Annotated in this window: 90 protein-coding genes, 2 pseudogenes and 1 riboswitch (1 of these 93 only partly in view); of the genes and pseudogenes, 39 read left to right on the plus strand and 53 right to left on the minus strand. The window is 74.0% G+C overall.

The genetic code is table 11. From position 1 onward, the window contains the following. Nucleotides 1-444 precede the first annotated feature (444 nt). On the plus strand, nucleotides 445-1440 hold the full coding sequence (locus tag ACFYVJ_RS08795) for an aldo/keto reductase (protein ID WP_388887923.1): 996 nt from the start codon (nucleotides 445-447) through the stop codon (nucleotides 1438-1440). Nucleotides 1441-1632: 192 nt separating this feature from the next. On the opposite strand, the gene ACFYVJ_RS08800 is transcribed toward ACFYVJ_RS08795, so the two are convergent. The 4 genes from ACFYVJ_RS08800 to ACFYVJ_RS08815 all read right to left on the minus strand — a co-directional run bounded on the left by ACFYVJ_RS08800 (nucleotide 1633) and on the right by ACFYVJ_RS08815 (nucleotide 5385). Continuing rightward, entirely contained in the window at nucleotides 1633-2655 is a 1023-nt protein-coding gene (locus ACFYVJ_RS08800) for a ferric reductase-like transmembrane domain-containing protein (protein WP_388888550.1), read from the minus strand. A gap of 199 nt (nucleotides 2656-2854) precedes the next feature. Then, nucleotides 2855-3640 carry a MerR family transcriptional regulator gene (locus ACFYVJ_RS08805; RefSeq protein WP_388887925.1) on the minus strand — a complete coding sequence of 262 codons (786 nt, stop codon included), beginning with the start codon at nucleotides 3638-3640 and terminating at the stop codon, nucleotides 2855-2857. A gap of 9 nt (nucleotides 3641-3649) precedes the next feature. Continuing rightward, on the minus strand, nucleotides 3650-4438 hold the full coding sequence (locus ACFYVJ_RS08810; protein WP_388887927.1) for an ABC transporter permease: 789 nt from the start codon (nucleotides 4436-4438) through the stop codon (nucleotides 3650-3652). Continuing rightward, nucleotides 4435-5385, minus strand: coding sequence for an ABC transporter ATP-binding protein (locus ACFYVJ_RS08815; RefSeq protein WP_388887929.1), 951 nt, complete (start codon nucleotides 5383-5385; stop codon nucleotides 4435-4437). The genes ACFYVJ_RS08810 and ACFYVJ_RS08815 overlap by 4 nt, the downstream gene beginning before the upstream one ends. A gap of 124 nt (nucleotides 5386-5509) precedes the next feature. Then, nucleotides 5510-5666: riboswitch (cobalamin riboswitch) on the plus strand. A gap of 205 nt (nucleotides 5667-5871) precedes the next feature. Here ACFYVJ_RS08815 and metE point away from each other — a divergent pair. From metE to ACFYVJ_RS08830, 3 genes are all read left to right on the plus strand, one after another. Further along, nucleotides 5872-8190 carry a 5-methyltetrahydropteroyltriglutamate--homocysteine S-methyltransferase gene (gene metE / locus ACFYVJ_RS08820; protein WP_388887931.1) on the plus strand — a complete coding sequence of 773 codons (2319 nt, stop codon included), beginning with the start codon at nucleotides 5872-5874 and terminating at the stop codon, nucleotides 8188-8190. A 234-nt stretch (nucleotides 8191-8424) separates the two neighbouring features. Then, a complete protein-coding gene (locus tag ACFYVJ_RS08825) occupies nucleotides 8425-8631 on the plus strand; it encodes a hypothetical protein (RefSeq protein WP_388887932.1) in 207 nt (68 codons plus the stop codon). Between the two features lie 4 nt (nucleotides 8632-8635). Next, nucleotides 8636-12253 carry a SpoIIE family protein phosphatase gene (locus tag ACFYVJ_RS08830; protein ID WP_388887934.1) on the plus strand — a complete coding sequence of 1206 codons (3618 nt, stop codon included), beginning with the start codon at nucleotides 8636-8638 and terminating at the stop codon, nucleotides 12251-12253. Nucleotides 12254-12340: 87 nt separating this feature from the next. Here the strand turns inward: ACFYVJ_RS08830 and soxR are convergent, their stop codons facing one another. After that, nucleotides 12341-12832: a redox-sensitive transcriptional activator SoxR gene (soxR, locus tag ACFYVJ_RS08835; protein WP_388887935.1), complete on the minus strand. Its 492-nt coding sequence runs from the start codon at nucleotides 12830-12832 to the stop codon at nucleotides 12341-12343. A 54-nt stretch (nucleotides 12833-12886) separates the two neighbouring features. Here soxR and ACFYVJ_RS08840 point away from each other — a divergent pair, with 54 nt between their 5' ends. After that, nucleotides 12887-14428 (plus strand): MFS transporter, encoded by a 1542-nt coding sequence (locus ACFYVJ_RS08840; protein WP_388887937.1) that lies wholly within the window; start codon nucleotides 12887-12889, stop codon nucleotides 14426-14428. 94 nt (nucleotides 14429-14522) lie between these two features. Next, nucleotides 14523-15059 (plus strand): SRPBCC family protein, encoded by a 537-nt coding sequence (locus ACFYVJ_RS08845; protein WP_388887939.1) that lies wholly within the window; start codon nucleotides 14523-14525, stop codon nucleotides 15057-15059. On the opposite strand, the gene ACFYVJ_RS08850 is transcribed toward ACFYVJ_RS08845, so the two are convergent. The 3 genes from ACFYVJ_RS08850 to ACFYVJ_RS08860 form a co-directional block, all read right to left on the minus strand. Then, complete coding sequence (locus tag ACFYVJ_RS08850; RefSeq protein WP_388887941.1) at nucleotides 15043-16218, minus strand: NAD(P)/FAD-dependent oxidoreductase; 1176 nt, start codon at nucleotides 16216-16218, stop codon at nucleotides 15043-15045. The genes ACFYVJ_RS08845 and ACFYVJ_RS08850 overlap by 17 nt on opposite strands. 75 nt (nucleotides 16219-16293) lie before the next feature. After that, nucleotides 16294-17175, minus strand: coding sequence for an RNA polymerase sigma factor SigJ (gene sigJ / locus ACFYVJ_RS08855; protein ID WP_388887943.1), 882 nt, complete (start codon nucleotides 17173-17175; stop codon nucleotides 16294-16296). A 126-nt stretch (nucleotides 17176-17301) separates the two neighbouring features. Beyond that, nucleotides 17302-17727: a Rid family hydrolase gene (locus tag ACFYVJ_RS08860; RefSeq protein WP_388887945.1), complete on the minus strand. Its 426-nt coding sequence runs from the start codon at nucleotides 17725-17727 to the stop codon at nucleotides 17302-17304. Between the two features lie 129 nt (nucleotides 17728-17856). Between ACFYVJ_RS08860 and ACFYVJ_RS08865 the strand changes: the two genes are divergently transcribed. Then, nucleotides 17857-18366 (plus strand): MarR family winged helix-turn-helix transcriptional regulator, encoded by a 510-nt coding sequence (locus ACFYVJ_RS08865; protein ID WP_388887947.1) that lies wholly within the window; start codon nucleotides 17857-17859, stop codon nucleotides 18364-18366. 81 nt (nucleotides 18367-18447) lie between these two features. Here ACFYVJ_RS08865 and ACFYVJ_RS08870 read toward each other — a convergent pair whose 3' ends face one another. Both ACFYVJ_RS08870 and ACFYVJ_RS08875 read right to left on the minus strand, forming a co-directional pair. Next, entirely contained in the window at nucleotides 18448-18720 is a 273-nt protein-coding gene (locus tag ACFYVJ_RS08870) for a hypothetical protein (RefSeq protein ID WP_388887949.1), read from the minus strand. A gap of 227 nt (nucleotides 18721-18947) precedes the next feature. Next, a complete protein-coding gene (locus ACFYVJ_RS08875; RefSeq protein WP_388887951.1) occupies nucleotides 18948-19844 on the minus strand; it encodes an NAD(P)-dependent oxidoreductase in 897 nt (298 codons plus the stop codon). Nucleotides 19845-19902: 58 nt separating this feature from the next. On the opposite strand from ACFYVJ_RS08875, the gene ACFYVJ_RS08880 reads away from it, so the two are divergent. Then, complete coding sequence (locus tag ACFYVJ_RS08880) at nucleotides 19903-20253, plus strand: winged helix-turn-helix transcriptional regulator (RefSeq protein ID WP_388887953.1); 351 nt, start codon at nucleotides 19903-19905, stop codon at nucleotides 20251-20253. A 158-nt stretch (nucleotides 20254-20411) separates the two neighbouring features. Here ACFYVJ_RS08880 and ACFYVJ_RS08885 read toward each other — a convergent pair whose 3' ends face one another. From ACFYVJ_RS08885 to ACFYVJ_RS08905, 5 genes are all read right to left on the minus strand, one after another. Further along, nucleotides 20412-21050, minus strand: coding sequence for a hypothetical protein (locus ACFYVJ_RS08885; RefSeq protein ID WP_388887955.1), 639 nt, complete (start codon nucleotides 21048-21050; stop codon nucleotides 20412-20414). Nucleotides 21051-21160: 110 nt separating this feature from the next. Next, nucleotides 21161-24085, minus strand: a complete 2925-nt coding sequence (locus ACFYVJ_RS08890) for an AAA family ATPase (RefSeq protein ID WP_388887956.1) — start codon at nucleotides 24083-24085, stop codon at nucleotides 21161-21163. Nucleotides 24086-24463: 378 nt separating this feature from the next. After that, nucleotides 24464-24775: a MazG-like family protein gene (locus tag ACFYVJ_RS08895; RefSeq protein WP_388887958.1), complete on the minus strand. Its 312-nt coding sequence runs from the start codon at nucleotides 24773-24775 to the stop codon at nucleotides 24464-24466. 111 nt (nucleotides 24776-24886) lie between these two features. Next, nucleotides 24887-25282, minus strand: coding sequence for an ATP-binding protein (locus tag ACFYVJ_RS08900; protein ID WP_388887959.1), 396 nt, complete (start codon nucleotides 25280-25282; stop codon nucleotides 24887-24889). An 80-nt stretch (nucleotides 25283-25362) separates the two neighbouring features. Beyond that, nucleotides 25363-26577, minus strand: coding sequence for a helix-turn-helix domain-containing protein (locus ACFYVJ_RS08905; protein WP_388887961.1), 1215 nt, complete (start codon nucleotides 26575-26577; stop codon nucleotides 25363-25365). A 70-nt stretch (nucleotides 26578-26647) separates the two neighbouring features. Here ACFYVJ_RS08905 and ACFYVJ_RS08910 point away from each other — a divergent pair. After that, nucleotides 26648-26955, plus strand: a pseudogene (locus ACFYVJ_RS08910) (hypothetical protein). Between the two features lie 115 nt (nucleotides 26956-27070). Beyond that, the gene (locus tag ACFYVJ_RS08915; protein ID WP_388887963.1) at nucleotides 27071-27835 is read left to right on the plus strand and encodes an SDR family oxidoreductase; all 765 of its coding nucleotides are present in this window, start codon (nucleotides 27071-27073) and stop codon (nucleotides 27833-27835) included. 30 nt (nucleotides 27836-27865) lie between these two features. Here ACFYVJ_RS08915 and ACFYVJ_RS08920 read toward each other — a convergent pair whose 3' ends face one another. Both ACFYVJ_RS08920 and ACFYVJ_RS08925 read right to left on the minus strand, forming a co-directional pair. Then, a complete protein-coding gene (locus tag ACFYVJ_RS08920) occupies nucleotides 27866-28798 on the minus strand; it encodes a hypothetical protein (RefSeq protein WP_388887965.1) in 933 nt (310 codons plus the stop codon). A 143-nt stretch (nucleotides 28799-28941) separates the two neighbouring features. Then, nucleotides 28942-29577, minus strand: a complete 636-nt coding sequence (locus ACFYVJ_RS08925) for a hemerythrin domain-containing protein (protein ID WP_388887967.1) — start codon at nucleotides 29575-29577, stop codon at nucleotides 28942-28944. Between the two features lie 184 nt (nucleotides 29578-29761). On the opposite strand from ACFYVJ_RS08925, the gene ACFYVJ_RS08930 reads away from it, so the two are divergent. The 4 genes from ACFYVJ_RS08930 to ACFYVJ_RS08945 all read left to right on the plus strand — a co-directional run bounded on the left by ACFYVJ_RS08930 (nucleotide 29762) and on the right by ACFYVJ_RS08945 (nucleotide 33830). After that, complete coding sequence (locus ACFYVJ_RS08930) at nucleotides 29762-31411, plus strand: FAD-binding oxidoreductase (protein WP_388887968.1); 1650 nt, start codon at nucleotides 29762-29764, stop codon at nucleotides 31409-31411. Nucleotides 31412-31418: 7 nt separating this feature from the next. After that, nucleotides 31419-32006 carry a short chain dehydrogenase gene (locus ACFYVJ_RS08935; protein WP_388887970.1) on the plus strand — a complete coding sequence of 196 codons (588 nt, stop codon included), beginning with the start codon at nucleotides 31419-31421 and terminating at the stop codon, nucleotides 32004-32006. Between the two features lie 143 nt (nucleotides 32007-32149). Next, entirely contained in the window at nucleotides 32150-33079 is a 930-nt protein-coding gene (locus ACFYVJ_RS08940; RefSeq protein ID WP_388887972.1) for a phosphotransferase family protein, read from the plus strand. An 85-nt stretch (nucleotides 33080-33164) separates the two neighbouring features. Next, on the plus strand, nucleotides 33165-33830 hold the full coding sequence (locus tag ACFYVJ_RS08945; protein WP_388887973.1) for a hypothetical protein: 666 nt from the start codon (nucleotides 33165-33167) through the stop codon (nucleotides 33828-33830). Between the two features lie 73 nt (nucleotides 33831-33903). Here the strand turns inward: ACFYVJ_RS08945 and ACFYVJ_RS08950 are convergent, their stop codons facing one another. Then, entirely contained in the window at nucleotides 33904-34824 is a 921-nt protein-coding gene (locus ACFYVJ_RS08950) for a glycoside hydrolase family 19 protein (RefSeq protein ID WP_326800302.1), read from the minus strand. Nucleotides 34825-35147: 323 nt separating this feature from the next. Here ACFYVJ_RS08950 and ACFYVJ_RS08955 point away from each other — a divergent pair, with 323 nt between their 5' ends. Beyond that, complete coding sequence (locus tag ACFYVJ_RS08955) at nucleotides 35148-36542, plus strand: SGNH/GDSL hydrolase family protein (protein WP_388887974.1); 1395 nt, start codon at nucleotides 35148-35150, stop codon at nucleotides 36540-36542. A gap of 87 nt (nucleotides 36543-36629) precedes the next feature. Here the strand turns inward: ACFYVJ_RS08955 and ACFYVJ_RS08960 are convergent, their stop codons facing one another. Further along, a complete protein-coding gene (locus ACFYVJ_RS08960; RefSeq protein WP_388888554.1) occupies nucleotides 36630-37496 on the minus strand; it encodes a D-alanyl-D-alanine carboxypeptidase family protein in 867 nt (288 codons plus the stop codon). Nucleotides 37497-37936: 440 nt separating this feature from the next. Between ACFYVJ_RS08960 and ACFYVJ_RS08965 the strand changes: the two genes are divergently transcribed. After that, entirely contained in the window at nucleotides 37937-39163 is a 1227-nt protein-coding gene (locus ACFYVJ_RS08965; protein WP_388887976.1) for a lipase family protein, read from the plus strand. 103 nt (nucleotides 39164-39266) lie between these two features. On the opposite strand, the gene ACFYVJ_RS08970 is transcribed toward ACFYVJ_RS08965, so the two are convergent. Further along, nucleotides 39267-40070: an SAM-dependent methyltransferase gene (locus ACFYVJ_RS08970; protein ID WP_388888557.1), complete on the minus strand. Its 804-nt coding sequence runs from the start codon at nucleotides 40068-40070 to the stop codon at nucleotides 39267-39269. Between the two features lie 162 nt (nucleotides 40071-40232). After that, nucleotides 40233-41717, minus strand: coding sequence for an MFS transporter (locus tag ACFYVJ_RS08975; protein ID WP_388887979.1), 1485 nt, complete (start codon nucleotides 41715-41717; stop codon nucleotides 40233-40235). Between the two features lie 285 nt (nucleotides 41718-42002). Here ACFYVJ_RS08975 and ACFYVJ_RS08980 point away from each other — a divergent pair, with 285 nt between their 5' ends. Both ACFYVJ_RS08980 and ACFYVJ_RS08985 read left to right on the plus strand, forming a co-directional pair. Beyond that, the gene (locus ACFYVJ_RS08980) at nucleotides 42003-42611 is read left to right on the plus strand and encodes a CGNR zinc finger domain-containing protein (protein WP_388887982.1); all 609 of its coding nucleotides are present in this window, start codon (nucleotides 42003-42005) and stop codon (nucleotides 42609-42611) included. A 113-nt stretch (nucleotides 42612-42724) separates the two neighbouring features. Continuing rightward, nucleotides 42725-45322 carry an ATP-dependent Clp protease ATP-binding subunit gene (locus ACFYVJ_RS08985; protein WP_388887984.1) on the plus strand — a complete coding sequence of 866 codons (2598 nt, stop codon included), beginning with the start codon at nucleotides 42725-42727 and terminating at the stop codon, nucleotides 45320-45322. An 87-nt stretch (nucleotides 45323-45409) separates the two neighbouring features. Here the strand turns inward: ACFYVJ_RS08985 and rho are convergent, their stop codons facing one another. Next, nucleotides 45410-46678: a transcription termination factor Rho gene (gene rho / locus ACFYVJ_RS08990; RefSeq protein WP_388887987.1), complete on the minus strand. Its 1269-nt coding sequence runs from the start codon at nucleotides 46676-46678 to the stop codon at nucleotides 45410-45412. A gap of 324 nt (nucleotides 46679-47002) precedes the next feature. On the opposite strand from rho, the gene ACFYVJ_RS08995 reads away from it, so the two are divergent. Genes ACFYVJ_RS08995 through ACFYVJ_RS09005 form a run of 3 tightly spaced genes read left to right on the plus strand, consistent with a single transcriptional unit; the run spans nucleotide 47003 to nucleotide 50949 of the window. Beyond that, complete coding sequence (locus ACFYVJ_RS08995) at nucleotides 47003-50365, plus strand: ATP-binding protein (protein ID WP_388887990.1); 3363 nt, start codon at nucleotides 47003-47005, stop codon at nucleotides 50363-50365. Nucleotides 50366-50419: 54 nt separating this feature from the next. Next, entirely contained in the window at nucleotides 50420-50620 is a 201-nt protein-coding gene (locus ACFYVJ_RS09000; RefSeq protein WP_388887992.1) for a hypothetical protein, read from the plus strand. Then, on the plus strand, nucleotides 50617-50949 hold the full coding sequence (locus ACFYVJ_RS09005; RefSeq protein WP_388887995.1) for a type II toxin-antitoxin system PemK/MazF family toxin: 333 nt from the start codon (nucleotides 50617-50619) through the stop codon (nucleotides 50947-50949). The genes ACFYVJ_RS09000 and ACFYVJ_RS09005 overlap by 4 nt, the downstream gene beginning before the upstream one ends. A gap of 217 nt (nucleotides 50950-51166) precedes the next feature. Here ACFYVJ_RS09005 and ACFYVJ_RS09010 read toward each other — a convergent pair whose 3' ends face one another. Continuing rightward, entirely contained in the window at nucleotides 51167-52666 is a 1500-nt protein-coding gene (locus ACFYVJ_RS09010) for an MFS transporter (RefSeq protein WP_388887997.1), read from the minus strand. An 84-nt stretch (nucleotides 52667-52750) separates the two neighbouring features. On the opposite strand from ACFYVJ_RS09010, the gene ACFYVJ_RS09015 reads away from it, so the two are divergent. Further along, entirely contained in the window at nucleotides 52751-53551 is an 801-nt protein-coding gene (locus tag ACFYVJ_RS09015) for a helix-turn-helix domain-containing protein (protein ID WP_388888000.1), read from the plus strand. Between the two features lie 45 nt (nucleotides 53552-53596). Here ACFYVJ_RS09015 and metG read toward each other — a convergent pair whose 3' ends face one another. Continuing rightward, nucleotides 53597-55264, minus strand: coding sequence for a methionine--tRNA ligase (gene metG / locus ACFYVJ_RS09020; RefSeq protein ID WP_388888002.1), 1668 nt, complete (start codon nucleotides 55262-55264; stop codon nucleotides 53597-53599). 183 nt (nucleotides 55265-55447) lie between these two features. On the opposite strand from metG, the gene ACFYVJ_RS09025 reads away from it, so the two are divergent. From ACFYVJ_RS09025 to ACFYVJ_RS09035, 3 genes are all read left to right on the plus strand, one after another. Beyond that, a complete protein-coding gene (locus tag ACFYVJ_RS09025) occupies nucleotides 55448-57547 on the plus strand; it encodes a PhoX family protein (protein ID WP_388888005.1) in 2100 nt (699 codons plus the stop codon). 178 nt (nucleotides 57548-57725) lie between these two features. Beyond that, complete coding sequence (locus ACFYVJ_RS09030; RefSeq protein WP_388888007.1) at nucleotides 57726-58739, plus strand: ABC transporter substrate-binding protein; 1014 nt, start codon at nucleotides 57726-57728, stop codon at nucleotides 58737-58739. Between the two features lie 11 nt (nucleotides 58740-58750). Further along, complete coding sequence (locus ACFYVJ_RS09035) at nucleotides 58751-59521, plus strand: DUF2470 domain-containing protein (protein WP_388888010.1); 771 nt, start codon at nucleotides 58751-58753, stop codon at nucleotides 59519-59521. Between the two features lie 189 nt (nucleotides 59522-59710). Here ACFYVJ_RS09035 and ACFYVJ_RS09040 read toward each other — a convergent pair whose 3' ends face one another. From ACFYVJ_RS09040 to ACFYVJ_RS09055, 4 genes are all read right to left on the minus strand, one after another. Next, the gene (locus ACFYVJ_RS09040; RefSeq protein ID WP_388888559.1) at nucleotides 59711-60928 is read right to left on the minus strand and encodes an MFS transporter; all 1218 of its coding nucleotides are present in this window, start codon (nucleotides 60926-60928) and stop codon (nucleotides 59711-59713) included. Between the two features lie 247 nt (nucleotides 60929-61175). After that, entirely contained in the window at nucleotides 61176-62036 is an 861-nt protein-coding gene (locus ACFYVJ_RS09045) for an ABC transporter permease (RefSeq protein ID WP_388888012.1), read from the minus strand. Next, on the minus strand, nucleotides 62033-63034 hold the full coding sequence (locus ACFYVJ_RS09050) for an ATP-binding cassette domain-containing protein (protein ID WP_388888015.1): 1002 nt from the start codon (nucleotides 63032-63034) through the stop codon (nucleotides 62033-62035). The genes ACFYVJ_RS09045 and ACFYVJ_RS09050 overlap by 4 nt, the downstream gene beginning before the upstream one ends. A gap of 56 nt (nucleotides 63035-63090) precedes the next feature. Further along, nucleotides 63091-63774 (minus strand): NADPH-dependent FMN reductase, encoded by a 684-nt coding sequence (locus tag ACFYVJ_RS09055; protein WP_388888018.1) that lies wholly within the window; start codon nucleotides 63772-63774, stop codon nucleotides 63091-63093. Between the two features lie 337 nt (nucleotides 63775-64111). Between ACFYVJ_RS09055 and ACFYVJ_RS09060 the strand changes: the two genes are divergently transcribed. The 6 genes from ACFYVJ_RS09060 (at nucleotide 64112) to pstB (ending at nucleotide 70314) form a co-directional block, all read left to right on the plus strand. Next, nucleotides 64112-65140 carry a PstS family phosphate ABC transporter substrate-binding protein gene (locus ACFYVJ_RS09060; RefSeq protein WP_388888562.1) on the plus strand — a complete coding sequence of 343 codons (1029 nt, stop codon included), beginning with the start codon at nucleotides 64112-64114 and terminating at the stop codon, nucleotides 65138-65140. Nucleotides 65141-65391: 251 nt separating this feature from the next. After that, complete coding sequence (locus ACFYVJ_RS09065) at nucleotides 65392-66108, plus strand: response regulator transcription factor (protein WP_063610508.1); 717 nt, start codon at nucleotides 65392-65394, stop codon at nucleotides 66106-66108. A 75-nt stretch (nucleotides 66109-66183) separates the two neighbouring features. After that, on the plus strand, nucleotides 66184-67323 hold the full coding sequence (gene pstS, locus ACFYVJ_RS09070; RefSeq protein ID WP_388888022.1) for a phosphate ABC transporter substrate-binding protein PstS: 1140 nt from the start codon (nucleotides 66184-66186) through the stop codon (nucleotides 67321-67323). A 121-nt stretch (nucleotides 67324-67444) separates the two neighbouring features. Beyond that, nucleotides 67445-68443 (plus strand): phosphate ABC transporter permease subunit PstC, encoded by a 999-nt coding sequence (gene pstC / locus ACFYVJ_RS09075; RefSeq protein ID WP_388888024.1) that lies wholly within the window; start codon nucleotides 67445-67447, stop codon nucleotides 68441-68443. A 2-nt stretch (nucleotides 68444-68445) separates the two neighbouring features. Further along, entirely contained in the window at nucleotides 68446-69513 is a 1068-nt protein-coding gene (gene pstA / locus ACFYVJ_RS09080) for a phosphate ABC transporter permease PstA (RefSeq protein ID WP_388888564.1), read from the plus strand. A 24-nt stretch (nucleotides 69514-69537) separates the two neighbouring features. Next, nucleotides 69538-70314 carry a phosphate ABC transporter ATP-binding protein PstB gene (gene pstB / locus ACFYVJ_RS09085; protein ID WP_388888027.1) on the plus strand — a complete coding sequence of 259 codons (777 nt, stop codon included), beginning with the start codon at nucleotides 69538-69540 and terminating at the stop codon, nucleotides 70312-70314. A gap of 123 nt (nucleotides 70315-70437) precedes the next feature. Here the strand turns inward: pstB and ACFYVJ_RS09090 are convergent, their stop codons facing one another. Further along, nucleotides 70438-72951 (minus strand): ABC transporter permease, encoded by a 2514-nt coding sequence (locus ACFYVJ_RS09090; RefSeq protein WP_388888030.1) that lies wholly within the window; start codon nucleotides 72949-72951, stop codon nucleotides 70438-70440. 168 nt (nucleotides 72952-73119) lie between these two features. Continuing rightward, on the minus strand, nucleotides 73120-74883 hold the full coding sequence (gene aspS / locus ACFYVJ_RS09095) for an aspartate--tRNA ligase (RefSeq protein WP_388888033.1): 1764 nt from the start codon (nucleotides 74881-74883) through the stop codon (nucleotides 73120-73122). Between the two features lie 167 nt (nucleotides 74884-75050). On the opposite strand from aspS, the gene ACFYVJ_RS09100 reads away from it, so the two are divergent. Beyond that, nucleotides 75051-77324: a SpoIIE family protein phosphatase gene (locus ACFYVJ_RS09100; protein WP_388888035.1), complete on the plus strand. Its 2274-nt coding sequence runs from the start codon at nucleotides 75051-75053 to the stop codon at nucleotides 77322-77324. Between the two features lie 273 nt (nucleotides 77325-77597). Here the strand turns inward: ACFYVJ_RS09100 and ACFYVJ_RS09105 are convergent, their stop codons facing one another. After that, nucleotides 77598-78551, minus strand: coding sequence for a pirin family protein (locus ACFYVJ_RS09105; protein WP_388888038.1), 954 nt, complete (start codon nucleotides 78549-78551; stop codon nucleotides 77598-77600). 74 nt (nucleotides 78552-78625) lie between these two features. Further along, nucleotides 78626-79153 carry an SseB family protein gene (locus ACFYVJ_RS09110; RefSeq protein WP_101423368.1) on the minus strand — a complete coding sequence of 176 codons (528 nt, stop codon included), beginning with the start codon at nucleotides 79151-79153 and terminating at the stop codon, nucleotides 78626-78628. Nucleotides 79154-79298: 145 nt separating this feature from the next. On the opposite strand from ACFYVJ_RS09110, the gene ACFYVJ_RS09115 reads away from it, so the two are divergent. Beyond that, complete coding sequence (locus ACFYVJ_RS09115) at nucleotides 79299-81125, plus strand: acyl-CoA dehydrogenase (protein WP_388888040.1); 1827 nt, start codon at nucleotides 79299-79301, stop codon at nucleotides 81123-81125. Nucleotides 81126-81334: 209 nt separating this feature from the next. Here the strand turns inward: ACFYVJ_RS09115 and ACFYVJ_RS09120 are convergent, their stop codons facing one another. Beyond that, nucleotides 81335-82282 (minus strand): sulfotransferase family protein, encoded by a 948-nt coding sequence (locus tag ACFYVJ_RS09120; protein WP_388888043.1) that lies wholly within the window; start codon nucleotides 82280-82282, stop codon nucleotides 81335-81337. Nucleotides 82283-82451: 169 nt separating this feature from the next. On the opposite strand from ACFYVJ_RS09120, the gene ACFYVJ_RS09125 reads away from it, so the two are divergent. Further along, nucleotides 82452-83828, plus strand: coding sequence for a M18 family aminopeptidase (locus tag ACFYVJ_RS09125; RefSeq protein WP_388888046.1), 1377 nt, complete (start codon nucleotides 82452-82454; stop codon nucleotides 83826-83828). A 154-nt stretch (nucleotides 83829-83982) separates the two neighbouring features. Here ACFYVJ_RS09125 and ACFYVJ_RS09130 read toward each other — a convergent pair whose 3' ends face one another. Beyond that, the gene (locus ACFYVJ_RS09130) at nucleotides 83983-84744 is read right to left on the minus strand and encodes a hypothetical protein (RefSeq protein ID WP_388888048.1); all 762 of its coding nucleotides are present in this window, start codon (nucleotides 84742-84744) and stop codon (nucleotides 83983-83985) included. A gap of 70 nt (nucleotides 84745-84814) precedes the next feature. Here ACFYVJ_RS09130 and ACFYVJ_RS09135 point away from each other — a divergent pair, with 70 nt between their 5' ends. Then, entirely contained in the window at nucleotides 84815-85381 is a 567-nt protein-coding gene (locus ACFYVJ_RS09135) for an ArsR/SmtB family transcription factor (protein ID WP_388888049.1), read from the plus strand. A gap of 28 nt (nucleotides 85382-85409) precedes the next feature. Here the strand turns inward: ACFYVJ_RS09135 and ACFYVJ_RS09140 are convergent, their stop codons facing one another. From ACFYVJ_RS09140 to ACFYVJ_RS09150, 3 genes are all read right to left on the minus strand, one after another. Continuing rightward, nucleotides 85410-87263 carry an NHL domain-containing thioredoxin family protein gene (locus ACFYVJ_RS09140; protein ID WP_388888052.1) on the minus strand — a complete coding sequence of 618 codons (1854 nt, stop codon included), beginning with the start codon at nucleotides 87261-87263 and terminating at the stop codon, nucleotides 85410-85412. Beyond that, nucleotides 87214-88029: a zinc ribbon domain-containing protein gene (locus tag ACFYVJ_RS09145; protein ID WP_388888054.1), complete on the minus strand. Its 816-nt coding sequence runs from the start codon at nucleotides 88027-88029 to the stop codon at nucleotides 87214-87216. Before ACFYVJ_RS09145 ends, ACFYVJ_RS09140 begins: the two co-directional genes overlap by 50 nt. Nucleotides 88030-88140: 111 nt before the next feature. Continuing rightward, nucleotides 88141-88923, minus strand: coding sequence for a nitrilase-related carbon-nitrogen hydrolase (locus ACFYVJ_RS09150; RefSeq protein ID WP_388888057.1), 783 nt, complete (start codon nucleotides 88921-88923; stop codon nucleotides 88141-88143). 133 nt (nucleotides 88924-89056) lie between these two features. Here ACFYVJ_RS09150 and ACFYVJ_RS09155 point away from each other — a divergent pair, with 133 nt between their 5' ends. Both ACFYVJ_RS09155 and ACFYVJ_RS09160 read left to right on the plus strand, forming a co-directional pair. Next, on the plus strand, nucleotides 89057-89881 hold the full coding sequence (locus ACFYVJ_RS09155; protein ID WP_388888059.1) for a maleylpyruvate isomerase family mycothiol-dependent enzyme: 825 nt from the start codon (nucleotides 89057-89059) through the stop codon (nucleotides 89879-89881). A 253-nt stretch (nucleotides 89882-90134) separates the two neighbouring features. Further along, the gene (locus tag ACFYVJ_RS09160; protein WP_388888061.1) at nucleotides 90135-91259 is read left to right on the plus strand and encodes a rod shape-determining protein; all 1125 of its coding nucleotides are present in this window, start codon (nucleotides 90135-90137) and stop codon (nucleotides 91257-91259) included. Between the two features lie 97 nt (nucleotides 91260-91356). On the opposite strand, the gene ACFYVJ_RS09165 is transcribed toward ACFYVJ_RS09160, so the two are convergent. From ACFYVJ_RS09165 to pdhA (ACFYVJ_RS09185), 5 genes are all read right to left on the minus strand, one after another. Further along, nucleotides 91357-92670 carry a nitrate/nitrite transporter gene (locus tag ACFYVJ_RS09165; RefSeq protein ID WP_388888063.1) on the minus strand — a complete coding sequence of 438 codons (1314 nt, stop codon included), beginning with the start codon at nucleotides 92668-92670 and terminating at the stop codon, nucleotides 91357-91359. After that, entirely contained in the window at nucleotides 92667-93329 is a 663-nt protein-coding gene (locus ACFYVJ_RS09170; protein ID WP_388888065.1) for a GntR family transcriptional regulator, read from the minus strand. The genes ACFYVJ_RS09165 and ACFYVJ_RS09170 overlap by 4 nt, the downstream gene beginning before the upstream one ends. A gap of 135 nt (nucleotides 93330-93464) precedes the next feature. Continuing rightward, nucleotides 93465-94970 (minus strand): dihydrolipoamide acetyltransferase family protein, encoded by a 1506-nt coding sequence (locus ACFYVJ_RS09175; protein ID WP_388888567.1) that lies wholly within the window; start codon nucleotides 94968-94970, stop codon nucleotides 93465-93467. A gap of 21 nt (nucleotides 94971-94991) precedes the next feature. Then, on the minus strand, nucleotides 94992-95972 hold the full coding sequence (locus ACFYVJ_RS09180; protein WP_388888066.1) for an alpha-ketoacid dehydrogenase subunit beta: 981 nt from the start codon (nucleotides 95970-95972) through the stop codon (nucleotides 94992-94994). A gap of 2 nt (nucleotides 95973-95974) precedes the next feature. Beyond that, on the minus strand, nucleotides 95975-97429 hold the full coding sequence (gene pdhA / locus ACFYVJ_RS09185) for a pyruvate dehydrogenase (acetyl-transferring) E1 component subunit alpha (protein ID WP_388888067.1): 1455 nt from the start codon (nucleotides 97427-97429) through the stop codon (nucleotides 95975-95977). 353 nt (nucleotides 97430-97782) lie between these two features. Here pdhA (ACFYVJ_RS09185) and ACFYVJ_RS09190 point away from each other — a divergent pair, with 353 nt between their 5' ends. Next, nucleotides 97783-98475, plus strand: a complete 693-nt coding sequence (locus ACFYVJ_RS09190) for a response regulator (RefSeq protein WP_388888069.1) — start codon at nucleotides 97783-97785, stop codon at nucleotides 98473-98475. Nucleotides 98476-98542: 67 nt separating this feature from the next. On the opposite strand, the gene ACFYVJ_RS09195 is transcribed toward ACFYVJ_RS09190, so the two are convergent. Continuing rightward, the gene (locus ACFYVJ_RS09195; protein ID WP_388888071.1) at nucleotides 98543-100186 is read right to left on the minus strand and encodes a protein kinase; all 1644 of its coding nucleotides are present in this window, start codon (nucleotides 100184-100186) and stop codon (nucleotides 98543-98545) included. Between the two features lie 338 nt (nucleotides 100187-100524). Between ACFYVJ_RS09195 and ACFYVJ_RS09200 the strand changes: the two genes are divergently transcribed. Continuing rightward, on the plus strand, nucleotides 100525-102201 hold the full coding sequence (locus tag ACFYVJ_RS09200; RefSeq protein WP_388888073.1) for a protein kinase: 1677 nt from the start codon (nucleotides 100525-100527) through the stop codon (nucleotides 102199-102201). Nucleotides 102202-102287: 86 nt separating this feature from the next. Here ACFYVJ_RS09200 and ACFYVJ_RS09205 read toward each other — a convergent pair whose 3' ends face one another. The 10 genes and pseudogenes from ACFYVJ_RS09205 to pdhA (ACFYVJ_RS09250) form a co-directional block, all read right to left on the minus strand. Further along, nucleotides 102288-102854 carry a bacterial proteasome activator family protein gene (locus tag ACFYVJ_RS09205; RefSeq protein ID WP_101423386.1) on the minus strand — a complete coding sequence of 189 codons (567 nt, stop codon included), beginning with the start codon at nucleotides 102852-102854 and terminating at the stop codon, nucleotides 102288-102290. Nucleotides 102855-102978: 124 nt separating this feature from the next. Beyond that, nucleotides 102979-103683, minus strand: a pseudogene (locus ACFYVJ_RS09210) (GNAT family N-acetyltransferase); the annotation flags it as partial. Between the two features lie 53 nt (nucleotides 103684-103736). After that, nucleotides 103737-104990, minus strand: a complete 1254-nt coding sequence (locus ACFYVJ_RS09215) for a hypothetical protein (protein ID WP_388888076.1) — start codon at nucleotides 104988-104990, stop codon at nucleotides 103737-103739. Nucleotides 104991-105104: 114 nt separating this feature from the next. Continuing rightward, entirely contained in the window at nucleotides 105105-106082 is a 978-nt protein-coding gene (locus tag ACFYVJ_RS09220) for an NAD(P)H-quinone oxidoreductase (protein ID WP_388888079.1), read from the minus strand. A 13-nt stretch (nucleotides 106083-106095) separates the two neighbouring features. Further along, nucleotides 106096-107346, minus strand: coding sequence for a potassium channel family protein (locus tag ACFYVJ_RS09225; RefSeq protein ID WP_388888082.1), 1251 nt, complete (start codon nucleotides 107344-107346; stop codon nucleotides 106096-106098). Then, entirely contained in the window at nucleotides 107343-109352 is a 2010-nt protein-coding gene (locus ACFYVJ_RS09230) for a molybdopterin molybdotransferase MoeA (RefSeq protein ID WP_388888085.1), read from the minus strand. The genes ACFYVJ_RS09225 and ACFYVJ_RS09230 overlap by 4 nt, the downstream gene beginning before the upstream one ends. Then, nucleotides 109349-110290 (minus strand): DUF6457 domain-containing protein, encoded by a 942-nt coding sequence (locus ACFYVJ_RS09235; protein ID WP_388888088.1) that lies wholly within the window; start codon nucleotides 110288-110290, stop codon nucleotides 109349-109351. The genes ACFYVJ_RS09230 and ACFYVJ_RS09235 overlap by 4 nt, the downstream gene beginning before the upstream one ends. 33 nt (nucleotides 110291-110323) lie before the next feature. Further along, on the minus strand, nucleotides 110324-111877 hold the full coding sequence (locus tag ACFYVJ_RS09240; protein WP_388888090.1) for a dihydrolipoamide acetyltransferase family protein: 1554 nt from the start codon (nucleotides 111875-111877) through the stop codon (nucleotides 110324-110326). Next, the gene (locus ACFYVJ_RS09245; RefSeq protein ID WP_388888093.1) at nucleotides 111877-112914 is read right to left on the minus strand and encodes an alpha-ketoacid dehydrogenase subunit beta; all 1038 of its coding nucleotides are present in this window, start codon (nucleotides 112912-112914) and stop codon (nucleotides 111877-111879) included. The genes ACFYVJ_RS09240 and ACFYVJ_RS09245 overlap by 1 nt, the downstream gene beginning before the upstream one ends. Further along, nucleotides 112911-113889, minus strand: partial view of a pyruvate dehydrogenase (acetyl-transferring) E1 component subunit alpha gene (pdhA, locus tag ACFYVJ_RS09250; protein ID WP_388888569.1) — the 3' portion only. It continues 170 nt past the right edge of the window; 979 of the gene's 1149 nt are visible here — the last part of the coding sequence; the start codon falls outside the window, past its right edge; it ends in the stop codon at nucleotides 112911-112913. The genes ACFYVJ_RS09245 and pdhA (ACFYVJ_RS09250) overlap by 4 nt, the downstream gene beginning before the upstream one ends.

Here is a 113889-nt window from a genome sequence, read left to right on the forward strand (position 1 = left end):
AGCCGGTGGCCGCTCGACTATGCGGGCCTCATCCCGATGCCGGAGCAATCCCCCGGATCAGGTCGAACCCGTACACCACTTCCCAGGACGCAACCCCGCCCGCCCCGCCCCGCGAACAACCACCCTCCCGGCGCCAATCCCCCGGACCCGACCCGCCCCACCCACCAGCCCGCCCCACGCACCAGCCCCCCGTTCGCACCGGCCACCCCGCGCACCGGCCCCCGGTTCGCACCGGCCACCCCCGCACACCGGCCCCCGCGCACCAGCCCGCCCCCTGAACCAGCCGCGTCACCAGACCCAGCCCGCTCCACGAACCACCACCCTCCCTGCGCCTGACCCCCAGACCCAGCCCCCACCCCTCCCCGCACACCAATCCACCCCGCGCACCCACCGGCCCGACCCGTACCGCCCCACCGCCCCCACCGCCCCCGAGAGGAGCCGCGTATGCGAGCGGACGAGGTCGTGACCCTGGGACGTACCGGCGTGGCCGTCACCCGCCTCGGGCTGGGACTCGCCTCCATCGGCGGCCTGTTCGCCCCCGTCTCCGACGAGGACGCCGCCCGCACCGTCGACCGCGCCTGGGACGCCGGCGTCCGGCTCTTCGACACCGCGCCCGTCTACGGGTACGGGCGCTCCGAACGCCGCGCCGGCGCCGCGCTCGCCGGCCGCCCGCGCGGGGCGTACGCGCTGTGCACGAAGGTCGGCCGGCTCATCGTGCCCGGCGGCACCGACACGCAGCCGATCTGGGCGGACCCGCCGCCCGGCGTCGGGCCGCGGCGGGACTACTCGTACGCCGGTGTCATGCGCTCGGTCGAGGACAGCCTGGCGCGGCTGGGTCTCGACCGGATCGACGTGCTGCACGTCCACGACCCGGACGAGGACTTCCCCGTCGCGGTCACGGCCGCCTACCGGGCGCTGGCCGAACTCCGCGCCCGCGGCACGGTCGGCGCGGTGTCGATCGGCGTGAACCACGCGCCGGTGGCGGCCCGTTACCTCCGCGAGGTGGCGGCGCCGGGGCCGGACTGCGTGATGCTGGCGGGCCGGTACAACCTGCTCGACCACACGGGCCTCGACGAACTGCTGCCGCTGTGCGCGGCCCGCGGGGTCGCGGTGCTGGCGGCGGGCGTCTACCAGTCCGGCCTCCTCACGGACCCCCGCCCCGAAGCCCCCCACGGCTACACCTCGATCCCCCGGGACCTCGCCGCCCGCGTCACCGCGTGGCACGCCCTCTGCCGCCGCCACGCCGTCCCCCCGGCCGCGGCGGCGCTCGCGTTCCCCTTCGGCCACCCGGCGGTGACCAGCGTGGTGATAGGCGCCCGCGCTCCCGCGGAAGTGGCCGACACGGCCCGCGCGTTCGCCCACCCGATACCGGCGGAACTCTGGACCACGGCCAAGTCCGAGGGCCTCCTCCCGCCGCAGGCCCCCGTGCCGGAGGGCTGACCGCCGGGGAGGCGGGCTTCCGGTAGGCGGTCGCGCGGGGTGGGCACGTGACCCGGGCCGGCCGCCGCGTCGCCCCCGCCCCACCGCCGTGCGGCACCCCCGTGCCACCGCCGTGCGGCACCCCCGCTCCACCGCCGTGCGGCGGCCTCGCGGCGGCGGGCCCGCCTGCCCGACCGGCGGCCGCCCCCGTCCTCAGCCCACGCCCTGTTCCGCCGCCTCCCCCCGCCGCTCCCTCGCGGGGCCTCCCGCCGCCGACGGGCGCAGCCGGTGTGCCACCGCCACCAGGGCCAGCGTCAGTACCAGCAACCCCGCCCAGATCACCCACTGTTCCGGCCACAGCCCCGGCGACGCCCCGTCCGGGGTGCGGCCGCCGTCCACGCCCGTGGCGACCACCGCCGCCAGGCCCGCCACCGTCGCGACGACCGCCAGGCGGCCCGCGGCGCGGGCGGTCAGGGGGAGGGGGCGGGCGCGGCGGGGGCCGCGGAGGTGGAGGTGTTCGCTGGGGCGGGCGGGGGAGAGGAGGCGGAGGAGGAGCATGGCGGCTATGGGCATCTGGAGGGCCCAGACCAGGGTGCGGAAGGCGCCGTCGTACCAGACGTTCGTCCCGTACAGCAGCGTGTGCCAGACGCTCAGGACGTAGACGACGATGATGAAGCGGTGCAGCGCCCGCCACATGCGCGAGCCAGTGCGCTGGCGCAGGTAGTACGCGAGGCCCAGCGGGATCGCGAGGTAGAAGGCGAGGAGGCCGACGAGGATGGCTATGCGGCCGGTGCCCGTGGCGTAGCCGCCGGGTACGAAGACCTTGACGAAGGCGTCCCACAGCCGGCCGGCCCAGGTGGCGCCGCCCTCGTTGCCGCGGACTTCCTCCAGGAAGAACATCACGGCATGCATGAACATCAGCGCGATCGTCGTCAGGCTCGTCGTGCGGTGCAGCTTCTCCAGGCCGGCGGGCGGCAGCCAGCGGACCCGCGGGCGCGGGCCCGTGCGCAGGAGGCTGAAGACGATGGTGATCCACGCCCACAGCAGGCCGGACCAGCCGAACGCCTGGCAGAGCCAGTACATCCAGTAGCGGTCGGCGTCGTCGAGCGTCGGCATGACCTGGACGGTCGCGGACGAGCCGTTGTCGACGCGGACGTAGAGCCAGGCGAATATCGCCCCGGTGACGACGAGCGCGATGCCGGCGTCCGGTCCCGCGGCCCGGAGGTCGGCCTTCAGTCCCGGCCAGTCGAACCATCCGGCGGCCCGGCCCCCGGCCGGCCCGCCCCGCCCGCCACCGCCCCGCCCGCCGCTGCTCCGTCTCCCGCTGCTCCGTCTCCCGCTGCCCGCTCCACCGTTTTCCGGCAGCCCTGATCGACGTTCCACGGCCATCTCTTCCGCCTCCTGAGTCCCGCCGACCCCACGTGATGTGTACCCATCACTCCGAAGATCGACGCGTCTCCAGCGGCTCCAGTCGCGTCCACCCCGTCCAGCCCCGCTCCCCCAGCAGCTCGATGAGCCGCCGCGCCGGCGGCGCCGCCTCGAACGCCAGCGTGTCCATCAGCTCCGCGAGCGGCTGCGCGAGGTCGACGTCGGCGACGTAGTCCCGCCCCCGTTCCGCCGTGAGGCGGGCGAGGTACGCGGCGAGGTCGTCGGCCAGGGCGGTCAGGCGGGGGTCGTCGGGTGCCCAGTCGAGGGCGTGCCCGAGGGTGCGGTAGAAGTCGAGCAGTTGGGGGTCGGCGAGCTGGGCTCGCTTACGGGCCAGCCACTCCGGTACGCGGTCGGGGGCGTGCGCGGCGAGCGGGATCCAGCCCTCGCGCTCGACCGCCACGATCCGCTCGTCGACGCCCAGTTCGCGCAGCCGGTCCAGGAACGCCACCACCTCCGCGGGCAGCGCCAGGCTGTCGCCCGCCGTGAGCCGGGCGATGCGGCGGCGGGTCTCCTGGCGGGCGCGGATCTCGGCCCGCAGCCGCCGGTCGATGTCGGCGACCGCGGCCGCGAACTCCGCCTCGCCGGCCCGCAGCAGCTCCCGGACCCGGGCCAGCGGTACGCCGGCCTCGGCGAGGGTGCGGATGCGGATCAGCTCGACCACGGCGGCGGCGTCGTAGCGGCGGTAGCCGGAGTGGTCCCGGTCCGGCTCCGGGAGCAGGCCCTTGGCGTGGTAATGCCGGACCGCGCGGACCGTCACGCCCGCGTACGACGCCAGTTCGCCGATGGTCAGCATCGGGGCATCCTAGGCCGCCGCGCGGGTCCGGTAGAGGCGGCGCGACCAGAGGTAGCCGGCCGCCCCGAGCGCCGCGCACCAGCCGGCCGCCCACGCCGCGTCCGTGCCGTCGGGCGCGCCGCCGAGCAGCCCCCGGATCAGGTCCATGACGGGCGTGAACGGCTGGTGCGCCGCGAACCACCGCAGCCCCGCGGGCATCGAGTCGACCGGGACGAACCCGCTGCCCACGAAGGGCAGCAGCACGAAGACCATCGGCAGGTTGCTCGCCGTCTCCGGGTCCGGGCTGGCCAGGCCCAGCGCCACCGTGAACCACGTCAGCGCGTACGACAGCAGCGCCAGCAGCCCCACGAGGCAGACCCAGTCCGCCGCCGACGCGGCCGTCCGCAGCCCGAGCGCGAACGCGACCGCGCCGACCGCGGCGAGCGCCAGCGCGGTCTGGATCATCGCGGCGAGCACGTGTCCCGTGAGGACCGAGGACTTCGCGATGGGCATGGTGCGGAACCGGTCGATGATGCCGTCGGTCATGTCGTTGGCGACGAGCACGGCGGTGCCGATGGACACGCTCGCGACCGTCATCGTGAGGATCCCCGGTGCGATGTACGTGAGGTAGCCGGCGCGGTCGCCGCCGGGCAGTCCGGCGCCCATGGTGCCGCCGAAGACGTACGTGAACAGCAGCAGGAACAGCAGCGGCTGGCCGACGAGCGTGATCGTCATGGACGGGTAGCGGGCCATGTGCCTCAGGTTGCGGCGCAGCATGGTCGCGGAGTCGCGGAGGACGTACGTGCCGGGGGCGCTCATGCCCGTACCCCCTCGGGTGCGGCGGCGTGGCCGGTCAGGGCGAGGAACACGTCGTCCAGGTCCGGCGTGTGCACCGCGAGCCCGGTGACCGACCCGTCGTCGCCGAGCCCGGCCAGCAGCCGCCGCAGCGCGCCGAGGCTGCCGTCGTACGGCACGGTGACGGCCGGCGCCGCCGGGTCGGCCACCGCACCGGGCAGCCGGCGCGCCAGCTCCGCCGCCCGCGCGGCGTCGGCGGCGTGCAGCTCGACGTGGCCGCCGGTGACGCGGCGCTTCAGCTCCGCCGCGGTGCCCTCGGCGACGAGCCGGCCGCCGTCGAGCACCCCGATGCGGTCGGCGAGCCGGTCCGCCTCCTCCAGGTACTGGGTGGTGAGGAACACGGTGGTGCCCTCGGCGACGAGTTCGCGGACGACGTCCCACAACTCGCGGCGGCTGCGCGGGTCGAGTCCCGTGGTCGGCTCGTCGAGGAAGATCAGCCGCGGTCCCGGCACCAGGGTCATCGCCAGGTCCAGCCGCCGCTTCATGCCGCCGGAGTACGTCGCGGCCCGCCGGTCGGCGGCGTCGGCGAGGCCGAAGCGGGCGAGCAGCCCCGCGGTGACGGCGGTGGCGCGGTGGCGTTCGAGGTGACCGAGGTCGGCCATGAGGCGCAGGTTCTCGCGGCCGGTGAGCAGCCCGTCGACGGCGGAGAACTGGCCGGTGACGCCGATCGCCGCGCGCACCCGGGCGGGCGCGCGGCGGATGTCGTGGCCGGCGACCCGCGCGGTGCCGGCGTCGGCGGCGAGGAGGGTGGTGAGGATGCGGACGGTGGTGGTCTTGCCGGCGCCGTTGGGGCCGAGCAGGGCGTAGACGGTGCCTGCGGGCACGGTGAGGCCGACGCCGGCGAGGACCTCGCGGCCGCCGTACGCCTTGCGCAGTCCCGCGGCCTCGACGGCGGGGGTTCTCGTGGTCATGGCGCCATGCTCGGAGGTTGACCCTGCGTCGGGGTCAAGGGCGGCGGCCCGTTCCGCTGCCGGAGGGGCGGCCTACACTGGCCCGTGCAGCCGGTTCGCCCCGTCCGCCAGGCGGTGGCGTCGCAAGAGGGAACCCGGTGGGAATCCGGGACTGCCCCGCAGCGGTGAGCGGGAACGACCGCCGTCATACGCACTGGATCCGGCGGATCCGGGAAGCGACGGCCATTAGGCGCCCGTGCGCGCGAGTGCGCGTACGGACCTGCCCGCGAGTCCGAAGACCTGCCCGCTGCCCGTGCGCGGGTCCTCCGTGCGCGGACATCCCGGTGACCTCGAGGGCGGGTCGGCGCACGTGACGTACCAGGCAGGCATGCGGAAATCCGCCGCGCAGGACCGGCGGCCACGCGCCGCGCTGCCTTCTTCGCGTTTGTCTCCCCCTCTCCTTCCGGTCCCGGGATCTCAGGGATCCATCTCGCGAAGGAGATCTCCGTGACAGCGAAGTCCGCAGCCGCGGCGGCACGGGCGACCGTGTACGGCTACCCCCGGCAGGGCCACCACCGGGAGCTGAAGAAGGCGGTCGAGGGCTACTGGAAGGGCCGGGTCACCGCCGGCGAACTCCGCGCCACCGCCGCGGAGCTGCGCCGCGCCACCTGGCGGGAGCTGGCCGGCGCCGGCGTCCACGAGGTGCCGACCGGCGACTTCTCGTACTACGACCACGTGCTCGACACCACCGTCATGGTCGGCGCGATCCCCGGCCGCCACCGCGCCGCCGTCGCGGCCGACCCGCTCGCCGGCTACTTCGCCATGGCCCGCGGCACGCAGGACGCGGCGCCGCTGGAGATGACGAAGTGGTTCGACACCAACTACCACTACCTCGTCCCCGAGCTGGGCCCGGACACCGTCTTCACCGCCGACGCGGCCAAGCAGACGGCCGAGTTGACCGAGGCGCTGGCGCTCGGTCCTGACGCGGCGCGGCCCGTGCTGGTCGGGCCCGTGACGTACCTGCTGCTCGCCAAGCCCGCGCCCGGCGCGCCCGCGGACTTCGAGCCGCTGTCGCTGCTGGACCGGCTGCTGCCGGTGTACGCGGAGGTGCTGGCCGATCTGCGCGCGGCCGGCGCCGCGTGGGTGCAGCTCGACGAGCCGGCGCTCGTCCAGGACCGTACGCCCGCGGAACTCGCCGCCGCCGAGCGCGCCTACCGCGACCTCGGCGCCCGCGCCGACCGCCCCGCGCTCCTCGTCGCCTCGTACTTCGGCCGCCTCGGCGACGCCCTCCCCGTGCTCGCCAAGGCGCCGGTCGAGGGCCTGGCGCTGGACTTCACCGGCGCCGCCGCCGACCAGCTCGACGCGCTGGCCGCCGTCGGCGGGCTGCCCGGCAAGCGGCTCGTCGCGGGCGTCGTGGACGGCCGCAACGTGTGGGCCTGCGATCTGGAACGGGCGCTCGCCACCCTCGGCACCCTCCTCGGGCTCGCCGACCGCGTCGACGTCGCCCCGTCCTGCTCGCTGCTGCACGTGCCGCTCGACACCGCCGCGGAGCGGGACATCGACCCGCACCTGCTGCGCTGGCTGGCGTTCGCCCGGCAGAAGACCGCCGAGGTCGTCACGCTCGCCCGCGGCCTGTCCCACGGCACCGGCGCCGTCGCCGCGGAACTCGCCGCCAGCCGCGCGGGGCTGGCTGCCCGCGCCGCCTCCCCGATCACCCGCGACCCCGCCGTCCGTGCCCGCACCGCCGCCGCCGGCGCGGCCGACGCCCGCCGCCCCGCGCCGTACGCCGAGCGCGCCGCGGCCCAACGGGCGCGGCTGAAGCTGCCGCTGCTGCCGACGACGACCATCGGCTCCTTCCCGCAGACCGCCGAGCTGCGTGCCGCCCGCGCGGACCTGCGCGCCGGGCGCATCGGCGCGGACGGCTACGAGGAGCGGATCGCGGCGGAGATCCGCGAGGTGGTGGCGTACCAGGAGCGGGCGGGGCTCGACGTGCTCGTGCACGGCGAGGCCGAACGCAACGACATGGTGCAGTACTTCGCCGAGCAGTTGACCGGCTACCACGCCACCCGGCACGGCTGGGTGCAGTCGTACGGCACCCGCTACGTCCGCCCGCCGATCCTGGCCGGCGACATCTCGCGTCCCGAGCCGATGACGGTGCGCTGGACGGCGTACGCGCAGTCGCTGACGGACCGCCCGGTCAAGGGCATGCTCACCGGACCGGTCACGATGCTCGCCTGGTCCTTCGTCCGCGACGACCAGCCGCGCGCCGAGACCGCGCGGCAGGTGGCGCTCGCGCTGCGCGACGAGGTCGCCGACCTGGAGGCGGCGGGCGCGGCGGTCGTGCAGGTCGACGAGCCGGCGCTGCGCGAGACGCTGCCGCTGCGGGCCGCGGACCGGCCGGCGTATCTGGCGTGGGCGACGGAGGCGTTCCGGCTGACGACGGGCGTCGCGCGCGCGGACACCCAGATCCACACGCACATGTGCTACGCGGAGTTCGGCGACATCGTGGCGGCGATCGACGACCTCGACGCGGACGTCATCAGCCTGGAGGCGGCGCGCTCGCACATGCAGGTGGCGTACGAACTGGCCGGGCACGGCTATCCGCGGGAGGCGGGCCCCGGCGTGTACGACATCCACTCGCCGCGGGTGCCGAGCGCCGCGGAGACGGTGGCGCTGCTGCGCACCGGGCTGCGGGCGATCCCGGCGGAGCGGCTGTGGGTGAACCCGGACTGCGGGCTGAAGACCCGCGGCTGGGAGGAGACGCGGGCGTCGCTGGCGAGCCTGGTGGCGGCGGCGCGGGAGGTGCGGTCGGAGCTGCGGGGGTGACGTAGCGGGTCCCGGGCCGGCCGGCGGGTGCGCAGGCGGCGCGGCCCGGGACCCGTGTCGCCCCTCGGCCGTACGGTCCGGCCAGGACCGGGTGTGTTGGTCGCCGATGATGCCGCGGGCTGCCGATAGCGTCTTGAGGCGGCGTATGTGGGCATGGCGGTGCCGGCGGCGTGATTCGGCACTGGACACACCTGGGTGCGTGGCGAGGCGTGACATGGGGTTGTGGAGGCAGCCGTGGCGGAGCCACCGGACGACGAGCGGCTGGCCGGGCGCCTGGTGGCCGTGGGGGCGTTGGGCTTCGTGCTGGTCGTGCCACCGCTGCTGGCGCAGTTCGACCACAAGGACCGGGTCTTCGGTGTCCCGGTTCTCTGGGCGTACCTGTATCTCGTCTGGGCGATCGTGATCGGCCTCGTCGCCGTCATCGGCGGCAGATCAAGGTAGTGCCGTGCTGCGAGCCGAGGTCATCGTCGCCGTTTCGGTGGTGTACCTCGGTCTGCTCTTCGGTGTGGCGTTCTACGCCGACCGGAGGGCGGACGCCGGCCGGAGCCTGATCAACAACGCCACCGTCTACGCCCTGTCCCTCGCCGTGTACGAAACCGCATGGGCGCTCTACGGCAACGTGGGCGGGGCCGCCGTGACCGGTATCGGCTTCCTGGGCCTCTATCTGGGCCCCGTGATCATGCTCGCGCTCGGCTGGCCGGTGTTCCGCAGGATCATCCGGATCAGCCGCCGGCACCGGGTCACCTCACTGGCCGACTTCGTCTCCGCCCGCTACGGCAAGAGCGCGGTGCTGGGTGGCCTGGTCACGATCATCGCCGTGGTGGGGGTCGTTCCCTACATCTCGCTCCAGCTCAAAGCGGTCTCCAACACCTTCGAGATCATTCGCCGGTATCCCGAGATCACCGCTCCCTCGGAGCTGGGCCAGGTTCCGCTGCTCCAGGACACCGGGCTGTACGCGGCGCTGCTGCTCGCCGCGTTCACCATCCTCTTCGGCACCCGCCACCTGGACACCGCGGAACGCCACGAGGGCCTGGTCGCGGCCGTCGCGTTCGAGTCCGTGGTCAAGCTCGCGGCGCTCCTCACGGTCGGGATCTTCGTGACCTTCTGGATGTTCCACGGGTTCGACGACCTGTTCTCCCAGGCGGCGCACGCCGACCTCACCCAACTGTTCACCCTGGAGGGGCACACCGGCTACGGCACGTGGGTCTGGCTCATCGTGCTGTCCATGCTGTCGATCCTGCTGCTGCCCCGGCAGTGGCAGGTCACCTTCGTCGAGAACATCGACGAGAAGCACCTCAAACGCGCGATGTGGCTGTTCCCGCTGTACCTGCTCGCGAACACCTTCTTCGTGCTTCCGCTCGCGGCCGGCGGCCTTCTGCGGCTGGGGAAGGCCACCGACGCCGACGCCTACGTGCTGGCCCTCCCGATGGCCGCGGGCCAGCAGGCACTCGCGCTGTTCGTCTTCATCGGCGGCCTCAGCGCGGCCACCGCCATGATCGCCGTCGAGACCATCGCGCTCGGCACCATGGTGTCCAACTCGCTCGTGATGCCGCTGCTGCTGCGCGGCAAGTCCCGGCTGGCCCATCGGGACGATCTCACCGGACTGGTCCTGGGCATCCGCCGGACGACCATCGTGCTGATCCTTCTCCTGGGCTACGCCTACTTCCGGCTCGCGGGCCAGGGGCGGGCGCTGACGTCGTTCGGACTGGTGTCGTTCGCGGCCGTCGCACAGTTCGCGCCCGCGATCCTCGGCGGCCTGTTCTGGAAGAACGGCACCCGCCGGGGTGTGCTGGTGGGTCTTGCGGCGGGGTTCGCCATGTGGGCGTACACCTTGCTGCTGCCGAGCTTCGCCGAGTCCGGGCTGCTGCCCGCCTCGTTCCTGCATGAGGGCCCGTTCGGCATCGATCTGCTCCGGCCGCAGGAGCTGTTCGGCCTTTCGGGGATGGACTCGATCGGCCATGCGATGTTCTGGAGCGCGCTGGTGAACATCGGCGGGTACGTCGCCGTCTCACTCGCCGACCGGCCGACTGCCGCCGAGCGGGCGCAGGCGGTGCAGTACGTCGACATCCTCGCGGAGCCCGCCAGTGAACGGCGCTGGCAGGCCCGTGCCACGGTCGGCGCCTTGCAGACGATGCTGGAGCGCTTCCTCGGGCGGGAGGGCGCGGAGCGGGCGGTGCGCGCCTACCCGGGGACGAAGCCCGACGCGCCGGGAGCCGTGGCGCCCCCGGAGCTGATCCATCACGCGGAGGCCCAGCTCTCCGGCTCGGTCGGCGCGGCGTCCGCGCGGCTCGCGGTCGACGCGGTGGTCGGACAGGAGCCGGTCCGCACCGACGAAGTGATGCAGATGATCGGCGAGGCGTCGCAGCGGGTCGAGCTGGTCCAGCGACGGCTGGAGTTCCTCTACGACGCGACCAGCAGCATCGGGACCACCCTCGACGTGACGCATACGGCCGAGGAGCTGGCCCAGGTCGCGGTTCCGGACTTCGCCGACCATGTCACCGTCGACCTGCCCGAGGCCGTGATGCGCGGTGACGAACCGGGGGTGACCGGCGGCGCCGGCGACAGCAGCCCGCGGATACGGCGCACGGCCGTCAGCGGTATCCGTACCGACGCTCCCTTCTTCTCCATCGGCGACCTGATCACCTTCGCGCCGTCCTCGCCGACCGCCCGCAGCATCGAGACAGGGCAGGCGATCCTGGTGCCCCGGCTGGGTGACTCCCTGGGGTGGCGGGAGGTGGACCACGCACGGGCCGCACGCATCCTGGACTACGGAGTCCACTCGCTCATCACGGCGCCCCTGCGCGCCCGCGGCGTGCTGCTGGGCGTCGTCCACTTCTGGCGCTCGGAGAACCCCGAGCCCTTCGAGCAGGACGATCTCTCCCTCGCCGCCGAACTGGCCGCCCACGCCGCCGTATCCCTCGACAACGCCCGCCGCTACACCCGCGAGCACGGCATGGCCGTGGCCCTGCAGCGCAGCCTGCTGCCCCGTACCCTGCCGGAACAGAACGCGGTCGAAGTCGCCTACCGCTACCTCCCCGCGCAGGAAGGCGTCGGCGGCGACTGGTTCGACGTGATCCCGCTGTCCGGCGCGCGCGTCGCCCTGGTGATGGGCGACGTCGTCGGACACGGACTGCACGCCGCCGCCACCATGGGGCGGCTGCGCACCGCCGTCCACAGCTTCGCCTCCCTCGATCCGCCACCCCACGAACTCCTCGGCCACCTCGACGAACTGGCCACCCGCACCGACCAGGAAGCCGTCGCCGCCGGCGGCGAGACCACCATCACCGGCGCCACCTGCCTGTACGCCGTCTACGACTCCGTGACCCACCGCTGCGCCATCGCCAGAGCCGGCCACCCGGCACCGGCCCTCGCGCGGCCCGACGGCACCGTGGAGTTCCTGGACGTCCCCTCGGGTCTGCCCCTCGGCATCGGCGGACTGCCCTTCGAATCCGTCGAACTGCACCTGCCCGAGGACAGCAGACTCGTGCTGTTCACCGACGGCCTCGTCGAGCGCCGCGACCAGGACATCGATACCGGACTCGACATCCTCCGCCAGACCCTCGCACGCGCCGACCAGACCGTCGAGGAGACCTGCGACGCCGTACTCGGCGCACTCCTCCCGCCGGTCCAGAGCGACGACATCGCGCTGCTCGTCGCCCGAACGCGCGTCCTGGCGAGCGCACGGGTCGCGCAGTGGGACGTCGAGTCCGACCCCGCGGCCGTCCGCCGGGTACGCGCCGCCGTCTCCTCGCTCCTCGCGGAATGGGAACTGGAGAACCTCCAGGAGAACACCGAGCTGATCCTCAGCGAGCTGATCACCAACGCCATGCGCCACGGCGTCGGGCCCATCAAAGTACGGCTGCTGCGCGACCACACGCTCACCTGCGAGGTCTACGACCACAGCCTCACCTCACCGCACCTGCGCTACGCCGCCACCATGGACGAAGGCGGACGGGGTCTCTTCCTCGTCGCCCAGCTCACCGCACGGTGGGGCACCCGCTACACCCAGGACGGCAAGGTCATCTGGGCGGAACAGGCCACACGGGAGACACCCGGCACCTGACCGGCCCGTCGCCGCCGTCCGCGTACACGCGGCTGACCCTGCCGGGTCCTGGCGGCTACCGGACCCGGCCCGCGAGCACGGACACGCTCAGTCCGCCGGCGGGATCCGGGTCTCCTGGGCCAGCCGGCGGGTGAGGAGCCGGCGCGGGCCGGGTCCCGTGTCGCCGAGGCGGTCGTCGCGGTTGCGGAGCAGGCAGCGCTCCAGCGACAGGCAGCCGCAGCCGATGCAGTCGGTCAGCCGGTCCCGCAGCCGCACCATCTGGTCGATGCGGATGTCGAGTTCGTCGCGCCACGCCGCCGACAGCCGCGCCCAGTCCTCCTGCGTCGGCGTGCGCTCGTCGGGGAGCGTCCGCAGCGCCTCGGCGACCGTGCGCAGCGGGATGCCGACCCGCTGCGCGGTACGGATGAACGCCACCCGGCGCAGCGTGTCCCGCGGGTAGCGGCGCTGGTTGCCGGGGGTGCGGCGGCTGCGGATGAGGCCCTTGCCCTCGTAGAAGTGCAGGGCGGTGACGGCGACGCCGGAGCGGGCGGCGAGCTGGCCGACCGTGAGTTCCTTCGCGTCGAAGGGGGGCTTGTCCATGGCGGCAGGCTAGCCCTTGACCTCGATTATGGTCGAGGTTTGAGACTGGCCGCCATGACCACTTCCCGCACCTCGGCACCGGGGCAGGAGCAGGGCCGGCGGCGGCGCCGGCTCGGGCTCGCCGTGCTCGCGCTGCCCGCGCTGCTCGCCTCCCTCGAACTGACCGTCACCAACCTCGCCCTGCCCGCCATCGGCCGCGACCTCGGCGCCGGCAGCACCCAACTGCTGTGGACCGTCGACATCTACGCCTTCCTCCTCGCCGGCTCCCTCATCACCATGGGCGTCCTCGGCGACCGCATCGGCCGCCGCCGGCTGCTGCTCTACGGGGCCGCCGGCTACGGCGCCGCGTCGCTGCTCGCCGCGTACTCCGTGAACGCGGAGATGCTCATCGCCGCCCGCGCCCTCATGGGCGTCGCGGGCGCCACCCTCATGCCCTCGACGCTGGCGCTGGCGGCGGCGCTGTTCCCCGGGCCGCGGGAGCGGACGGCGGCCATCGGCGTCATCGTGGCCAGCGTCTCGGGCGGCACGGCGATCGGGCCGCTGGTGGGCGGGTGGCTGCTGGAGCGGTTCTGGTGGGGTGCCGCGTTCCTGCTCGGCGTCCCCGTGATGGCGGTGCTGCTGGTGCTGCTGCCCGTGCTGCTGCCGGAGTCGCGCGGCCCCGCCGGGCGGCGGGTGGACGTGCTCAGCTCGCTGCTGTCGCTGGCCGCGGTGCTGCCGGTGGTGTACGGGCTGAAGCGGATCGCCGCCGAGGGCGCGGGCGCGGTGCCGGTCGCGGCGGTGGCGGCGGGGGTGCTGGTGGCGGTGGCGTTCGTACGCCGCCAGCGGGCGCTGGCCGACCCGTTCGTGGACCTTCGGCTCTTCGCGGACCGTACGCTCGCCACCGCCGCGGCGACGCTGGCCGCCGGGATCTTCGTGCTGTGGGGGTCCAACTACGCGCTCGCGCAGTACCTCCAGCTCGTCGAGGGGCTGTCGCCGCTGGACGCGGGACTGTGGACGGCGCCGTCCGCGCTCGGCGTCATCGCCGGCTCCACGCTCGCGCCGAGGCTGGCCCGCCGGTACGAGCCCGCGCGGATCATCGGCACCGGGCTGGCGCTCTCCGCCGCCGGCTACGGGGTGCTGACGCAGGCAGGCGGCGCGCACGCGCTGCCGGTGCTGGTCACCGGCGCGGTGATCGTGTCGGCAGGTCTCGGGCCCATGATGGCACTGGCCACCGACATGGTCGTCGGCGCGGCCCCGCCGGAGCGGCAGGGCGCGGCGGCGGCGATCTCGTCCACGGCGCCGCAGTTGGGCGGCGCGCTGGGTATCGCGCTGCTGGGCAGCGTGATCACGGCGGTGTACCGGGGGCGTACGGACGGGGCGGTCCCCGAGGGCGTACCGGCGGCAGCGGCCGGGGCGTTCGAGGACGACCTGAGCGCGACGGTCACCGCGGCGGAGCGGCTTCCGGGGCCCGTGGGCGACGAACTGCTGGGCGCGGCGCGGGGGGCGTTCGAGACCGGGTTCCAGGTGGCGGCGGGGGTGTGCGCCGCGCTGACGGTGGCGACGGCGGTGCTGGTGGCGCTGGCCGGAGTGCGGGGGAAACAGCGCGTAAGTCCGTAACCATGCGTTACGCTCACAGCCCGCCCGCGCGGGGGAGCGCCCGCGCGGAGCGCGCGACCCGGGGGCCGCATTCGACACCGTACGGAGGACCACCGTGACCGTCGACGACAACGCAACCGAAGCCCCCCGCGAAGCCCCCCGGCCCACCGGCGTACTCAGGCGCACCGCGGAAGGGCACGACCTCGTGCTCAGCCGCACGTTCCGTGCCCCCGCCGCCGACGTCTGGTCCTGGCTCACCGAACCCGGGCGCACCGTGCGCTGGTTCGGCCAGTGGGAGGGCGACGCCGCGCCCGGCCGCACGGTCCGGGTGCAGTTGGCGTACGAGGACGGTGCCCCCTGGTCCGACCTGCGCATCGACGTCTGCGAAGCGCCGCACCGGCTGGCCGTGTCCATGGTCGACGAGGCGGGCGACTGGCGCATGGAGGCGCTGCTCGCGGAGGCCGGCGGCGGGACGCGGCTGGAGCTGATCCACCACCTCGCGTCCGTCGAGGGCGTCGGCGAGGTCGGCCCCGGCTGGGAGTACTACCTGGACCTGCTCGTCGCCGCGCGCGACGGCGCCGCGGACACCGCGGCGCCGTCGTTCGACGACTACTACCCGGCCCAGCGCGACTACTTCACCTCGCTGGCCTGACCGCCGCGGGCGCCTCCTCGTCCGCCCGCGGGAAGAACGGCAGGTCGATGCAGACGCGGTCGGCCGCCGCCAGGATCTCCTCGGCGTCGTCGACCGGCGGGTGGATGTACCCGTTGATCTGCTCCTTGACGAACGCGCCGTCCGCGCCCGTCGCCATGACCATGCGGTCCCAGCCGCGGGTGAACACCCCGCCGGCGCCGCCCAGATAGAGGCAGGTGACGTACGGGGCGGGGGTGAACGGCCGCGGCGGGATGCCCAGCAGGTCCGCCGCCGCGTTGTACCCGGCGACCTTGCCGAGCGGCGTGGCGTGCTGGCACGCCTGCATCACGGTGTGCTCCGCGTCGAAGGGAGCCGCGGCCGTGTCGCCCGCGGCGAACACCTCGGGCAGCGCCCGCAGCCACTCGTCGACGGGCACCCGGCCGAGGTGGTCGAGGTCGCCGGGGTCGGGCACGAGTTGCCGGGTCAGCTCCTGGGCGCGGATCCCGGTCGACCACACCACGGCGTCCGCGTCGACCCGTTCGCCGCCGGAGAGCACGGCGTACCCGTCGCCGACCTCCGTCACCGAGGTACCGAGCCGCCGCTCGACGCCCAGTTCGTCCAGCGCCGCCTCGATCGCCGCACGCGGCCCGGGGCCCAGCGGCTCCGCGACCGTCTCCGCGGTGTCCACGAGCAGCACCCGGCCGCGCGCCGCCAGTTCCGTCGCCGCTTCCAGTCCTACGAACCCGGCGCCGACGACCACGGCGGCGTAGCCGTCGCGGCCGCGCAGGTGGGCGGTGAGGCGGCGGGCGCCGGCGAGGGTGTCGATGTCGAAGAGCCGCTCGGCGCCGGGCAGCCCCGCCGGCGGCACGAGCCGGCTGCCGGACGCCAGCACCAGCCGGTCGTAGCCGATCTCCGCCCCGTCCGCCACGACGACACGGCGTCCGGTGTCGATGGTGTCGACCGTCGCCCGGACGTGCTCGACGCCGATCGGGCCCAGGATCCGGTCCAGCGCCACCGTCGCGCGGTCGGGCTCCGGTTCGTACAGCCGCGGGCGCAGCACCAGGCGGTCGCCGGGCGCGACGAGCGTGATGCGGAGATCCGCGTCCCCGCGGGCGAGCGCGGCGCCCGCCGCGCTCCACACGCCGGCGAAGCCCCCGCCGATGATCACGACATGGTTCATCGTGTGGTCCTTCCTCAGCTTGCTCGGTACGGACCCTCTCGGGGCGAGGATCCGCAGGGAGACAAGACAGGAGGCTCAGATGTGACCGAGGGCGGCGACGGGGCCGAGCTTGTCGGGGTTGGCGAGCCGGCGGATCGCCGTGAGGCGGCCGTCCGCGACGTCCACGGTGTCCAGCCAGACGGGCACGCCGTCGCGGTACACCGCGAGCGCGGGCTGCCCGTTGACCTCGACGAGGCGTACGGCGTCGGGGCGCGCGATCCGTACCGAACGGACCGCGAGCAGCGCGATCGTCTCCGCCCCGCGCACCGGCCGGCGCGCGGCGGTCGCCTTCCCGCCGCCGTCGCCGACGTACACGGCGTCGGGGTGCAGCAGCGCCACCAGCCCGGCCATGTCGCCGGCCTCGGCGGCGGCCTTGAACGCCCGCAGCACGCGCTCGGTCTCGGCCCTCGAGGCGTGCGGCCGCCCCCCGTCCGCCCGCACCCGGGCGCGCGCCCGGGAGGCGAGCTTGCGGGCGGCGGCGGGGGTGGCGCCGAGCACGTCGGCGACGCGGGCGAAGGGGAAGTCGAAGACGTCGTGCAGCACGAACGCGACCCGCTCGGCGGGCGCCAGCCGCTCCATCAGCACGAGCATCGCCGTGCCGACGGACTCGTCCACGAGCACCTGTGCGGCGGCGTCGGGCCCGGTGGGCAGCGGCTCGGGCAGCCAGGGCCCGAGGTACGCCTCCCGCCGCACGCGGGCGGACTTCAGCACGTTGTACGAGGTCCGCGCGGCGACGGTCACCAGCCAGGCGCGCAGGTCACGCACCTCCGCCAGATCCGCCTCGGCGGCCCGCAGCCACACGTCCTGCGTCACGTCCTCCGCCTCGGCGACGGACCCGAGGATCCGGTAGGCGGCGCCGAACACGGCGGGCCGGTGGGCCCGCCAGTCCGCGTCGCTCAACGCCCGGGTGGCCTCCACGGGTCACGGCCTCCTCACACCGGCGCCGGGGTGTGCAGTGTATGCAGACGCAGGCAGGCGCCGTCGGGGCGGGGACGGCAGCCCGGGCCGCGGGCCGGTCGCGGGCCCGGGGTGCCGGCGCGCGGGTCAGTCCCCGGAGCCGGCGATGGCGGTGACGCGGATCTCCACGCGCATGGCGGCGAGGCCGAGGACCGTGACGCCGGTCTCCGTCCAGATCGGCTCGCGGCCGCCGAGGCGGCGGCGGAACTGCTCGGCCATGACCGCGTTGTGGTCCTCGCCGATGGCGTCGTCTCCCGGTGCGACCTTGTGGTACGAGTTGACGTGGATGACGTCCTTCCAGGTGGCCCCGACCGTGGCGAGCGTGCGCTCGACATTGTCGAAAGCCAGGATGATCTCGTCTTCCAGCGAGTCGGGGACGACCAGGTCGTCGTCCACCCCGGCCTGGCCGGAGATCTCGACCCGGTCGCCGACGCGGACGGCCCCGCTGTAGCCGAGGGCCTGGTTCAGCTTCTCGCCGTAGCCCGGAGCGACGCCGAAGGTGACGGTGGGCATGGTGCTCCCTCTTCCTGTCGATAGGGGGTGCGCTTCCTCTCGTATGAGTTCACGCATAAAGTGATACTAGCAAGCAATGACTTCAAGCGCAAAGTGATGGCGGGCACCGCCGGAGAGACGGGAAGGTCCATGAGCAGCACGGAAGGGCCCATGAGCGGCACGGGTGCAGACGAGGACGACGCGGAGCTGCGATGGCTCGACGAGCAGGAGAAGGCGGCGTGGACGGGGCTGATCTCCCTGGTCCTGCTGCTGCCGGGCAAGCTGGAGCCGCCGCTGCGGCAGGAGCACGGCCTGACCCTCTTCGAGTACCTCGTGCTCAGCCATCTCTCCGAGGCCCCGCAGCGCAAGCTGCGGATGGGCGAGCTGGCCTTCCTCGCCAGCGGGTCGCTCTCCCGCCTGTCCAACGTCGTCAAGCGCTGTGAGCAGCGCGGCTGGATCGTACGGACACCCGACCCGGCCGACGGCCGCTACACCCTCGCGGAACTCACCGACGCCGGCTTCGGCATCGTGCAGCAGGCGGCGCCCACGCATCTGCGGTCCGTACGCCGCGTCGTCCTCGACTCGCTCAACGCGGCCGACCAGAAGGCCCTCACCCGCATCGCGGAGAAACTCCGCATCGTCCCCGACGGCCTGGGCTGACGGCCGGGTGAGGCAGACCGGGAGCGGGGCGGGGCGGCCGCCCCGGCGGCGGCCGGGGCGGCTCCGGGGGCGGACCCGGCGTCAGTCCTTCCCGTCGCGTTCCGGCAGGGCCTGGTGGCCCGCCGGGCCCGGCTCCCGGCCCGCCGGCGGGTAGTCGCAGTCGAGGCCGGCCACCTCGTAGTCGTCGCCCTCGTTCTGCTCCTGGTCGACGACCACCGCCGCGGTGCACGCGCGGCCGTGTTCGTCGGTGAACGTCACCACCTCGCTGTAGTCCGTCGGCTGGCCGCACCCCGCGAGCAGCAGCACCGCCGCCGCTGCCGCCAGCCCCGCGCCGATCCCCCACCGTCGCCTCATGGCTCCCCCTTCGTCGCTCGCGCGTTCGCCGCGAGTCGACGGTGGAATGCCCGTCCCGTGCGCCGTCTAACGCCTCCCGCGCCGGGAAGGCCGGAAGTTGGCCGGGGAGACCCGGTCCTGACGTCCCCCGTTGGCCGGGCCGTCGGCCCGCCGCCGGCCTCAGCCCGCCGCCGGCCTCAGCCCGCCGCCGGCCTCAGCCCGCCGCCGGCCTCAGCCCGCCGCCGGCCTCAGTCCGCCGCCGGCTTCAGCCGGCCCGCGACCAGCTCCGTGACGCGGATGAACCCGTCCGTCCCGTACCCCAGCCCGATGACCCGCTGCGCCTGCCCCGCCGCCGCCCGCATCACCCCGGCGTCGATGCCGTGGCTCTCCGAGGTCGCGATGATGTGCTTCATCGACGACGCGGACGACGTGATCGGGTTGGCCTCCCCGTTGTAGTCCCCCGCCGCCACCCCCGCGGCCATCTCCTCGACGGCCTCCGGCAGGATCGCGCCGATGCCCTTCGCGAACGGCGCCAGCTCGGCCGGACCGACCCCCTCCGCCCGCGCGACGGCCAGCGCGTGGGCGAAGCCCGCCATCGTGGTCCAGAAGATGTCCAGCAGCGCCACGTCGTACGCGGCGGCCCGGCCGAAGTCCTCGCCGAGGTGCGTGTGGGCGCCGCCCAGCGCGTCGAGCACCGGCCGGTGCTCCTCGTAGAGGTCCTTCGGGCCGCTGTAGATGAACACCCCGTGCGGGGTGCCGATGGTGGTGGTCGGCGTCATGATCGCCCCGTCGAGGTAGCGGATCCCCTGGTCCGCGGCCCAGGCCGCGGCGTCGCGGGCCCGCGCGGGGGTGTCGGCGCTCAGGTTCGCGACCGTACGCCCCTTCAGCGCGGCGGCGACGTCCTCGCGCCGCAGCACCGCGTCGGAGGCGTCGTAGTCCACGACGCACACCACGGTCAGATCGCTCGCGGCCACCGCCTCGGCGGCCGACACCGCGCGCAGCGCACCCCGCTCGACCAGTTCGGTGTCCCGGCCCGGCGTCCGGTTCCAGACCGTCGTACGCACCCCGGCGGCGACGAACGCGCCGGCCAGGGCGCGTCCCATCGGGCCCAGCCCGAGGACCGTGACGGCAGACTGTGCGGACATGACTAACCTCCATAAGTGAAGACAGGAAAAAGAGACACGTGGTGACCATGGGGGTGCCATGACGCGCAAGCTCGCTCAGAACACGAACGTCTGCGGTGTGACCGCCGCGATCGCCGTGATCGACGGCAAGTGGAAGACGACCCTGCTCTGGCTGCTGGAGACCCGCCCCCACCGCCCCGGCGAACTGGTCCGCCGGCTGCCCGGTCTCACCGAGAAGGTGCTGACGCAGGCGCTGCGCGAGATGGAGGGCGACGGTCTGGTGCACCGCGAGGTGCACGAGGGGCTGCCGCTGAAGACGGTCTACTCCCTCACCGACTTCGGCCGCGACCTCTCCGTGGCGCTGGGCCCGCTGTCCGACTGGGGCCATCGCCGTCTGGACAACCTCACCGGAGCCGCGGTGGCTCCCTGATCACCTCCGTTTCGCGGCTGCCTCCAGCGTCGCGCCCCGGCGGCGGCGTGCCAAGTACCCACAAAAAGGTGGGTACGGCCGTGCGGCGGAGGGTCCCCGGGCACGACGCCGCGGGGGCGTCCGCCGTCCGGACACCCCCGCGGGTCGCGCGCGGCGGGTCAGTCGATGCGGACCGGGCCGCTCTTGGCGCCGTTGCCGCCGAAGTTGCATATCGACGGCGCCATCACGTGCGCCGGGCTGGACCAGCCGGCGCACTGGTACGTGGAGTGGCCGTACCAGTCGTGGCCGAACTCGTGCGCCGCGAGCAGCGCGTCGTCGTTCACGCCGCCCATGAAGAGCGCGATGCGCTGGCCCGCGCCCCAGTTGCAGCCGACGATGTTGCCGCCGCCACCGCAGTCGGTGATGTAGCTGTTGCGGCACTCGACCGGGGTGCCGCTGCCGGACGTGCGGTCCAGGTTCGCCCAGGCCGCGGCGCCCTGCGCGATGGCGCCGGCGTAGGCGTTGCAGGACGAGGTGAGGTAGTAGCTGCGGTCGGTGGGCACCGGCCAGGCGTTGGCGCCGAGGTCGCCGCTCTTGCCCTCGGCCGCCAGCGCCTCGAACTCCTTGGCCGTGATGCCGTGGCCCTCGGCGGCCTTGCCGTCGCCGGCGTGGGCGGCGTGGTCGTGCGCGGCCGCCTCGACGGCCGCGGCGCTACGGGCCTCGGGCGCGGGCGCCGCCTGCGCGCCGGGGCCGACGACCGCGGCGGCCAGGGCGGCCACGGCCACGAGTACCGATCTCAGGAGTACCTTGCTCCGCATGGCGCTCTCCTCTGTTGGTGGGGGAGTCGGGGCGGCGCGCCGCCCGTTCACACAGATCGCATGTCCGCGGCCGCAGAACAATCCGGGAAACGGTACGTAGGCGGTACGTATTAATTGCCCGCGCCCGGCCGCGGCGCGGGGTCCGGGCGCCCCGCGGCGCCGGCCCGCCCCGCGGCCTGGGCCACCTCCGACCGCGAGCCGACGTGCAGCTTCCGCAGCAGCTTCGCCACGTGCTGCTCGACGGTGCGCGGGGAGAGGTACAGCACGTCGGCGATCTCCCGGTTGGTGTGGCCGAGCGCCACGAGCCGGGCGACTTCGCGCTCGCGCGGCGAGAGCTGGTCGCCGTAGCCGCGGCGGCCGCGGCGGGAGGGGAGCGGGACGTTGTGGCCGCGCAGCACGCGGCGGCAGCGGGCGGCGTCGCGGATGGCGCCGAGGTCGGTGAACTGCTGGGCGAGCGCGGCGAGTTCGCGGGCCGGTTCGGGCCCGGTGGCCGCCGGGAGGCGGCAGCGGGCCGCCGCCTCGCCCGCGCGCGCCGCCGAGTACGGCTGCGGCAGGGCCGCGTACGCCCGTTGCGCCGCCGTGAACAGCACCGCCGCCTCCTCCGCCCGCCCGCGCCCCGCCGCCACGATCCCCCGGCACGCCGGCAGCGCCGCCGCCGCCAGCGGCGCGTCCCGGCCCGCGATGCCCGCCGCCAGCTCCGCCGTGACCTCTTCCGCGGCCCGTGACTCCCCGGCCCGTACGAGCGCGGCGACGGCCGGCGGCGCCAGGTCGCCCGCCCACGGCCAGATGTCCTTGCGCCGGATCCGCGCGAGGCCCCGCTCCGCCTCCGCGCGCGCCCGCTCCGGCTCGCCGCGGGCGGCGAGCAGCCGGGTCATGGCGCCGGCGGCGGTGGCGAGCACGGGCGCGGGCGCGTTGCGCGGGTCGGCGAGCCCGGCCGCCGCCAGCTCCGCCGCCGCCTCGTCCCACTCCCCCAGCGCCGACGCCAGCAGCCCCAGCACCAGGTGCGCGTCGGCGGCGATGCTGGAGACGCCCTGCACCGCGTCGAGGGTGTGCCGGCAGCGCTCCGCGAGCCCCCGCCAGCGGCCCGCGTACCACTCCAGGCGCAGCGCCGTGCCCTCCACGATGCCTTCGAGGAACGCCGCCCCGCACTCCGCCGCCAGCCGCCGCCCCTCGGCGCGGTAGCGCTGCGCCGCCTGGTAGTGGCCGAGGCAAGTGGCGGCGTCGGCGAAGTTGCCGCAGGCGCGGGCGACTTGGCGGCGGTGGGTGCCGGGTCCAGAACCGGCGACGAGGCCGTCGGCCTCGGCCCGGACGGCGGGGTCGCCGAGGCTCATGCGCAGGGCCAGGTGGTTGCCGCGTACGGCGGTACGGACCGCGGGGTCGGACTCGTGCGCCACCAGCGCCTCGGCCCGCGCGATCCACCCCTCGTAGACGTGCCGCGGGTGGTCGCCCCAACTCGGCATGGCGAGCGCCGCCATGCCGCGGGCGGCGAGCGCGGGCCGGGCGTGCAGCTCCGCCACGGCGACCTCGGTGTGGACGCGGCCCTCCTCGTAGCGGCCCGCCTGGTTGTAGAGGAGCAGGCCGAGGTTGAGCCGGATCTCGCCGCGTACGCCCTCGGGTATGTGGCCGTCGCGGACGATGTCGTGGAGCAGCGCGGTGGCCCGGTGGTGGGTGAGCCCGACGACGGCGTCGCGGCTGAGGTCGACAGCGATACGGGCGCACTCGGGCCGGCCCAGCCGCCCGTCCGACAGCAGTTCCTCCAGCACCCCCACGGCGAGCGCCAGATCGCCCATCTCGCGCGCGGAACCGGCGGCGGCCTCGGCGTAGCGCTGCCACTGGACCAGCTCGCCGCCGTGGTGCGCGTGGTACGCGAGCTGGATGAGGGGCTGCGGGTCCTCGGCGGCCAGGGCGCGCATCGCCTGCCGGTGGAGGCGGTGCCGGTCGGGGCCGAGCAGCCCGGCGTAGACGGCCTGCTGGGCGAGGGCGTGGCGGAAGCCGTAGCGGTCCTCGCCCCACTCGTACAGCACGCCGGCGCGCAGCGCCTCGCGTACGGCCGCGGAGTCGGCGGGCGCGGCGGGCCGCCCGGGGGTGCCGCGGACGACGGCGGCGATCAGCGCCTCGCCGGCGGGCACGCGGAGGACGGAGGCGGCCCGTACGGCGTCGGCGGCGGCGGGGGAGAGCACGCTCATGCGGTCGGCGACGGCTTCCCGCAGACGGGTGGGGACGGGCATGCGCGCGAAGTCGGCGTGCTGGGAGCCGTGTTCGGCGGTGGGCAGGGCGCGTACGACTTCCTCGACGACGAAGGGGATGCCGGCGGTGCGGCGGTGCAGCTCTGCGGTGAACGCGTCGGACGACTCCGCCGCCCCGGTGAGCGCGGTGAACATGCCGCGTACGCCGTGGACGTCGAGGGGGCGCAGGGGGACGACGACGGCGGTGGTGCCAGGCGGCTGCCGGTACGCGCGGCCCAGCGGGAGCCCGCTGCCGGGCAGGTCCTCGCGGCGGTAACTGAGCACGGCGGACAGCCCGTCGGGCGGATCGTCGACGAGGAAGCGCAGCAGGTCGCGGGTGCCGTCGTCGGTCCAGTGCAGATCCTCGACCACCATGACGGTCTCGCCGGCGGCGTCCAGCAGCGCCCGTACGGCACGGAAGAGCCGGTGCCGCCGGGCCCGTAAGTCGCTGAGCAACTCGGGCGCGGGTGGCAGCCGGTCGGCCAGCTCGGGCAGATACGCGCGCAGGGCACCGCAGACGGGGCTCAGGGCGGGTGGCAGGCCGCCGGCGAGATGGCGCAGCAGATCGAAGACGGGCCCGTACGGAAACGGCTCCCGCAGCGGCCGGCACCCCCCGAGCAGCACCCGCCGCCCCCGTACGGCGGGATCCCGTAACGCCTCCCGGATCAGCCGCGTCTTCCCGATCCCGGCCTCGCCCTCGACCATCGCCACGGACGGCGACCGCGTGACGGCATCCACGAGCGCACCCAACTCCCGCGCCCTGCCGACCAGCACAGGCGCTTCCGCGGGGCGCGGAACGGTCACGGTCATGAGCGCCTCCGGCCGGTGGGGTCCAGCGACACGCGGAGCGGGGGTGTGCGCGGCGCGTCGCGGCGGCGACAGCGTGAAGGTAAGCCTCAGCGCACACCCCGAGCAAGACCGACCCGGCGTGGTCCGTCACATCACGGGCCCCGCGGCTGTCATACAGGAGAGCACCGGGTTCACAACCGACCGAGGGGGGACGTTATGGAACATCCGGGACGTTCCCGCGCGCGCTCGGCCGGCGCCGGCGACCTCGCCCACGAGAGCGTGGGTGGCGTGAGCCCACCGCCGGGGCCCCACGCCACCCACCCCCCACCCCGGTCCGGCTGACCGGGCCCAAGGACCGAGTGGCGCGGCACCTTCCCCCGGGGTGCCGTGCCACTCTTCTCATCCGAGGGACCGGCGGGCGATCTCCCGCAGCCGCGCGGAGAAGACCTCACCGGCGTCGTCGGAGATCGAGGCGAGGGCGACCATGCCCGTCACGATCACATCGCACAGCTCCTCGCAGACGTCGTCGATGGTGTGGGTCTTGCCCTTCCGCGGATTGGACCCCAGCAGCCCGTGCACGGCCGCGGCCACCTCCCCGTACTCCTCCCCGACCTTCAGAATCCGCAACAACCGCCCGGTCCTGCCCTGCACGGGACTCTCCTCGTCCAGCCACGCACACAACCGCTCGATCGTCGCCCAGCTCTCATCCATGGCAGCCCTCGATGTGGAGTCCGACAGATCCGCGGACGGCGGCAGGGAGATCGACCCGCCAACCTCCTTCACGAGCCGCCTCCGCAGACATCGACGTCCGCCCACACCCGCTTACCCCACGGCACCGGCTCGGCCCCCCACGGGGGCAGAGAACCCCGCCACCGCGGCCAGCCCCCGCCCCGACTCGTCGTCCCCGCCCGCCTCGACGACCCTCGGCAGGGCCCGGGACCGGTCGACGACGGCCACCCGCACGCGCCGCGGCCCGACCCGGGACACCTTGACGTGCACGACCTCCAGCCGCGCGTGCCGCACCGCGTTGGTCACCAACTCGCTCACGACGAGACACACGTCCGCGGCCCCGGCGTCCAGCGCCCACGCCCGCAGCGAGGCGGAGACAAGCCGGCGCGCCCTGGCCACGGAAGCCTCGGTGCGCGGCAGGGTCACGCTGTAGGCCGGCAGGTCCCGGGCGGACGACTCGGTCACCCTGGTCACATGCGTTTCGTGCATGAGGCACAAGCTAGAAGTGCGTTACGTGACCGGACAGGGACGCTCTGTGCCATTCCCCGGCCCGGGTGGGACGCGGTGTCCTACCCGTCCACGCCCAGCCGGGCGGCCAGTTCGGTGACGGGGGATGTGCGGCGGGGTTCGCGGGTGCGGATGTCGGCTACCAACTGGCGGGTCGTGCCGTGGTAACGCATCCACTCAGGGGCGTCCCGTTCGGCGGCCAGCAGGGCGTCGGTGGCACGGGCGTCCTGGGCGAGGTTCGCGTAGGCGAGCGCGCGGTCGACGTGGAAGCGGGCACGCCAGGTGGGGGGCAGGGTGCGTACGCCCGGGATCGTGCGGGCGGCGGTGACGGCCTCGTGGCTCTTGTCCATCTCCACCAGGAAGTTGACCTTCGCCACACCCGCGTTCGCCGGCCCGAAGGGGGTGGCGTAGTCGAGCCGGTCCTCGCCGATGCGCGCGGCGGCGGCCGAGGCCAGGCGCAGCAGGTCCTCCACCCGGTCGTACCTGGCCTCGCCCTGCCGGGCGCAGGCCGTCGCCGCGCGGAGCAGCAGGATCCCCCACAGCGACAGCTCGACCGGCCGCGACCGGAACCCCGGGTCGATCGCGTCGGCCTGGGCCAGCGCGACGTGTTCGGCGTCCTCCAGGCGGCCCTGCCGGGTGAGGATCCAGGCCAGCGTCGAGGCGCCGATGGCTTCCAGGTACGGGTCGTCGGAGCGGCGGGCCGCGTCCGTCGCCCGTTCCATCGCGGTGAACGCGGCGTCCTCCTTGCCCAGCGCGGCGAGCGTGGTCGCCGCGACCTGGTACGCCTCGGCGAGCACCGCGCAGGCCGCCGACCTCGCGGTGCCGCGCTGCACGTCCACCGCGGCGCGGGCGTCGCGGATCAACTGCGGGAGCAGCGCGCCGATCTCGCCGATGTGGCCGTCCCGGCGGATGCGTTCGGTGGCGCGCAGCGCCGCCCGCAGTGCGCTCACCGTCGGCGGGTCCTCGGGGTCCGGCCCCTCGCCGAGCAGGTCCGACACGGGGGCCACGGCCTGCCGTAAGGCAAGGACCGAGGGGGCGTCGCCTTCGGCGTGCGCCTCGAAGGTGGTGGGCTGGCCGACGAGCGCGGAGGTCTCGACGTCGAGCGCGCGCGCCAGGTTGTTGAGCGTGGACAGGCGGGCGGAGTGGCGCCGGTTCTGCTCCAGTTTCCGTACGGTGTCGACCGAGACGCCCGCGCGCTCCGCGAGCCCCTCCTGCGTCAACTCCCGCCGCACCCGCAGCCGCCCGACCCGGTCACCGATGGTCTCGCCGTACCCCATGGACACCTCCGCGCCGCGGATTCCCCTCCCCACGCTACCCGCTCGCATCCGACGCCTGGAGGAACAACGCATGACCGCACCCTCGATCGAGATTCGCGCCGCCGCCGGTCTCGCCACCGTCCGCAGTGACCTGCTCGACGTCCACGCCGCCGTCCGCGCCCCGCTCCTCCATCTGCCACCGGCACCGCCCGGCGCATCCACGACGCGCTGCTGGCCACCCGGAGCGAGCCGTACGTCACCCTCATGGTGAACCCGGCGGCCGGCGACGGAAAGGTGCACGCCCTCCACTCGTCGTGGGGCTACGAGGACATCGGCCGGAGCCAGCCCTCCGCGGCGTCGCCGCTCCTGGCCGTGATGGTCCGGGCGAGAGTGCGCTGATACGGAGGGTGGTGCACGTCACGCGGGTGAAGTGTCACGGATCGGGGATCGGCGGCATCTTCATGGCGATCGGGGTCGCATCCGCGCAGGTCCCGTACGGGAAAGGAGTCCGGTCGTGGAGGAGCGTGCGGTACGGGGGAAGGTGGCTCTGGTCACCGGGGGGAACAAGGGGATCGGGCGGGCCGTCGCCGAGGTGCTGGCCGCCGAAGGGGCCACCGTCGTCGTCGGGGCGCGGGATTCGCGCCGGGGTGAGGAGGCCGCGGCGGCGATCCGGGGTGGGGCGGGGGAGGCGCGGGCAGTGGTGCTGGACGTGACCGATCCGGGTTCCGTGCAGGCCGCCGCCGGGTGGATCGAGGAGCGGTTCGGCCGGCTCGACGTGCTCGTCAACAACGCCGGCATCAGCGGGTCCGGCCAGGCCGCGCCGCAGGACGCGCTCGACCGGGTGCCCAGCGCCGTCGACCTGGAGCGGGTCCGCGCCGTGTTCGACACCAACGTCTTCGGGGTGATCACTGTGACCAACGCGATGCTCCCGCTGCTGCGGCGGTCCGGGGCCGCGCGGATCGTCAACCTCTCCAGCCACGCCGCGTCGCTCGCGCTGAACGCCGAGGTCGGCGGGTGGCTGGCGGAGCTGCCGTCCGTCGCGTACTCGCCGTCCAAGACCGCGCTCAACGCGCTGACCGTGCAGTACGCGAACGAGTTGCGCGAGGAGAGCATCCTCGTCAACGCCGCCGCCCCCGGATACGTCGACACGGACAGCAACGGGCACAGCGGCTTCCTCACCCCGGCCCAGGGCGCGGACGTGGTGGTGCGCCTGGCGACCCTCGGCGACGACGGCCCGACCGGCGGGTTCTTCAGCGCGGACGGGCCGCTTCCCTGGTAGTCGGGGTAGCCCGCGGGCTCCGGCCGGGCCTCAGTAGACGATGCTGAGCGACGAGAGGTCCGTCTCCAGTTCGGTGGCCGTGACCTCGCCGTCCTCCACCGTGAAGCGGAAGGCCACCTGGGGGCGGCCGTTCTGGACCCACACCAGGCCCGCGGCGCCGTCGATGAGCGCGGGGATCGGGGTCCAGGTGCGTACCGTGCAGACCCGGGTGACCGACTCCGTGCCGCGGACCTCCGTGGTGCCGATGACGGCGTCGCCGCCGCGGTGTTCCGCGGGGGCGGCGGGCGGGGCGGCTTCGCCGGCGGGGCCGGAGGAGGCGGGCGGGGTGTCCGTCGGGGGGCGGCGGTCGGGGTGGTTGGGGTCCAGGGCCGTCAGCATGGCCCGGAAGTCGCCCCCGCGGGACGCCGCGAGGAACGCGCCCGCGATGTCCGCGCCGGTCGTCGCCCCGGCGTCCGTGCCGGAGCCGAACGGGCCGCCCCTGTCGTAGCCGGTGCCGCCGTATCCGGCCGCCGCGCCGGGACGGCGGGCGCTGCCCGCCAGTTCGCGGTTCGCCAGCGCCGCCAGCGCCGCGATCTCCTCGAACGGCGCCGCGAACATGTCCTGGAGCACGTACGCCAGCCGCTCGGGCGGCAGCAGCGTCTCGCACACGACCAGCAGCGTCACGCGTACGGACCGGGGGAGGTCCGCCGGCGCTCCGCTCACTCCGGGCGTCTCCACGACCGGCCCCGACCGGAGCACATGCAGCGTGACCTGCGCGACGGTCGTGCGCAGGCAGGACTCAAGTCCGTCCGCCGCCACGCCCTCGGGACCCTCGGCACCGGCGGCACCCGGCGCGCGGCGGTCCAGCGTCGTCCACTCCTCCCGGCCCGCCTCCTCGGCGGGACCGAGCAGCCGGTACGCCAGCGGGCGCAGGCCCGGGCGGTCGGTCTCCAAACGTGCGGCCAGCCAGTCGTGTTCGTCCACCGGTCGAGTCCTCTCGGCAACACCTTCGTCCTGATGACAGTCGAGAGCGGGCCGATGTGACCGCCGAGGCGAAATGCCGGAAAATCGGGCGTACGGGCCGGAATGCGCGATTCCGGCCCGTACGCCCGCCACGGGGAGCGCAGTCAGCCGCCCGTGCCCCACCAGTCCCGCGCCACGTACGCCGGCCGCCACTCGTCGCGGTACGCCGCACGCACCGGCTCCGGCAGGATCGCCAGCGTCGCCGCCAGGGTCTCGTCGTCCGCGCCCTCCAGCATCCACGCCGTCAGCACCGGCCCGTCGGCCCCGCCCTTGGCCGCGTGCACGCCGCCGAAGTGCAGCAACTGCGCCGGGGTCAGCGTCCGTTCGATCAGCGGCAGCGTGACGTCCTCCTCGTGCGTGAGGTGCGCGTTGAGCTGCACGGCCAGCTCGTCCGCCAGCCCCGCCAGCCGCTCCGGGCCCGTCTCGCGGTCGGCCAGGGCGGCGTCGACCGCGTCGAGGAGCGGGTCGATCCGGGCGTGTTCGTCCTCCATGGCGTCGACGACGGCAAGGTCGTCGGGACGGTTCTCCAGGGCCTCGCGGAGCGGTGGCCACAGGGCCTCGTCCTCCGCGGTGTGGTGGATGTGCAGGACCTTTTTGAAGAGTTCCCAGCCCGCCGCGGCCGCGAGGATGCGCCGCGGCTCGTCGTCGGTGCGTACGGTCGCCTTCGCGACGTGCTCCAGGTCGCGGCGGAGCGCGTGGTGCATCGCGTACATCAGCGTGAAGTCGATGGTGTCGCTCATGGTCAGTTCTCCCTTGCTCACCCCTAATGACGGGACAGCCCCGCGGAGTGTGAGGCGGCGCGGAGAGGTCGGCCGGAAAGGGGTGCTGGCTGCACCGCGGGGCGGGGTGCTAGGCCCATGTCCCCCCGGGCGGCGGGTCCCTAGCGTCGAAAGCCCCCTTTGACCCGGCGCAAGGAGAGCACCTATGTCCGCATCCACCCGCCGCGGCCTGCTGCGCGCAGGTGCCGCCGCGGCCGTGGCGGCACCGGCCGCCGCGTACGCCGCACCCCAGGCGCTCGCCGCACCACGAGCCGCCGCAGAAGGCACGGCCGGCACGGAGGCCGGAACCGCCTTCGGCCCCCTGACCGTTCGCCCCGACGACCCCCGCTACGCCTCCCTCCGGCTCCGCGGCTACAACCACCGCCACGCCTGTCACCCCTCCCGGATCCGCCTCGTCGGCAGCACCGCCGACGTCGTCCGCGCCGTGGCCGACGCGTCGAGGACCGGGGGCCGCATCGCCGTGCGCAGCGGCGGGCACTGCTTCGAGGACTTCGTCGACCGCCCCGACACCGACGTGATCATCGACATGAGCGGGATGCGCGACGTCGGCTACGACCCCGGGCGCCGCGCCTTCGCCGTCGAGGCCGGCGCCACCCTCGCCGAGGCATACCGGCGGCTCTTCCTCGGCTGGGGCGTCACCGTCCCCGGCGGCACCTGCACCGGCGTGGGCGCCGGGGGGCACGTCGCGGGCGGCGGGTACGGCGCGCTCTGCCGGCTGTACGGGCTGACCGTGGACCACCTGTACGCCGTCGAGGTCGTCGTGGCCGACAGGTCCGGCCGGGCGCGCAGCGTCGTCGCCACCCGGGATCCTTCGGACCCGCACCGCGACCTGTGGTGGGCGCACACCGGGGGCGGGGGCGGCAGCTTCGGCGTCGTCACCCGCTACTGGTTCCGCTCCCCGGACGCCGCCCCCGGCGCCGCGCCCGGGGACCTGCTGCCGCGCCCGCCCGCCACCGTCCTCACCTACTCCCTGACCTGGCGCTGGGCCGACCTGGACGAGGCCGTGTTCGGCACCCTCATGCGCAACTACGCCCGCTGGGGCGAGCGCAACTCCGCCCCCGGCTCCCCCGCCGCCGCGCTCTACGGCGAGTTCGCCATGGCCACCTCGCCGGGCGGGACCCTCGGCATCGCCGGCCAGGTCGCCGCGGGCGGCACCGCCGCGCGCCGGCTGCTGGACGACCTCCAGGGCGCGCTGACCCGCGGCCGGGGCGTACCGCGGCCCGAGCGGGAGGCCGAGACGCTGCCGTGGCTCTCCGCGACGCTGGCGCACAGCGGCGCCGACGCCGTCCCCTTCGCCAGCCGCATGAAGATCAAGTCGGGCTACCGCCGCCGCGGCTTCTCCGCCGCCCAGCTCACCACCCTCTACCGGGGCCTCACCGACCCCGCGTACGACAACCCCTTCGGCAGCGTCTTCATCAACACCTACGGCGGGCAGGTCAACGCCGTCTCCCCCGGCGCGACCGCGATGCCGCACCGCGACTCCGTCTTCCTCGTCGGCTTCCTCACCGGCTGGACGGGCGAGGGCGAGGACGAACGGCAACTGAGGTGGCTGCGCGAGCTGTACGGCAGGCTCTACGCGCGCTCGGGCGGCGTACCGGCGGGCCCGGACGACAGCGGGACGTTCATCAACTACCCGGACAACGACCTGGCCGACCCCGCCCACAACACGTCCGGCACGCCCTGGCACACGCTGTACTTCGGCGAGGACGGCTACGCGCGGCTTCAGCGCGCCAAGGAGCGCTGGGACCCGCGGAACGTCTTCCACCACGGGCTGTCCGTACGGCCACTGACATGATCGGCGCATGAAGGTACTCGTGATCGGTGCGACCGGAACGGTCGGCAGTGCTGTCGTCAGCGTGCTGGAGGAGGCTTCCCACGACGTCGTGAAGGCGTCGCGCAGCGGTCCCGTGCGGGTGGATCTGGAGGATCCCGCCACGCTGGACGGGCTCTTCGACGCCGTGCCGGACCTCGGCGCGCTGGTGTGCTGCGCGGCCGGCGGGCCGCTGGTGGACCTGGGTTCCGTGACCGACGACGAGTTCGCCGCGGGGGTACGGGGCAAGCTCCTCGGCCAGGTCGCCCTCGCCCGGCGGGCGATGAGCCGGCTCCCGGACGGCGGCTCCGTCACGCTGACCGGCGGCACGTTCGCCGCGCCGCTGGCAGGCGGGTCGCTGGGGGCGCTGGTCAACGCCGGTCTCGAGGGCTTCGTACGCAACGCGGCCGCCGAGATGCCGCGGAACCTGCGGATCAACCTCGTCAGCCCGGGGTGGATCACGGAGACGCTGGAGAGCCTGGGCATGGACCCGGCCGGCGGCACGCCCGCCGCGGAGGTGGCGCGTGCGTACGCGGAGGCGGTGGCGGGCACCGCACAGGGGCTGACCATCCGGCCGTGACAGGGGGCGGCCGGACGGCGGCCCGGGAGCCGGGGCCCGGCGCTCGGGGCTCGGGGTTCAGCGCTCGGGGTTCGGGGTTCGGGGCTCGGGGCTCGGGGCTCGGGGCTCGGGGCTCGGGGCTCGGGGCTCGTACGATCGTTTTCATGCTGACGCCGCCGACTTCCGTGACCGACCAGGACGTTCTGCGGGCGGTGGCCGGGCACTGGCTGCCGGAGGCGGACGAAGTGGCGCACCTGCCCTGGGGCTTCGGGGCGTACCACTGGCGGGTGGCAGGCGGCGGCACGGTGTTCTTCGCGACGCTGGACGCCCTGGCGCCGCGGCACTCGGCGGCGTCGCTGGAGGCGGCGTACGCGGGGGCGGCGGCCCTGGCGGCGGCCGGGCTGGAGACCGTGTGCGCGCCGCTGCCGGCGAAGTCCGGGCTGGGGGCCGGGGCGTTCACGGTGCCGTACGGGGACGGGGCGTTGAGCGTCACGCCGTGGGTCGAGGGCCGTACGCCGACGCAGGCGGAAGCGGCCGCGCCGGCGCACGCGGCGGAGGTCGTACGCGCCCTGCGCACCCTGCACGCCACCGCCGGCCGAGCGCCGGCGCTGCCCGTCTGGGCGCCGCGGGTCGGCCCCGGGTTCGCGGCCGGCCTCCGGGCCCGTACCGCGGAGCCCTGGACGTCGGGGCCGCTCGCCGAGGAGGCCCGCGCGGCCCTCGCCGCCCACGGCGACGCCATCGCCCGCTGGACGGACCGCTATCTGCACCTCGCCGGGACCGCCCGCGCCCGCCGCGCCTCCTGGGTCCCCACCCACGGCGAACCGCACCACGCCAACCAGCTCCTCACCCCCGCGGGCCTGCGCTTCGTCGACTGGGAGTCGCTGGCCCTGGCCCCGCGCGAGCGCGACTACGCCGACGTACCGCCCGCCCTGCGGGACGCGCTCGACCCGGACCCGGCGATGCTGGAGCTGTTCGCGCTGGACTGGCGGCTGTCCGAACTCGACGAGTACGTCCGCTGGTTCTCCGCACCGCACACGGGCACGGCGGACGACCACACGGCGCTGGCCGATCTGTACGGGGAACTCGCGGGATGAGTCCCCGGCCGTACCCGGGATACTGCGGGGAAAGCCCCCCGCCCCCCTGAGGCGGAGCGGGGGACCGCTGGGCGACGGGCAGTTGATGACCATGATGCGCGCCACCGGGACGGCCATGACGTCGGCGTCGGAGATCGTGTACGTACAGGGCTGGATCCCCGCGGCGGTCGTCCTCGCCTTCGTCTTCGCCTACGTCGCGTACACGGACGGCGGCTGGAACGTCGCCGCCGGAGTGGCCGTCCTCGTGGTGACGGGCCTGTTCGCGTTCCTCGTGTGGAGGTCGCTGACGGACTATCCGCTGACGTACAGGCACGGCGACCGCCCGACCCTGGACGTGCAGGGGACGGGCCTGTACCAGGTCTGGGACCTGGCGCCCGGGGCGAGTGCGAGCACCGTGCTGGAGGCCGGAGGCGGCTCCGGCGCCGAGACGCTCGCCGGCACCGTGAGCGTCGGTCACGGCTGCGAGGAGGCGCGCGTCCGCTGGCGCATCAGCGCCGGCGACCCGGCGGACGAGGCGTCCGCCGGCATCTCCCGGGCCGACGCGCCGCTGGCGGCGGGGACGTTCGGCGAAGGCGAGCGGCGCGGGCTCGGCGACGTGCCGCTGCGGCCGGAGCCGCCGGCCGCGGTGCTGCTCACCGCGGTGCGCCTGGACGACGCGACCTGTGACACGACGCTGACCTGGGAGAACCCCGGGTTCGAGGGCCCGGGGCACGGCGAGTTCCGCTTCGTCTTCCCGATGCCCAGCGAGTGACACGGGGGCGGGCGCACGAACGGCGGGCACGCCGGGGGAGGCGGGCCCGCCGTCCCGGGGGACGGGGTGCGGGTCAGCAGCTCAGGCGGTCGCCCGGGGTGACGCCGAGGATCTGGGTGAAGCGCTGGTAGTTGTTGATGCGGCTCTGGACCTGCGCGGGGTTGCCCCCGTTGCACTCCAGGGCCCCGTTGATCGAGCGGATGGACTCACCGAAGCCGGCGCCGGTGGTCATCGCCGTGTGCCCGGACATGGTGCCGGGGCCGCTCTGCGTCATCCAGTACCACAGGCCGGTCTGCCAGGCCACGGCCGGTTCCCGCTCCACCCGCCAGGGGTTGGTGAGCAGGTCGAGGCCGAGCGCGTCGCCGGCGGCCTTGTAGTTGAAGTTCCAACTGAGCTGGATGGGTCCGCGGCCGTAGTACGCGGCCTGGCCCGCGGGACAGCCGTAGGGCTGCGTCGCGTCGCAGTAGTGGGGGTAGTTGGCCTGGTTCTGCTCGACGATGTGGACGAGGCCGCCGGTCTCGTGGCTGACGTTGGCGAGGAAGGCAGCGGCTTCGCGGGCCTTGGTGGTGTTGTCGCCGGTGTTGGCGAAGGCGGGGTAGGACCGCATGGCCGTGGTGAGGCCCGCGTACGTGTAGAAGGGGTTCCGGTTCGGGAACATCTGGTTGAACTGGGCCTCGGTCACGAAGCCCCCGGGCCCGGGCCCGGGGTCGCTGCCCCCGCAGGTGCCCTGGTCGGCCCAGACGCCCCACTGCCCGGTGGTGCCGGGGGTCTCGCCCTGGGTCCACCACTTGGCCTGCCAGTTGTGGCCGTTGTGGGAGACGACGTTGCCCTGGGTGTAGACGGAGCCGCTGTTCCACGCGGCCGCGCAGGCGGCGGCGCTGGCGGTGGTGGCGGTGGCGAGGGGGACGAGCACGGCGATGAAGGCCACCGCGGCGAAGGCGGCGACGAGGCCCCTGATCCGTCTGCCGAGTCTGCGGTGCAGGTGTACGTGCACGTGTTTGGCTGACACGTCATCACATCCTGTCAGTGGGGGTGTACGTGGCATGGTGGAGCAAAGCTCATTGGTCTGGACCTGTCAAGGTCTAGACCAACAAATACCCCGAGGATCAGCACGCCGGTCTACACCCCCTCACCAGCAAGGGCTTTCTATGGCGGCGACACGCGGCAACTTCCGGCCCGCTCGGCACCGTTGACCGCCGCTCTGAGCAGCCGTACCTTCCTTCCGTTTGGTTTCTCAGCCGGTCGGACAGCCCCATCGACCGCCGTTCGACGGCGGGCCGCCGGGCGTGCCCGACCGCCGAGCCGGGAGGTACGCACGTGCCCGTAGAAGCCACCCCGCCACCGGATCACGGCCATGACGCCGCCCGGGGCCCCAGCAGACGCAGCCTCGGCCGTGCGGCCGTGGCCGTCGCCGCCACCCCCGTCCTCGCCGGTACGTGGCAGGCGCTCACCGCCTCCGCCGCCGCCGCGGCCGACGGGGCGGCGGACGGCGCGCAGGGCCGGGCCTGGACCGGCACCTGGGCCTGCGCCGAGACGAAGGTGCCCGCGGCCGACGGCACCGCCTTCGCCGACCAGACCCTGCGCCAGGTCGTCCACACCAGCGCCGGCGGCCGTGCGCTCCGCATCCGCCTCACCAACCGGTACGGCACCGAGCCGCTGGTCGTCGGCGAGGTCCGCGTCGGGCACTCGGTCCCCGGCGACGGCACCGCCGTCGTCCCCGGCACCGACCGCGCGGTGCGCTTCGGCGGCCGTACGTCGGTGACGCTGGCGCCCGGCACCCGGCGGTGGAGCGACCCGGTGTCGCTGGACGTACCGACCGCCGCGGACCTCGCCGTCAGCGTCTACCTGCCGCGGCCGACACCGGCCGACACGGTGCACAGGTCGGCGTTCCAGCGGAACTACGTCGCCGCCGGGAACGTCGCCGCCAAACCGGCCGTCGACGCCCAGCGCACCGTCACGAGCTGGTACTTCCTCGCCGGCATCGCCGTCACCGGCGCCGCCCCCGGTACCGGCGCGGGCGCCGGCACCGGCTCCCGCCAGGCGATAGTCGCCTTCGGCGACTCCATCACCGACGGCTCCGCCACCACCGTCGGCGCCAACCGCCGCTGGCCCGACGTGCTCGCCCGCCGCCTCCGCGACGAGGCCGGCCGCACCGGCACCGGCGTCCTCAACGCCGGCATCGGCGGCAACCGCCTGCTCCGCGACCCCAACCCGCCGCCCGGGTCCAACGCGGAGAACTACGCCCCGTACTTCGGCGAGGCCGGCATCCGCCGCTTCGCGACCGACGTACTGGACCAGCCGGCCGCCCGGCACGTCGTCGTGCTCCTCGGCATCAACGACCTCGGCCACCCGGGCCGCGACGCCCCCCGCGACGAGGAGGTCACCGCCGCCGACCTCATCAACGGCCACCGCAGCCTCATCCGCCAGGCCCACGCCCGCGGGCTGCGCATCCACGGCGCGACGGTGCTGCCGGTGGAGGGCGACGACCTCGGCTTCTACACCCCGGAGCGCGAAGAGGTCCGGCAGACGGTGAACGACTGGATCCGCACCGCGGGCGAATACGACGGCACCGTCGACTTCGACGCGGCCACCCGCGACCCGGCCCAGCCGCGGCGGCTGCTCGCGGCGTACGACAGCGGCGACGGGCTGCACCCGAACGACGCGGGGATGGCGGCGATGGCGGCGGCGGTCCCGCTGGACCTGTTCACCTGAGCGGCACCCGGCGCGCATCTCCGCCGGGCGCATGAGGGCCGGCCGGCGTCACCGCCGGCCGGCCCTCGTTCCGTACGTACTCGCGGATCAGTCCCGCTGGGCGTTCTCCGGGAGCTTGCGGAGCTGCATCGTGCTCGCGGTGCGCGTGCCGAAGCCGTAGTCCAGGAGCTTGGCCGCGTCCTTGTAGCGGTCGCTGGCGTTGAGGACCACGCCGATGTACGTCTTGCCGTCGCGCTTGGCGGTGAAGACGAGGCACGGGCCCGCCGGCGTGGTGGTGCCGGTCTTCATGCCGTTGGCGCCGCTGTACGAGCCGAGGAGCTGGTTGGTGTTGTACCAGGTGTAGGTGCGGCGGTTGCCGTTGCTCGCGGTGGCGTAGCGCACGGCCTTCGTCTTGGAGATGATCTCGCGGAACTTGCCGGAGTAGCCGTACGCGCTCTTCGCCAGCTTCGCCATGTCGCGCGGCGTCGAGTAGTTGTTCCCGGTGGACGAGACGCCGTCGAACGAGTCGAAGTGGGTGTTCGTCATCCCGAGGAAGTCGGCCTTGCTGTTCATCTTCTTGATGAATGACTTCACCCGCGCCGACGTCGTGCTGCCCGAGCCGTAGGTGTCGGCCAGCGCGTACGCGGCGTCGCAGCCGGACGGGAGCATCATCGCGTACAGCAGGGTGCCGACGGAGACCTTGTCGCCGGTCTTCAGATCGGCGGTGCTGGCGCCCCTGTTGACGACGTAGTCGCGGTACGCCTGCTTGATGGTGACCTTTTTGTCGAGGTTCAGGTTCGGCTGGCTGAAGACCACGCGCGCGGTCATGATCTTCGTGGTGCTGGCGATCTGCCGCTTGGTGTCGGACCCCTTGCCGAACACCTTCGCGCCCGTCGACCCGTCCATCAGGAACGCGCCCTTGGCGGAGACCGTGGGCGCGGCGGCGGCCTCGGCCGCGCTCGCCGGGGCCGCCATCGGCGCCACGGCCAGCAGGGCCCCCGCGGTCACGACCCCGGCCGTCACCTTGCGGAACCGGGTGCCCGTGCGGCGCGGGCGGACGCTGTGTTCTGTTGTTGTCAAGGCAGTTGCTCCGATGCTTCGAATGTCGTTGAGCGGCACGCTTGCGCGCTGCGCGCGGCGCCGGCGTGAAGGTCACGGCGGGCGCGGCGGCTGCGCCGCTCTTCTCCTGACTCACGAGGGGGCCCGATGGATGTACGACGATAGGCGTGATTTTCGCGCGCCGGGAAGGGGCGTACGGATACTCCCGTGGCGCCGGCGGGGGTGCACGGGCCGGGCGTACGGCGCGGTACGCACGGCGTGTGCGCGGAGGGTTGACATGTACGCGGAGTCCGCGCTTTCTTACTGACAAGTCAGTAACTTCAGTTGGCAGAGTCGCCCACCGAGGAGTTGCCCGCATGCATGGCCGTACCCTCCGGCGTGCCTTCGGCACGCTCGCCGGCACCACCGCCGCGGCGGTAGCCGCCGCCGTCGCCCTCCCGCTCACCGCCGCCTCCGCGGCCGAGCGGCCGCCGTTCTACGAACCGCCCGCCACGCTCCCCGCGGCCGACGGCGACGTCATCCGCGCCGAACCGTCCGTCTACTACCTCGACCCGCTCAAGGTGCTCAAGGTCGACGCGAACGTCCTGCGCGTCATGTACCGCTCCACCGACGGCCACGGCGCGCCCGTCGCCGTCACCGGCACGGTCATCACCCCCAGGTCCGCCTGGACCGGGCCCGGCGAGCGCCCCGTCATCGGGTACGCCGCGGGCACCCAGGGCCTCGGCGACCAGTGCGCGCCCTCGCGCCAGTTGGCCAACGGCACCGAGTACGAGGGCCTGTTCGTCAAGGGCCTCCTCGCCCGCGGCTACGGCGTCGCCATGACCGACTACGAGGGGCTCGGCACCCCCGGCCTGCACACGTACATGAACCGCGCCGTCCAGGGCCAGGCCGTCCTCGACTCCGTCCGCGCCGCGCAGCGCCTGCCCGCCGCCGGCCTCCCCGACGACGGCCCCGTCGCCGTCTACGGCTACTCCCAGGGCGGCGGCGCGGCCGCCTCCGCCGCCGAACTCGCCCGCTCCTACGCCCCGGATCTCGACGTCAGGGGCGTCGCGGCGGGCGCGGTACCCGCGGACCTGGCCGCGGTCGGGCGCAACCTCGACGGCTCGCTCTACGCCGCGTTCCTCGGCTTCGCCGTCGCCGGACTCGCCGAGGGCTCGGACCTCGACCTCGGCCCGTACCTCAACGACCGCGGCCGGCAGGTCATGGCCGAGGCGGCGGAGACGTGCACGGCCGAGGCCGTGCTGCGCTATCCCTTCCTCCAGTCGAAGACGCTGACCGCCGACGGCCGGCCGATCACCGACTACATGGACGCCTCGCCGTGGCGCGAGGTGGTGGAGGAGCAGCGGATCGGCGTGCGGAAGCCGGAGGTTCCGGTCTTCGTCTCGCACAGCATGCTGGACGACGTGATCCCGTACGGGGTCGGGAAGAAACTGGTCGCCGACTGGTGCGCGAAGGGCGCGACCGTGGACTTCTCGACGAACGTCGCGCCGACGCACGTGGGCGGCGCGGTGGCGTCGTACCCGGCGGCGTACGGCTGGCTCGAAGGCCGCCTGGCCGGCAAGCCGGCGCCGGACGACTGCTGAGCCGCCGAGGCACCCGGGCCCCGGGCGGTACGGCCCGGGACCGTCGTGGGGCGCCCGCAACGGGCGTCCCACGACGCGGCCGACGGCGCCGGCCCTGACGAGGTCAGGGCTTGCGCGCCACACCGCCGTACGCGGCGACCTCCGGCCGCTCCTCCGCGGCCGGCTCGGGATGCCAGTCGGCGATCTTGCCGAACCCCGGCTCGACGAACTCCAGGCCCTCGAAGCACGCGCTGATCTCGGCCTGGGTCCGCGGGTAGTACGGATCCGGGCTGCCCTTGGCGTACTCCTCGCACAGCGCCACGTACGACTTGCTGTCGACGGTGCCGTCCCACAGGACCAGGTGGCTGCCGCTCGGCACCGCGCCCGTCACCGTCCGCACGATGCGCTGCATGTCGGCGTAGCTGCGGGCGTGGCCGAGGACGCCCATGAACATCACGGCGACCGGCTCGCCGAAGTCCAGCGTCTGCCGGGCCTCTTCGACGATCCGCTCCGGGTCGTGGAAGTCGCAGTCGATGTACGCGACCGTGCCCTCCGCGCTCACCGGCTGGAGCAGCGCCGCCGCGTGCCGCAGCACCGACGGGTCGTTGTCGACGTACACGACCCGCGACTCCGGCGCGATCTTCTGGGCGACCTCGTGGGTGTTCTCGGACGCCGGCAGCCCCGTGCCGACGTCGAGGAACTGCCGCACCCCCGCCTCCCGCGCCAGGTGGGCGACGGCGCGGATCAGGAAGCCGCGCGACGCCTTGGCCATCGTGCCGATGTCCGGGTCGATCGCCAGGCCCTGCTCGCCGACCGCCTTGTCGACCGGATAGTTGTCCTTGCCGCCCATCCAGAAGTTCCAGATCCGCGGCGACGACGGCACGCTGGAATCGATCACCGGGGGTTTCGAGGGCTGCGACACGGCCAACTCCTTCTGCTCCGACAGGCGGCACACCGGGGCACGTCCGCCCCGGGCGCCGCCGCGGAGACGCCGTGGGCCCCGCGACCGGGCCCCGGAGGGGCCCCTTCGCCCACGAACCCTACCGGCCAACTTACGGACAGTGACCATAAGTTGAGCGAACTCGCCCGCTCAGGACCCCGGTTGTTCCGGGGGCGCTTGCGCGCGTACGGAACGAGAGGTTCCGCGCAGCAGCGTGGCACCGGCGAGCTGGAACGCGGCGAGAGCGGCGAGGAGCTGGGCCGGCGGGAGCGCGGCGGCCGCGGCAGCGGTGAGCGCGGCACCGGCGGAGGCGGCGGTGGTCTTGAGCCCGGCGCCGAGGGTGAAGACCTGGGTCCGCACGGCGGGCGGCGCGTGGTCGGCGCGGATCCGCAGGGTGGCGGCGAGCAGCGGCCCGTCGCAGAGCCCGGCGAGCCCGAAGAGCGCCACGCACAGCGGGTACGGGCCGGACGCGGCGGCGCCGAGGAGCGCCACCCCCGTACCGACGAGGCACACGACGGCGAGCCGCACGTCTGACACCCCCGGCCCGCGCCGCGCGGCGGCCAGCGCCCCGACGAGCGCCCCGGCGGCCAGCACGGTGAGCAGCACGCCGCCACCGCCGGGGTAGCCGCGCTGGTCGGCGAGCAGCACGGCGGCGGGGGCGAGGCCGCCGACACCGACGAAGGCGAGGGAGGTGGCGGCGGTGATCCCCCGCAGGGCGGGTATCTCCCACAGCACCCGCAGCCCGGCTTGCAGTTCACGCCAGAGCGAGGAACGGCCCCGGGGCGCGCGGCGGGCGGAGGGGCGGCGGGCGGAGGCGCCGCGAGCGGCGATGCGCCTCCGCAGCGGCCAACCACCGCGCACCGCCGGGCGGCCACCGGTGGACTCGGACTCCCCGCCGCAAGGCGACGGAGAGCCGCCCGGCACGACCGGCGAAGCCGGGTCGCCCCCGGCGCCGCGCCCACGCCGACGCCGGAGGCCGTCGCCCGCCTCCCCTGTCTCCCCGACGTCCGCGCCCGCGCCCGCCGCTGCCGAAGTCCCGTCATTCGGAGCGGCCTTGGGCGCCTCCACGGCCGGTCGCGGCGCCCGGAGGGTCGTGGCGAGGCCCGCGGCGCCCGCCGCCGACACGGCCAGGGTCGCCATCGCCGGGCCCGGGCCCCACACGCCCGCCGTCGCCGTCACCGCGGCGGGGGCGGCGATGCCCGCCGCGTTGTACGTGGCCGCGTCCAGGGCGTACGCGCGGGCGCGGGCGGCGGTGCCGGGGACCAGCCCCGCGAGCAGGCTCGACAGACCGCCGGTGACCATCGGGCCGCAGCAGCCGCCGAGCGCCGCCACCGCCAGCACCACCGGCACGGGGGCGCGGCCGAGCGTGAGGGCGACACCCGCGATCGCGGCGGCGAAGACGCCGAGCGCGGCAACGTGGAACGCCGCACCCGCACCGCGCGCCCGCGCGGCGAGCGCCCCGGTCAGCGGGGCGGCGACGGCGTGCGGCGCCATCCACGCCGCGAGCACCGCGGCACCCTGCGCGGCGCTGCCGGTCCGGTGGAGGGCGAGCAACGTGACGGAGACGGCCATCCCGTCATCGGCGAGCCGGGCACAGGTGGCAATGGCCAGATACCCCCGCACGCCCGGCCCCATCGCCCCGTCTCCCCTGCCTCGCCGTCCGGCCCCGCCATCCGTCGCCGCAGGCCCCGTCCGCGTAGAGCAGTGACCTGCGCATGGAGCGGTGCTCTCGCACGAGATCGCCGCTCACGCTAGAGAGCACTGATCTCGCCCGAGAGCGGCGATCTCGACACGGAGCACCGCCCCAGAGCACCGCTCGTGCCGCAGAGCACCGCTCTTCGTAACGGCTTATTGCATCAAGACGTTACACTACCGTCGACCCGCCGGTCCGCCCAGTCCGCCCCAGCCCAGGAGCTCCCGATGCCCCCGCCGCCCCCACCCCCCGGCCACGGCTTCCGCCCCGCGCAGCGGCTCCTCGACCTCGCCAACGCCGTCCGCCGCGACCCCCGCATCCCCCGCGCCGACCTCGCCCGGCTCCTCGCCGCCCACGGCGAGACCCCCGCCGACCTCGCGCCCGGCGCCTTCTCCGACGCCGACGCCGACGCCCTGCGCGGTGCCGCCCGGCGCATGACCGCCGTGCTCACCGAGCCCGACCCCGACCGCGCCGCCGCCGCGCTCAACGACGTGTTCGCGGAGTGCGGCGCCCGGCCGAGGCTCTCCCGGCACGGCGACCACCCCTGGCACCTGCACGTCGACCGCGGCGACGACGCCGGCTGGGCCGACTGGTTCCTCGCCTCCGGCGCCCTCGCGCTGGCGCAGATCCTCACCGAGTACGGACAGCCGGCCTGGGGCGAGTGCGCCGCCCCCGACTGCACCGTCCTCTACCTCGGCATCGGCCCCGGCAGCGCCCGCCGCTACTGCTCCCCGGCCTGCGCCTCCCGTACGCGCGTCGCCGCCCACCGCCGCCGCCGCGCGGCACAGGCGGCACAGGCAGAGCAGGCGGAGCAGGCGGAGCGAGCCGACGCCTGACCCGCCGCGGGCCACCCCCACCCCCCTTCGTACCGTTTGCGCGCTTCCTCCGCTCTTGTTTCAGTGAGGTGAGGCCCAGGCTCCACCCCACCCACCGCCGCGGAGACTCACCTATGTCCCTCTCCCCCCTCGGCTCCTACGGCTCCTCCGACCCGTTCTCCGAGCTGCTCAACCGGTTCTTCGGCATGTCCCCCGCCACCTCGCCCCCCGCCGTCCAGCGCGTGCCCATCGGGCGTCTCCTCACCGACTCCGCGCGCGAGCTGATCGGCCGCGCCCAGCGCCGCGCCGAGGAGGACGGCAGCGTCGACCTCGACACCGAGCACCTGCTCTGGGCCTGCACCCAGGTGGACCCCGCGCGCTCCGTCCTCGCCCACGCCGGGGCCGACCCCGACGAACTGGCCCGGGCCGTCGCCGGGGCACTGCCGGGGGAGGGGAGCGCCGCGTCGTCGGAGCCGGAGCTGACGCCCGCCGCGAAGCGGGTGCTCCGCGGCGCGGTGGCCCGTTCGCAGGCCAACGGCACGTCGTACATCGGCCCCGAGCACATCCTCGGCGCCCTCCTCGACGACCCGGACGCCGGCGCCGCCCGGCTGCTCGGCGCGTACGGCACGGACACCTACCGGCTCCGTACCGGCGCGGAAGCCGCCACCGCCCACCACGCCGCGGGCCCCGCCACGGCCGCGGGCCGCCCGGGCGCCCAGGGCGGTGCCCAGCCGCAGAGCGAGACCCCGACGCTCGACGAGTACGGCCGCGACATGACCGCCGAGGCGCGCGCCGGCCGGCTCGACCCCGTCGTGGGCCGCGCCGAGGAGATCGAGCAGACCGTCGAGATCCTCTCCCGCCGCACCAAGAACAACCCGGTCCTCATCGGCGAGCCCGGCGTCGGCAAGACCGCCATCGTCGAGGGCCTGGCGCAGCGCATCGAGTCCGGCGACGTGCCGCAGACACTCGCCGGCAAGCGCGTCGTCGGCCTGGACCTGGCCGGTCTGGTCGCGGGCTCGAAGTACCGCGGCGAGTTCGAGGAGCGGCTGAAGAAGGTCATCGAGGAGGTGAAGAACACCGAGAGCAGCACGATCCTCTTCATCGACGAGCTGCACACCGTCGTCGGCGCGGGATCCGGCGGCGAGGGCGCCATGGACGCGGGCAACATGCTCAAGCCCGCGCTCGCGCGGGGCGAGCTGCACGTCGTCGGCGCGACGACGATCGACGAGTACCGCAAGCACGTCGAGAAGGACGCCGCGCTGGAGCGCCGCTTCCAGCCGGTGCTGGTGCCGGAGCCGACCGTCGCGGAGACCGTGCAGATCCTCGAAGGGCTGCGGGACTCGTACGAGGCACACCACCAGGTCCGCTTCGCCGACGAGGCCCTGGCCGCCGCCGCCGAGCTGTCCGACCGCTACGTCTCCGACCGCTTCCTGCCGGACAAGGCCATCGACCTGGTCGACCAGGCGGGCGCCCGCGTCCGGCTGCGCTCGATGGGCCGCAGCACCGAGGCCGTCGACCGCGAGGACCGGCTGGCGAAGCTGCGCCGGGAGAAGGACGAGGCGGTAGCGGCGGAGAAGTACGAGAAGGCGTCGCGGATCAAGGAGCGGATCGCCGAGACGGAGGCGGAACTGGCGGGCGTCGAGGAGCGGCGCGAGGGCGTGATGGAGGTGACCGCGGACGACATCGCCGGGGTGCTGTCGCGCTCGACCGGCATCCCCGTCGCGCAGTTGACGGAGAGCGAGAAGGACAAGCTGCTGAAGCTGGAGGACGCGCTGCACGACCGGGTCGTCGGGCAGGACGAGGCGGTGGTGGCGGTCTCCGAGGCGGTACGCCGCGGGCGGGCCGGCATGAGCGACCCGGACCGGCCGACGGGCTCGTTCCTCTTCCTCGGCCCGACCGGCGTGGGCAAGACCGAGCTGGCGAAGGCGCTGGCGGACCTGCTCTTCGGCGACGAGAACCGGATGATCCGCTTCGATATGAGCGAGTTCCAGGAGCGGCACACGGTCTCGCGGCTGCTGGGCGCCCCGCCCGGCTACGTCGGCTACGAGGAGGCCGGGCAGTTGACGGAGCAGGTGCGCAGGCGCCCGTACAGCGTGCTGCTCTTCGACGAGATCGAGAAGGCGCACCCGGACATCTTCTCCGCGCTGCTCCAGGTGCTGGAGGACGGGCGGCTGACGGACGCGCAGGGGCGGACGGTCGACTTCCGCAACACCGTCGTCATCATGACGTCGAACGTCGGCGCCCAGCGGATCCTGGCGCACAAGGGCCGGGTGGACGAGATCCGCGACGACCTGATGGAGGACCTGCGGGCGCAGTTCCTGCCCGAGTTCCTCAACCGCATCGACGAGGTCATCATCTTCCACGGCCTGACGGCCGAGGACCTGTCCTCCGTGGTGGACCTGCTGCTGGACCGCAGCCGGCGGCGCCTGCGCGCGCAGGAGGTCGAGCTGAAGGTGACGGAGGCGGCGAAGGAGCGCCTCGTCGCGCTCGGGCACCAGCCGGAGTTCGGCGCCCGGCCGCTGCGCCGCACGCTCCAGCGGGAGCTGGACAACCGGATCGCGAACCTGCTGCTCGACGGCTCGGTACGGCCCGGGGACACGGTGCTGGCGGACCTGGACGGGGACAGCGGCGAGCTGGTGTGCACGCTCGTACGGCCGGAGGACTCGAGGACGGAGGAGGCCGAGGTGGAACGCGAGGGAGAGGGCCCGGCGGCGCTGCGGGACGCGGCGTAGGCGGGTCGCGGCGGCGCGGCGCGGGGCGTCCGTGTCGTACGCACCGGGCGCCCACCCGGCTCCGTACGCCCGCGCGCCCCGGCCGCGTCACGCCGGTGTCGTACGCCCCAGGCGCAGCAGGAACTCCGCGTTGCCGCCGCTCTCCTTCATCCGCTCCAGCAGCAGCTCCATGCTCTGCACGGCGTCGCGGTCGCCGAGCACCCGGCGGAGCCGGTGCAGCAGGGCGACCTCGCCGGGGGCGGCGAGGAGTTCCTCGCGCCGGGTGCCGGAGGCGTGGACGTCGACGGCGGGGAAGATGCGCCGCTCGGCGAGGGCGCGGCTGAGGCGCAGCTCCATGTTGCCGGTGCTCTTCAGCTCCTCGAAGTAGTAGTCGTCCGCGCGGGAGCCGGTCTCGACCAGCGCGGAGGCGAGGATCGTCAGGGAGCCGCCGCCCTCGATGTTGCGGGCGGCGCCGAAGAGCTTCTTGGGGATCAGCAGCGCGGAGGCGTCCACGCCGCCGCTGAGGGTGCGGCCGCCGGCGCCGGCGCTGTTGTTGGCGGCGCGGCACAGCCGGGTCAGCGAGTCCAGCAGGATCACGACGTCCTGCCCGCCCTCGACCATCCGCTTGGCGCGCTCGATGGCCATGTCGGCGACGGCGACGTGCTCGCGGGCGGGGCGGTCGAACGTGGAGGAGATCACCTCGGCGCGTACGGAGCGCTGCATGTCGGTGACCTCCTCGGGGCGTTCGTCGAGGAGTACGACCATCAGGTGGCACTCGGGGTGGTTGACGGCGATGGCGTCGGCGAGGTGCTGGAGCAGGATCGTCTTGCCGGTCTTGGGCGGGGCGACGATCAGCCCGCGCTGCCCCTTGCCGACGGGGGCGAGGAGGTCGACGACGCGGTTGGTGAGCCGGCCCGCGGGGGTCTCCAGGCGGAGCCGCTCGGTGGGGTGGAGCGGGACGAGGTCGCCGAAGCGGGGGCGGCGGGCGGCGGCCTCGGGGTCGAGGCCGGCGACGCGGTCGACGCGGGCGAGGGCGGGGACCTTCGCCCGCCGGTCGGCGGCGGCCCCGCGGTCGCGGTCGCGGCGCTTGCCGGACCCGGAGCCGGAGGCCGTTCCCGTCCCCGAGCCGGACTTGGGTGCCTGGCCGCCGGCCGGCAGGACGCCGCCTTCCACGAGGTCGCCCTTGCGGAGGCCGAAGCGGCGGACGAGGTTCGTCGGCACCTGCACGTCGTCGTCGCCCGGCTGGAGGCTGCCGACGCGCAGGAAGCCGTGGTTGCCCACGGGCTCGAACACCCCGGCGACCGCGGCGAGTTCTGAGGTGGCCCGGACGGCGCCGGCCGCCGGGGTTTCTGCTGTGGTGGGTGTCGTAGTAGTCATGCACGGTCCTTTCACGGACGGTGTCGCGGTTCCAAAGGGTGTGGGATGTGCGGCAGAGGCGCGGCTTGGGCACGCGCGGCCACGTAGAGAGATGAATCGACCTCGCTCGGCGTCAGTCAGCGACTCGACGGAGAACCGGAGCGCGGTGGTGAAGAAGCACGGGCGCCGACTGCGGGCGCGACTCGGTGCTGATGTCAGAGTAACATCCCCCGCCCTCCGGCCATTCCCTTTCGCCGCAACGGCCCGCTGAACAGGGCCTTAGCGCCACATCCCGGTGAAAAGGGCTGCCCCGGTGTCAGAGGGGCGTGTCACAGTGCTAGGGACATGACTGCTGCACTCATCGGACGAGACCATCCCGCGGGCGTGCTGCGCGCCGAGGCCGACCGGGCCGCGGACAGCCACGGGGGCCTCGTGCTGGTCACGGGCGAGCCGGGCATCGGCAAGACGTCGCTGGTCACCGCCGCCGTGGCGGAGGCGAGACGGCGGGGGACGCTGGTGCTCGGCGGCTCCTGCTGGGCGTCGGACAGCGCCCCGGGTTACTGGCCCTGGGTCCAGGTCGTACGGGCGCTGCGGCGCGGCGTGCCGGGGGCCGAGTGGGCGGCGGCCCGCGAGGCGGCGGGCAGCGGGCTCGACGTGCTGCTGGGCGAGGACCCGGCCGCGGGCGCGCGGCACGAGCACGGCGGAGCGCACGAGCACGGCGGGACGGCCGGGCGCGTACGGGACGACCAGGGCCCGCACCACGACAGGGACCGCGACGGGGCACCCGGCGCCACCCAGCACGGCACCGAACCCGCCGTCGTCACCGGCCCCCCGGCAGGGCCCGGCACCGACCCGGCCGCCGCCGGGACGTACGCCGACAGCTTCCACCTCGCCGACGCCGTGACCACCGCCCTGGTCGCCGTCTCGCACACCCGTCCCGTCATCGTCGTCCTCGACGACCTGCACTGGGCGGACCCGGCCTCCCTGCGCCTGCTGGAGTTCGCGGCGCAGCACACCTGGTTCGAGCGGCTGCTGCTCATCGGCACGTACCGGGACGCCGAGGTCGACACCCCCGGCCACCCGCTGCGCGACCAGATCGCGCCGCTGGTCGCCAAGGCCACCACCCTCACGCTCACCGGCCTGGACCGCACCGGTACGGCCCGGCTCATGGCCCGTACCGCCGGCCGGGACCCGGACGCGGCGCTGGCCGCCGAGGTGCACCGGCGCACGGGCGGCAACCCCTTCTTCATCGAGCAGACCGCCCGCCTGTGGGCCGGCGGCGCCTCCGCGGACGCCGTGGCGCCCGGCGTGCGGGACGCGCTCCAGCGCCGGCTGCAACTGCTGCCGGCGCCGGTCGCCGAGCTGCTGGTCGCCGCCGCGGTGCTCGGCCGCGAGTTCCACCGCCAGGTGCTGGCCGCCGCGGTCGGCAGGCCGCCCGGGTACGTCGACCGGCTGCTGGAGACCGCGGTCGCCGCCCGGCTCGTCGTGGGCCGGGGCGCGGGCCTGTTCGCCTTCGGGCACGACCTGGTGCGCGAGACGCTGTACGAGGGCCTGGACCCCGCCGAGGCCCGCCGCCGGCACGCCGCGGTCGTCCGCGCCCTGGACTCCTCGCCCGCGCTGAGCGAGAAGGTCTTCCCCGCCGACCGCGCCCGGCACGCCTGGGAAGCGGGCGACGAGCTGCCCGCCGAGCAGGCCGTGGGGCTGCTGCGGGACGCCGGGCAGGACGCCGGCAGCCGGCTGGCGTTCGAGGAGGTCGTCTCGCACCTGCGGCGGGCGTACGAGCGGTCCGCCGCCGCGTCGCCGCGCTGCCGGGTGCTCACGGCCCTCGACCTGGGCGGCGCGTTGCTGCACGCGGGCAAGACGACCGACGCCTGGCCGCTCTTCGAGGGCGCCGTGCGCACCGCGCGCGAGCAGGACGACCCCGAGATGCTGGCCCGCGTCGCCCTCGGTGTCTTCAGCGCCGAGGGCTACTGCGCGACGGTCCCCCAGGACCAGGCCGAGGCCAACCGCCTGCTGCTGCGCGAGGCCCACCGCACGCTGGCCCGCAGCTCCCACCCCGAGTCGGCGGGGCCGGACGAGGGCGAGCTGACGGCCGGCCAGATGGCGGCGGAGCTGAGTATCACCCTGTCCGTCAGCGCCCGCCGCGGCCAGGACGACGAGGAGCTGGGCTTCGGCCTGTGGACCAGGCACAACGCGATCTGGGGCCTGGGCACGGCCGCCGAGCGGCTGGCGCTGACGGAGGAGCTGATCACGCTCGCCGAGCGGGCCGGCAACCCCGCGGGGCGGCACATGGCGGTCGCGATGCGCTGGGTGGCGCTGCTGGAGCTGGGCGACCCGCGCTTCGCGCACACGTACCGCGGCTACGTCGAGGCCGCCGAGCGGAGCGAGGTGCCCAGCATCCGCCACACCCTGGTGATCGACCAGAGCCTGGTGGAGGCGCTGCGCGGCGACTTCGACGCCGCCGAGCGGCACATCGCGCAGGTCGTGGAGATGGGCCGGGACAACGAGCACGAGCACTGGATCGAGCTGCTCGACCACCACTGGTGGACGATCCGGATGCTCCAGGGCCGGTACGCGGAGGCGGCCGAGGCGGCGGGCAGGCTCACCGCCGCCGGGCACGGCTTCCCGGCCGGGCTGCAGGCGCTCGCGGAGCTGCGCCGCGGCGATCCGGAGCCCGCGCTGCGGCTGGTCGCCGAGGGCCCGCCGACGGACGAGCAGCAGAACCGCGGCTTCTTCCCGCTCTGGCTGCGGCTCCAGGCGGAGACGGCGGCCGCGACCCGGGATCCGGAGCTGGCCGCGTCGGTGCGGGACGCGCTGTCGCCGTACCGCGGGCAGTGGCTCGTCGCGGTCTACGGCTGGGACATGAGCGGGCCCGTCGACTACTGGCTGGCGCTGGTCGACGCGGCGGAGGGCCGCTGGGCCCCGGCCGCGGCCGGCTTCCGCGCGGCCCGCCGCTCGGCGGACCTGATGCAGGCCCGCCCGTGGTCGGTGCTGGCCCGGCACGGCCTGGCGGGGGCGCTACGGGAGCAGGGCGACCCGGCGGCGGAGCAACTGGCGCGGGAGACGGCGGCGGAAGCGGCCCGCCTCGGCATGCGGCTGGAGCCGGACCGGCCCAGGGCCCCGGCCCAGGAGCCGCCCCCGCCCCCGGAGCCGCCGCCGGCCGCGGAGTTCCGCTACGACGGCAGGGTGTGGACCCTGACTTACGCGGGCCGGACCGTGCACCTCCCCGACGCCAAGGGCCTGCGCGACCTGCACAGCCTCCTCGCCGCTCCCGGCACCGACGTCCCCGCCGTCCGCCTCCTCAACCCGGAGGGCGGCGAGGAACTGGTCGCCGCCCACCGCCTGGGCGGCGACCCGGTGCTGGACGCCGAGGCCAAGTCCCGCTACCGGCGCCGCCTGGAGCTCCTGGACGAGGAGATCGACCACGCCACGGCCACCGGCGACGACACCCGCGCCGCGACGTACGACCGCGAACGCGCGGCGCTCCTCGACGAACTCCGCGCCGCGGCCGGCCTCGCCGGCCGCCCCCGCCGCCTGGGCGACGAGGCGGAACGCGCCCGCAAGGCGGTGGGCGCCCGCATCCGCGACGCCCTCCGCAAGATCGCCAAGGGCCACCCGGCCCTGGCCGAGCACCTCAAGCAGACGATCTCCACCGGCACCACCTGCACCTACCATCCCCCGAACCCGGCCCCCACCTGGCGCCTGTGACCGGTCGTTCCACAATTGCGCGACAGTTGTTTGACACCGAGGTATGCTGATGACATGGCAGCAACCATCGGATTCCGTCCCACGGACGAGGACGAGCGGATCATAAGAGCCGCCATGCGGGAGGGCGAGCGGACGAGCGACGTGATCCGGCGGGCCCTGCGGCTGCTGGAAAGCGAGGTCTGGCTTGCGCAGGCCCGCGAGGACGCGGAACGGCTGAAGGACGAAGACCTGTCCGCCGAGGAGGATGCCTGGTGATCCGCGGTGCGATGTACCGCGTTGACCTGGGCGACGCCAAACGGGGGCACGAACAGCGGGGCCGCCGCTACGGCCTGGTCCTCAGCCCGAGTGCCATGCCGTGGAGCGTGGCCACCATCATCCCCACCTCGACGACCGCGCAGTCGGCCGCCTTCCGGCCCGAACTGGAGGTCGCGGGCACGCGCACGAGGCTGCTGGTCGACCAGATCCGCACGGTCGACGTGTCATACGTCCACGGCGACCCGGTCCACTACCTCGACCACGCCGAACTGGCAGAGGTGGAACAAGCGGTAGCCCGCTACCTCGGCCTCTCCACCTGGCACACCTGACCCGGCTCCCGGGCTCCCCGGTCTTCTCTGCGCCGTGAGTACGAAAGCCGGAGGAGGTGCCGGGCCATGGACAAGGCCAACGCGCTGGTTCGGTTGTGGCGTGACCTGAGGGACCTCCGACGCAATGGCCCGGGCAAAGCCGTCTGGGCCGCGTTCAAGCTCCCCGGCACCACACCCCCGACGAACACCGGCCCCTGACGCCTGCACATCCCGTCCGTCAGGCTTTGGCCGCCGGACCGCGGAGCAGGGCGGCTATGAGGGCGGCGCCCAGCACGAGGACGGCGGCAGCGGTGGTGAGCGCGAAGGAGAAGCCCTCCGTCGCCGCGTCCAGGGGGTCTTGCCCCGCGGCCGGCGCGTCGCGGCGCCGGGTGGCCAGGCCGACGAAGACCGCCACCCCCACCGCGCCCCCGACCTGCTGGACCGAGGTCAGGACGGCCGAGCCGAGCCCGGCGTCCTCGCCGGTGGTGCCGGTGAGGGCCGCGACGGTCAGTGCCGGCAGGCTCAGCCCGCACCCGAGGCTCGTGACGAGCATGCCGGGCAGCACCCCGGAGGCGTAGCCGTCGCTCGGTGCCACGCCGGCCAGCAGCAGCAGCCCGGCGGCGGTGATCAGGAACGACAGCACGAGGGCGGGTCGTGCGCCGAGCCTCGTCACGGCTCGGGAGGAGAGCCACATGCCGATCAGGATGCCGCCGCCGTACGGGAGGTAGGCGAGGCCGGCCGTGAGCGGGCGGTAGTCCAGCACGGTCTGCAGGTGCACCATCAGCAGGAAGGCCATCGCGTACATGGCGGCGGAGAACAGCAGGGTCGTCCCGTTGGCCACGGCGCGGAACCGGAAGGCCAGGAACGACAGCGGCACCAGCGGCTCGGCGGTGCGTGCCTCGACCGCGAAGAAGGCGGCGGCCAGGAGGACGGCGAGGACCAGGGGCCCGGCGGCCCCCGGGTCGCCCCAGCCCGACTCGGCGGTCCGCAGCAGTCCGTAGACCAGGGCCACGAGGGCGCCGGTGCCCAGGACCGCGCCGGGCACGTCGAGACGGGCCGCGCGTCCGGCGCGGCTCTCGGGCACCAGGCGCGGGAGCAGCACGACGGCCGCCAGCGCCACCGGCAGGTTGATCAGGAAGATCCAGCGCCAGGACGCGAGACCGGTCAGCGCTCCGGAGATCACCAGGCCCGCCGTACCGCCCAGGCCCGCGATCCCGCCCCAGATGCCGAAGGCCCTGGCGCGCTCCCGGGTACCCGGGTACAGGAGCGCGATCAGCGCCACCGCGGCGGGGCTGGCCATGGCCGCTCCCGCGCCCTGGGCGAACCGCCCGGCCACCAGTTGCCAGGGCTCCTGCGCAAGCCCGCAGACCAGGCTCGCCGCACCGAAGACGGCCACGCCGGTCAGGAAGACGCGGCGGCGGCCCAGCAGGTCGGCCATGCGGCCGAAGAGCAGCAACAGCCCGCCGAAGGCGAGGAAGTAGGCGTTGACGACCCACGCCAGCCCCGCGGTGCTGAAGCCGAGGTCGTCGCGCAGGGTGGGGAGCGCGACGCTCACCACGTTGTCGTCCAGGACGAGCATGAACTGCACGAAGCACAGGACCACCAGGGCCGGCCCGCGGCGCCCGGCGACCCCGGGCCCGGCCGCCGGCGGCACCGCCGCCGGGCCGGGCGGCCCGTCCTGCGGGGCGGGGCCGGTCATGCTGCGGTCGCGCCCGGGGCGCGGGGATTCGGTCGGCATACCTCGACGCTAGGCACCCGGCTCGCTGGCCGCGATGCGCTACCGGGCCAGGCCATGTCGCATTGGGGACATACGCTGGGGGGCATGACCGATGCCGTCTTCGGTGCCGTCCCGGTCGGGGTGGGCGCCATCGTCGTCGGGACCTTCCCCCTGGCGTCCGGGCAGTGGTTCGTCCCGCACAGCCACCCGCAGCACCAGTTGGCCTGGGCGCGGCGCGGTGTGCTGGGCGTCGCCGTCGGCGACGCCTCCTGGGTCCTGCCGCGCACCCGGGCGCTGTGGCTGCCCGCGGGGGTCGTCCACCGGATCGGGGCGACCCGCGACGCGGTGCTGTGCAGCCTCTACTTCGCACCGGACAGATGCGACCTGGACTGGACGGAACCCACGCCGGTCGGCGTCGACGGCCTGCTGGCCCACCTGTTCGTCCACCTCAGCGGCGAGGGCCTGGCCGACGACGCGCGGCTGCGGGCCGAGGCGGTCGTCCTGGACCTCCTGCGCCCGCTGCCGGCCACCCCCATCGACGTACCGAGCGCCACCGACGACCGCGTCCGCGCGGTGGCCGACGCGCTCCTCGCCGACCCCGCGGACCCCAGGAGCCTGGACGCGCACGCGCGGAGCGTCGGCGTGAGCCGGCGCACCCTGACCCGGCTGTTCGTCGACGACACCGGGATGAACTTCGACCGCTGGCGCACCCATCTGCGGATGCGGGCCGCCCTGCCCCTCCTCGCCGAGGGCCAGCCCGTCTCCCGGGTCGCGCACACCGTGGGATACGCGACGCCGAGCGCGTTCCTCGCGGCGTTCCGGCGCACGGTCGGCACGTCCCCGGGCCGCTACCTCAACGGCGACGCGGCGTTCGGCGCACCCGCCACCGGCGCCCCGGGCACCTGACCGCGGGCGGGCCCGGCGCCCGGTGGGGCGGCGGGCCCGTAGCGGTCAGGACTTCTTCGGCTCCTCCAGGCGCGGGAAGAGGATCGCGCCCTTCGTGACGCGGGCGCCTGCCGGGAGGCGGCCCCAGTCGGCGGCCTCCGCGATGCGCTGGCCGGCCAGGGGGCCGAGGGCCGGTTCGGCGCCCAGGGAGGTCCAGAGCCGGCGGGACGTCGTGGGCATCACCGGGTGCAGGAGGACCGCCACCGCGCGGAGGGCCTCCGCGGCGGTGTAGAGGATCGTCGCCAGGCGGGCCTGGGCCTCGTCCGAGGAGTCCTTCGCGACCTTCCAGGGCTCCTGCTCCGTCAGGTACAGGTTGACCTTCTTGATGAAGTCGAAGACCGCCGCGATGCCCCCCGCGAAGTCCAGCTCGTCGCCGATCCGCCGGTCCGCCTCCGCCGCCGCGTGCGCCAGGCCGTCGACGATCACCTGCTCCGCGGGCCCGGCCGCGGTCGCCGCCGGGAGGTCGCCGTCGAAGTACTTGACGGTCATCGCGCCCACGCGCGAGGCCAGGTTGCCGAAGTCGTTGGCCAGTTCGCTGGTGTAGCGGTGGGTGAAGTCCTCCCAGGAGAACGAGCCGTCCTGGCCGTACTGGATGGCCCGCAGGAAGTACCAGCGGTACGCGTCGACGCCGAAGTGGTCCGTGAGGTCCTGCGGCTTGATGCCCGTCAGGTTGGACTTCGACATCTTCTCGCCGCCGACCATCAGCCAGCCGTTGGCGAAGACCTTGCCCGGCAGCGGCAGCCCGTTGGCCATCAGCATCGCCGGCCAGATCACCGCGTGGAAGCGGAGGATGTCCTTGCCGACGAGGTGCACGTTCGCCGGCCAGGTGCCCGCGAACTTCGCCTCGTCCGCGCCGTAGCCCACGGCGGTCGCGTAGTTGAGCAGGGCGTCGATCCACACGTAGATCACGTGCTTGTCGTCCCACGGGACCCGCACGCCCCAGTCGAAGGTGGAGCGGGAGATCGACAGGTCGTTGAGGCCCTGCCGGACGAAGTTGACGACCTCGTTACGGGCCGACTCGGGCTGGACGAAGCCGGGGTTGGCCTCGTAGAACTCCAGTAGCTTCGGGCCGTACTCGGAGAGCTTGAAGAAGTAGTTCTCCTCCTTCAGCATCTCCACCGGCGTCTTGTGGATGGGGCAGAGCTTCAGGCCCGCGTACTCGCCCTCGCCGTCGAGCAGCTCGCCCGGGGTCTTGTACTCCTCGCAGCCGACGCAGTACGGGCCCTCGTAGCCGCCCTGGTAGATCTCGCCCTTGTCGTACAGGTCCTGGACGAACTCCTGCACCCGGTCCGTGTGCCGCTTCTCCGTGGTGCGGATGAAGTCGTCGTTCGCGATCTCCAGGTGCTCCCAGAGGGGCTTCCACGCCTCCTCCACCAGCTTGTCGCACCACTCCTGCGGGGTGACGCCGTGCGCCTCCGCGGTGCGCATGATCTTCTGACCGTGCTCGTCCGTGCCGGTGAGGTACCACACCTTCTCGCCGCGCTGGCGGTGCCAGCGGGTGAGCACGTCGCCTGCGACGGTCGTATAGGCGTGGCCCAGGTGCGGAGCGTCGTTCACGTAGTAGATGGGCGTCGAGACGTAGAACGCCGGCTCACCCCCACCCGGCTCACCCCCACCCTTGTGGGGAGTACGACGCTCCGCAGCGTCAAGGTTCTCAGATCCAGTGGCCGCCATGGTCGAAATCCTAACGGCCGCGGACCGTCGCATTCATCCGATTACGTACGGTGACGAACCGCTCATCGTACGCCGCGCATATGCCCACCGGCGCGGGTTCACCCGGAGTTCAGGTCCTCTTCGCTCCCCGGCGGGACTACGCGCCTAGCGTCCGGCGCGAACTCACAGAAACCGGAGGGGATCGTGCGCAGACTTCTGCCGCTCATCGGCTCGCCGCATCCGGGCGGGCGCTCGGCCATGACCTGTCGCTACCGCTGTGGCGACGCCTGCTTCCACGAGGTACCGAACACCAGCGACAACGAGTACGCCGGCGACATCGTCGCCCGCGCCGTCTCCCGCCGCGGGGCGCTGCGCGCCGGTGCCGCGGTGACCGTGGTGGCGGCCGGCGCGGGGATCGTCGGGGCCGCCCCGGCGACGGCCGCGCCGACCTCGCCGGCCGGCACCTTCGGCCGCGGTCCCGGCAACGGCGGCGCCGGCGGCGACGCCGCCCGCGGCCTGCGTTTCGACGCGGTCGCGCCCAACACCGACGACGTCGTCACCGCGGCCGACGGCTACGAGCAGAACGTCGTCATCGCCTGGGGCGACCCCGTCCTGCGCGGCGCCCCCGCCTTCGACCCGGCCCGCCAGTCGGCCGCCGCCCAGGCCGGCCAGTTCGGCTACAACAACGACTTCCTCGCCCTGCTGCCGCTGCGCGGCGAGCGCGACCGGCAACTGCTGGTGGCGAACCACGAGTACACCGACGAGCAGCTCATGTTCCCCGGGTACGACCCGGAGAACGTCACCCGCGAGCAGGCCGAGATCGGCTGGGCCGCGCACGGCATGTCCGTCGTGGCCGTCCAGGAGGAGGGCAGCCGGGGCAAGGGCGGCGGCAGCCTCCGCGCCGTGCCGCGGCACCCGCTGAACCGCCGGATCACCGCCACCACCGAGTTCGAGCTGCGCGGCCCGGCCGCGGGCAGCGACCTGCTCAAGACCTCGGCGGACCGCACCGGCCGGCGCGTCCTCGGCACCCTCAACAACTGCGCCGGCGGCACCACCCCGTGGGGCACGGTGCTCTCCGGCGAGGAGAACTTCAACCAGTACTTCGCCAACGCCGGCTCCGTCACCGACCCGGTCGCCAAGCAGCGCCTCGCGCGCTACGGCCTCTCCGGCGGCGCCTCGCAGCGCAAGTGGGAGCAGTTCGACGACCGCTTCGACGTCGTCAAGGAGCCGCAGGAGTCGCACCGGTTCGGCTGGGTCGTGGAGATCGACCCGTACGACCCGGACTCGACCCCCGTCAAGCACACCGCGCTCGGCCGCTTCAAGCACGAGGGCGCCAGCATCCGGCTGACGCGCGACGGCCGCGCGGTCGCGTACTCCGGTGACGACGAGCGCTTCGACTACCTCTACAAGTTCGTCTCCGACAAGCGCATGATGCGCGGCAACAGCCGCTGGGCGCGGGCCCACAACATGACGCTGCTCGACGAGGGCACGCTGTACGTCGCCAAGCTCACCGGCGACAGCCCGGCCGCCGAGATCGACGGCACCGGCAAGCTGCCCGCGGACGGCGAGTTCGACGGGTCCGGCGAGTGGATCAAACTCGCCAGCGGCGACCGCAGCTTCGTCCCCGGCATGACCGCCGAGGAGGTCTACGTCTTCACCCGCCTCGCCGCCGACAAGGCCGGCGCGACGAAGATGGACCGCCCGGAGGACGTGGAGCCGAGCCCGAACAGCGGCAAGGTGTACGTCGCGCTGACGAACAACACCAACCGCGGCACCGGCACCAACGCCAAGGCGGACGAGGCCAACCCGCGCAACGCCAACAAGCACGGGCACATCCTGGAGCTCACCGAGAAGCGCGACGACCCGGCGTCCACCAGCTTCGGCTGGCGGCTGTTCCTGGTCTGCGGCGACCCGGCGGACCCGTCGACGTACTTCGCGGGCTTCCCGAAGGACAAGGTCAGCCCCATCTCCTGCCCGGACAACGTGGCGTTCGACCCGTACGGCAACCTGTGGATCTCCACCGACGGCAACGCCCTCGGCAACCACGACGGGCTGTTCGGCGTGGCGACCACGGGGCGGTACGAGGGCCAGGTGAAGCAGTTCCTCAGCATGCCGACGGGCGCGGAGACCTGCGGCCCCGTGGTGCAGGAGGACCGCGTGCTGGTCGCCGTGCAGCACCCGGGCGAGGTCGACGGCGCGTCGTACGAGCACCCGGGCTCGGCGTGGCCCGACGGCCCCGGCAAGCCCAACCGCCCGGCGGTCGTCAACGTCTGGCGCACCGGGGGCGGGCGCATCGGGGCCTGACGCTTCCCCTGCGGGCGGCCCCGATACACCCTCCGGTTCCGTAGCAGAACCTCCGGTTCGACGGTCCGGCGGCTCCGCGCGCACGTGTCGGCGTGCCGCGGGGCCGTCGGCCCGGGTTCCCCGGTCGAGCGTATTAGGTTAGCCTCACCTAAGTCGACCGCCTGAGGGGAACCCAGCCTTGGCCACCACCGCACCGACCAGCCCGCTCTCCCGCCGCACCCTGCTCACCTCGGCCGGCGCCCTCGGCATCGGCGCCCTGCTCGCCGCCTGCGGCGGCGACACGGCGAACGGCGGCTCAGGCGGCGGCTGGTCGTTCACCGACGACCGCGGCGAGAAGGCCGAGACCGGCCGCCGCCCGGAGAAGATCGTCGCGTTCGTCAGCTCCGCCGCCGCGCTCTACGACTACGGCGTGACCTGCACCGCGATCTTCGGCCCCAGCGAGCCGATCGACGGCAAGCCCAACCCGCAGGCGGGCGACCTGGATCTGGCGGAGCTGGAGAGCCTCGGCGAGGCGTGGGGGGAGTTCAACGTCGAGAAGTACGCCTCACTCGGCCCCGAGTTGCTGATCAGCAACATGTTCCCGCCCCCCGACCTGTGGTTCGTCCCCGGGGAGAGCCGGAAGAAGATCTTCGCGCTCGCCCCCGCGATCGGCATCAAGGGCGCGCACACGAGCCTCAAGGAGCCGCTGCGGCGGTACGAGGAACTGGCGAAGGCCCTCGGCGGCGACACCGCGGGCGCGCGGGCCGAGGCCGACAAGAAGCGCTTCAAGGACGCCGAGCAGCGGCTGCGTTCGGCCGCGAAGGCGAACCGCGGCCTCAAGGTGCTGGCGATGACCGGCGACCAGGACAACATGTACGTCGCCGTCCCCGGCTCGTACACCGACCTGCACTACTTCCGGGACCTCGGGGTGGACGTGGTGGAGGGGAAGAAGTCCGACGAGTTCGGCTTCTGGGAGTTCCTGAGCTGGGAGAACACCGACAAGTACCACGCCGACCTGATCATGGTCGACAACCGCACCCAGGCCATGACGCCCGCTGCGCTCGCCGAGAAGCCCACCTGGAGCCGGCTCCCGGCCGTCGAGGCCGGGCAGACGACGCCCTGGTCGATGGAGGAGCGCTACAGCTACCGCGGGTTCGCACCCGTGCTGGAGCGGCTGGCCGACGCCATCGAGAACGCCGGCAAGCTCGGCTGAGGGAGCGGGTCATGGCTTTCCACGACGACGTACGTGCCGACCGCGCGGACGCGGGCGGCGGCACCGCCGCGCCGGCGCCCGCGGAGCGGGTGCGCACGATCCTGGCGACCGCGGGCTCGCTGACGCTGGAGACCGACGGGCTCCGCTGCGATCTGGTGGGCCTGCACACGACGGCCCCGGGCCCCGGCGGGTGGCTGCTGCGGCTGCGCCCGCCGGCGGACAGCGCGCTCGCGGCGCGGGTGGTCTGCGCCCCCGCGGGCGATCTGCCGGTGCGGCTGCATCTGACGGACATCGCGCCGGTGGGGGTACGGGACCGGGTACGGACCCGGGTGACGCTGACCGGGTGGCTGGCGCCGGAGGCCGAACAGCCGGAGCCGGAGCGGCTGGTGCTGGGGTTCGACCCGGCGGAGGCGCTGGTGGCGGCGGGCGCGGGGGCGGAGGACGGTGAGGTGGCGGTCGTCGACCCGGAGGAGCTGGCGACGGCCGGTCCCGACCCGCTGGCCGTACAGGAGCCGGCGATGCTGCTGCACCTGGCGGACTCCCACCGCGACGCGGTCGACGCCCTGACCCGGCTCCTCGACCCGGCGGCGCTCCACGGCGTGGTCCGCGTCCACCCGCTGGCGCTGGACCGCTACGGCCTGGTCCTCCGCCTCGAACACCCCCGCACCCACCGCGACACCCGCCTCCCCTTCCCCACCCCCCTCAAGGACCCCGCAGAAGCGGGCCCGGCCATCCGGACACTGCTGTACGCCGCCCACCACTGCCCGCGCCGCCGCAGGTGAGGAGCGGGACGGCAGGCCGGGGTGGGTCGGTGCGCATAGCGGGGGCGGAAGGTCAGGGCGAGAACGGTACGCGCGCGAGGAGGCGGGGCGCCGCCCACCGCTGTTCCCGCCGCCACAGGTGGCGGCGCGAGCGACGCCCGGTCGGCCCGCCCACCGGGCGCACCACGGCATGCCGGTGGCCGGGCGGAGTCACACGGCCGCGTCGGGCGCGAGGCGCTGACCGGCTTCTCCACCGTCCCCGCCACGGCGTACTCGCATGGCCGTGATCGTGGTCGCCGCCAGGATCGCCGGGAGCGCGGTCAGGGCGAAGCACAGGGGGAGGGGGGCGTTGTCGATCAGGAGGCCGGTGGCGGCGGTGGCCGTGGCGGAACCGGCGTTGAGCGCGGTGTTGACCCATGCCCCCGCCTTCGTACGGGTCCCGGGGCCGGCCGACTCGTCCGCGATCAGGTACGCCGTGGTGATGCCCGGGGCCACGAAGACCCCGACGAGTGCGGCGCAGCCGAGCAGCACGTACGGGTGCGGCGCCAGGCCCGTCGCGGCGAGCAGCAGGCCCAGCGCCCCCGCCAGTACCGGCAGCCGCCGCGTGCTCGGTGCGCGCCAGGCGACGGCTCCGTAGACGAGCCCGCCGACCGCGCTGCCCGCGGACATCGCGGCGAGGATCCACGGCACCAGGCCCGCCGCGTCGTGCTCGTCGGCGAAGGCGACGACGAGCAGTTGCAGCGCCCCCAGGCACACCCCCACCCCGGCCACCCCGATGACCGCCTGCTTCATCGGGAGGTTCCCGCGCAGGACACCGGGGGTGCGGCCGGGCGTCTTGCGCGCCGTGGCCCGGGAGCCCTTCCTCGCCGCCACCGGGGAGGTGACCAGCGCCAGCGTGCCGCAGAGGATCAGGGCCGCGCTCGCCGCCAGGCCCACCGGCGCCGGCGCCACGGTCACGATCGCGCCGACCAGCAACGGCCCGGTCACGAGCAGCAGTTCCTCGGCGACCGAGTCCAGGCTGTACGCGCGCGAGAGCAGTCCCGGCGGCACCAGGTCGCTCCAGAGCACCCGCATCACGGGCCCCAGCGGCGGCGTCAGCGCCCCGGCACCCGCCGCCAGCGCGGTCAGCCACGCGGCGCCCGTGCCGCCGTCCGCGGTGACGGCGGCGAGCACCGCCAGCAGCACCGCGTACGCGGCGGCCATCGGCGGCAGCGCCCGCCGCGGGCCGTGCCGGTCGATGAAGCCGGCCCGTACCGGCGACAGGGTCACGCTGGTCGCCCCGAAGCACGCCAGGGCGGCCCCGGCCGCGGCGTACGATCCGGTGGCTTCCTTGACGGAGAGCAGGAGCGACAGGGAGACCATCCCGTACGAGAGCCGCCCCAGCAGGGCGGCACCGAAGGTGCGGGAGGCATGGGGAATGCGCAGCAAAGCCGCGTACGACGGCGCAGACATGGTGGTGTTCCTCGGTGAAGAGAGCGCGGAGCACCGGCGCTCCAAGGCGTGCATGGGCGGCATACGGCCACGCCCGTGGGGCGCGGCGGCGCCGGCTCCTATGCACAGAGGAGGAACATGCGGCCGAAACTAGCAGACCGGTTGGCGGACGTGAACGGGCCCGTCCCCTTCCGGTCGGAAGGGGACGGGCCCGTCGCGTGCAGTGGCGCGTTCTCGCGTCGCGTTACTTCCTGGCGTACAGGCGCATCGTGATCGGGCCGAAGATCGCCACGATCACGCCCGCCCAGCCCAGTGTCCACGCGATGTCCGCACCCGGCCACTCGCCGTGCATCAGCTCGCGGACCGCGGAAGCGAGGTGCGTCACCGGGTTGTTGTTGACGAACGCCTGCAGCCAGCCCGGCATCGTCGACGGATCGACGAAGATGTCGCTGAGGAACGTCGTCGGGAACAGGACCATCATGCTGACGCCCATGACCGACTTCTCCGAGCGGAGCAGCAGGCCGAACATCGTCCAGATCCACGAGAACGCGAACGAGAAGACGATCAGCAGCGCCACCCCCGCGAGCACGCCCACCACGCCGCCGTCCGGGCGGAAGCCCATGATGAGGCCGACACCGACCATCACCACCGACGCTATGAGGTAGCGCAGCATGTCGCCGAGCAGGTAGCCGACCATCACCGCGGGGCGCCAGATCGGCAGCGACCGGAAGCGGTCGAAGACGCCCTTCTCGATGTCGGTGTTGACGGAGATGCCGGTGTACATCGTGATCATGACGATGCTCATCACCAGGATGCCCGGCAGCAGGTACTGCAGGTAGTCCGACGTGGAGCCCGCCAGCGCACCCCCGAAGAGGTACGTGTACATCAGTACCATCATGATCGGGAAGGCGGTGACGTCGAAGAGCTGCTCCGGCACGTGCTTGATCTTCAGCACGGCGCGCCAGCCGAACGTCACGGAGGCGGACCACGGACTCGGCCGGGCCGGCCGCTCCTTGGAGACCAGCAGCTCCGCCAGGCTCTCGGTGGTGACCGGCGCCAGGTCCTCCGTACGGCCCTGGGTCTGGGTCTCGGTCGCGGTGCTCATGCTGCTGCCTCCTGGGTCCCGGCACCGGCCGGGCGGTCGGTGAGGGCGAGGAAGACCTCGTCCAGGCTGGGCTGACCCAGCGAGAAGTTGTCCACGGTGATGTCCGCGCGGGCCAGCTCGGCCAGCGCGGCGGCGGCCTGGGCGGCCGCGTTGTGCCCGTTGTCGCCGCTGCCGACGCGGGCGGTGAGCGCGACCGGGTCGGATTCGAGCTGCACCTGGGCGCCGGCGAGCGCCGTCTCCAGCAGGGCGACCGCCTCCGCGCGCTGCGCGGCGTCGCGCAGCCGGAGGTGGACCGAGCCGGCGCCGACGGACGCCTTCAGCTCGCCCTTGGTGCCCTCGGCGATGACCTTGCCGTGGTCGATGACGGCGATCCTGGAGGCGAGCTGGTCCGCCTCGTCCAGGTACTGCGTGGTGAGCAGGACGGTGGTGCCCTGCGCGACGACCGCGCGGACGATGTCCCAGACCTGGTTGCGGCTCCGCGGGTCGAGGCCGGTGGTCGGCTCGTCGAGGAAGAGCAGGTCGGGGGTGTTGAGGATGGACGCGGCGATGTCGATGCGCCGCCGCATGCCGCCCGAGTAGTTCTTCACCTGCTTGTCCGCGGCCTCGCCGAGGCCGAACGCCTCCAGCAACTGCGCGGCGCGCACGCGCGCGGCCGCGGGCCGGTGCCCGAGGAGGCGGCCGAGCAGCACCAGGTTCTCGGTGCCGGTCAGGTCCTCGTCCACGGAGGCGTACTGGCCGGTGAGGCTGACCCGGGAGCGCACGGCGTTCGCGTCGCGGACGACGTCCTTGCCGAAGATCCGGGCCTCGCCACCGTCGGGGCGCAGCAGGGTGGCGAGCATCTTCACGGTGGTGGTCTTCCCGGCGCCGTTGGGGCCGAGGACGCCGTAGACGGTGCCGCTGGGGACGGCGAGGTCGACGCCGTCCACCGCGCGGGTCTCGCCGAACACCTTCACAAGTCCCGACGTCTCGATCGCCAGGCCGGACGGGTCGTTAGTCATGTGCTTCTTCTCCAGATTCTCCAACATCAGGTATATATGTGGCTTTTGCTACGCCGTCACGCCACGTACGGCCGCGTCGCGCGGGCCTCCCGCAGCGCGAGACCCCACCAGGTGAGCTGGTCGAGCAGGGCGCCGGCGGCGCGTACCAGCCCGTCCGAGTAGAGGGACCCGCCGGCCGGGAATTTCTCATCGGTGAAGCGCAGGTCGATTCCGACCGAGTCCCGCACCGTGACCGTGTGCAGCTCGGTGAAGACCGACCTCAGGTGCTCCACCGCGCGCACGCCGTCGCAGCCGAAGCCGTACGACACGAAGCCGACGGGCTTCGCGTGCCACTCGTCGTAGCCGGTGTCGATGGCGTGCTTGAGCTGCGCGGGGAAGCTGCGGTTGCACTCGGGGGTGACCACGACGAACCCCTCCGCCCACGCCAGCTCCGCGGTGAACGCGGCCATCTCCTCGGTGGGGTGCGCGGGGTAGCGCAGCGGGAGGTCGTAGTCGGCGAGGTCCACCACGCGCAGGGTCAGGTCGCCGCGGTCGCCGGCCAGCTCGCCGAGCCAGTGGGCCACGGCGGGCGGGCGGCAGTCGGGCTCCTCCTGGCCGCCGAGTATGCACGCGATCCGCAGCCCGGCGCCCGCGCCGGCCGCATCCGGGGGGCCGACCGCATCCGGAGGGCCGGACACGCCCGAGGGGCCGGACGCCGCGGGGCAGGGCGTCTCGCGTACGCCGGACTCTCCGTTCCGCATCGGGCACCTCCCGGTCTCGGCCGCCCCGGGCGGTGCGCCCCGGGCCTTCACCCTTCAGGCGCCAGAAACCCGCAGGCGCCCGCTAGATCCGATCTAGCGGGCCGCGCGCACCGCCGCGCGGGGGGCGGACATGGGCCGCGTACACCGCTCCCGCCTGCGCGTTCGCCCCGTGATCCGCGCTTTCATCACAGCCGCATAACGGCATCATGTCTGGTCGTCCACTGTTCATCCCTTGCTCACCGAAGCCGCCCCGCATGGCCGACTGCCGCCACTTCGATACAGGACCCGAGTTATGTCCGAATCGATCAGCGGAGAGCAGTGAGAGCCCGTGAGCCCGATGCAGACGAAGCGCACCGCCGCCCGCCTGGGCGCCCTCCTCCTCGCCCCGGCCGCCGTCGCCTCCCTCGTCTCCTGCGGCGGCGAGAGCGAGGCCAGCTCGGATGAGGACCGGCCGGAGCGGCTGGCCGGGACGGTCACGATCGACGGCTCCAGCACGGTGGAGCCGCTGACGAAGCTCGCCGGCGAGCGCTTCGGCCGGCAGGAGCAGGGGGTACGGGTCAAGGTCGGGGCGTCCGGCACCGGCGGCGGCTTCGACAAGTTCTGCGTGGGGGAAACGGACATATCCGACGCCTCCCGGCCGATCAACGACTTCGAGAAAGAGACCTGCGCCAACTGGGACGTGCCGTACCGCGAGCTGACGATCGCCAACGACGCACTCACCGTCGTCGTCCCGCGCGGCAACGACTGGATCGACTGCATCACCACCGACCAGCTCAAGCGGATCTGGGAGCCCGGCTCCACGCTGGCGAGCTGGCAGGAGGTCGACCCCGCCTTCCCGGACGAGCCGCTGCAGCTCTACGGGCCCGACACCGACTCGGGCACGTTCGACTACTTCACCGAGGCCATCAACGGCGAGGAGAAGGCGTCCCGCGCCGACTTCACCCCGAGCAGCGACGACAACACCCTCGTCAAGGGCGTCGCGGAGCACTCCGGCGGGCTCGGTTACTTCGGCTTCACCTACTTCGACGAGAACCGCGACAAGCTGCGCGCCCTGGAGATCGACGCCGGCGACGGCTGCGTCGCGCCCAGCACGGTGTCCGTCCAGGACGGCTCGTACAAGCCGCTGGCCAGGCCGCTGTTCATCTACCCCTCGGCGAAGGCGCTGGAGCGCCCCGAGGTGGAGGGGTTCGTCGAGTTCTACGTGGACAGCCACACGGACTTCGCCTCCGAGGCCGGCTACATCCCGCTCAGCGAGGCGCAGGAGAAGAAGCTGGAGCGCGATCTGGCGCGGCTGAAGGAGCACAGCGACCGGCCCGGCGGCGCGGGCGACACGGGCGGGGACTCGGGCGGCTCGGGCGGCCTGTGAGGCGGCCCGGCCACGCGCCCGCACGACGCCCCGGAAGGCGGTCCCGCAGGCGGTCCCGCAGGCGGCCGGAAAGGTGAGCCACACCACGCCCGGCGGGGCTCAGGATGCCGTGGATCACGCCGTTCATAACGGGCGGATAACGGCATCACGCACTCCTGTTCCGATGTTCACCTTCAGTTAACCGCCACCACCGGCCGAGTCCGCAGACACGGATTTCCATGAGAGGCGACGAAGGGGGTGGTGACCGACCGATGGACACACCGGCGATACCCGGCCAGCGACACGGACATGTCCTGCTGCTCGCCGATCCGGACGAACAGGTGGCGCACGATCTTGCGGAGCACCTGTCGGGCCATCAGGTGAAGGTCGTCTTCTGCTCCGACGGAGCGGAGGCGCTGCTCCAGGTCGGCCTGCAGTCCCCCGACGCACTGCTGGTCAGCGCCAAGCTGCCGCTCGTGCCCGGCGCCCGAGTGGTGGAGGTGCTGCGGCGACGCAGCGCCACGCCGGTCATCATCGGCGTCGGCCCCGACGACGCGGAGGACGCCGTGGAGGCGCTCACCGCCGGGGCCAGCGCCTGCGTCGCCCGGCCCTACCGGCCGTACGAGGTCCTGAAGATGCTCGGCGTCGCCAGCCCGGCGACGTACGACGTGGACCAGACGGTGGCCTCAGGTCCGTACAGCGTCAACCCCGCCACCTTCGAGGCCCGCGTCGACGGCCGGCTGGTGCAGCTTCCGCTTCGCGAGTTCAAGCTGCTGCACCTGCTGGTGGCCAACGCCGAGAAGGTCGTCACCCGAGACCAGATCAGCGCCGAGCTGTGGGGTGGCAGCGCACCGAAGTCCAACACGATCGCCGTGCACATCCGTCGGCTGCGCGACCGCATCGGGGACAACCCTCACGATCCACGGATCATCCTCACCGTCCGCAACGTCGGCTACCGCTTCGTGCCGCCGACCGCGGACCTCCCCTAGACCCCACAACTCAGTTCGTCTCGATTTGTTATCAAGCCGCTCCTGGAAGTGCGGCCTCAGGAAGGAAAGTCCCCAGTGAAGTCTCAGAGCAAGATCCGGTACCGCACCGCGGCAGGCATACTCGCCCTCTCCAGCGCCCTCGTCCTCTCGGCGTGCGGCTCGGACGACAATTCGGACTCCGGCGACGACAAGGCCAAGGGCGGCGACAAGAGCTCCGCCGCCGCCGGCGAGATCAAGTGCGGCGGCAGCGGCGAGCTGCTCGCCTCGGGCGCCAGCTCCCAGGACAACGCCGTACAGCAGTGGGTCGCGGACTACCAGGCCGCCTGCCCCGACGTGACGGTCAACTACAAGCCGGTCGGCTCGGGTGCGGGCATCGAGGAGTTCCTCAACGGCCAGACCGCCTTCGCCGGCTCCGACTCCGCGCTGGAGCCGGAGGAGGTGGAGAAGTCCAAGGAGGTCTGCTCCGGCGGTCAGGGCATCAACCTGCCGATGGTCGGCGGCCCGGTCGCCATCGCGTACCACCTGGAGGGCGTGGACGAGCTGGTGCTCGACGCCGAGACGCTGGCGAACGTGTTCAACGGCGAGATCAAGCAGTGGAACGACGAGGCCATCGCCAAGCTGAACCCCGACGCCGAGCTGCCGGACACCAAGATCCAGCCCGTGCACCGCTCCGACGAGTCGGGCACCACCGAGAACTTCACCGCGTACCTCAACACGGTCGTGAAGGACGCCTGGCCGGACGAGGCCGACAAGAAGTGGCCGATCGAGGGCGGCCAGGCCGCCACCGGCTCGGCCGGGGTGTCCTCGCAGGTGAAGCAGACCGACGGCGCCATCTCGTACATGGAGATCTCGCACGCCGAGTCCAACGAGCTGAGCACCGTCAAGCTGGACACCGGTGCCGCGGAGCCCGTCGAGGCCACCGTGGAGAACGCCTCCCAGGCCATCGCCGTCGGCGAGCGGGTCGGCCAGGCGCCCGACATGGCGCTTGAGCTGGACTACGCCACGAAGGAGGACGGCGCGTACCCGATCACCCTCGTGACGTACGAGATCGCGTGCGACAAGGGCAACAAGCCGGAGTCCCTGGACGCGGTGAAGTCCTTCCTCGCCTACACCGCCAGCGAGGCCGGCCAGCAGTCGATCGTCGACGTCGGCTACGCCCCGCTGCCCGCGGAGATGGCCGCCGAGGTCGCCAAGACCGTCGACACCCTCTCCTGATCCCCCCTCCCGCTGGCCGGCGAACCACACCGTCCGGCCGGCGGGGGGCCATCCGGTGCACCGCCGCCGGGACGCGGGCGCAGACCGCGCCGTCGCCCCACACCAGACCGGAGATTCACGTATGACTGCTCCACCCACCGACATAGAAACCCCCGCCCCACCGCCGTCACAGGTCCTGCTGTCGAACGGCAAGGGCGGCTCCCGCCGCGGCGACAAGGTCTTCTCCGGCCTGTCGAAGGGGTCAGGGATCACGCTGCTGCTGATCATGGCCGCGATCGCCGCGTTCCTCGCGTACCGCGCGTCCATCGCCCTCGCGGACAACGAGGGCAACTTCCTCACCACCTTCGAGTGGGACGCGAACTCCATCCCGCCGAAGTTCGGCATCGCCGTCCTGGCCTTCGGCACGGTCGTCTCCTCGATCGTCGCGATGGTCATCGCGGTGCCGATCGCCGTGGGCATCGCGCTGTTCATCACCCACTACGCGCCGCGCAAGCTGGCGGCGCCCATCGCGTACGTCATCGACCTGCTGGCCGCCGTGCCGTCCATCGTCTACGGCCTCTGGGGCGCCCTGTTCCTGGTGCCGCACCTGGTCGGCACGTACGAGTGGCTGGACCGCTACCTCGGCTGGACCGTCGTACTCTCCTTCGACGGCACCGCGCCGCGCTCGCTGATGACCGCCGGCATCCTGCTGGCCGTGATGATCCTGCCGATCATCACCAACGTCAGCCGCGAGGTCTTCGCCCAGACCCCCCGCCTCCAGGAGGAGGCCGCGCTGGCGCTGGGCGCCACGCGCTGGGAGGTCATCCGCATGACGGTGCTGCCCTTCGGCCGCTCCGGCGTCATCTCGGCCTCGATGCTGGGCCTCGGCCGGGCGCTCGGCGAGACGATGGCGGTGGCCACCGTGCTGTCGCCGTCGGCGCTGCTGTCGGCGGAGATCCTCCAGGCGGGCGGCGGTACGTTCGCGCAGAACATCGCCGCCTCGTTCGGCGAGTCCGGGCAGTTCGGGCGGGACGCGCTGATCGCCTCCGGCCTGGTGCTGTTCGTCATCACGCTGCTGGTCAACGGCGCCGCCCGGCTGATCATCGCGCGCCGCAAGGAGTACTCGGGGGCCAACGCATGAGCATGAGCGTGGACACCATCGCCGACAAGCGGCCGGTCGACCGGCTCGGCATCAAGCAGCCGCGGCTGCCCCGCTTCGCGCCCCTGGGCATCGCCGCCGGCGCCGTCGTCCTGGCCGTGGCCATCGGCGTGCTCGCCGACCTCGGCAGCCGGATCCAGTGGGGCCTGATCGCGGCGATCCTCTTCGTCCTCGGCCAGTACGTCATCTCGACCGCGGTCGAGGGCGGCCGGCAGGCGCGGGACCGGCTGGCGACCTCCCTGGTCTGGGTGGCGTTCCTGCTGGCCGTCGTCCCGCTGGCGTCGCTGATCTGGGAGACCGTCAGCAAGGGCATCAAGGTCACCGACGGCTACTTCCTCACCCACTCGATGAGCGGCGTGGTCAACGTCGCACCCGGCGGCGGCGTCTACCACGCGCTGATGGGCACCATCGAGCAGGTGCTGATCGCCACGCTGATCGCCACCCCGATCGGCCTGCTGACCGCCGTCTACCTGGTGGAGTACGGCCGCGGGGCGCTGGCGAAGGCGGTGACGTTCTTCGTCGACGTCATGACGGGCATCCCGTCCATCGTCGCCGGCCTGTTCGTCCTCAGCCTGTGGATCATGATCCTGGACTTCGGCTACTCCGGCTTCGCCGGTGCGCTGGCCCTGGCGATCCTGATGATGCCCGTGGTGGTCCGCTCCACCGAGGAGATGCTGAAGCTCGTCCCGAACGAGCTGCGCGAGGCGTCGTACGCCCTGGGCGTACCGAAGTGGAAGACGATCCTCAAGGTCGTCCTGCCCACCTCCATCGGCGGCATCACCACCGGCGTCATGCTGGCCGTCGCCCGCATCACCGGCGAGACCGCCCCCGTGCTGCTGCTCGTCTTCGGCAGCCCCGCGATCAACAACAACCCCTTCGACGGCGGCCAGGCGTCCCTGCCGCTGTACATCTACCAGCAGTGGGGGGCGGGTACGTCGGCGTCGTTCGACCGCGCCTGGGCCGCCGCCCTCGTCCTGATCGTCTTCGTGATGATCCTCAACCTGCTGGCCCGCGGCATAGCCCGCTGGAAGGCCCCGAAAACCGGCCGCTGACGGCCAGAGGAGAAGTGATCTGACATGGCCAAGCGCATCGACATCAGCGGCCTGACCGCCTACTACGGCGACTTCAAGGCGATCGAGGACATCTCGATGGCCGTCGAGCCCAAGTCCGTGACGGCCTTCATCGGCCCGTCCGGCTGCGGCAAGTCCACCTTCCTGCGGACCATCAACCGCATGCACGAGGTCATCCCGGGCGCGCGGGTGGAGGGGAAGGTGATGCTGGACGACGAGAACCTCTACGCCGGCGGCGTCGACCCCGTCTCCGTACGGCGCGTGGTGGGCATGGTCTTCCAGCGGCCCAACCCGTTCCCGACGATGAGCGTGTACGAGAACGTGGCCGCGGGTCTGAAGCTCAACTCCCGCTACAAGAAGTCCGAACTGGACGACGTGGTGGAGAAGTCCCTGCGCGGCGCGAACCTGTGGAACGAGGTCAAGGACCGCCTCAACCGCCCCGGCTCCGGCCTCTCCGGCGGCCAGCAGCAGCGCCTGTGCATCGCCCGCGCCATCGCCGTCGAGCCGCAGGTGCTCCTCATGGACGAGCCCTGCTCCGCGCTCGACCCGATCTCCACCCTCGCCATCGAGGACCTCATCGGGGATCTGAAGACGCGGTTCACGATCGTCATCGTCACGCACAACATGCAGCAGGCGGCGCGCGTCTCGGACCGTACCGCGTTCTTCAACCTGGCCGCCGTCGGCGAGCCGGGCCGGCTCATCGAGATCGACGACACCGACAAGATCTTCTCCAACCCGTCGGTGCAGGCGACCGAGGACTACGTGTCGGGCCGCTTCGGCTGAGCCGACGACTCCGGCCGGGATCCCCCGCGGGAACCCGGCCGGCCGAGCCGTCTTGCGGTGCTGCCTGGCGGTGCCGCCGCAAGACACCAGGGCCCGCCCCGCACCCGGGGCGGGCCCTGCCGCTCACTCCTCCGCCAGCGCCGCCTCCGCGGGCCGCGCCCGGAGCGCCGCCCAGCCCGGCACCAGGGTGGCGGTGAGGGCGAGGGCCACGGCACCGGCGACCACCGCGGCGTAGATGGCCGGCGGCCCCGAGGGGAGCAGGCTGTCCGCCGCCGCGTGGCTGAACGGCACCAGCGCGGTGGCCGCGGCCGCCGTGCCGAGGGCCACGCCGATCCCGGCGACGATCAGCGCCTCGATCGTCAGCATCCGCAGCACCTGCCTGCGGGTGGCGCCGGCCAGCCGCTGCAGCCCGAACTCGCGGCGGCGGCCGGAGACGGAGAGCACCAGGTTGTTGACCACGGAGATCGCGGTGTACGCGACGATCATGCCGACCATCAGGTAGTTGACCCACGCCTGGGTCTCGGTGTCCTTGATGTTCGCCTCGATCAGCTCGTCGCGGTCGGCGACGGCGGTGCCGGGGTGGTCCGCGAGGGCCTTCTCCAGGCTCGCGGTCAGCGCCGCGGCGCCGGTGCCGTCCTCGGCGCGTACGAGGATCTGCTGCGGCAGCGCGCCGTCGGTGTGCCCGGCGAGGAGGTCCGCGGGCACGAACGCGGTGTCGTAGCCGGCGCGGCCCTCGAAGAGCGCGGCGATCCGCAGACCGGCGGCGGCGCCGTCGCCGAAGCGGACCTCGACGGTGTCGCCGACGCTCCGGCCGTCCGCCGCCCCGGCGGGCAGGGCGATGGTCCGGCCGGTGAGGTCGGCGACCTCGCCCTCGACCGGGTCCAGGGCGGTGGTGCGGGCGGCGCCGCGGGCGTCGATGCCCTGGAGCGGTACGCCGTCCTCGTCGCCGATGCCGTCGATCCAGCCGGTGCTGGTGACGTACGCGCCGGCCGCGGCGACGCCCTCGGCGGCGCGGACGTCGGCGGTGAGCGCCGGGTCGAGGGTGCCGGAGGCGGACTCGACGACGGCGTCGGCGCGCAGGTTCTGCGCGTACGCCTCGCGGGAGGCGTCGGTCTGGGTGGTCTGGAGGTACAGGTTGGCGGTGGCCATGGCGACGGCCAGCATCACCGGGGTGACGACGCCCGCCATCCGGACGGCGCGGGCCCGGGCGGTGAGGACGGCGAGTTCGCCGCTGGCGCCGGTGACCGCCTTGACCGGGCCCGAGATCAGCACGGTGCACAGCTTCGTCAGCCCCGGGCCGAGGAGCGCGAGGGCGATGGCCGTGCAGAGCACGGTGGGTCCCGCGGTGCTGGCCGCGATCGGGCCGTCGAAGAGCACCCAGGTCAGGATGGCCAGCGCGACCGCGCCGGCGAGGAAGAGCAGGGCCGCCGCGATCCGGGCCGGGGTCGCCCAGCGGGTCCGCACCGTCGACTCCGTCATCGCCTCGACGGCCGTGACCTTCACCCCGCGCCGGCCGCCGAGGAAGCCGCCGAGCAGCGAGGTCAGCAGCAGCGCGCCGGCCGCGGCGACCGCGGGGATCCAGCCCTGCTCGTACGCGACGGCCCCCGACACCATGCCGCTGCCGGTGAACTCCTCGAAGAGCCGCTCCCCCGCCGGCGGCCCGGCGAACCAGCCCGCCGCACCGGCGACCAGCGCGACCATCAGCGTCTCGGCGAGCAGCAGCCTGCGCAACTGCCGCGGAGTGGCGCCGACGGTACGGAGCAGCGCGAACTCGCGGCGGCGCCGCTCGACGGACAGCGCCACCGTGCCGGAGACGACGAAGACCGCGACGAGGGTGGCCATCCCGCCGAAAGCGCCGGCCAGCGCGATCAGGTCCTCCTTGCGGGTCAGCACCTCGGGGTACTCGACGGCGCCGCGGTCGTCGCCGGAGACGACCTTCGCCGGGGTCTGCGCCTGCGCGGTGCGGTCCGCGACGACCTCGCCGAGGCGGTCCTTCAGCTCGCCGAGGCCGGTGCCGGGCGCGGCCGTGACGGCGATGTCGGCGACGGCGGGGGAGAGGGCGCGGGCGCGGGCGTCGGTGAAGAACACGGCGCCGCGGTCGACGGCGTGGGCGGTGCGGACCACGCCGGTCAGCCGGTACGCCTCGGCGCTCCCCTGCGCGGCGACGCGCACCTCGTCGCCGGGGCGCACTCCGTACGCCCGGGCCGTCGCCTCGTCCAGCACCACGTCGCGGGGGCCGGCCGGGGCCCGGCCGCCGGCCAGCTCGTACGGGGTGACGGCGGCGGAGGACCAGCCGTGGGCCTGTGCGTCGGGGGCGTCGCCGTCGCCGAGTACGGCGGCCTCGAAGACCCGCTCGGGGACGGCGCGTTCGACGCCGGGGACGTTCCGTACGGCCGCGGTGAGGGAGTCGTCGAGCGCGGGGCGCTCGGGGAGGACGGCCGTCTCGTCGCCGCGGGGGAGGTCGCGGTCGCCGGTGACCACGAGGTCGGCGCCCGCGAGGCGCTGCGCCGGCGCGTTGTTGCGTATGCCGGTCTCCAGCAGACCGCCGCACGTCATCACGATGACGGTGCCCAGGAAGAGCGCCAGGAAGGTCGCCGAGAGCGCGGCGGTTCTGTGGCGGAGCGTACGGATGGCCATGGCCCACATGGGACGGTTCCCCTCTGCGATGTCGATGACATCAACCTAGGAATTTCCGTCCCCGCGCCCCATGGGATGCCCACCCGGCTCCGGGGTGTACCTGGCACCACCACGGGCCGGGGGCCCGCCGGGCGCCCCGGCCCGTACGCCGGTGTGGAAGCTCGTCCGCTACTTCGGCTGCGGCTTGCGCAGCGCGATGTGCAGCTCGCGCAGCCGGGTCTCGTCGACCTCGCTGGGCGCGCCCATGAGCAGGTCCTGCGCGTTGCCGTTGAGGGGGAAGGCGATCGTCTCGCGGATGTTCGGCTCGTCGGCCAGCAGCATCACGATGCGGTCGATGCCGGGCGCGATCCCGCCGTGCGGCGGGGCGCCGAAGCGGAACGCGCGCAGCATGCCGCCGAACTCGCGCTCCACCTCGTCCTTGCTGTACCCGGCGATGCCGAAGGCTTTGAACATGACCTCCGGCTCGTGGTTCCGGATCGCGCCGGAGGACAGCTCGACGCCGTTGCAGACGATGTCGTACTGGTACGCGAGGACGTCCAGCGGGTCCTTGGTCTCCAGCGCCTCGATGCCGCCCTGCGGCATCGAGAAGGGGTTGTGCGAGAACTCGATCGCGCCGGTGTCCTCGTCCTTCTCGAACATCGGGAAGTCCACGATCCAGCAGAACCGGAAGACGCCCTCGGCGAACCGCCCGGCGCGCTTCGCGGCCTCCACGCGCACCGCGCCCATGATCTTGGAGACCTCGCCGGTCTCGCCCGCGCCGAAGAACACGGCGTGCCCGGCCTGAAGGCCCAGGCGCTCGGTGAGCACCCGCACGTTCTCCTCGGTGAGGAACTTCGCGATCGGCCCGGACAGCGCCCCGCCCTCGCCGACCCGCACCCAGGCCAGGCCCTTCGCGCCCTGCTCGACGGCGAAGTCGCCGAGCGCGTCGAAGAACTTGCGCGGCTGATCCTGCACGGCCGGCACCGGCAGCGCCCGCACGTGCTTGCCCGCGAACGCCTTGAACTCGCTGTCCGCGAAGACGTCCGTGACGTCCGACAGCTCCAGCTCGGCCCGCAGGTCCGGCTTGTCCGAGCCGTACTTGACCATCGCCTCGCGGTACGGGACCCGGGGGAACGGCGACGTGACGTGCCGGCCGTCGCCGAACTCCTCGAACAGCTCCGTCATCACCTTCTCGATGACGGCGAAGACGTCCTCCTGCTCGACGAAGCTCATCTCCATGTCGAGCTGGTAGAACTCGCCGGGCGAGCGGTCGGCGCGGGCGTCCTCGTCGCGGAAGCAGGGCGCGATCTGGAAGTAGCGGTCGAACCCGGCCATCATCAGCAGTTGCTTGAACTGCTGCGGGGCCTGCGGCAGCGCGTAGAACGAGCCGGGGTGCAGCCGGGAGGGGACCAGGAAGTCGCGGGCGCCCTCGGGGGAGGTGGCCGAGAGGATCGGGGTGGTCAGCTCGTTGAAGCCGAGGGCCGTCATCTTCTGCCGGATGGCCGTGACGACGGCGGTGCGCAGCATGATGTTGCGGTGCATGCGCTCGCGGCGCAGGTCGAGGAAGCGGTACTCGAGCCGGCGCTCCTCGCCGACGCCGTCCTCGGCGTTGATCGTGAACGGGATCTGCCCGGCGGCGCCGAGCACCTCCACGTCGCCGACCTCGATCTCGATCTCGCCGGTGGGCAGCTCGGGGTTGACGTTGTCGGCGCCGCGGGAGACGACCTTGCCGTCGATCCGTACGACGGTCTCCTTGGTGAGGTGCGCCAGCGCCTCGTTCGCGGGGGTGCCGGGGCGGGCGACGAGCTGGACGATGCCGTAGTGGTCGCGCAGATCGATGAAGAGGATGCCGCCCAGGTCGCGCCTATTGTGCAGCCAGCCGGACAGCCGGACGTCGCTGCCGACGTCGCTCGCGCGCAGCTCACCACAGGTGTGGGACCGGTACCGGTGCATCATCCATCCAGTTCGTCGGACTCGTCGTCTTCGGCTTGCCGTCGCTCGCGGCCGGTGGCGCCGGGGCCGGAAGGGGCGCCCGTTGGGCCAGGAGAGTGTTCAGCCCGCCAAGACTACCGTCCCCGCCTTCCCCGGCCGCACGCGGTCAATCACCTTAAAATAGGGCAATGCGCACCGAGGAGGTCCTGGCTGCCGTCGGCACCGGGGTGTGGAGCTGGGACGCCGCCTCCGGCACCGTGACCATGGACGCCGAGGCCGCCCGGCTCGTCGGGCTGCCCGGGCGGCCGACGGAGACGACGGCGGCCGACGTCCGGGGCCGCTGCCACGGGGTGGACTACGTCGAGCTTGCCGGGGCGATGGACCTGGCCCGCACGGAGGGCACCGTGGCCGAGGCGCGGCTGCGGATCGTGGACGAGCGGGGGACGGTGCTGCGGGTCGTACGGACCAGGATGCGGCCGTTCCGCGACGGTGAGCCGGCGGAGGGGGGACACGGTACGGACCGGGCGCCGGGCACAGGGCCCGACGCGGGTACGGGCGGCCCGGGCGCCGGCTCCGGAACCGGCACCGGACCCGCCCCCACCAGCCCCGTCGCGGCCGCCGGCTCCGGCGACGTGGTCATGTCCGGCATCGTGCAGGAGGTCGTCGAGCCGCCCCCGGAGCACTCCGCACCGGAGCGGTACCCCGAGCCCGGCGCCGGCGCCTCCCCGCCGTCGCCGCCGACCAGCGACTGGCGGCTGTCCCGCGAGGCGTTCCTGCTCGACGCGGGACGCGCGCTGGCCGAGTCCCGGGGCACCGACCAGGTGCTGCGCGTCGCCGCGTCCCTGTCGATGCCCGGCTTCTCGCCGGACGGCATGGCCGTCTTCGGTGTCGAGGGCAACTACCTCAAGGTCATCGGCCAGCACGGCTACCGCCCCGAGGACGAGGAGCCCTTCCACGACATCCCCCTCGACTCCGACTACCCCGGCTCCGTCGCCGTCCGCACCGGCCGCGCCATCTACATCGCCGGCCGCGAGGAGTACCGCCGCCGCTTCCCCGAGGCGTGGCGGCTCGCCGGCCGGCTGGGCCGGCGCTCGTGGGCGTACGTGCCGCTGATCGTGGCCGGCCGGGTCATCGGCGTGTGGCTGGCGGCCTTCTCCCATCCCGCGCCCTTCACGCCCGACGAGCGCTCGGTGCTCACCACCGTCGCCCGCATGCTCGCGCAGGCACTCTCACGGGCACACGTCCACGAGTCCGAGCGCGAGCTGTCCGCCGGGCTGCAGCGCAGCCTGATGCCGGAGGAGGTGCCGCCGACGCCGGGCATGACCGTCGCCGCGCGCTACGTGCCGACCGGCGGCGGTCTGGAGATCGGCGGCGACTGGTACGACGTGATCACGCTGCCGTCCGGCAAGACGGCCGTGGTCATCGGCGACGTCCAGGGCCACGACGTGCGCGCCGCCGGGCTGATGAGCCAGTTGCGCATCGCCATCCGCGCGTACGCCTCGGAGGGCCACCACCCCGACGCCGTGCTCACCCGCGCCTCGCACTTCCTCACCCAGCTCAACCAGCGCGAGGGCCTCGAAGGCGACTCCCCGCCCGACGACGCCGACCCCCGCTTCGCCACCTGCCTCTACATCAAGGCCGACCCGGCCACCGGCACCCTCCACATCGCCCGCGCCGGCCACCTCGACCCGGCCATGGGCATCGGCGACGGCACCCTCCTCGTCCGCCCCACCGAGGGCGGCCTGCCCCTGGGCGTGGTCGAGGACCCGGACTACCCCGTCACCCGGCTGGTCCTGGAGCCGGGCGAGCTGATGCTGCTGTGCAGCGACGGGCTCATCGAGACCGGCGGCCACGACCTGGAGACCGGCCGCGACCGGCTGCGCCGGGCCTTCGCCGGGCACGTCGGGGACGGTCTGGAGGCGCTGGCGGACGCGCTCATCGACGCCGTCAGCGGCCCCGGCTCCCACGCCACGCCCGGCCCGCACGCCGAGCGCCGGGAGGACGACATCGCGCTCGTCCTCCTCCGCCGCGACCTGCCGCCGGCCGAAGGCGAACCGGGCGCCGCCCCCACCGGCCGCCACATGCACCTCACCGTCCCGCAGGCGGAGCAGCAGCGCACCGCGGACGCCCGCCACGAACTGCGCGCGATGCTCTTCGACTGGTCCGCCCCCGCGCAGGTCGACTCCGCGGAACTGGTCCTCTCCGAACTCATCGCCAACGTACTGCTGCACACCGACAGCGACGCCGACATCAGCGCCGACGTCGACGGCCCCCGCGGCAACCGCACCCTGCGCGTCACCGTCTCCGACGCCGACACCGGCCTCCCCCACCTCCGGCACCCGGGCGAGATGTCCTCCTCGGGCCGCGGTCTCTTCCTGCTCCAGGAGCTGTCGGGCGAGTGGGGCACGGAGCCCCGGGGCGACGGCAAGGAGATCTGGTGCGAGTTCCACGAGGAGGACTGACCGAACCTGTCCCGGTCAGCCGCCGCGACGGTGTGCTCCAGCGCCATCAGGCCGGGTCCACCGCCAGGATCTCCACGAACCTGGAGAACACCCCTACGCCGAAGGCGGCGCCCATGGCTTGTAGTCCGGGGGGAGCTTCGTGCGCAGCCCCCCTTCGGCCCGCGTCCAGTCCATCCCGTGCCCGCGGGGATCAGCGCCCGTGGCGTCCAGCAGCCTCTGCATCCACACGGGCGCATCCTCCCGGTGCCCCGCGGGCTCCGGCACGGGTGGCCGTTACGCGTCCGCGGGGATCGTGCCGAGGCGGCCGGATTTGAAGTCTTCGAAGGCCCGGGCCAGTTCGACGTGGGTGTTCATCACGAACGGGCCGTACTGCATCATCGGCTCCCGGATCGGCAGCCCGCCCAGCAGCACGACCTCGAAGGTCTCGCTCCGGGAGTCCTGCACGGCGTCCGCCCGGATCGTCAGCGACTCGCCGTGGCCGAAGAGCACCGCCTGGCCCAACGCGAAGGGGCGGGACTCCGGGCCCGCGGTGCCGCTGCCGGCGAGGGCGTAGGCGAGGGCGTTGAAGTCCGCGCGCCAGGGGAGGGTCACCGCGGCGCCGGGGCTGACGGTGGCGTGGATCAGGGTGATGGGGGTGTGCGTCGCGCCCGGGCCCGCGTGGCCCGCGAGGTCGCCGGCGATCAGGCGGAGCAGCGCGCCGCCGTCGGCGGAGGCGAGGAGCTTGACGTCCCGGCCGCGGAGGTCCTGGTACTTCGGCGGGATCATCTTGTCCGCGCGCGGCAGGTTCACCCACAGTTGCAGCCCGTGGAAGAGGCCGCCGCTGACGACCAGCTCCTCCGGCGGGGTCTCGATGTGCAGGAGCCCGCTGCCGGCGGTCATCCACTGGGTGTCGCCGTCCGTGATGACCCCGCCGCCGCCGTGGGAGTCCCGGTGCACGAGCGTGCCGTCGATGATGTACGTCACGGTCTCGAAGCCGCGGTGCGGGTGCCAGGGGGTCCCCTTCGGCTCTCCGGCCCCGTAGTCGACCTCACCCATGTGATCCAACATGATGAACGGATCGAGACGGGCGTAGTCGATGCCGGCGAACGCGCGGCGGACCGGGAAGCCCTCGCCCTCGTAGCCCTGCGGCGCGGTGCTGACGGTGTGCACCGCGCGGGCCTCGGCGGTGGGCGGGGGCGGGGAGACCCGGGGGAGGAGCAGGGGGTTGTCGGTCGTGACTGCGGGCATGGGGTCTCCTCGGTCGGTCCGCCTCAAGATGGTTGAGGGTTAAACGACCACCGGGAGCCTTCTCATTCCCGCGCTCAGCCGTACATCCGGCGCATCGCGAAGTCGACCATCTCCTCGACCGCCTTCGCGTCCACGACCATCCGGTGGTCGCCCTCGATGTCGAGCACGAACCCGTACCCCGTGGGCAGCAGGTCGATGACCTCCGCGCCGGTGACCGTGAAGTACTTCGACTCCCGGCCCGCGTAGCGCCGCAGCTCCTTCAGTGAGCTGAAGAGCGGGATCACCGGCTGCTGGGTGTTGTGCAGGGCGAGGAAGCCGGGGTTGTCGCCGCGGGGGCAGTAGATCTTGGAGGTGGCGAAGATCTGCTGGAAGTCCTCGGAGCCGATGGCCCCGCCGGTGAACGCCTTGACCGCGTCCGCGAGCGAGGGCGGGGCGGGCTGGGACGGCTCGGGATAGAGGGGCTGCTCGGCGTAGCCGGGGGCGGGCTGGTCGTACGGCCCGGGCGGCGCGGCGTACTGGTGCCCCTGCGGGTGGCCCGGCGGGGGTGCCTGGGGGTGGCCCGGCGGGGCGCCGTAACCGGCGGACTGGTCGTAGCCGTACATGCATTCAAGCCTAGCCGCGCCGCGGGCATACGGGTGGGGACTCCGCCAGCCGGAGGGATGTGACAAGACGAGGGTTGCGTTTTATTACTGACGGGTAGCATCATGGGAGGTCGCTGATCCCTTATGCCTGATACGGAGCCTGCGCATGGGCCACTACAAGTCGAACCTCCGGGACATCGAGTTCAACCTCTTCGAGGTGCTGGGCCGCGGCGACGTCTACGGCACGGGCCCCTTCGAGGACATGGACACCGAGACCGCGCGGAGCGTGCTCACCGAGATCGCCCGGCTGGCCGAGAACGACCTGGCCGAGTCCTTCACCGACGGCGACCGCAACCCGCCGGTCTTCGACCCGGAGACCGGCACCGCCCCCGTCCCGGCGGCCTTCCGGAAGTCGTACGAGACCTACATGGACGCCGAGTGGTGGCGCCTGGGCCTGCCCGAGGAGATCGGCGGCACGGCGACGCCCTCGTCGCTGATCTGGGCGTACGCCGAGATGGTGCTCGGCGCGAACCCGGCCGTGTGGATGTACGCCTCGGGTCCCGCCTTCGCCGGCGTGCTCTACGACGAGGGCACCGAGGAGCAGCGCAAGGCCGCGCGGCTGATGGTCGAGCGGCAGTGGGGCTCGACGATGGTGCTGACCGAGCCGGACGCCGGCTCCGACGTGGGCGCCGGGCGCGCGAAGGCGCTGGAGCAGCCGGACGGCACGTGGCACATCGAGGGCGTGAAGCGCTTCATCACCTCCGGCGAGCACGACATGTCGGAGAACATCGTGCACTTCGTGCTGGCCCGCCCGGAGGGCGCCGGGCCGGGCACGAAGGGGCTGAGCCTGTTCGTCGTGCCCAAGTACGACTTCGACTGGGAGACCGGCGAGCTGGGCGAGCGCAACGGCGTCTACGCCACCAACGTCGAGCACAAGATGGGCCTGAAGGTCTCCAACACCTGCGAGCTGACCTTCGGTGACCGGCACCCGGCGAAGGGCTGGCTGCTCGGCGGCAAGCACGACGGCATCCGCCAGATGTTCAAGATCATCGAGTTTGCCCGGATGATGGTCGGCACGAAGGCCATCGCCACCCTCTCGACCGGTTACCTCAACGCGCTGGAGTACGCCAAGGAGCGGGTCCAGGGCCCGGACCTGGCGCAGTTCACCGACAAGACCGCGCCCCGCGTGACCATCACGCACCACCCGGACGTGCGCCGCTCGCTGATGACGCAGAAGGCGTACGCCGAGGGCATGCGCGCCCTCGTCCTCTACACCGCCTCCGTGCAGGACACCATCCAGGTCCGGGAGGCCGCCGGCGAGGACACCACGGCGCAGCACGAGCTGAACGACCTGCTGCTGCCCATCGTCAAGGGGTACGGGTCGGAGAAGTCGTACGAGCAGCTCGCCCAGTCGCTGCAGACCTTCGGCGGCTCCGGCTATCTGCAGGAGTACCCGATCGAGCAGTACATCCGGGACGCGAAGATCGACACGCTCTACGAGGGCACCACCGCCATCCAGGGGCAGGACTACTTCTTCCGGAAGATCGTCCGCAACCAGGGGCAGGCGCTCACCTCGCTCGCCGAGGAGATCAAGAAGTTCCTGGCCGAGGCGGTCGGCGGCGAGCAACTGGCCGCCGCGCGGGACGAGCTGGCCAGGGCCGCGGTGGACCTGGAGGCCATCGTCGGGGTGATGCTGACCGACCTCGCGGCCACCGAGAAGGACGTGAAGTCCATCTACAAGGTGGGGCTCAACACCACCCGCCTGCTGATGGCCTCCGGCGACGTCGTGATCGGGTACCTGCTGCTCAAGGGCGCCGCGGTGGCCGCGGAGAAGCTGCCGGCGGCGGCGCCGAAGGACGTGCCGTTCTACCAGGGGAAGATCGCGGCGGCGACGTTCTTCGCGCGGAACGTGCTGCCGGGAGTCGGCGTGCAGCGGTCGCTGGCGGAGAGCACGGACCAGTCGCTGATGGAGCTGGACGAGGCCGCGTTCTGAGGCGCGGAACGGCCGGCGGGCGCAGGGGCGGTGGCGTACGGGCGGTGGCGTACGGGCGGTGGCGTACGGCGGGCGGGGCGTACGGGCCGTGAAGGACGGGCGCAGGCGCTGACGCAGGCGCCGTATCCGGGCCCGGGTCCGGATACGGCGCCTTTTGACGACGACGAAGGCGCCGGATCCGAACCCCCGGAGGGCTCGGGTGGGGCAGGTCAGTCCCGGTAGCCCCAGGCGGCGGCGTACTCCGCCATCTTCGGGGACAGCTCGGCCGTCCCCTCCTCGAAGGCGCGGGCAGCCTGTATCCGGCCGGACTTGATGTTGTCGCTGCGGTCCCCGAGGTTGGGCCGGAGCCGGCCGTGGTCCTGCTCGCCGTACGCCAGCATCGACTCCTCGAACTCCACCTCCAGGTACGCGCACACGCCGCGCATGACCCGCTCGGGGTCGGAGGTGAGGTCCTCGTACGTGAGGGTGTGGCCGTCGAGCGCGGTGCGGGCCCGCTCCAGCGGCTCGAAGTACTTCAGCGCGTTCGCCTCGTTCTGGGCGCGCGTGGAGGTGTTGGACTTGCGGTTGTCCAGTGAGCTGACGACGCCCTCGGGGTGGCGCAGGAGGAACAGGAACTTCGCCTTCGGCCAGGCGTGCGCCAGCCGCTCCCAGGCCCACACGTTGCCCGGGGTCTTGTCGACGACGATGTCCTTGCCGCTGCGCTCCAGCTCCAGGTGGAGCACCCGGTCCCAGAGCACGTGCTCCAGCTCCACCTTGTCCAGGCCCAGTTCGAGCATGGACTGGTCGGAGAAGCCGGGGGTCAGCTCCACGCCGAGGGTGCGCAGGTGCAGCTCGTGCGGGGCGCGTATCCGGGAGTGGCTGTTGAGCAGCATGCGCAGCAGGGTGGAGCCGGAGCGCACCGGGGCGAGGACGAAGACCGGCGCCTCGACCTGCCGGGGCATGGCGTCCACCCCGTAGTCCAGCGCGACCGTCTTCTTGGGCGGGCGCGGGCCCTTCGGCTTGGCCTTCTCCGGCGTCTTCTGCGGCGTCGCGGCCTCGGGCGCCACCTGGGCCGCCGGGGCCGCGTCCGCGTCCGGACCGGTCAACTGCCGCGGCGGCCGGAGCGCCTCGCCCAGCAGCCTGGCTCTGCGCTTGATGCCCGTGTTCACGACTCCCATGGCGCCTCTGCCACCCTTCCTCACACCGTGCCCTGCCCGTCACTCCCCCCGCGCGGACGGCCGGTGCCTCATTGGCAACAGGCGACGCGCACCCGGAAGAACGTAGGACAACGATTCGGCAAAGGCAATGGCTCGATTCCGCTTCTCACCCACGTCTTAGGCTTTGCCCATGACGTCTGCTCCCCCGCCCCGGTTCGACCGCAGCCACTCCGATGACCTCGCCGGTTACCTCACCGCCTCCCCCACGCCGTACCACGCCGTGGCGGAGGCCGCCCGGCGGCTGGAGAAGGCCGGGTTCACCCAGCTCCGGGAGACCGACGCCTGGGACGCGACGGCAGGCGGCCGCTACGTGCTGCGCGGCGGCGCGCTCATCGCCTGGTACGTGCCGGAGGGCAGCGCCCCCGAGACGCCCTTCCACATCGTCGGCGCCCACACGGACTCGCCCAACCTGCGGGTCAAGCCGCTGCCGGACACCGGCGGGCACGGGTGGCGGCAGATCGCGGTGGAGGTCTACGGCGGGCCGCTGCTCAACAGTTGGCTGGACCGGGACCTGGGTCTCGCGGGCCGGCTGACGCTGCGCCCGGGCGCGACGCACGCGGGGGCGGGCGGGGGCGGCGGCGCGGGCCGCGGCCCGGGCGGTGCCCAGGTGCCGGGCGGTGCCGAGGTGCGGCTGGTCAACGTCGACCGGCCGCTGCTGCGCGTACCGCAGCTCGCCATCCACCTCGACCGGGGCGTGGCCACCGAGGGCCTCAAGCTCGACAAGCAGCGCCACGCGACGCCGATCTGGGGCCTGGGCCCCGTACACGAGGGCGACCTCGTCGATTTCCTGGCCGCGGAGGCCGGGGTCGCGCCCGGCGACGTCATCGGCTGGGACCTGATGGTCCACAGCGTCGAGCCGCCGGCCTACCTCGGCCGCGACCGCGAACTGCTCGCGGGCCCGCGCATGGACAACCTCCTCTCCGTACACGCCGCCGTCGCCGCCCTCGCCGCCGCGGCGACCGCCGGCACCCCGCCGACGACGATCCCCGTGCTGGCCGCCTTCGACCACGAGGAGACCGGCAGCCAGTCCGACACCGGCGCGGAGGGCCCCCTCCTCGGCACCGTCCTGCGCCGCAGCGTCGCCGCCCGCGGCGGCTCGTACGACGACACCGCCCGCGCCCTCGCCGGCTCCGTCTGCCTCTCCTCCGACACCGGCCACGCCGTGCACCCCAACTACCCCGAGCGCCACGAGCCGGGCCACCACCCGATGCCGAACGGCGGCCCGATCCTCAAGGTCAACGTCAACCAGCGCTACGCCACGGACGGCACCGGCCGCGGGATCCTCGCCACCGCCTGCGAACGGGCCGGGGTGCCGTGGCAGACGTTCGTCTCCCACAACGCGATGCCCTGCGGCACGACCATCGGCCCCATCACGGCGGCCCGCCACGGGATCACGACCGTGGACATCGGGGTGGCCATCCTCTCGATGCACTCGGCGCGGGAGCTGTGCGGCGCGGAGGACCCGCACCTGCTGGCGAGCGCGCTGGCGGCGTTCCTGACGGAGTGACCCCGGCGGGCCTCCTTTCGTGGTCGCGTCGTGGTCGCGTCGTCGTCGCGGGCTTCGGATGCGCGGGCGGATTCGGGTGGGCGGGCGGATTCGGGTGGGCGGGCGGATTCGGGTGGGCGGGCGGATTCGGGTGCGCGGTGCCGTCGGCACCGCGTCACGCGTACGGCTTGATGGCCACCGTGGCGTCGAGTTCGAGCGAGTTCTCCCCCGCCGGGGCCGGCAGGTCCAGCACCCGGTCCAGGAGCCGGCCGCCCAGCCGGCCGCAGCCCTCCCTGCGCGGAGCGGTGAACTCCGTGTCCGCGGCGGCGAAGGAGACCAGCAGCGGGTCCTCGGATATCACCTCCGTGGGGCGGGTGTCCTTCAGCACGAGGTGGATCGGCTCCGTGGCCGCCGCGCCTATGGAGCATCCCTTCGGGAGCGCCGGTCCACCGACCGCGAGGGTCAGGTCCAGCTCGCCGCGGCGTGCCTCGTCGGCTTCGAAGTCGCTGTAGCCCCCGTACCGCGGCGTGAGCGTCAGCGGTGTCCCCCCGACCCGGATCGGCTCGGCGGTCATCTCGCCGAACACCTGCGCATACGCGCCGTCGACCCGGCCCTCCGTGAACGTCAGCGTCATCGGCCGCTCGATGGGCTCGTCCACCCCGCCGACCCGCAGCCGCCCCGTCGCGTGCATCACCTCGCAGCGCCAGGTCCCGGGATCGGCACCGGCGGGCAGCTCGTCCGCCGCCGGGCAGGCACCGAAGCCGAACTCGGCCCCGGGAGGGCCGGCTTCCGCGGCGGCGGCGGGGGCGGGGGCCGCGGGCGCGGCGGCGGCGGGGGCGGCACCGGTGGTGAGGGTGGCGAGCAGGGCGGTGAGCGCGGTGGCCGCGAGGCGGGCGGCGCCCGTTCCGTACGGCCGGCGGTTCCAGTTCTTCGTCATGCCGGCAGCATCACAGAGTTTTCTCTGCAAAGAAAGCTCTGCAGAGGAACCTGTGGATAAACTGCGGCCCATGACGGACGAGCGGCGCAAGGTCAGCAGCCCGGAAGCGCTCAAGGCGCTCGCGCACCCGCTGCGGCTGCGCATCCTGCGCCACCTCTCGGTGCACGGCCCGGCCACGTCGACGACGCTGGCGGCCGCGCTGGCCGAGAACACCGGGACGCTCAGCTACCACCTGCGCATGCTGGAGCGCGGCGGCCTCATCGAGGACATCCCGGAGCGGTCGGCGGGCCGCGAGCGCTGGTGGCGAGGCGTGCCCGGGCTGGACATCAGGCGCCCGCCGATGGACGACGTCACGGCGGGGGAGCGGGCGGTCATCGCCGAACTGGACCGGCTCCGCGGGGCGGAGGACCTGGAACTGGCCCGGCGGTTCACCGCGGAGCAGGGGGGAGAGGGCGAGGAGTCCGAGGAGGGCTGGCTGCGGGGATCACGCGGGCTGAGCCATCTGACGAAGGAGGAGTTGGACGCCTTCCACGACGACTACCTGAAGCTCCTGGCCAAGTACCGCCACACCCCGGAAGACGCCGCCCCGGGCGCGCGGCCGGTCCACCTGCGGTGGTTCGGCATCCCGGCGGACTAGCGAGAAGGCGCTGCCGGCAAGCGATCGCTCACGGCCCCGCGTCCCCCTCGTCCATGCCCGCCAGGATCAGCGGCAGCCGCCGTACCCCCGACTCCGTGAGGCGGATCGGGACGCCCCAGTCCTGCTGGTGTACGTGGCACGCCGGGTACTCCACCGACCCGTCGTCGTCGCAGCTTGCCGCCATCGCCGAGACGTGCAGGACGCCCTCCCGCGGGCCGTCCGCCGACAGGGTCACCTCGCGGGTCAGGTCCGTGCCCTGGCCGTCGCCGGTCGTGAGCAAGGACGGCGGGGTGGCGCTCACCAGGAGTCGGGTGGCCGGGCCGTAGCGGGTGTCGAGTTTCTGGCCCGGCGGGGGGCGGAAGACGACGTCCAGCGACAGGGTGCCCGGGGCCACGTCCGTCGCCGCGCGCTGCGTGCGGTGGGCGACCGGGGGCACGCGGACCGCCTCGTCCGGGAGCCGGAGGCGGGTCAGACGGTGCCGGGCGGACTCGACGACCACGATCTCCTCGCCGTCCACCACCGCGTCGGACGGCTCCCGCAGGTCCGTCGCCAGGGTGGTCACGGTGCCGGTGGCCGGGTCGTAGCGGCGCAGGGCGTGGTTGTACGTGTCCGAGACCGCCACCGAGCCGTCCGGCAGCGCCGTGACGCCCAGCGGGTGCTGGAGCAGCGCCTCGCCGGCCGGGCCGTCGCGGTGGCCGAAGTCGAAGAGCCCGGTGCCGACCGCCGTGTGCACCCGGGCCCGCTGCCCCGGCCCGGCGCCCGGCTCCAGCCAGCGCAGCGCCGACGTCTCCGAGTCCGCGATCCACAGCCGGCCGTCCGCCGCCGCCAGCCCCGACGGCTGCGCGAACCACGCCTCCTCCGCGGGCCCGTCGAGCAGCCCCTCGTTCGTCGTGCCGGCCGCCGCCGCCACCGTGTCCGTCTCCGGGTCGTACGTCCACAGTTGGTGGACCCCCGCCATCGCGATCCACAGCCGGCCGTCGAACCACGCCACGTCCCACGGCGACGACAGGTCGACCTCGCGCCCCGGCCCCGACGCCGGCGAGCCCTGCCACCACTGCCGCCCCGTCCCCGCCAGCGTCGTCACCGAGCCGGTACCGAGGTCGACGGCCCTGACCGCGTGGTTCACGGTGTCCGCCACCGCCACCTCGCCGGACGGCAGCAGCGCCAGCCCCTGCGGCTCGCTGAAGCGCGGTGCGGCCCCGTCCGCGTACCCCCGCTCCCCGCTCCCGATCGCCCGCACGACCGTCTCGCCGTCCGGCTCCAGCTCCACCAGCCGGTGCCGCGTCGTGTCCGAGACGAGCAGGTTGCCCGACGGCAGCCGCAGCGCCTTCCCGGGGAACCGCAGACGCGTCGCCGCCGGCTCCGGCGGTAGGTACGGACCGTCACCCCGCCGCAGCGTGCCCTTGGCCGCGTGCTCCGCCTCCAGCTCCGCGACCAGCCGCTCGATGGCGTGCACGTGCCCCTCCCCCGCGTGCTGCGCGACGACGTAGCCCTCCGGGTCGATCACCACCAGCGTCGGCCACGCCCGTACCGCGTACTGCTTCCACGTCGCCAGCTCCGGGTCGTCCAGCACCGGGTGGTGCACCCCGTAGCGCTCGACGGCGTCCACGACCGCCGCATGCTCCGCCTCGTGCACGAACTTCGGCGAGTGCACGCCGATGACGACCACCGTGTCCCGGTGCTTCTCCTCCAGCTCGCGCAGCTCGTCCAGGACGTGCAGGCAGTTGACGCAGCAGAACGTCCAGAAATCTACGACGACACACTTACCTCGGAGGTCCGCGAGCGTCACGTTCTTGCCGCCTGTGTTCAGCCAGCCGCCTTTGCCGATCAGCTCAGGGGCACGGACACGGGCACGTCGCGGGGCAGGAGAGGCAGCGTTCATGCAGTGCAGGGTGCCATCCCGAGATGAACGCACGATCGTCCCGGGCCGCCACTGATGCCTCGTCGGGATACGGAGACACTTCCTGATCCAGCGTGGCCCACTCGATCCGTACACGCTGCTCCGGAACGAAACGTCGGCCCCGGTTGCCCTTGCGGACCTCCACGCGGTCGATGGCCAGAGACAGCCGGCCCCTGCGGTCCGCGCCCTCCGATGCTCTCCAGGTCTCCCGGAGGAGGTCACCGTCGAGCATCGGACTCACATCCACCGAGGGCATCGGCAACTTCGCGAGACCGGCGCGCAGGCCGTCCGTGCGTTCCCTCAGCCGCTCCGCCAGCCGGTTGTATCGCTCCACTGCTGCCGCGCCCTTGAACTCACCACGTACATAGCGGGCGTCCTCAAGGTCGGCCAGTCTCGCTTCCTCATCCTCGATCTCCGCCGCGATCGCATCCCGCTTGGCGAATGTCCCCGGGTCCGTGCGGTGCGCCCAGCGGTCGGCGATGACAAGGGCCAAGGGGTCGTCCGGCTCAAGAGCGGGAAGCTTCGCCAGGAAGCGCTCGGCCACATAGTCGTCCACGCGGTCGGCCAGGGCCGAAGCTTCCGGACACTGGTTTCCCGCACGGCGTGCCATGCACTGATAGCTGTTGCCGACCCGGTGCATCCGTCGCCCACAGCCCGGCACTCCGCAGAAGATCAGCCCCGTGAGCAGCGCCGTCCCCCCTGGTTTCGGGCGACGCTTGCCGGCGTGGACGAACGTCCGCGCCTCCATCTGGCGAGTTCGGCGCTCCGTGGTGAACGTGCGGAAGTCGAGGATCGCGATGCGGCCGCGCAGCGCGGCGAGGCTCAGTTCCGCCCCGCCGGAGTCCCGGCAGTCCCGGTGCTACGGCCGTCCCAGCACTCGGTCCCGCAGCGCGGGGAACTCCTCCCGCGTCCGCGTCACCCGCGCCGGATCCAGCTCCGCCCGCAGGACTTCCTCGCCTTCGCCCGCCTCGGCCAGGATCTCGCCCCACGGGTCGACGACCATGCTGTGCCCCGCCTGCGCCACACCGCCCGTCGTGCCCGCCGTGCTGCAGGCCAGGACGTACGCCTGGTTCTCCACCGCGCGCGCCTGCGCCAGCAGCCGCCAGTGCGCGCGGCGCTGCGCGGGCCAGCCCGCGGGGATGACAAGAGTCTGCGCCCCCTTGTCGGCCAGGGCCCGGAAGAGCTCGGGGAAGCGGAGGTCGTAGCAGGTGGCGAGGCCCACGACGGTGCCGGGGAGGTCCGCGGTGACGACCTCGTCGCCCGCGCCCATCAGGACCGCCTCGCCGCGGTCGAAGCCGAAGCGGTGGATCTTGCGGTACGTACGTGCCCGCTCGCCGTCGGGGGCGTAGAGGAGGCTCGTGTTGAACAGCGTCCCCGCCGCGTCCCGCTCCACGATCGACCCCGCGTGCAGCCACACGCCCGCGTCCCGGGCCGCCGCCGCCATCGCCGCCGCCGTGGGCCCGTCGAGGGTCTCCGCCGCGGCCGCGAAGTCGTCGAACGCGAACGCGCCCACGTGCCACAGCTCCGGCAGCACCACCAGCCCGGAGCCCTCCTCGGCTCGTACGAGCGCCGCCGCACGGGCACGTCGGCTTTCCACGGTTTCATCCGGATCCACCCGGAACTGGATCAGAGAAGCGCGCACCTTACCACCACCTAGAAGGCCAAGTCGTGTGCCTCACCGCATAATCGTCGCCCGAAAGCACTGCCGGGGCACCCGTGCGCAGCGTAACTTAGGGCCTGCCGTGCATCTCGCGAACGATCCCGTAAGGGGTAGTGTGACCGTCCACTCCAGCCTCCAGCCGTCCATCGATGCCTGGGCCCATTCGGCCGAGGCCATTTCCGAACTCGTGGCACCGCTCTCCGAGGGGGAGTGGAGCGGGCGAAGCGGACTGCCGGGGTGGTCCGTGCGGGATGTCGTCTCGCACATCATCGGCGCCGAGTGCGAGGCACTCGGCGACCCCCGGCCGATCCACAACCTGCCGGCCGACCTCATGCACATCACGAGCGAGAAGGCGCGCTACGTCGAGGTGCAGGTCGACACGCGGCGCCACCACACCGCGCCGGAGATGACCGCCGACCTCGAGTACACGCTGATCCGCCGGCGGCGCCAGCTCCGCGACGAGAAGCGCGCGCCGGAGGCCAAGATGCGCGGGGCGTTCGGCAGCGAGATGACGCTCGCGGAGCTGACGCACTACCGCGCCTTCGACATATGGGTGCACGAGCAGGACATCCGACGCGCGCTGGGCCGGCCGGGGAACATCGACTCGCCCGGCGCGCACCTCGTGCGCGACGAGCTGCTGGCGCGGCTGCCGAAGGTGGTCGCCGAGGACGCGGCGGCGCGGCCGGGGTCGATCGTGGTGGTGGACGTGACGGGCCCGGTGGAGTTCATGCGGACGGTGCGGGTCGGGGAGGACGGCCGCGGCTCCATCGACGGCAGCGTCTCGCTCGGACCGACGGTGACGCTGACGACGGACTGGGAGACGTACCTGTGGCTGGCCACGGGCCGGCTGCGGGCGGCCGCGGTGGCGGACCGGGTGAAGGCGGAGGGCGATCCGCAACTGGCGGAGGCGGTCCTGCGGAACTTCACGGTGACGGACTGAGGGCGCGCACGTACGGCGGCCTGACGGTCGGTACGGCGGCGGCCTGACCGTCGTACGGCGGCGGCCTGACGGGGTCCGTACGGCAGCGGCCTGACGGTCCGTACGACAGGCCGCACCGGCGTCCGTGCGGCGCCGTCCGCGGTCACCCGTACGGGTCCGGCCGTTGCTGCCTCCTCACCCGTAAGGGGGCAGCCCTCATCCGACCGGCACAGCCCGGCGGGCGCCCCGCGCCCGGCCGCCCCAGGCTGATCATGTGAGCATCAGCCAGGAACAGCTTCTCCGTTGCAGCGTCGCCGTCGACGTCGGGGCCACCCGCACCCGCGTCTACCTCAGGGGCATCGGCCTCGTCGTGGACGAACCGAGCGCCGTCGCCCTCAACTCCCACACCGGCGCCCTGGTGGCCGTCGGCGGGCAGGCCGAGGCGATGACCGGGCGTACCCCCGACCACATCCAGGTCGTGCGGCCCGTGGGGCCGAACGGCATCACCGACATCGAGATGGCCCAGCGCATGCTGCGCCACCTCATCCACGCCAAGGTCCGCAGATCCTGGCGCTTCCACCCCTCGCTACGGGCCGCGGCGTGCACCCCGCACGACGCCGAGCCGCTGACGCAGCGGGCGATGATCGACACGCTGGCGGGGCTGGGCGCGAAGCGGGTCATCCTCGTCGACACCCTCATCGCCACGGCGGTGGGCTGCGGGCTGCCGGTGGCGGCGGCGGAGGGCACGCTGATCGTGGTGTGCGGTGCGGCGATGACGCAGATCGCCGTGCTGTCGCTGGGCAACGTGGTCGCCGCGGAGAAGGTGCCGGTGGGCGGGCAGGCGGTGGACCGGGCGCTGGTGGAGCACCTGCGCATCAACCACGAGGTGATGCTGCGCAGCCACACCGTCAGCCAGGTGCACCGCGACCTCTCGCTCGCCGGCGCGCAGGGCGCGGCGACGCTGGACGTGCTCGGCCGCGACGTGGTCTCCGGCCGCCCGCGTACGGTGCAGGTCGACCCGGCGGCGGTGGGGCAGGCGGCGGGCGTGCCGATGCTCGCGGTGCTCGACGGGATCCGCTCGGTGCTGCGCCGCTGCCCGCCGGACCTGGTGGCGGACATCGGGGACCACGGGATCGTGCTGGCGGGCGAGAGCGCGACGATGCCGGGCCTGGAGACGATGCTGCGTACGTCGGTGGGGCTGCCCGTGCGCATCGCGGAACGCCCGGACGTGGCGGCGGTGGTGGGCCTCGGCTCGATGATCGAGAACGGCGCCCCGCCGGAGGCGATCCCCGACGCGACCTCGGGTCCCGCGGGCTTCCACGAGCCGGCCCCGACGACCAACCCGGCCCCCCAGCCCAACCAGACCCCCGAGGTGGCCACGGAGGTGGCGACGGACTAGGCCGGGCCACCGACCGCGCCACCGACCCGCGCCGCAGGCCCGCGCCGCAGGCCCCTGCCCCGGGCTCCCTGCCGCGGGTCCGTGCCGGGGGCCCGCCTCAGGCGGGGACGTGGACGGCCGAGACGCGGCTTGCCACCAGGCGTTCGCGTTCGCGGCGGTGGGCCCGGCGGCGCAGGCGCATGATCTGCGTGGTGCCCAGGATCTGCAGGACGAAGATGCTCGCGAAGGCGATGTCGTAGCGGTCACCCGTCGCGTCCAGCAGCAGACCCACCGCCAGCAGCGTGGTGATCGACGCCGTGAAGCCGCCCATGTTGACGATGCCGGAGGCCGTGCCCAGCCGCTCCGGCGGGTTGGCCGGGCGGGCGAAGTCGAAGCCGATCATCGACGCGGGCCCGCACGCCCCCAGCACGCAGCACAGCACCACCAGCAGCCAGCCCGGCGCGTGCGCCCCCGGCCAGCTCAGCACCGCGCCCCAGACCAGCGCCGTCGCCGCCACCGTGCCCAGCGCCAGCGGCAGCCGGGCCGCGTGGTGCCGGGCGATGAGCTGGCCGTAGACGAGGCCGACCGCCATGGTGGAGAGCACCACGAGCGTCAGCAGTTGGCCGGCCTCCGCGCGGCTCATGCCCTGGGCCTCGACGAGGAACGGCAGCCCCCACAGCAGCAGGAAGACCATCGCGGGGAACTGGGTGGTGAAGTGCACCCAGAGGCCCAGCCGGGTGCCCGGCTCGCGCCAGGCGCCTGATATCTGCGCCCGGATGCCGCGGCCGTGGTGGTCCTCGGGCGGCGGCGGTACGTAGTCGCGGGGCTGGTCGCGCAGGAAGAGCAGGACGAGGACGAGCATGACCGCGCCGGCCGCCGCGCTGCCCGCGAAGGTCGGGGTCCAGCCGAACTCCTGGAGCATGCGGGAGAGTACGAGCGTCGAGACCAGGTTGCCCGCCATCCCGACGAGCCCCGCGAGCTGCGCTATCAGCGGCCCGCGGCGGGCGGGGAACCAGCGCGCGCCCAGCCGCAGGATGCTGATGAACGTCATCGCGTCGCCGCAGCCGAGCAGCGCGCGGGAGGCCAGGGCGGTGCCGTACGTGCCGGAGAGCGCGAAGCCGAACTGCCCCGCCGTGTACAGCACGATGCCCATCGCCAGCACCCGGCGGGTGCCGAGCCGGTCGACGAGCAGGCCGACGGGGATCTGCATGCCGGCGTAGACGAGGAGCTGGAGTATGGAGAAGCCCGACAGGGCGGAGGCGCCGACGTCGAAGCGCTCGGCGGCGTCGATGCCGGCGACGCCCAGGCTCGTACGGTACGTGACGGCGACGAAGTAGACGGCGACGCCGAGGCTCCAGACGGCGGCGGCCTGTAGGCCGCCGGGCGGGTCTCCGGGCAGCCCGCGGGCGCCCCCCGCGCGCACGGCGGTCACCGCAGGTCCCCGCGCAACAGGTCCCGTACGGAGGCGACGTGGCCGTGCACCGCGGCGGCGGCGGTGTCCGCGCTGCCGCTGCGCAGCGCCTGGAGGATCTCGGCGTGCTCGGCGAGCGAGCGGCGCATGCGGTCGGGCTGGGCGTTCATGAGCGCGACGCCCATGCGGAGCTGGCGGTCGCGGAGTTGGTCGTAGAGGCGGACGAGGATGGCGTTGCCCGCGTTGCGGACGATCTCGGCGTGGAAGCAGCGGTCGGTGACGGACGCCGCGGCGCGGTCGTCGGCCTCGACGTGCCGGCGCTGTTCCTCCAGCAGTTCTTCGAGCCGGGTGAGCAGCGCGCCGGGCGCGGGCACGGACCGGCGGGCGGCGTGCTCCTCGACGAGCATCCGGGTCTCGACGACGTCGGCGATCTCCTGCGCGGAGACGGGCAGGACGAACGCGCCCTTCTTCGGGTACAGCTCCAGCAGCCCCTCGGCCTGCAGCCGCAGCAGCGCCTCGCGCACGGGTGTGCGGGAGACGCCGACGGCATCGGCCAGCTCGCCCTCGGTGAGCATCGTGCCGCCCTCGTAACGCCGTTCCAGCACGCCTTGCTTGACGTGGGCGTAGACGCGGTCGGCGGCGGGCGCGGGCTTGGCGGGGGCGGCGGGGCTCGGGGGCATGCGCACAGCATAGATACAACACGTATGCGTACGCCGCCACCGTCCGCGATACGGACAGGAGTTCACGGGTACGTACGCACGCGCACGCCCCCGGCGCCCGTCTGGACGGGGCCGGGGGCGTGCGCCTGGCGCGGGTCAGCCCCAGGTGAGCAGCCGCTTCGGCCGCTCCAGGACCGCCGCGACGTCCGCGAGCACCTTCGAGCCCAACTCGCCGTCGACCAGCCGGTGGTCGAAGGAGAGCGCGAGCGTCGTCACGTGCCGCGGCTTGACCTTGCCCTTGTGCACCCACGGCTGCAGCCTGATCGCGCCGAAGGCGAGGATCGCCGGCTCGCCGGGGTTGAGGATCGGCGTGCCGGTGTCGATGCCGAAGACGCCGACGTTGGTGATGGTCACCGAGCCGTTCTGCATCGCCTCCGGCGTCGTCCTGCCCTCGCGGGCGGTGGCCACCAGCCCGGCCAGTTCGGTGGCCAGCCCGGGGAGCGATCTGGCGTGCGCGTCCTTGATGTTCGGCACGATCAGACCGCGGGGGGTGGCCGCGGCGATGCCGAGGTTCACGTAGTGCCTGCGGACGATCTCCTGACGGTCCTCGTCCCAGGCGGAGTTGACCTCGGGGTTGCGCCGGATCGCCAGCAGCAGGGCCTTGGCGACGATCAGCAGCGGGTTGATCCGCAGCCCGGCGAGATCGGGGTCCTCCTTCAGCTCCCGTACGAGCTTCATCGTGCGGGTGACGTCGACGGTGACGAACTCCGTGACGTGCGGCGCGGTGAAGGCGCTGGCGACCATCGCCTGGGCGGTGGCCCTGCGGACGCCCTTGATGGGGATCCGGGTCTCGCGCGCGGTCGTTGCCGGCTCCGCGGCGGGAGCCGGCTGTGCGGCCGGCTGCGCGGCCGGTACGGGCTGCGCGGGCGCGGCCGGCGCCGGGGCCGCGGCGGCGTGGACGTCGTCGCGGGTGATGACGCCCCCGTCGCCGGTCGGCACGACGGCGGCGAGGTCGACGCCGAGGTCCTTCGCGAGCTTGCGCACGGGCGGCTTGGCGAGAACGGGCCCGCCGGCCGCCGCGGGTGCCGCGGCGGCGGGAGCGCCGGCGGACGCCGGGGCGGCCGGTTCCGTAGCGGAAACGCGCGCTTCGGGTACGTCCGGCGCCGGCGGCGGTGCCGCCTGGCCGTTCAGCTCGCCCTGGATCGCGGCCGCCGCCACCGCCGCCTCGGCGCCGGGCTGCGCCTTGCGCGGCCGGCGCTTCGTCGAACTCTGCGACACCCCGTAGCCGACGAGCACCGGCTCCCGCTTCGGGGCGGCGCCGGGGGTCTCACCGCCGTCCGGCGCGGTGGAGTCGCCGGACCCCGCCTCCGCTCCGGCCGCGGGTTCCCCGGGTTCCGGGGCGGCCCCGGGTTCGGTGTCGACGGCGATGATCGGCGTGCCGACGTCGACCGTGTCGCCCTCGGCGAAGCGGATCTCCTGCACCACCCCGTCGTACGGGATCGGCAGCTCGACGGCGGCCTTCGCCGTCTCCACCTCGCACACCACCATGCCGTCGTGCACGGCGTCGCCAGGCTGGACGTACCACTTGAGGATCTCCGCCTCGGTCAGGCCCTCGCCCACGTCGGGCAGCCTGAACTCGCGAAGGCGCGCGGTGTTGCTCATGGTCACGGACACGCTCCCTGTTCAGTACGCAAGCGCGCGGTCGACGGCATCGAGCACCCGGTCCAGGTTGGGGAGGTACTCCTCCTCCAGCCTCGCCGGCGGGTACGGCGCGTGGAAGCCGCCGACGCGCAGCACCGGGGCCTCCAGATGGTAGAAGCACCGCTCCGTGATGCGTGCGGCGATCTCCCCGCCGGACCCGTAGAAGACCGGGGCCTCGTGCACGACGACCAGCCTGCCGGTCTTCTCCACCGAGCGCTGCAGGGTGTCGAAGTCGATGGGCGACATCGACCGCAGGTCCACGACCTCCAGCGACGTGCCCTCCTCGGCCGCCGCGGAAGCGACCTCCAGGCACGTCTTCACCATCGGCCCGTACGCGGCGAGCGTGAGGTCCGTGCCCTCCCGGGCGACCCGCGCCTCGTGCAGCGGGCCGGGGATCGCGGAGGTGTTGACCTCGCCCTTGTCCCAGTAGCGCCGCTTGGGCTCGAAGAAGATCACCGGGTCGTCGCTGTGGATGGCCTGCTGGAGCATCCAGTACGCGTCCGCCGGCGTCGAGGGCGAGACGCACTTCAGCCCCGCCACGTGCGCGAACAGCGCCTCCGGCGACTCGCTGTGGTGCTCGACCGCGCCGATGCCGCCGCCGTAGGGGATCCGGATGACGACCGGCAGCTTGACCGTGCCCAGCGCCCGCGCGTGCATCTTCGCGAGCTGCGTGACGATCTGGTCGTACGCGGGGAAGACGAACCCGTCGAACTGGATCTCCACCACCGGCCGGTAGCCCCGCAGCGCCAGCCCGATCGCGGTGCCGACGATGCCGGACTCGGCCAGCGGCGAGTCGATGACCCGGTCCTCGCCGAAGTCCTTCTGCAGTCCGTCGGTGACGCGGAAGACGCCGCCGAGCTTCCCGACGTCCTCGCCGATGACGAGCACCTTGGCGTCGTCCTCCATGGCCGTGCGCAGCGACGCGGTGATCGCCTTGGCCAGTGCCATCTTCTCGACCGCCATGGTCAGTGCCCCTTCCCGGCGGCGGCGCCCGCCTCGTCCGCGAAGGACGCCTGGTACGCCGCGTACTGCGTCCGCTCCTCGTCCACGAGGGCGTGCCCGTCGGCGTAGATGTTCTCGAACATGGCCATCGGGTCCGGGTCCGCCATGGTCCTGATGGCTTCACGCACCCGCTTGGCCAGTGCGTCGCTCTCCTCGTCCAGCTCGGCGAAGAACGCCGCGTCGGCGAGGTTCTCCCGCTCCAGCAGGGTGCGCAGCCGCAGGATCGGGTCCTTGGCCTCCCACGCGGCGCGCTCGTCGTCACGGCGGTAGCGGGTGGGGTCGTCGGAGGTGGTGTGGGCGCCCATGCGGTACGTGTACGCCTCGATCAGCATCGGGCCCTGGCCGGAGCGGGCGTGCTCCAGCGCCTTCCGGGTGACGGCGAGGACGGCGAGCACGTCGTTGCCGTCGACCCGGACGCCGGGGAAGCCGTAGCCGGCGGCGCGGCGGTAGAGCGGGACGCGGCTCTGGCGCTCGGTGGGCTCGGAGATGGCCCACTGGTTGTTCTGGCAGAAGAAGACGACCGGCGCGTTGTAGACCGCGGCGAAGGTGAACGACTCGGCGACGTCGCCCTGGCTGGAGGCGCCGTCGCCGAAGTACGCCACGACGGCGGAGTCGGCGCCGTCCTTGGCGACGCCCATGGCGTAGCCGGTGGCGTGCAGCGTCTGGGAGCCGATGACGATCGTGTAGAGCTGGAAGTTGTTGCTGTTCGGGTCCCAGCCGCCGTTGTTCACGCCGCGGAACATGCCGAGCAGCAGCGTCGGGTCCACGCCGCGGCACCAGGCGACGCCGTGCTCGCGGTACGTGGGGAAGACGTAGTCGTCCTCGTGGGTCGCCCGTCCCGAGCCGACCTGGGCGGCCTCCTGGCCGAGCAGCGAGGGCCACAGGCCCAGCTCGCCCTGGCGCTGGAGGGTGACGGCCTCGGCGTCGAAGCGGCGGGTGAGGACCATGTCGCGGTAGAGGCCGCGCAGCTCTTCCGGGCTCGGGTCGACCGCGTACTCGGGGTGCTCGACGCGCTCGCCCTCGGGGGTGAGGAGCTGGACCAGCTCGGGGACGTCGGCGGTGCCGTCGCCGTGCGGCGGGGTCCCGGCGGATGCCGCCGCCTTCCCGGCCGCTTTCGCGGGTGCCTTCCGGGCTGCCTTGGCGGCGCTCTTCGCCGGCTTGGCGGCCGCGGCCGTCTTCTTCGCGGGCGGCGCCTTCTTCGCCGGGCTCTTCGCCGCGGTCTTCTTGGCGGCGGCCTTCTTCGCGGGCGGCTTGGCGGTCGCCGTCGCCTTCCCGGCCGGCGTCTTCCCGGCCGCTGCCTTCTTCGCGGGCGCCGCGGGCGTCTCGGGCGCCGCCGTCGGGGCGGTGCTCCCGCCGTCGCTCCCGCTGGTGCGCTTGCTGCTGCGGCGCGGGTCGCGCGCGGCAGTGCTCTCGGTCACGGTCTCTCCTGACGTCTCTCCGGCCCCCGGGATCGCCGGTGGCCTTCGGTCCCCCGCGGCAGCGGAGGGCGGCTCACCCGATTCCCCTACGTGCACGGGGTGGGTGCACCGAGGGGATACGGGGGTGACAGGCGCCCGGCATCCTTCCCACTGGCAGGCACGTTACACAGTGGTCCGCTGCTTCGCGAAGCGGTCCTGACCTGCGGTTTTGCTTTGATTTCCTAGTAACGCAGGAGCCGGCTCGCCTCGTCGGCATCAGGTCCACTGGTCACAGCCTCGCAGGCTGCCGGAACACTGGCACGTTATCCCGGCGGCCCTGAGCGCGGGAAGACCCAGTATGTGAGACTGGGACAGTGGCCATAGATGGAAAAATCACCGTATTCCTACTCGATGACCACGAAGTGGTCCGTCGGGGGGTACACGAGATGCTTCAGGCGGAGCCGGACATCGAGGTCGTCGGCGAAGCCGGCACCGCGGCCGACGCGCTCGTCCGCATCCCCGCCGTACGGCCCGACGTGGCCGTGCTCGACGTCCGGCTGCCCGACGGCAGCGGCGTCGAGGTCTGCCGGGAGATCCGCTCCCGGGACGAGAGCATCAAGTGCCTCATGCTCACCTCGTTCGCCGACGACGAGGCCCTCTTCGACGCGATCATGGCGGGCGCGTCCGGGTACGTGCTGAAGGCCATCCGCGGCAACGAGCTGCTGACCGCCGTACGGGACGTGGCCGCGGGCAGGTCGCTGCTCGACCCGGTGGCGACGGCGCGGGTGCTGGAGCGGCTGCGCGACGGCGGGCGCGGGCGGGAGGACGAGCGGCTGGCCGGGCTGACGGACCAGGAGCGCCGGATCCTCGACCTGATCGGCGAGGGGCTCACGAACCGGGCCATCGGCGAGCGGCTGCACCTCGCCGAGAAGACGATCAAGAACTACGTGTCCAGCCTGCTGTCGAAGCTGAACATGGAGCGCAGGTCGCAGGCGGCGGCCTACGTCGCCCGCCGCCAGGCGGAACAGGGCGGCGGCGGCGACCGGGACCGGCTCCGGGAGGAGTAGGGCCCGCGGGCAGAGCCGGGGGCAGGACGCCCCCGGGCCGGGACCGGGAGGGGTGGCTCCCCGTCCCTCAGCCTTCGGTGCCGGCGGCGCCGCCGTTGGCCTGGCCGCCGTCGACGACCTCGCCGCCGATCTCGCCGCCCTCGACCTCGCCCGTCGTCTCCCCGGTGGTCTCGCCCGTGGTCTCCCCGGTCGTCTCCCCGGTGGTCTCGCCCGTCGTGGTGCCGCCGCCGTCGGTGGTGCTGCCGCTGCCCTCGCTCGTGGTGCCGCCGGCGTCGTCGCTCGGCTCGCTGGGCGAGCCCGTGGGGCTGCCGGTGCCGGTCGGGGAGTCCGTCGGCGAGGTGGTGGGCGGGGGCTCGGAGGTCTCCTCCCACGTCGGCTCGTCGTCGTGGTAGGTCGGCTCCTCCTCGGTGGGCGAGGGGGAGTCCTCCTCCTTCTCCTCGTCCTTCGTCGGACTCTGCTCCTGCTTCGTCGGCGTCGGCGGCGCCTGCTTCTTGTTCTCGTCGTCCCCGCCGCTCAGCGCGAAAGCCACGCCCAGCACTATGGCGACCACGGCCAGCGCCGCGATCGCCCACATCCTGCCGCGCCCGCGGCCCGCCCGGCGCGGGCCGGGGTCGAAGCCGCCGTCGTCGGGGCCGCTCGTCCGCAGCAGCCGCGGCGGGGTGTCGCCGCCCGCGGAGGCGAGCGCCGCGGTGGCCGCGGTGGCGCCGACGGCCGGGGTGCCCATCGGCGGCGTACCGCCGACGGCGACGGCGCCGGTGTCCCACGTGCCGGTGTGCGGGCCGACGTCGCGCAGCATGCGCAGCGCGTACTGCAGGAGGCCGAGCATCTCGTCGGCCGTCTGGAAGCGGTCGTCGGGCTCCTTGGCCAGCGCGCGCATCACCAGGCCGTCGAGCTCCGGCGGCGCTTCCCCGCTGATCTGGGACGGCGGCACGGCGTTGTCCTGCGCGTGCTGGTAGACCACGGCCAGCGGGGTCTCGCCGATGAACGGCGGACGGCCGGTCAGCAGCTCGTACAGCAGGCAGCCGACCGCGTAGAGGTCGGAGCGGGTGTCGACGGCCCGGCCGAGCGCCTGCTCGGGGGAGAGGTACTGCGGTGTCCCCATGACCATGCCGGTCTGCGTCATGGTGGAGGCCGCGCCGTGCAGCGCGCGGGCGATGCCGAAGTCCATCACCTTCACCGCGCCGGTGGTGGTGATGATCACGTTCGCGGGCTTGATGTCGCGGTGGACGATGCTGTGCTGGTGGCTGTACGCCAGCGCCTCCAGCACGCCCGAGACGATCAGCAGCGCCTGGTCGGGCGGCGGGATCTCGGCGCCGGTCAGCAGCTCCTTGATCGTCCGGCCCTCGACCAGCTCCATGACGATGTACGGCACGGTGCTGCCGGCGACCTGGTCCTCCCCCGAGTCGTACACCGCGACGACCGCGTGGTGGTTCAGGCCCGCGACCGACTGCGCCTCGCGCGTGAAGCGGGCCTTGGACACCGGGTCCTCGGCGAGGTCGCTGCGCAGCAGCTTGACCGCGACCTCGCGGCCCAGGCGCACGTCCTCCGCGGCGAAGACCTCGGCCATGCCGCCGCGGCCGAGGCGGCGGGTCAGCCGGTAGCGCCCGTCCCCGACGAGCCCGCCGACCCCCCAGTTCTCGGGAGAATCAGCCATACCGCCGCGGCCCGGCCCGTTCGCCGACGGCTCCTCGGGGGGCTCCGTCTGTGACATCAGTTCCTCGCGGTGGTTCGGTCTCGTCGTCGTCTCGTCGTTGTTCCGTCGTCTTTCCGGCTACGGGGCACGCTACCTCCTGCCCCTGACACACCGGATCCCGCTGAACGGAACATGCAACCGGGTCCGGGGGTCCGTACGCAAATCCCGGACGGGGCCGGTGGTGGGGAGGGGTGCGCGGGGCGCGGGGCCGGAGGGGCGGCGGTGCGCGGTGGGTAAAGGGGGTGCAAAGGGACGGCTCAAGGGGGCAGGTGGTCACGGAACGGGCAACCCGCTTGACCTCTCCTCTGCCTGAGGCAGACTTTCAGCATCAGGCAGGCACCCGGGGGAGATCCAGCATGACCGAGTACGGCGGCCAGGACGACTACGCCGGCCGATCCGTGGGAGGCGGCCGCTACCGGCTCCTCGACCTGCTGGGCACGGGCGGCATGGCCTCCGTCCACCTCGCCCACGACACCGTGCTCGACCGCCAGGTCGCGGTGAAGACGCTCCACACCGAGCTGGGCCGCGAGGATTCCTTCCGCGAGCGCTTCCGCCGCGAGGCCCAGGCCGTCGCCCGGCTGTCGCACCAGAACGTCGTCTCCGTCTTCGACACCGGCGAGGACCGCTTCGCGGGCGACGGCGGCGGGCCCGTGCCGTACATCGTCATGGAGTACGTCGAGGGCCGCCCGCTGCGCTCGGTGCTCGACGAGGACGTGGCCCGGTTCGGCGCGATGCCCACGGAGAAGGCGCTGCGGATCGTCTCGGACGTGCTGGCCGCGCTCGACGCCAGCCACGAGATGGGCCTCGTGCACCGCGACATCAAGCCGGGGAACGTCATGATGACGCGCCGCGAGCAGGTCAAGGTGATGGACTTCGGCATCGCCCGCGCCGTGCAGTCCGGCGTCACGTCGATGACGCAGACGGGCATGGTCGTCGGCACCCCGCAGTACCTCTCCCCGGAACAGGCCCTGGGCCGCGGCGTCGACGCCCGCTCCGACCTGTATTCGGTGGGCGTGATGCTCTTCGAGCTGCTGACCGGCCGACTGCCGTTCGACGCGGACTCGCCGCTGGCCATCGCGTACGCGCACGTGCAGGAGCCGCCGCCGGCGCCCTCGTCGATCAACATGACGGTGCCGCCGGTGGTCGACGCGCTGGTGGCGCGGGCGCTGGCGAAGAACCCCGGCGAACGGTTCCGCAGCGCCGAGGAGATGCGCGAGGAGGTGCGCCGGGCGGGCGGCATGACGCCGCCGGGCGCGATGCCGTCCGTCATCGCGGGGGCGCACGCGCGGGACTCGGGCGCGGGCGTCGGCTCGGCGGTGTTCCCGCCGGTCAACCCGTACCACTCGCCGCCGCCCGGCGCCCCCACCCCGTACCAGCCGATGCAGCAGCAGGGCTTCGGCCCGCCACAGCAGCAGCCGCAGCAGCACGGCGGGTACGCGACGCCCCAGCCGTACTCGCTCAGCCCGCAGGGCGGGCCGGGCGGCGGCCACGGCGGTGCGGGCGGCGGCAAGGGGAACCGGAACGTCGCGGTCATCGGGCTGACCGTCGTCATCGCCGTCGCGGTGATCGCGGCCGCCATCATCGTCGTCGCGCTCAACGGCGGCGACGACGGCGAGCCCGAGGCCAAGCCGACCGGCCAGACGCAGCAGGACCCCGACTCCGACCCGAACTCCGATCCGACCGCCGACCCGGGCGACGACAGCGGCGGCGAAGGCGACGACGGCGGCAAGGGCGAGAACGAGATGATCCCGCCGGACCGCTCCCGCACGATCGACAAGACCCGCTGCACCGAGCCGATGACCGACCCCCAGAACGAGAAGCTGGTCCGGGTGCCGGACTTCACCTTCAAGGACTACCAGTCGGTGCGCGAGTGCCTGCGTGCCGCGCAGTGGTCGTACGAGGTGGACGAGGAGCCCGACGAGCTGTGGGGCAAGGACACCGTGCTGGAGCAGAACTTCGACGAGTACGACGACTATTTCGACCCGTCGAAGGACAAGCTGGAGCTGGTCATCGCGACGGGGTACAAGCAGTAGGACTCCCCGTCCCGCGAAGGACTACGGGCCGGTTCGTACCTTGGTACGAACCGGCCCGCCGCCGTGTGGAGCCAGGGGCTTCCGGATCAGAGGTACGGACCGCCGCTGCGGCCGTGCTCCGGGCCCATCTCGCCCTGGTCCTCGCCGCCGAGTCCGCCGCCGGCCGGCAGCGCCCGGCGCATCTGCTCCAACTGCGCCCGCGCGGCCATCTGCTGCGCGAACAGCGTCGTCTGGATGCCGTGGAAGAGCCCTTCGAGCCAGCCGACCAACTGCGCCTGCGCGATGCGCAGCTCCGCCTCCGTGGGCACGGTCTCGTCGGTGAAGGGCAGCGTCAGCCGCTCCAGCTCGTCGATCAGGTCGGGGGCGAGGCCGTCCTCCAGCTCCTTCACGGAACTGGAGTGGATCTCCTTCAGCCGGGCCCGGCTCGCCTCGTCCAGGGGCGCGGCCCGCACCTCCTCCAGCAACTGCTTGATCATGCTGCCGATGCGCATGACCTTCGCCGGCTGCTCGACCTTGTCGGTCAGCGGGATCTCGCGGCCCTCCTCGTCCGCGCCGCCGTCGCCCGGCGCGACGGTCCCGCGTGCCATGCCGTCGGGTCCGACCACCACCACCTGGGGGGTCTCTGGCGGGCGCTCGTTGCTCGGAGTATTCATAGGGCCATTGTCGCGCACGAGCCCGGCGGCGGGGCTATCGGGATCTTGGGCGGCGCGGGCGGATCGGGTCCGGCCGGGTGTGGTCGCTGGTCGGGGGGCCGGGCGGGTCGCCGCGCCGGCCGTCCGGCGGACGGCGGAGGTCCAGCATGTGGAAGACCTTGTCGTAGCGGCGCTCCCCGACGGCCACGAACCCGGGGAGCCTGCCGTACTCCGTGAAGCCCAGCGAGGTGTAGAGGCGCAGGGCGGCGCCGTTGTCGCCGCGGGCATCGAGGGTCAGCACCTCGATCCCGGCGGCCCGCGCGTCGGCGACCAGCGCCGCGGCCAGCGCCCGCCCGACCCCGCGGCCGTGCGCCTCGGCGGCCACCGCGAGCTTCTCCAGGTCGGCGTGCGGGCGGTGGGTGGGGCGGGCGTAGCGGAGCCAGTAGCCGAGGCCGAGGAGCCGGTCGCCCTGGTACGCGGCACGCAGCGCGCCGTCGCCGGCCCGGGCGGCGGCGGACACGTCGTCGAGGAGCGCGGCCACCTCGGCGGGGGACGGCGGCTCGACCCAGCCGAGGGCGGCACCGTCGCGGACGAGGGCGGCGAGGAGGCGGTGGGCGGCGGCGGGGAAGGCCGCGGCGAGGCGGGGGGTGGCGGCGAGGGCGGGGGCAGTGAGGAGGGCGGGTTCGTGTGGGGCGGGCGGGGTGCCGGGCGCGGGGGCTGGGCCGGCCGGCGCGGGGCCTGGAGCGGCCGGGGTGGTGCGGTGGGGTGCGCCGGGCTCGCTGCCGGGTGCGCCGGCCTGGGCGTCGGCCTGGGCGTCGGCCTGGGCGTTGCTGGGTTTCGCCGGGTCCATGCGGGCAGCGTAGTCGCGGGGTCGGTCCTGGCTCCTGGCCGCGGGCCGCGGGCTCAGCGGCGGCGGAGGCGGAGGGCGAAGTACGCCAGGCCGAGGCCGATGAGGGTCATGCCGGTGCCGAGGGGCAGGACGCGGTCCGCCGTGCCGGAGCCGCGGCGCGGGACGCGTTCGGTGGCGTCGGCCTGGGCGTCCGGGACGAAGGTGAGGCTCTGCGCCGGGTCGGGGGTGTGGTCGGTGCCGGGGACCGGGGGGTTGCTGCTGCGGTACGGGGCGGGGGCGCGGGGCGGGCGGGGGCGGGTGTGCGGGGGGCCCGGGTCCGCCTTGCGGGCGCCGGGGGCGGAGGCGTGGGGGCGCGGGCTGCGGGGGCGGTCGCGCTCCGCGCGGGGGTGGCCGGCATCGCGGCGCTTGCCGTGCGGGGTGGGCGTGGGTGCGGGGGAGCGGCCGGAGTGCGGGGGCCGGTCGGGGCGGTCCCGGTGGTCCGGGCGCTCCGGGCGATCGCGGCGCGGTGCCGGGGGGTCGGGGCGGGGGGTGCGGTCCGCGTCGGGGGCCTTGGGGCGGGGCGGTGCGGGGGGTACGGGCCCCTCGGCGCCGGGGCGGGGTGGCGCGGGGGGCTCGGGGCGGTCCGGGCGCTCCGGGCGGGGGGGCGCGGTGACGTCGCCGGGGGGCGCGGCGGGCTGGGGGCGACCGGGGTGGCGGCGTCCTTCGCCGGCGCCGTTGCCGGCGAGACCCCCGGGGCGGCGGGGGCGGTCGGGGTCGCCGTCGGCGTCTGGGGGCGGGGCCGCCGGGCCGCGGGGGGCGTCCGCGGCGCGGGGGCGGCCGGGTGCGGAACCGGGGCGGAGGTCTGAGGCACCGGGTCGGTCGGCTGCCTCGCCTGGGCGGCCGGACGCGGAGTCGGGTCGAGCGGCGGTGAACCCGGGGCGGTCGTCCGCCGCGCCGGGTCGCGGGTCGGTCGCGCGGGGCCGGGCCGCTGCGCCGCGGGGGCGGGCGGTCGCGGGCCCGGGGGTGCCGTCCGTCGCGCGGGGGCGTCCGTCCGTAGCGCCGGGGCGGCCGGATGCGGAGCCGGGTCGGTGGGGCGGTGCGGCGAGGCTCCCGAGGGCCGTGGCGCTCGCCGGGGGGCCGGCGAGACGGGCGGGCTGCGCCGCCGCGACCGGCCGGGTCACCGCGCGCTGCGGCGCCTCGTGCCGGGCTCCGGCCGGTGCCGCGTTGCTCACCCCGTACGCGACCCCCTGCCCCGCCACCGTCCCCTGCCACAGCACCACCGCCACCACCCCGGCCGCGAGGCGCAGGCGACGTGCGGGAGCAGCCACGGCGGGGACCCTTCCGTGCCGGCAGTGCTGACGTGACTAGAGTCACATAAACCAACAAAGCCGACATTCGGGGCTACGCCGTGCGGGTACACCCGCACGGCGCACCGCCCGTCCTCACGTCGTCAGCAGCAGCTTCCCCACGTGCGCGCTCGACTCCATCACCCGGTGCGCCTCGCCCGCCTGCTGCACCGGCAGCGTCCTGTCCACGATCGGCCGCACCCGGTCCGCCTCCACCAGCGGCCATACGTGCTCCCGTACCGCCGCCACGATCGCCGCCTTCTCGCCCGGCGGCCGCCCCCGCAGCGAGGTCGCCGTGATCGCCCCGCGCTTGGCCAGCAGCGCGCCGAGGTTCAGCTCCCCCTTCGCGCCGCCCTGCAGCCCGATCACCGCGATCCGGCCGTTGACCGCCAGCGCCTTCACGTTCTGCGCCAGATACGCGGCCCCGACGATGTCCAGGATCACGTCGGCGCCCGCGCCCCCGGTGGCGGCGCGCACCTCCTTGACGAAGTCCTGCTCGCGGTAGTTGACCAGCACGTCCGCGCCCAGCTCGCGGCAGTACTCCAGCTTCTCCACGCTGCCCGCCGTCACCGCCACCCGGGCGCCGACCGCCTTGGCCAGTTGCACCGCCATCGTGCCGATGCCGCTGCCGCCGCCGTGCACGAGCAGCGTCTCGCCGGGGCGCAGATGGGCGATCATGAAGACGTTCGACCAGACCGTGCACGCCACTTCGGGCAGCGCGGCGGCGGTCACGGCGTCGTGGCCGCGCGGTACGGGCAGCAGTTGTCCGGCGGGCACCGCGACCAGCTCCGCGTACCCGCCGCCGGCGAGCAGCGCGCACACCTCGTCGCCGACCTGCCAGCCGGTCACGCCCGCGCCGAGCGCGGCGATCCGGCCCGCACACTCCAGTCCCGGGTACGGGGACGCGCCGGCGGGCGGCTCGTAGAACCCCTGGCGCTGCAGCACGTCGGCGCGGTTCACACCGGCGGCAGCCACCTCGATCAGCACTTCGCCTTCCGCCGGCACGGGGTCGGGGACCTCGGCCCAGACGAGCGAATCGGGGCCGCCTGGCTCTGAGATGGTGATGGCATGCATGGAGTGGACGCTACTACTCCGCGTCGTCCGCGCCGTCCCCGTCCTCCCCCGGACCGCCGTCGCCGTTCCGGTTCCAGCCGCGGCCGCGGTCCCGGTCGCGGTCCGCGCCGCCCAACTCGCCGTAGGCGCCGTAGCCCCTGGCGCCGCGGGAGTCGCGGGTGTCCTCGTAGTCCCGGTAGCCGCGGTCCCGGCGTCCGCCCAGGTCCCAGCCACCCTCGCGGGTGACTATGCGCTCCTTCTCCGGCGTCGTCGCCGGTCCCGCGGCCCGGCTGATGGTGATCAGACGGTCCGTCATCTCCAGCCGGCCGACGTCCGGATCGTCGTACGCCATCAGCCGGTGCCCGCGCTTGACCGCCACCACCAAGTCGTCGGTCTCGCGCGGGTGGAGGCCCGCCTCCGCCCTGGTCGCCGGGCGCTCGATGAGATCCAGTCCCGAGCCCTGCACGATCAGGTCCTCCAGCACCGTGCCCGCGCTCGGGCTCAGCACCGACAGGCCGAGCAGCCGGCCCGCCGCGCTGGAGCTGGTGATCACCGCGTCCGCGCCGGACTGGCGCAGCAGCGGCGCGTTCTCCTCCTCGCGCACCGCCGTCACGATCTTGGCCCGCGGGTTCAACTGCCGGACCGTCAGCGTCACCAGCACCGCGGTGTCGTCGCGCTGCGGCGAGATGACGAACTGCGCCGCCCGCTGCCCCTCGGCGCGCAGCAGCACGGCGGAGCGCGTCGCGTCGCCGACGACGCCGGCGAAGCCGTCGGCGTTAGCCGCCTCGATGACCTTGCTGCTCGGGTCGATGATCACGACCTGGCCCTTGTCGAGCCCCTTCGCGCGCAGCGTCTGCAGCGCGGAGCGGCCCTTCGTGCCGTAGCCGACGATGACGGTGTGATCGCGCAACGTGGACCTCCAGCGATCGAGCCGCCACTGCTGGCGGGTGCGCTCGGTGAGCACCTCAAGGGTGGTGCCGACGAGGATGATCAGGAAGAGCACGCGCAGCGGGGTCACCACGAGGACCGTGGTGAGCCGGGTGCCCGGGGTGGCGGGGACGATGTCGCCGTAGCCGGTGGTGGAGAGCGAGACGGTGGCGTAGTACGCGGCGTCCAGCAGGCCGACCTTGCCGCCGGCGTTGTCGTGGTAGCCGTCGCGGCCGAGGTAGACGACGAACACCGCGAGGAAGAGGACGAAGAGCGCGGCCAGGATGCGGCCTCCGACCTGGCGCAGCGGGGCGCGGGGGCGGCGGGGCAGGGCGACGCGTTGGTCGGGGTATTTCACGCGGGGCCTGCCGGGGCGGTCGCGGCCGCGGAGGCGGCGGCCCAGGGGAGGCGGAGGACGCGCACGGGGGCGCCGGCGGGGGCGCCGCCGGGCGGGACGACGGCGAGGGCGTCGGCGGCGGCGAGGCCGCGGAGCATGGCGGGTCCCGTGAAGTGCAGGGGGCGCGCGGCGGGGTACGGGGCGCCGGATGCCGCGGCGCGGACGGGCGCGGCGTGGGCGCTGCGCGCGGGGGTACGCGCCGGGCGCTGGGCGCTCGGGGGCGGGATCTGCGCGGTGGGTGCGTCGGGCGCGGAGCGCTCCGTACGCGCGGGCCGGTGCGCCGCCGGAGCGTGCGCGCCGCCGTGCTCCATGGCGACGGGCACCAGCCGGGTGTCCGTCGGGTGCCCCTTCGCGTCCGCGGTGAGCACCGCCTCCGGCGGCTCCGGCACGGGCGCGCCGCCGAGCACGCGCAGCAACGGCTCGGCGAGCGTGAGCAGCCCGGAGACCGCCGCAAGCGGGTTGCCGGGCAGCCCCACGACGTGCGCGCCGGTCGGCAGCACCGCGAGCAGCATCGGGTGGCCGGGCCGTACCGCGACGCCGTCGACGACCAGGTCCGCCTTGAGGCGGCGCAGGGTGCCGTGGACGTGGTCGACCGGGCCCGCGGCGGTGCCGCCGGTGGTGACCACGACGTCGGCGGTGGACGTGGCGACGGCCTCGTACAGCAGCTCCGCGTCGTCCCCGAGGCGGCGGGTGACGAACGGCTCGGCGCCGCACGCGCGCAGCCACGGCTCCAGCATCGGGCCGAGCGCGTCGCGGATCCGGCCCTCGCGGGGCAGGCCGCGGTGCAGCAACTCGGCGCCGAGGACGAGGACCTCGACGCGCGGGCGGCGGACGACGCGCAGCTCGTCGTGGCCCGCGGCGGCGGCGAGCCCGAGGACCGCGGGGGTGACGCGCTCGCCCGCGGGCAGCAACTCGACGCCCGCGCGGCACTCCTGGCCGCGGGGGCGGATGTCCTGGCCGGTGCGGACGTCCTGCGCGGCGGTGGCGCCGGTGGCGTAGAGGCTGCCGTCGTCGCGGAGTCCGGCGTGCTCGGAGCGGAGGACGCCGGTGGCGCCGGGCGGGACGCGGGCGCCGGTGGCGATGCGTACGGCGTGGCCGTCGGGCAGCGCGGGGTGGGCGGCGTGGCCGGCGAGGATGCCCTGGCCCGCGGCGTCGAGCCGCCAGGGGCCGGGTCCCGCGACGGCGTAGCCGTCCATCGCGGAGGTGTCGAAGGGGGGGAGGTCGGCGAGCGCCCTGAGCGGCTCGGCGAGCACCTGCCCGTATGCACCGGCCACCGGCACCGCGACGGCACCCAGCCGCCGCCCGGACCGTACGGCGACGCGGCGGGCGGCGTCCCAGGACAGACCGCGGGGGTCACGCGGCTCCCGCCGGGCGCGCCCGTCGAGCCCGAGGGCGACGTCCAGCGGGTCCCCGCCGCGGCCCGATCCGGTGGCGTCGCCCCCGCGTTCCCGGGGAGTACGGTCCGGGCCCTGGCGCATCGCGCGACCGCTGCGGCGCCCGGAGCCGGCCCCAGATCCCGGCGCGGCGGGCCCGTCCCCTGCGCCCGGCCCGCCGCGGCGCCCGCGGGGCCCGGGCCCGGAGCCCGGGGCGGCCCCGCGGCCCCCGCCGGTCCCGCGCCCCTCGGCGCGGGACCCCGGACCCGTACGGGCCGATGGCGCGACGAAACCGTCCCCGCGGTCCCGGGGGCTGCTGTCGGAGCCCGAAGGCGCACGGTCGTCGCCGAACTCGTCCGTGCACGCCCGCTCTCGGGACGTACCCGGCCGTGCGGGAGCCGCGGGCGGCGGGGGGTCGGCGAGGGTGAAGGCGTCGCCGTAGGCGGCGGCCAGGTCGCGGCGGTCGTTCGCCAGCGCCAGCGCGTCCGCGAACTCATCGCCGCGGGCGCCGGTTTCGCCGTCGCTCCCGTTCCCGCTCCCGGCTCCGGCGCCCGACCCCTGGGTGCGCCGGTCGCCGCGCCGACCAGACGTCATGTGTCCGACCGGCCCTCCTCGGCCGCCTCCTCCGCCCACCGCTCCGTCAGCGCCGTGACCTTGCGCGCCGCCTCCGCGACCGCCTCGGGGCCGCCGCCTGCCCGCCCCGCCGCGTAGCCGACGAGGAACGTCGTCAACGGGGCCGCGGGGCGCGCCACTCCGTGCGCGGCGTCGCGCGCGAGGTCGAGCAGGACGCGGGTGTCCACCTCGGTGTCGAGACCGAGTTCTTCCTTGACCGCTGCGAGCCATTCATCCAGCACGTGCCCATGCTCCCTGATCCGGTCCCTGGCCGTGGCCAGATCCTCCCAGGTGTCGCAGTCGAACGTGGCACCGGATGCCGAGCGGACGAGCGTCAGCTCCCCCGTCAGCAGCCGCAGCGGCAGCCCGGCGACCCCTCCGTACTCGACGGCCAGCAGCGCGAGGCCGCGCCGCAGCGACTCGCCCCGGTACACCGCGACCAGCGGCTGGTCGCGCCCGGTGCCGTCCACGAACATCGCCCCGTCCACGCCGTCGCCGGCCGCCACGAGCGATTCGCGGAGGGTACGGACCGTGCCGTCGTCCAGGAACGGCAGGTCGGCGGAGAGCAGCACGACGGTGTCGGCGGAGGTCAGCGGCAGCGCGGCGGCCAGCGCGGCGACGGGGCCGCCGCCGGGCGGCGCCTCGCGGGTCCACGTCACCGGGCGGACCGTGGGGCGGCGCGGCCCCACGACGACGGTCTGCCCGGCGCCGCGGCACGCGCGCAACACCCGGTCCAGCAGCGTCCGGCCGCCGACGCGCAGGGCCATCTTGTCGACCCCGCCGAGCCGCCGCGCGGCGCCTCCGGCGAGCACGACGGCGTCATACGCCCCGGCCGCCCCGGCGCCCGCACCCGCGTGCGCCGCGCCGGGCCCGGCACCGGCGGACCCCGCCCCGGACCCCGTACCGCCGGACTCCTCCATGGCACGGGACCCTACCCGCCGTGCGCCGTTCCGCTAGAGCGCCCTGAGCAGCACCGCGGGATGCTCGACGCAGTCGGCCACGTACCGCAGGAAGCCGCCCGCCGTGCCGCCGTCGCACACCCGGTGGTCGAAGGTGAACGACAGCTCCACCACGCGCCGCACCGCCAACTCGCCGCCGTGCACCCACGGCTTCTCCGCGATCCGCCCCACGCCGAGCATGCCCGCCTCGGGGTGGTTGAGGATCGGGGTCGAGCCGTCGACGCCGAAGACGCCGTAGTTGTTCAGCGTGAACGTGCCGCCGGTCAGCTCCGCGGGCGTCAGCCTGCCGGCCCGCGCCGCCTCCGTCAGCCGCGCCATCTCCGCGGAGAGCCGCTCGGCGGAGAGCGCGTGCGCGTCGCGTACGACCGGGACGACGAGCCCGCGGTCCGTCTGCGCGGCGAAACCGAGGTGGACGGCGGGCAGCCGGACTATCTCGCGGCCCCGCACCGTGGAGTTCAGCTCCGGGTAGCGCGCGAGCGCGGCGGTGCAGACGCGGCCGAGCAGGGCGAGCAGCGACACCGCGGGGCGGTCCCCCGCCGTGGCGTTCATCGCCCGCCGGGCCTCGAGCAGCTCCGTCGCGTCGGCGTCCACCCAGCACGTGACATCGGGGATCTCCCGCCGGCTGCGGGACAGCTTGTCGGCGATGGCCCCGCGCACTCCCCGCAGCGGCACCCGCTCGCCCCCGGCGAGCCCGCCGGCGGCGGCCACGGCCCCGGCCGTCCCGGCACCGGCGGTACGCGCCCCGGCGCCAACTGCCGTGTCACCGGCCGCCGTACGTGCCGCAGCCGCGGCCGCACCACGGCCCGCGGGCGCCCCGGCCCGTACCGCGGCCTCGACGTCGGCGCGCAGGATCAGCCCGTGCGGCCCGCTGCCGGTGATGGCACGCAGGTCGAGCCCGGACTCCCGGGCGATCCGCCGCACCAGCGGCGAGATGACGGCCACCGGTCCGTCCGCCGGGACTTCGGGCGCCTCCGTGCCCCGCGGTGCCGGCGCGTCCGCTCCGGGACGAACCGGGCCGCCGCCGGGGGCGGTTCGCCCGGCACCGGCGCTCCGGCGCCGGCGGCGCGTACCGCCCGCGCTCGTGCCGTAGCCGACGAGGACGTTGCCCGAACCTCCGGTCTCCTCGCCTGCGAACTCCGCCGCCCGTGCGTCGGCCACCGCGCCGGCGGCCACCGCCCCGTCGACCGCACCCGCCCGGCCACCATCCGCCGGACCGGCTCCGGCGCCGCGGATCCTGTCCTCGATCCGGTCCCGGTATCGGCTACCGGCACCGGCACCGGACCCTGCCCCGGACCCGGTGCCGGTCTCCACCGCCACCGTGACCAGCACGGACCCCACCGGCACCTCCGTGCCCGGGTCGCCGTGGCGGGCGGTGACCACACCCCCGTACGGGCAGGGCACCTCGACCATCGCCTTGGCCGTCTCCACCTCCACCACCGGCTGGTCGACGGCGATGACGTCGCCGACGTCCACCAGCCAGGTGACGATCTCCGCCTCCGTCAGGCCCTCCCCCAGGTCGGGCAGCGCGAACTCGCGGACCTCCGGCATCAGCCGCCCTCCGTCCACTCGGCCTCCCACTGCAGCCGCGACACCGCGTCCAGCACGCGGTCCACGCCCGGCAGGTGGTGCTTCTCCAGCATCGGCGGCGGGTACGGGATGTCGAGGCCGGCGACGCGCAGCACGGGCGCCTCCAGGTGGTGGAAGCACCGCTCGCCGATGCGGGCGGCGATCTCGCCGCCGGGTCCCGCGAAGCCGGGCGACTCGTGGACGACGACGGCCCGGCCCGTGCGCCGCACGGACGCCGCCACCGTCTCCTCGTCGAACGGCACCAGGGAGCGCAGGTCGACGACCTCCAGGTCCCAGCCCTCCTCCCGCGCGGCCTCGGCGGCCTCCAGGCAGACCGGCACCGACGGCCCGTACGTCACGAGCGTCGCCGTCGTGCCCGGCCGGCGCACCACCGCGCGGCCGATGCCCGGCACCTCCTCGGGGCGGTCGGGGTCCCAGCCGGCCTTCGACCAGTAGAGCCGCTTGGGCTCCATGAAGACGACGGGGTCGTCGGAGGCGATCGCCGCGCGCAGCAGCCCGTAGGCGTCGGCGACGGTGCCGGGCGTCACCACGTGCAGCCCGGGGGTCGCCATGTAGTACGCCTCGGAGGAGTCGCCGTGGTGCTCGACGCCGCCGATGCCGCCGCCGTACGGGACGCGGATGGTCAGCGGCATCGGGGTGGCTCCCCGGGTGCGGTTGCGCATCCGGGAGACGTGGCTGACGAGCTGCTCGAACGCCGGGTAGCCGAAGGCGTCGAACTGCATCTCCACCACGGGCCGCAGCCCGTACATCGCCATCCCCACGGCCGTGCCGAGGATGCCGGCCTCGGCCAGCGGGGTGTCCGCGCAGCGGTCCTCGCCGAACTCCTCCGCCAGGCCCTGGGTGATGCGGAAGACGCCGCCGAGCTGCCCGACGTCCTCGCCCATGACGTGGACAGCGGGGTCGGCGGCCATGGCGTCGCGCATCGCGCGCGTGAGGGCCTGCGCCATGGTGGCGGGCTTGCGTCCGGCGGCGGTGCCGGCGACGGCCGTCGTCGTCATCGCCCGTCCTCCTCTTCGGCCTGGAGCTCCGCCTCCAGTTCGGCGCGCAGCATGCTCTCCTGCGCGCGGAGCTGCTGGGTCGGCTCGGTGTAGACGTGCGCGAAGAGGTCCATCGGGTCCAGCTCGGCGTCGGCGTGCAGCCGCTCGCGCATGCCCGCCGCCACCTCCTCCGCGGCCGCGCGGGCCGCGGCGGCGCCCGCCTCGTCGAGCAGCCCGCGGCCGGTCAGCTCGGCCTCCAGCAGCGCGATGGGGTCGTGCCCGCGCCAGGGCTCGACCTCGCTGTCCGTCCGGTACCGCGTGGCGTCGTCGGCGTTGGTGTGCGCGTCCATGCGGTACGTCACGGCCTCGACGAGCGTCGGGCCGCCGCCGCCCCTGGCCCGCTCGACGGCCTCGGTGAGGACCTCGTGCGCGGCCAGCACGTCGTTGCCGTCGATGAGGCGGCCCGGCATCCCGTACCCCACGGCCTTGTGGGCGAGGGAGGGGGCGGCGGTCTGCTTGGCGAGGGGGACGGAGATCGCGAAGCCGTTGTTCTGCACGAGGAAGACCACCGGCGCGCGCCAGACGGCGGCGAAGTTCAGCGCCTCGTGGAAGTCGCCCTCGCTGGTGCCGCCGTCGCCGACCATGGCGAGGGCGACCACGTCGTCACCCTTGAGCTGCGCGGCGCGGGCGAGGCCGACCGCGTGCGGGAGCTGGGTGGCGAGCGGGGTGCACAGGGGCGCGATGCGGTGCTCCGCGGGGTCGTACCCGGTGTGCCAGTCGCCGCGGAGCAGGGTGAGGGCCTGCACGGGGTCGAGGCCGCGGGCGACGGCCGCGAGCGTGTCCCGGTAGCTGGGGAAGAGCCAGTCCTGCAGGCGCAGCGCCCGGGCGGCGGCGACCTGGCAGGCTTCCTGGCCGGTCGTGGACGGGTAGACGGCGAGGCGGCCCTGCTTGGTCAGGGTGGTGGCCTGCTCGTTGTACCGCCGGCCGGAAACCAGG

The organism is Streptomyces sp. NPDC004134 (assembly GCF_042874195.1).
Classification (GTDB): Bacteria; Actinomycetota; Actinomycetes; order Streptomycetales; family Streptomycetaceae; genus Streptomyces.

What these genes read in the sequence shown, in the direction of transcription:
- ACFYVJ_RS08795 (WP_388887923.1), top strand. Translation starts at nt 445, where the DNA reads ATGCGAGCGGACGAGGTCGTGACCCTGGGACGTACCGGCGTGGCCGTC.
- ACFYVJ_RS08805 (WP_388887925.1), bottom strand. Translation starts at nt 3,640, where the DNA reads ATGCTGACCATCGGCGAACTGGCGTCGTACGCGGGCGTGACGGTCCGC.
- ACFYVJ_RS08810 (WP_388887927.1), bottom strand. Translation starts at nt 4,438, where the DNA reads ATGAGCGCCCCCGGCACGTACGTCCTCCGCGACTCCGCGACCATGCTG.
- ACFYVJ_RS08815 (WP_388887929.1), bottom strand. Translation starts at nt 5,385, where the DNA reads ATGACCACGAGAACCCCCGCCGTCGAGGCCGCGGGACTGCGCAAGGCG.
- soxR (WP_388887935.1), bottom strand. Translation starts at nt 12,832, where the DNA reads ATGGACAAGCCCCCCTTCGACGCGAAGGAACTCACGGTCGGCCAGCTC.
- ACFYVJ_RS08840 (WP_388887937.1), top strand. Translation starts at nt 12,887, where the DNA reads ATGACCACTTCCCGCACCTCGGCACCGGGGCAGGAGCAGGGCCGGCGG.
- ACFYVJ_RS08850 (WP_388887941.1), bottom strand. Translation starts at nt 16,218, where the DNA reads ATGAACCATGTCGTGATCATCGGCGGGGGCTTCGCCGGCGTGTGGAGC.
- ACFYVJ_RS08860 (WP_388887945.1), bottom strand. Translation starts at nt 17,727, where the DNA reads ATGCCCACCGTCACCTTCGGCGTCGCTCCGGGCTACGGCGAGAAGCTG.
- ACFYVJ_RS08865 (WP_388887947.1), top strand. Translation starts at nt 17,857, where the DNA reads ATGAGCAGCACGGAAGGGCCCATGAGCGGCACGGGTGCAGACGAGGAC.
- ACFYVJ_RS08870 (WP_388887949.1), bottom strand. Translation starts at nt 18,720, where the DNA reads ATGAGGCGACGGTGGGGGATCGGCGCGGGGCTGGCGGCAGCGGCGGCG.
- ACFYVJ_RS08875 (WP_388887951.1), bottom strand. Translation starts at nt 19,844, where the DNA reads ATGTCCGCACAGTCTGCCGTCACGGTCCTCGGGCTGGGCCCGATGGGA.
- ACFYVJ_RS08880 (WP_388887953.1), top strand. Translation starts at nt 19,903, where the DNA reads ATGACGCGCAAGCTCGCTCAGAACACGAACGTCTGCGGTGTGACCGCC.
- ACFYVJ_RS08885 (WP_388887955.1), bottom strand. Translation starts at nt 21,050, where the DNA reads ATGCGGAGCAAGGTACTCCTGAGATCGGTACTCGTGGCCGTGGCCGCC.
- ACFYVJ_RS08890 (WP_388887956.1), bottom strand. Translation starts at nt 24,085, where the DNA reads ATGACCGTGACCGTTCCGCGCCCCGCGGAAGCGCCTGTGCTGGTCGGC.
- ACFYVJ_RS08895 (WP_388887958.1), bottom strand. Translation starts at nt 24,775, where the DNA reads ATGGATGAGAGCTGGGCGACGATCGAGCGGTTGTGTGCGTGGCTGGAC.
- ACFYVJ_RS08900 (WP_388887959.1), bottom strand. Translation starts at nt 25,282, where the DNA reads ATGCACGAAACGCATGTGACCAGGGTGACCGAGTCGTCCGCCCGGGAC.
- ACFYVJ_RS08905 (WP_388887961.1), bottom strand. Translation starts at nt 26,577, where the DNA reads ATGGGGTACGGCGAGACCATCGGTGACCGGGTCGGGCGGCTGCGGGTG.
- ACFYVJ_RS08925 (WP_388887967.1), bottom strand. Translation starts at nt 29,577, where the DNA reads ATGAGCGACACCATCGACTTCACGCTGATGTACGCGATGCACCACGCG.
- ACFYVJ_RS08930 (WP_388887968.1), top strand. Translation starts at nt 29,762, where the DNA reads ATGTCCGCATCCACCCGCCGCGGCCTGCTGCGCGCAGGTGCCGCCGCG.
- ACFYVJ_RS08935 (WP_388887970.1), top strand. Translation starts at nt 31,419, where the DNA reads ATGAAGGTACTCGTGATCGGTGCGACCGGAACGGTCGGCAGTGCTGTC.
- ACFYVJ_RS08940 (WP_388887972.1), top strand. Translation starts at nt 32,150, where the DNA reads ATGCTGACGCCGCCGACTTCCGTGACCGACCAGGACGTTCTGCGGGCG.
- ACFYVJ_RS08945 (WP_388887973.1), top strand. Translation starts at nt 33,165, where the DNA reads ATGACCATGATGCGCGCCACCGGGACGGCCATGACGTCGGCGTCGGAG.
- ACFYVJ_RS08960 (WP_388888554.1), bottom strand. Translation starts at nt 37,496, where the DNA reads ATGGCGGCCCCGGCGAGCGCGGCCGAGGCCGCCGCCGCGCCCACGGTC.
- ACFYVJ_RS08965 (WP_388887976.1), top strand. Translation starts at nt 37,937, where the DNA reads ATGCATGGCCGTACCCTCCGGCGTGCCTTCGGCACGCTCGCCGGCACC.
- ACFYVJ_RS08975 (WP_388887979.1), bottom strand. Translation starts at nt 41,717, where the DNA reads ATGGGGCCGGGCGTGCGGGGGTATCTGGCCATTGCCACCTGTGCCCGG.
- ACFYVJ_RS08980 (WP_388887982.1), top strand. Translation starts at nt 42,003, where the DNA reads ATGCCCCCGCCGCCCCCACCCCCCGGCCACGGCTTCCGCCCCGCGCAG.
- ACFYVJ_RS08985 (WP_388887984.1), top strand. Translation starts at nt 42,725, where the DNA reads ATGTCCCTCTCCCCCCTCGGCTCCTACGGCTCCTCCGACCCGTTCTCC.
- rho (WP_388887987.1), bottom strand. Translation starts at nt 46,678, where the DNA reads ATGACTACTACGACACCCACCACAGCAGAAACCCCGGCGGCCGGCGCC.
- ACFYVJ_RS08995 (WP_388887990.1), top strand. Translation starts at nt 47,003, where the DNA reads ATGACTGCTGCACTCATCGGACGAGACCATCCCGCGGGCGTGCTGCGC.
- ACFYVJ_RS09000 (WP_388887992.1), top strand. Translation starts at nt 50,420, where the DNA reads ATGGCAGCAACCATCGGATTCCGTCCCACGGACGAGGACGAGCGGATC.
- ACFYVJ_RS09010 (WP_388887997.1), bottom strand. Translation starts at nt 52,666, where the DNA reads ATGCCGACCGAATCCCCGCGCCCCGGGCGCGACCGCAGCATGACCGGC.
- ACFYVJ_RS09015 (WP_388888000.1), top strand. Translation starts at nt 52,751, where the DNA reads ATGACCGATGCCGTCTTCGGTGCCGTCCCGGTCGGGGTGGGCGCCATC.
- metG (WP_388888002.1), bottom strand. Translation starts at nt 55,264, where the DNA reads ATGGCGGCCACTGGATCTGAGAACCTTGACGCTGCGGAGCGTCGTACT.
- ACFYVJ_RS09035 (WP_388888010.1), top strand. Translation starts at nt 58,751, where the DNA reads ATGGCTTTCCACGACGACGTACGTGCCGACCGCGCGGACGCGGGCGGC.
- ACFYVJ_RS09045 (WP_388888012.1), bottom strand. Translation starts at nt 62,036, where the DNA reads ATGAGCACCGCGACCGAGACCCAGACCCAGGGCCGTACGGAGGACCTG.
- ACFYVJ_RS09050 (WP_388888015.1), bottom strand. Translation starts at nt 63,034, where the DNA reads ATGACTAACGACCCGTCCGGCCTGGCGATCGAGACGTCGGGACTTGTG.
- ACFYVJ_RS09055 (WP_388888018.1), bottom strand. Translation starts at nt 63,774, where the DNA reads ATGCGGAACGGAGAGTCCGGCGTACGCGAGACGCCCTGCCCCGCGGCG.
- ACFYVJ_RS09060 (WP_388888562.1), top strand. Translation starts at nt 64,112, where the DNA reads ATGCAGACGAAGCGCACCGCCGCCCGCCTGGGCGCCCTCCTCCTCGCC.
- ACFYVJ_RS09065 (WP_063610508.1), top strand. Translation starts at nt 65,392, where the DNA reads ATGGACACACCGGCGATACCCGGCCAGCGACACGGACATGTCCTGCTG.
- pstC (WP_388888024.1), top strand. Translation starts at nt 67,445, where the DNA reads ATGACTGCTCCACCCACCGACATAGAAACCCCCGCCCCACCGCCGTCA.
- pstA (WP_388888564.1), top strand. Translation starts at nt 68,446, where the DNA reads ATGAGCGTGGACACCATCGCCGACAAGCGGCCGGTCGACCGGCTCGGC.
- pstB (WP_388888027.1), top strand. Translation starts at nt 69,538, where the DNA reads ATGGCCAAGCGCATCGACATCAGCGGCCTGACCGCCTACTACGGCGAC.
- ACFYVJ_RS09090 (WP_388888030.1), bottom strand. Translation starts at nt 72,951, where the DNA reads ATGGCCATCCGTACGCTCCGCCACAGAACCGCCGCGCTCTCGGCGACC.
- aspS (WP_388888033.1), bottom strand. Translation starts at nt 74,883, where the DNA reads ATGCACCGGTACCGGTCCCACACCTGTGGTGAGCTGCGCGCGAGCGAC.
- ACFYVJ_RS09100 (WP_388888035.1), top strand. Translation starts at nt 75,051, where the DNA reads ATGCGCACCGAGGAGGTCCTGGCTGCCGTCGGCACCGGGGTGTGGAGC.
- ACFYVJ_RS09105 (WP_388888038.1), bottom strand. Translation starts at nt 78,551, where the DNA reads ATGCCCGCAGTCACGACCGACAACCCCCTGCTCCTCCCCCGGGTCTCC.
- ACFYVJ_RS09110 (WP_101423368.1), bottom strand. Translation starts at nt 79,153, where the DNA reads ATGTACGGCTACGACCAGTCCGCCGGTTACGGCGCCCCGCCGGGCCAC.
- ACFYVJ_RS09115 (WP_388888040.1), top strand. Translation starts at nt 79,299, where the DNA reads ATGGGCCACTACAAGTCGAACCTCCGGGACATCGAGTTCAACCTCTTC.
- ACFYVJ_RS09120 (WP_388888043.1), bottom strand. Translation starts at nt 82,282, where the DNA reads ATGGGAGTCGTGAACACGGGCATCAAGCGCAGAGCCAGGCTGCTGGGC.
- ACFYVJ_RS09125 (WP_388888046.1), top strand. Translation starts at nt 82,452, where the DNA reads ATGACGTCTGCTCCCCCGCCCCGGTTCGACCGCAGCCACTCCGATGAC.
- ACFYVJ_RS09130 (WP_388888048.1), bottom strand. Translation starts at nt 84,744, where the DNA reads ATGACGAAGAACTGGAACCGCCGGCCGTACGGAACGGGCGCCGCCCGC.
- ACFYVJ_RS09135 (WP_388888049.1), top strand. Translation starts at nt 84,815, where the DNA reads ATGACGGACGAGCGGCGCAAGGTCAGCAGCCCGGAAGCGCTCAAGGCG.
- ACFYVJ_RS09140 (WP_388888052.1), bottom strand. Translation starts at nt 87,263, where the DNA reads ATGAACGCTGCCTCTCCTGCCCCGCGACGTGCCCGTGTCCGTGCCCCT.
- ACFYVJ_RS09145 (WP_388888054.1), bottom strand. Translation starts at nt 88,029, where the DNA reads ATGGAGGCGCGGACGTTCGTCCACGCCGGCAAGCGTCGCCCGAAACCA.
- ACFYVJ_RS09170 (WP_388888065.1), bottom strand. Translation starts at nt 93,329, where the DNA reads ATGCCCCCGAGCCCCGCCGCCCCCGCCAAGCCCGCGCCCGCCGCCGAC.
- ACFYVJ_RS09175 (WP_388888567.1), bottom strand. Translation starts at nt 94,970, where the DNA reads ATGAGCAACACCGCGCGCCTTCGCGAGTTCAGGCTGCCCGACGTGGGC.
- ACFYVJ_RS09180 (WP_388888066.1), bottom strand. Translation starts at nt 95,972, where the DNA reads ATGGCGGTCGAGAAGATGGCACTGGCCAAGGCGATCACCGCGTCGCTG.
- ACFYVJ_RS09195 (WP_388888071.1), bottom strand. Translation starts at nt 100,186, where the DNA reads ATGTCACAGACGGAGCCCCCCGAGGAGCCGTCGGCGAACGGGCCGGGC.
- ACFYVJ_RS09200 (WP_388888073.1), top strand. Translation starts at nt 100,525, where the DNA reads ATGACCGAGTACGGCGGCCAGGACGACTACGCCGGCCGATCCGTGGGA.
- ACFYVJ_RS09205 (WP_101423386.1), bottom strand. Translation starts at nt 102,854, where the DNA reads ATGAATACTCCGAGCAACGAGCGCCCGCCAGAGACCCCCCAGGTGGTG.
- ACFYVJ_RS09220 (WP_388888079.1), bottom strand. Translation starts at nt 106,082, where the DNA reads ATGCATGCCATCACCATCTCAGAGCCAGGCGGCCCCGATTCGCTCGTC.
- ACFYVJ_RS09230 (WP_388888085.1), bottom strand. Translation starts at nt 109,352, where the DNA reads ATGACGTCTGGTCGGCGCGGCGACCGGCGCACCCAGGGGTCGGGCGCC.
- ACFYVJ_RS09235 (WP_388888088.1), bottom strand. Translation starts at nt 110,290, where the DNA reads ATGGAGGAGTCCGGCGGTACGGGGTCCGGGGCGGGGTCCGCCGGTGCC.
- ACFYVJ_RS09240 (WP_388888090.1), bottom strand. Translation starts at nt 111,877, where the DNA reads ATGCCGGAGGTCCGCGAGTTCGCGCTGCCCGACCTGGGGGAGGGCCTG.
- ACFYVJ_RS09245 (WP_388888093.1), bottom strand. Translation starts at nt 112,914, where the DNA reads ATGACGACGACGGCCGTCGCCGGCACCGCCGCCGGACGCAAGCCCGCC.